Annotated in this window: 95 protein-coding genes and 1 pseudogene; 47 read left to right on the top strand and 49 right to left on the bottom strand. The window is 67.3% G+C overall.

What is annotated here, in order from left to right; translation table 11 throughout:
• Positions 1 to 336, bottom strand: a pseudogene (locus tag VD964_RS20665) (flagellin); the annotation flags it as partial.
• 204 nt (positions 337 to 540) lie between these two features.
• Positions 541 to 1356 carry a response regulator transcription factor gene (locus tag VD964_RS20670; RefSeq protein WP_324870386.1) on the bottom strand — a complete coding sequence of 272 codons (816 nt, stop codon included), beginning with the start codon at positions 1354 to 1356 and terminating at the stop codon, positions 541 to 543.
• A gap of 388 nt (positions 1357 to 1744) precedes the next feature.
• Here VD964_RS20670 and VD964_RS20675 point away from each other — a divergent pair, with 388 nt between their 5' ends.
• Positions 1745 to 2227: a hypothetical protein gene (locus VD964_RS20675; RefSeq protein WP_324870387.1), complete on the top strand. Its 483-nt coding sequence runs from the start codon at positions 1745 to 1747 to the stop codon at positions 2225 to 2227.
• A gap of 78 nt (positions 2228 to 2305) precedes the next feature.
• On the opposite strand, the gene VD964_RS20680 is transcribed toward VD964_RS20675, so the two are convergent.
• From VD964_RS20680 to VD964_RS20710, 7 genes are read right to left on the bottom strand one after another with little or no spacing between them, the layout of a single operon-like run.
• Positions 2306 to 3049 carry a hypothetical protein gene (locus VD964_RS20680; protein ID WP_324870388.1) on the bottom strand — a complete coding sequence of 248 codons (744 nt, stop codon included), beginning with the start codon at positions 3047 to 3049 and terminating at the stop codon, positions 2306 to 2308.
• 31 nt (positions 3050 to 3080) lie between these two features.
• Positions 3081 to 4109 (bottom strand): flagellar motor switch protein FliG, encoded by a 1029-nt coding sequence (locus VD964_RS20685; protein ID WP_310118694.1) that lies wholly within the window; start codon positions 4107 to 4109, stop codon positions 3081 to 3083.
• 9 nt (positions 4110 to 4118) lie between these two features.
• Positions 4119 to 4400, bottom strand: coding sequence for a hypothetical protein (locus VD964_RS20690; protein WP_324870389.1), 282 nt, complete (start codon positions 4398 to 4400; stop codon positions 4119 to 4121).
• A 2-nt stretch (positions 4401 to 4402) separates the two neighbouring features.
• Positions 4403 to 5188, bottom strand: a complete 786-nt coding sequence (gene fliP / locus VD964_RS20695) for a flagellar type III secretion system pore protein FliP (RefSeq protein ID WP_324870390.1) — start codon at positions 5186 to 5188, stop codon at positions 4403 to 4405.
• Positions 5185 to 5538 carry a flagellar biosynthetic protein FliO gene (locus tag VD964_RS20700; RefSeq protein WP_324870391.1) on the bottom strand — a complete coding sequence of 118 codons (354 nt, stop codon included), beginning with the start codon at positions 5536 to 5538 and terminating at the stop codon, positions 5185 to 5187. The genes fliP and VD964_RS20700 overlap by 4 nt, the downstream gene beginning before the upstream one ends.
• 22 nt (positions 5539 to 5560) lie before the next feature.
• The gene (locus VD964_RS20705) at positions 5561 to 5914 is read right to left on the bottom strand and encodes a hypothetical protein (protein ID WP_324870392.1); all 354 of its coding nucleotides are present in this window, start codon (positions 5912 to 5914) and stop codon (positions 5561 to 5563) included.
• A 44-nt stretch (positions 5915 to 5958) separates the two neighbouring features.
• Complete coding sequence (locus VD964_RS20710) at positions 5959 to 6288, bottom strand: EscU/YscU/HrcU family type III secretion system export apparatus switch protein (protein WP_188092217.1); 330 nt, start codon at positions 6286 to 6288, stop codon at positions 5959 to 5961.
• Between the two features lie 298 nt (positions 6289 to 6586).
• On the opposite strand from VD964_RS20710, the gene flgB reads away from it, so the two are divergent.
• The 8 genes from flgB (at position 6587) to recA (ending at position 14029) form a co-directional block, all read left to right on the top strand.
• A complete protein-coding gene (gene flgB / locus VD964_RS20715) occupies positions 6587 to 6991 on the top strand; it encodes a flagellar basal body rod protein FlgB (protein WP_324870393.1) in 405 nt (134 codons plus the stop codon).
• A gap of 87 nt (positions 6992 to 7078) precedes the next feature.
• Complete coding sequence (flgC, locus tag VD964_RS20720; RefSeq protein ID WP_324870394.1) at positions 7079 to 7489, top strand: flagellar basal body rod protein FlgC; 411 nt, start codon at positions 7079 to 7081, stop codon at positions 7487 to 7489.
• A gap of 49 nt (positions 7490 to 7538) precedes the next feature.
• Positions 7539 to 7838 carry a flagellar hook-basal body complex protein FliE gene (gene fliE, locus VD964_RS20725; protein ID WP_324870395.1) on the top strand — a complete coding sequence of 100 codons (300 nt, stop codon included), beginning with the start codon at positions 7539 to 7541 and terminating at the stop codon, positions 7836 to 7838.
• A gap of 57 nt (positions 7839 to 7895) precedes the next feature.
• Positions 7896 to 8255 (top strand): flagellar biosynthetic protein FliQ, encoded by a 360-nt coding sequence (locus VD964_RS20730; protein ID WP_324870396.1) that lies wholly within the window; start codon positions 7896 to 7898, stop codon positions 8253 to 8255.
• The gene (gene fliR, locus VD964_RS20735) at positions 8252 to 9022 is read left to right on the top strand and encodes a flagellar biosynthetic protein FliR (RefSeq protein WP_324870397.1); all 771 of its coding nucleotides are present in this window, start codon (positions 8252 to 8254) and stop codon (positions 9020 to 9022) included. The genes VD964_RS20730 and fliR overlap by 4 nt, the downstream gene beginning before the upstream one ends.
• Before the next feature lie 13 nt (positions 9023 to 9035).
• On the top strand, positions 9036 to 10112 hold the full coding sequence (flhB, locus tag VD964_RS20740; RefSeq protein WP_324870398.1) for a flagellar biosynthesis protein FlhB: 1077 nt from the start codon (positions 9036 to 9038) through the stop codon (positions 10110 to 10112).
• Positions 10113 to 10206: 94 nt separating this feature from the next.
• A complete protein-coding gene (locus tag VD964_RS20745; protein WP_324870399.1) occupies positions 10207 to 12759 on the top strand; it encodes an ATP-binding protein in 2553 nt (850 codons plus the stop codon).
• A 190-nt stretch (positions 12760 to 12949) separates the two neighbouring features.
• Complete coding sequence (recA, locus tag VD964_RS20750; protein ID WP_194914146.1) at positions 12950 to 14029, top strand: recombinase RecA; 1080 nt, start codon at positions 12950 to 12952, stop codon at positions 14027 to 14029.
• A 103-nt stretch (positions 14030 to 14132) separates the two neighbouring features.
• Here the strand turns inward: recA and VD964_RS20755 are convergent, their stop codons facing one another.
• Positions 14133 to 16118, bottom strand: a complete 1986-nt coding sequence (locus VD964_RS20755) for a lytic transglycosylase domain-containing protein (RefSeq protein WP_324870400.1) — start codon at positions 16116 to 16118, stop codon at positions 14133 to 14135.
• Between the two features lie 36 nt (positions 16119 to 16154).
• Between VD964_RS20755 and dapA the strand changes: the two genes are divergently transcribed.
• From dapA to VD964_RS20770, 3 genes are read left to right on the top strand one after another with little or no spacing between them, the layout of a single operon-like run.
• Positions 16155 to 17030 (top strand): 4-hydroxy-tetrahydrodipicolinate synthase, encoded by an 876-nt coding sequence (gene dapA / locus VD964_RS20760; RefSeq protein ID WP_324870401.1) that lies wholly within the window; start codon positions 16155 to 16157, stop codon positions 17028 to 17030.
• Positions 17031 to 17060: 30 nt separating this feature from the next.
• Complete coding sequence (gene smpB, locus VD964_RS20765; RefSeq protein ID WP_295828811.1) at positions 17061 to 17534, top strand: SsrA-binding protein SmpB; 474 nt, start codon at positions 17061 to 17063, stop codon at positions 17532 to 17534.
• Between the two features lie 4 nt (positions 17535 to 17538).
• Positions 17539 to 18561, top strand: coding sequence for a methyltransferase (locus tag VD964_RS20770; protein ID WP_324870402.1), 1023 nt, complete (start codon positions 17539 to 17541; stop codon positions 18559 to 18561).
• Positions 18562 to 18731: 170 nt separating this feature from the next.
• Here the strand turns inward: VD964_RS20770 and VD964_RS20775 are convergent, their stop codons facing one another.
• Entirely contained in the window at positions 18732 to 19715 is a 984-nt protein-coding gene (locus VD964_RS20775; protein ID WP_324870403.1) for an aldo/keto reductase, read from the bottom strand.
• A 122-nt stretch (positions 19716 to 19837) separates the two neighbouring features.
• Between VD964_RS20775 and VD964_RS20780 the strand changes: the two genes are divergently transcribed.
• Positions 19838 to 20458: a TetR/AcrR family transcriptional regulator gene (locus tag VD964_RS20780; RefSeq protein WP_247883705.1), complete on the top strand. Its 621-nt coding sequence runs from the start codon at positions 19838 to 19840 to the stop codon at positions 20456 to 20458.
• Here the strand turns inward: VD964_RS20780 and VD964_RS20785 are convergent.
• The 5 genes from VD964_RS20785 to VD964_RS20805 form a co-directional block, all read right to left on the bottom strand.
• Positions 20430 to 21290 carry a helix-turn-helix transcriptional regulator gene (locus tag VD964_RS20785; RefSeq protein ID WP_324870404.1) on the bottom strand — a complete coding sequence of 287 codons (861 nt, stop codon included), beginning with the start codon at positions 21288 to 21290 and terminating at the stop codon, positions 20430 to 20432. The two genes, VD964_RS20780 and VD964_RS20785, sit on opposite strands and share 29 nt — an antisense overlap.
• A gap of 135 nt (positions 21291 to 21425) precedes the next feature.
• Positions 21426 to 21983 (bottom strand): YbhB/YbcL family Raf kinase inhibitor-like protein, encoded by a 558-nt coding sequence (locus VD964_RS20790; RefSeq protein ID WP_324870405.1) that lies wholly within the window; start codon positions 21981 to 21983, stop codon positions 21426 to 21428.
• A 92-nt stretch (positions 21984 to 22075) separates the two neighbouring features.
• The gene (gene hemB / locus VD964_RS20795; protein WP_324870406.1) at positions 22076 to 23080 is read right to left on the bottom strand and encodes a porphobilinogen synthase; all 1005 of its coding nucleotides are present in this window, start codon (positions 23078 to 23080) and stop codon (positions 22076 to 22078) included.
• A 116-nt stretch (positions 23081 to 23196) separates the two neighbouring features.
• The gene (locus VD964_RS20800; protein ID WP_324870407.1) at positions 23197 to 24105 is read right to left on the bottom strand and encodes a metallophosphoesterase; all 909 of its coding nucleotides are present in this window, start codon (positions 24103 to 24105) and stop codon (positions 23197 to 23199) included.
• Positions 24106 to 24124: 19 nt separating this feature from the next.
• Positions 24125 to 25018 (bottom strand): diacylglycerol/lipid kinase family protein, encoded by an 894-nt coding sequence (locus VD964_RS20805; protein WP_324870408.1) that lies wholly within the window; start codon positions 25016 to 25018, stop codon positions 24125 to 24127.
• A gap of 320 nt (positions 25019 to 25338) precedes the next feature.
• Here VD964_RS20805 and VD964_RS20810 point away from each other — a divergent pair, with 320 nt between their 5' ends.
• The 7 genes from VD964_RS20810 to VD964_RS20840 all read left to right on the top strand — a co-directional run bounded on the left by VD964_RS20810 (position 25339) and on the right by VD964_RS20840 (position 33069).
• On the top strand, positions 25339 to 26400 hold the full coding sequence (locus tag VD964_RS20810) for an enoyl-CoA hydratase/isomerase family protein (protein ID WP_324870409.1): 1062 nt from the start codon (positions 25339 to 25341) through the stop codon (positions 26398 to 26400).
• A 251-nt stretch (positions 26401 to 26651) separates the two neighbouring features.
• A complete protein-coding gene (locus VD964_RS20815) occupies positions 26652 to 27125 on the top strand; it encodes a MarR family winged helix-turn-helix transcriptional regulator (protein WP_012974024.1) in 474 nt (157 codons plus the stop codon).
• Positions 27126 to 27425: 300 nt separating this feature from the next.
• Positions 27426 to 28718 carry a cation:proton antiporter gene (locus VD964_RS20820; protein ID WP_324870410.1) on the top strand — a complete coding sequence of 431 codons (1293 nt, stop codon included), beginning with the start codon at positions 27426 to 27428 and terminating at the stop codon, positions 28716 to 28718.
• A 211-nt stretch (positions 28719 to 28929) separates the two neighbouring features.
• Entirely contained in the window at positions 28930 to 30159 is a 1230-nt protein-coding gene (locus tag VD964_RS20825; protein WP_324870411.1) for an ABC transporter substrate-binding protein, read from the top strand.
• Between the two features lie 108 nt (positions 30160 to 30267).
• The gene (locus VD964_RS20830) at positions 30268 to 31155 is read left to right on the top strand and encodes a branched-chain amino acid ABC transporter permease (protein ID WP_194914446.1); all 888 of its coding nucleotides are present in this window, start codon (positions 30268 to 30270) and stop codon (positions 31153 to 31155) included.
• Positions 31156 to 31159: 4 nt separating this feature from the next.
• Positions 31160 to 32164, top strand: coding sequence for a branched-chain amino acid ABC transporter permease (locus tag VD964_RS20835; protein ID WP_324870412.1), 1005 nt, complete (start codon positions 31160 to 31162; stop codon positions 32162 to 32164).
• A 242-nt stretch (positions 32165 to 32406) separates the two neighbouring features.
• A complete protein-coding gene (locus tag VD964_RS20840) occupies positions 32407 to 33069 on the top strand; it encodes a phasin family protein (protein ID WP_324870413.1) in 663 nt (220 codons plus the stop codon).
• A 116-nt stretch (positions 33070 to 33185) separates the two neighbouring features.
• On the opposite strand, the gene VD964_RS20845 is transcribed toward VD964_RS20840, so the two are convergent.
• Complete coding sequence (locus VD964_RS20845; protein WP_324870415.1) at positions 33186 to 34028, bottom strand: 23S rRNA (adenine(2030)-N(6))-methyltransferase RlmJ; 843 nt, start codon at positions 34026 to 34028, stop codon at positions 33186 to 33188.
• A 69-nt stretch (positions 34029 to 34097) separates the two neighbouring features.
• The gene (locus VD964_RS20850) at positions 34098 to 34793 is read right to left on the bottom strand and encodes a transglycosylase SLT domain-containing protein (RefSeq protein ID WP_310113810.1); all 696 of its coding nucleotides are present in this window, start codon (positions 34791 to 34793) and stop codon (positions 34098 to 34100) included.
• Between the two features lie 591 nt (positions 34794 to 35384).
• Here VD964_RS20850 and VD964_RS20855 point away from each other — a divergent pair.
• Positions 35385 to 36728 carry a tetratricopeptide repeat protein gene (locus tag VD964_RS20855; protein WP_324870416.1) on the top strand — a complete coding sequence of 448 codons (1344 nt, stop codon included), beginning with the start codon at positions 35385 to 35387 and terminating at the stop codon, positions 36726 to 36728.
• 40 nt (positions 36729 to 36768) lie between these two features.
• On the opposite strand, the gene VD964_RS20860 is transcribed toward VD964_RS20855, so the two are convergent.
• The 3 genes from VD964_RS20860 to VD964_RS20870 all read right to left on the bottom strand — a co-directional run bounded on the left by VD964_RS20860 (position 36769) and on the right by VD964_RS20870 (position 39907).
• On the bottom strand, positions 36769 to 37944 hold the full coding sequence (locus VD964_RS20860) for a glycosyltransferase family 4 protein (protein ID WP_324870417.1): 1176 nt from the start codon (positions 37942 to 37944) through the stop codon (positions 36769 to 36771).
• 128 nt (positions 37945 to 38072) lie between these two features.
• Positions 38073 to 39587, bottom strand: coding sequence for a hypothetical protein (locus tag VD964_RS20865; protein ID WP_324870418.1), 1515 nt, complete (start codon positions 39585 to 39587; stop codon positions 38073 to 38075).
• A gap of 95 nt (positions 39588 to 39682) precedes the next feature.
• Entirely contained in the window at positions 39683 to 39907 is a 225-nt protein-coding gene (locus tag VD964_RS20870; RefSeq protein WP_149223549.1) for an anti-sigma factor family protein, read from the bottom strand.
• A 347-nt stretch (positions 39908 to 40254) separates the two neighbouring features.
• Between VD964_RS20870 and VD964_RS20875 the strand changes: the two genes are divergently transcribed.
• The gene (locus VD964_RS20875) at positions 40255 to 41121 is read left to right on the top strand and encodes an SDR family oxidoreductase (RefSeq protein WP_324870419.1); all 867 of its coding nucleotides are present in this window, start codon (positions 40255 to 40257) and stop codon (positions 41119 to 41121) included.
• 72 nt (positions 41122 to 41193) lie between these two features.
• Here VD964_RS20875 and VD964_RS20880 read toward each other — a convergent pair whose 3' ends face one another.
• The 3 genes from VD964_RS20880 to VD964_RS20890 form a co-directional block, all read right to left on the bottom strand.
• Positions 41194 to 42885: a HAMP domain-containing methyl-accepting chemotaxis protein gene (locus VD964_RS20880; protein WP_324870420.1), complete on the bottom strand. Its 1692-nt coding sequence runs from the start codon at positions 42883 to 42885 to the stop codon at positions 41194 to 41196.
• A gap of 361 nt (positions 42886 to 43246) precedes the next feature.
• Positions 43247 to 43720: a sigma-70 family RNA polymerase sigma factor gene (locus VD964_RS20885; protein ID WP_085089358.1), complete on the bottom strand. Its 474-nt coding sequence runs from the start codon at positions 43718 to 43720 to the stop codon at positions 43247 to 43249.
• Between the two features lie 478 nt (positions 43721 to 44198).
• Positions 44199 to 44663 carry a GNAT family N-acetyltransferase gene (locus VD964_RS20890; RefSeq protein ID WP_324870421.1) on the bottom strand — a complete coding sequence of 155 codons (465 nt, stop codon included), beginning with the start codon at positions 44661 to 44663 and terminating at the stop codon, positions 44199 to 44201.
• A gap of 271 nt (positions 44664 to 44934) precedes the next feature.
• Here VD964_RS20890 and VD964_RS20895 point away from each other — a divergent pair, with 271 nt between their 5' ends.
• From VD964_RS20895 to VD964_RS20915, 5 genes are all read left to right on the top strand, one after another.
• Complete coding sequence (locus tag VD964_RS20895; protein WP_324870422.1) at positions 44935 to 47433, top strand: glycogen/starch/alpha-glucan phosphorylase; 2499 nt, start codon at positions 44935 to 44937, stop codon at positions 47431 to 47433.
• Between the two features lie 278 nt (positions 47434 to 47711).
• Positions 47712 to 48752 (top strand): aspartate-semialdehyde dehydrogenase, encoded by a 1041-nt coding sequence (locus VD964_RS20900; protein ID WP_324870423.1) that lies wholly within the window; start codon positions 47712 to 47714, stop codon positions 48750 to 48752.
• A 143-nt stretch (positions 48753 to 48895) separates the two neighbouring features.
• Positions 48896 to 50503: a peptide chain release factor 3 gene (locus VD964_RS20905; RefSeq protein WP_324870424.1), complete on the top strand. Its 1608-nt coding sequence runs from the start codon at positions 48896 to 48898 to the stop codon at positions 50501 to 50503.
• A gap of 209 nt (positions 50504 to 50712) precedes the next feature.
• Entirely contained in the window at positions 50713 to 52284 is a 1572-nt protein-coding gene (locus VD964_RS20910; protein ID WP_324870425.1) for an ATP-binding protein, read from the top strand.
• Complete coding sequence (locus tag VD964_RS20915) at positions 52277 to 52657, top strand: response regulator (protein WP_149223555.1); 381 nt, start codon at positions 52277 to 52279, stop codon at positions 52655 to 52657. The genes VD964_RS20910 and VD964_RS20915 overlap by 8 nt, the downstream gene beginning before the upstream one ends.
• A gap of 39 nt (positions 52658 to 52696) precedes the next feature.
• Here the strand turns inward: VD964_RS20915 and VD964_RS20920 are convergent, their stop codons facing one another.
• The 4 genes from VD964_RS20920 to VD964_RS20935 form a co-directional block, all read right to left on the bottom strand.
• The gene (locus VD964_RS20920; RefSeq protein WP_324870426.1) at positions 52697 to 53623 is read right to left on the bottom strand and encodes a transglutaminase family protein; all 927 of its coding nucleotides are present in this window, start codon (positions 53621 to 53623) and stop codon (positions 52697 to 52699) included.
• Positions 53624 to 53627: 4 nt separating this feature from the next.
• Positions 53628 to 56183 carry a circularly permuted type 2 ATP-grasp protein gene (locus VD964_RS20925; RefSeq protein ID WP_324870427.1) on the bottom strand — a complete coding sequence of 852 codons (2556 nt, stop codon included), beginning with the start codon at positions 56181 to 56183 and terminating at the stop codon, positions 53628 to 53630.
• Positions 56184 to 56462: 279 nt separating this feature from the next.
• Positions 56463 to 58511, bottom strand: coding sequence for a di-heme-cytochrome C peroxidase (locus tag VD964_RS20930; RefSeq protein ID WP_324870428.1), 2049 nt, complete (start codon positions 58509 to 58511; stop codon positions 56463 to 56465).
• A 184-nt stretch (positions 58512 to 58695) separates the two neighbouring features.
• On the bottom strand, positions 58696 to 62049 hold the full coding sequence (locus VD964_RS20935; protein ID WP_324870429.1) for a transglutaminase family protein: 3354 nt from the start codon (positions 62047 to 62049) through the stop codon (positions 58696 to 58698).
• Positions 62050 to 62340: 291 nt separating this feature from the next.
• Between VD964_RS20935 and VD964_RS20940 the strand changes: the two genes are divergently transcribed.
• Together VD964_RS20940 and VD964_RS20945 are read left to right on the top strand one after the other, a co-directional pair.
• Positions 62341 to 63228 carry a hypothetical protein gene (locus tag VD964_RS20940; RefSeq protein WP_324870430.1) on the top strand — a complete coding sequence of 296 codons (888 nt, stop codon included), beginning with the start codon at positions 62341 to 62343 and terminating at the stop codon, positions 63226 to 63228.
• 34 nt (positions 63229 to 63262) lie between these two features.
• Entirely contained in the window at positions 63263 to 64114 is an 852-nt protein-coding gene (locus tag VD964_RS20945; RefSeq protein ID WP_324870431.1) for a lysozyme inhibitor LprI family protein, read from the top strand.
• Here VD964_RS20945 and VD964_RS20950 read toward each other — a convergent pair.
• A complete protein-coding gene (locus tag VD964_RS20950; protein ID WP_324870432.1) occupies positions 64111 to 65007 on the bottom strand; it encodes an aldose 1-epimerase in 897 nt (298 codons plus the stop codon). The genes VD964_RS20945 and VD964_RS20950 overlap by 4 nt on opposite strands.
• Before the next feature lie 269 nt (positions 65008 to 65276).
• On the opposite strand from VD964_RS20950, the gene VD964_RS20955 reads away from it, so the two are divergent.
• On the top strand, positions 65277 to 67946 hold the full coding sequence (locus VD964_RS20955) for a serine/threonine-protein kinase (RefSeq protein WP_324870433.1): 2670 nt from the start codon (positions 65277 to 65279) through the stop codon (positions 67944 to 67946).
• A gap of 105 nt (positions 67947 to 68051) precedes the next feature.
• Here VD964_RS20955 and VD964_RS20960 read toward each other — a convergent pair whose 3' ends face one another.
• Positions 68052 to 68621 (bottom strand): peptidylprolyl isomerase, encoded by a 570-nt coding sequence (locus VD964_RS20960; RefSeq protein WP_063634395.1) that lies wholly within the window; start codon positions 68619 to 68621, stop codon positions 68052 to 68054.
• A 187-nt stretch (positions 68622 to 68808) separates the two neighbouring features.
• Here VD964_RS20960 and VD964_RS20965 point away from each other — a divergent pair, with 187 nt between their 5' ends.
• The 4 genes from VD964_RS20965 to VD964_RS20980 are packed head-to-tail and all read left to right on the top strand — an operon-like array spanning position 68809 to position 73152.
• On the top strand, positions 68809 to 70479 hold the full coding sequence (locus VD964_RS20965; protein WP_324870434.1) for a YdbH domain-containing protein: 1671 nt from the start codon (positions 68809 to 68811) through the stop codon (positions 70477 to 70479).
• Between the two features lie 53 nt (positions 70480 to 70532).
• Positions 70533 to 70766 carry a YnbE family lipoprotein gene (locus VD964_RS20970; protein WP_324870435.1) on the top strand — a complete coding sequence of 78 codons (234 nt, stop codon included), beginning with the start codon at positions 70533 to 70535 and terminating at the stop codon, positions 70764 to 70766.
• A complete protein-coding gene (locus VD964_RS20975; RefSeq protein WP_324870436.1) occupies positions 70766 to 71134 on the top strand; it encodes a YdbL family protein in 369 nt (122 codons plus the stop codon). Before VD964_RS20970 ends, VD964_RS20975 begins: the two co-directional genes overlap by 1 nt.
• The gene (locus VD964_RS20980) at positions 71131 to 73152 is read left to right on the top strand and encodes a tetratricopeptide repeat protein (protein ID WP_324870437.1); all 2022 of its coding nucleotides are present in this window, start codon (positions 71131 to 71133) and stop codon (positions 73150 to 73152) included. Before VD964_RS20975 ends, VD964_RS20980 begins: the two co-directional genes overlap by 4 nt.
• Here VD964_RS20980 and VD964_RS20985 read toward each other — a convergent pair.
• The 6 genes from VD964_RS20985 to VD964_RS21010 all read right to left on the bottom strand — a co-directional run bounded on the left by VD964_RS20985 (position 73143) and on the right by VD964_RS21010 (position 81716).
• Entirely contained in the window at positions 73143 to 73868 is a 726-nt protein-coding gene (locus tag VD964_RS20985) for a hypothetical protein (RefSeq protein ID WP_149223566.1), read from the bottom strand. The two genes, VD964_RS20980 and VD964_RS20985, sit on opposite strands and share 10 nt — an antisense overlap.
• Before the next feature lie 125 nt (positions 73869 to 73993).
• A complete protein-coding gene (locus tag VD964_RS20990) occupies positions 73994 to 76396 on the bottom strand; it encodes an LPS-assembly protein LptD (protein WP_324870438.1) in 2403 nt (800 codons plus the stop codon).
• Positions 76397 to 76551: 155 nt separating this feature from the next.
• Positions 76552 to 77973 carry a homospermidine synthase gene (locus VD964_RS20995; protein ID WP_324870439.1) on the bottom strand — a complete coding sequence of 474 codons (1422 nt, stop codon included), beginning with the start codon at positions 77971 to 77973 and terminating at the stop codon, positions 76552 to 76554.
• Positions 77974 to 78116: 143 nt separating this feature from the next.
• Positions 78117 to 79400: a type III PLP-dependent enzyme gene (locus VD964_RS21000; RefSeq protein ID WP_324870440.1), complete on the bottom strand. Its 1284-nt coding sequence runs from the start codon at positions 79398 to 79400 to the stop codon at positions 78117 to 78119.
• 436 nt (positions 79401 to 79836) lie between these two features.
• Positions 79837 to 80400, bottom strand: coding sequence for a 1,2-dihydroxy-3-keto-5-methylthiopentene dioxygenase (locus VD964_RS21005; protein WP_324870441.1), 564 nt, complete (start codon positions 80398 to 80400; stop codon positions 79837 to 79839).
• A gap of 95 nt (positions 80401 to 80495) precedes the next feature.
• Complete coding sequence (locus VD964_RS21010; protein ID WP_324870442.1) at positions 80496 to 81716, bottom strand: MFS transporter; 1221 nt, start codon at positions 81714 to 81716, stop codon at positions 80496 to 80498.
• Positions 81717 to 81934: 218 nt separating this feature from the next.
• Here VD964_RS21010 and serS point away from each other — a divergent pair, with 218 nt between their 5' ends.
• From serS to VD964_RS21030, 4 genes are read left to right on the top strand one after another with little or no spacing between them, the layout of a single operon-like run.
• On the top strand, positions 81935 to 83206 hold the full coding sequence (gene serS / locus VD964_RS21015) for a serine--tRNA ligase (protein WP_324870443.1): 1272 nt from the start codon (positions 81935 to 81937) through the stop codon (positions 83204 to 83206).
• On the top strand, positions 83206 to 83988 hold the full coding sequence (gene surE / locus VD964_RS21020) for a 5'/3'-nucleotidase SurE (RefSeq protein WP_324870444.1): 783 nt from the start codon (positions 83206 to 83208) through the stop codon (positions 83986 to 83988). Before serS ends, surE begins: the two co-directional genes overlap by 1 nt.
• Positions 83985 to 84638, top strand: a complete 654-nt coding sequence (locus VD964_RS21025) for a protein-L-isoaspartate(D-aspartate) O-methyltransferase (RefSeq protein ID WP_324870445.1) — start codon at positions 83985 to 83987, stop codon at positions 84636 to 84638. The genes surE and VD964_RS21025 overlap by 4 nt, the downstream gene beginning before the upstream one ends.
• Positions 84639 to 84646: 8 nt before the next feature.
• On the top strand, positions 84647 to 85924 hold the full coding sequence (locus VD964_RS21030) for a LysM peptidoglycan-binding domain-containing M23 family metallopeptidase (protein ID WP_324870446.1): 1278 nt from the start codon (positions 84647 to 84649) through the stop codon (positions 85922 to 85924).
• On the opposite strand, the gene VD964_RS21035 is transcribed toward VD964_RS21030, so the two are convergent.
• On the bottom strand, positions 85881 to 86777 hold the full coding sequence (locus VD964_RS21035) for an ATP-binding protein (RefSeq protein WP_324870447.1): 897 nt from the start codon (positions 86775 to 86777) through the stop codon (positions 85881 to 85883). The two genes, VD964_RS21030 and VD964_RS21035, sit on opposite strands and share 44 nt — an antisense overlap.
• Before the next feature lie 225 nt (positions 86778 to 87002).
• Between VD964_RS21035 and yajC the strand changes: the two genes are divergently transcribed.
• The 6 genes from yajC to VD964_RS21065 all read left to right on the top strand — a co-directional run bounded on the left by yajC (position 87003) and on the right by VD964_RS21065 (position 91163).
• Positions 87003 to 87434 carry a preprotein translocase subunit YajC gene (yajC, locus tag VD964_RS21040; RefSeq protein WP_324870448.1) on the top strand — a complete coding sequence of 144 codons (432 nt, stop codon included), beginning with the start codon at positions 87003 to 87005 and terminating at the stop codon, positions 87432 to 87434.
• A gap of 126 nt (positions 87435 to 87560) precedes the next feature.
• Positions 87561 to 89159: a protein translocase subunit SecD gene (secD, locus tag VD964_RS21045; RefSeq protein WP_324870449.1), complete on the top strand. Its 1599-nt coding sequence runs from the start codon at positions 87561 to 87563 to the stop codon at positions 89157 to 89159.
• A gap of 11 nt (positions 89160 to 89170) precedes the next feature.
• The gene (gene secF / locus VD964_RS21050; RefSeq protein ID WP_310113746.1) at positions 89171 to 90127 is read left to right on the top strand and encodes a protein translocase subunit SecF; all 957 of its coding nucleotides are present in this window, start codon (positions 89171 to 89173) and stop codon (positions 90125 to 90127) included.
• A gap of 31 nt (positions 90128 to 90158) precedes the next feature.
• Entirely contained in the window at positions 90159 to 90536 is a 378-nt protein-coding gene (locus VD964_RS21055; protein WP_324870450.1) for an Mth938-like domain-containing protein, read from the top strand.
• A gap of 62 nt (positions 90537 to 90598) precedes the next feature.
• Entirely contained in the window at positions 90599 to 90814 is a 216-nt protein-coding gene (locus VD964_RS21060; protein ID WP_324870451.1) for an AbrB/MazE/SpoVT family DNA-binding domain-containing protein, read from the top strand.
• The gene (locus VD964_RS21065) at positions 90801 to 91163 is read left to right on the top strand and encodes a type II toxin-antitoxin system PemK/MazF family toxin (protein WP_324870452.1); all 363 of its coding nucleotides are present in this window, start codon (positions 90801 to 90803) and stop codon (positions 91161 to 91163) included. Before VD964_RS21060 ends, VD964_RS21065 begins: the two co-directional genes overlap by 14 nt.
• A 153-nt stretch (positions 91164 to 91316) precedes the next feature.
• Here the strand turns inward: VD964_RS21065 and VD964_RS21070 are convergent, their stop codons facing one another.
• The 4 genes from VD964_RS21070 to VD964_RS21085 form a co-directional block, all read right to left on the bottom strand.
• The gene (locus VD964_RS21070) at positions 91317 to 91910 is read right to left on the bottom strand and encodes a superoxide dismutase (protein WP_014247715.1); all 594 of its coding nucleotides are present in this window, start codon (positions 91908 to 91910) and stop codon (positions 91317 to 91319) included.
• A gap of 6 nt (positions 91911 to 91916) precedes the next feature.
• On the bottom strand, positions 91917 to 93338 hold the full coding sequence (gene hpnE, locus VD964_RS21075; protein WP_324870453.1) for a hydroxysqualene dehydroxylase HpnE: 1422 nt from the start codon (positions 93336 to 93338) through the stop codon (positions 91917 to 91919).
• Positions 93339 to 94262 (bottom strand): presqualene diphosphate synthase HpnD, encoded by a 924-nt coding sequence (gene hpnD, locus VD964_RS21080; RefSeq protein ID WP_324870454.1) that lies wholly within the window; start codon positions 94260 to 94262, stop codon positions 93339 to 93341.
• Positions 94263 to 94332: 70 nt separating this feature from the next.
• Entirely contained in the window at positions 94333 to 95205 is an 873-nt protein-coding gene (locus tag VD964_RS21085; RefSeq protein ID WP_149223584.1) for a squalene/phytoene synthase family protein, read from the bottom strand.
• 123 nt (positions 95206 to 95328) lie between these two features.
• Here VD964_RS21085 and VD964_RS21090 point away from each other — a divergent pair, with 123 nt between their 5' ends.
• Complete coding sequence (locus VD964_RS21090) at positions 95329 to 96183, top strand: phytoene/squalene synthase family protein (RefSeq protein WP_324870455.1); 855 nt, start codon at positions 95329 to 95331, stop codon at positions 96181 to 96183.
• Positions 96184 to 96205: 22 nt separating this feature from the next.
• Here the strand turns inward: VD964_RS21090 and trmFO are convergent, their stop codons facing one another.
• From trmFO to VD964_RS21125, 7 genes are all read right to left on the bottom strand, one after another.
• Entirely contained in the window at positions 96206 to 97549 is a 1344-nt protein-coding gene (trmFO, locus tag VD964_RS21095; protein ID WP_324870456.1) for a methylenetetrahydrofolate--tRNA-(uracil(54)-C(5))-methyltransferase (FADH(2)-oxidizing) TrmFO, read from the bottom strand.
• A gap of 50 nt (positions 97550 to 97599) precedes the next feature.
• Positions 97600 to 98007: a nucleotidyltransferase substrate binding protein gene (locus VD964_RS21100; RefSeq protein ID WP_324870457.1), complete on the bottom strand. Its 408-nt coding sequence runs from the start codon at positions 98005 to 98007 to the stop codon at positions 97600 to 97602.
• Positions 97995 to 98300, bottom strand: a complete 306-nt coding sequence (locus VD964_RS21105; RefSeq protein ID WP_324870458.1) for a nucleotidyltransferase domain-containing protein — start codon at positions 98298 to 98300, stop codon at positions 97995 to 97997. Before VD964_RS21105 ends, VD964_RS21100 begins: the two co-directional genes overlap by 13 nt.
• A 145-nt stretch (positions 98301 to 98445) precedes the next feature.
• Positions 98446 to 98640 carry a hypothetical protein gene (locus VD964_RS21110; RefSeq protein ID WP_063634422.1) on the bottom strand — a complete coding sequence of 65 codons (195 nt, stop codon included), beginning with the start codon at positions 98638 to 98640 and terminating at the stop codon, positions 98446 to 98448.
• A 62-nt stretch (positions 98641 to 98702) separates the two neighbouring features.
• Positions 98703 to 101570 carry an excinuclease ABC subunit UvrA gene (gene uvrA, locus VD964_RS21115; RefSeq protein ID WP_324870459.1) on the bottom strand — a complete coding sequence of 956 codons (2868 nt, stop codon included), beginning with the start codon at positions 101568 to 101570 and terminating at the stop codon, positions 98703 to 98705.
• A 169-nt stretch (positions 101571 to 101739) separates the two neighbouring features.
• On the bottom strand, positions 101740 to 103344 hold the full coding sequence (locus VD964_RS21120; RefSeq protein WP_324870460.1) for a CHAD domain-containing protein: 1605 nt from the start codon (positions 103342 to 103344) through the stop codon (positions 101740 to 101742).
• A 99-nt stretch (positions 103345 to 103443) separates the two neighbouring features.
• On the bottom strand, positions 103444 to 103962 hold the full coding sequence (locus tag VD964_RS21125) for a histidine phosphatase family protein (RefSeq protein WP_324870461.1): 519 nt from the start codon (positions 103960 to 103962) through the stop codon (positions 103444 to 103446).
• 190 nt (positions 103963 to 104152) lie between these two features.
• Between VD964_RS21125 and VD964_RS21130 the strand changes: the two genes are divergently transcribed.
• Entirely contained in the window at positions 104153 to 106300 is a 2148-nt protein-coding gene (locus tag VD964_RS21130; RefSeq protein ID WP_149223590.1) for an RNA degradosome polyphosphate kinase, read from the top strand.
• A 23-nt stretch (positions 106301 to 106323) separates the two neighbouring features.
• Positions 106324 to 107874, top strand: a complete 1551-nt coding sequence (locus VD964_RS21135) for a Ppx/GppA family phosphatase (RefSeq protein WP_324870462.1) — start codon at positions 106324 to 106326, stop codon at positions 107872 to 107874.
• 58 nt (positions 107875 to 107932) lie between these two features.
• Here VD964_RS21135 and VD964_RS21140 read toward each other — a convergent pair whose 3' ends face one another.
• On the bottom strand, positions 107933 to 108196 hold the full coding sequence (locus VD964_RS21140) for an SDR family oxidoreductase (protein WP_324870463.1): 264 nt from the start codon (positions 108194 to 108196) through the stop codon (positions 107933 to 107935).
• Positions 108197 to 108345: the final 149 nt, after the last annotated feature.

Here is a 108345-nt window from a genome sequence, read left to right on the forward strand (position 1 = left end):
GACGTCGTTCTGGATCAGGGTCTTGTCGACGCCGTTGGTCTGGCCGGCGATGACGCGGGCCTTCAGCGTCTGCAGGTTCTCGACGATGTTCTTGGAGGCCACCGACGCGGTGTTGGTGGTGCCCGAACCCAGCTCCAGCGACTCCTTCACCGCCTTGAAGCCGGCGACGTCGGCCTTCATGGTCGTGGCGATCGACCAGTAGGCGGCGTTGTCCTTGGCGTTGTTGACCTTCAGGCCGGTCGAGATGCGGTCCTGCGTGGTCTCCAGATCCCCGGTCACGCGACGCAGGGTCTGCAGCGCGGTCATGGCGGAGGTGTTCGTCATAATCGAGGCCATGGGTATCTCCATTCGCGAGATGCATGGCGCCTTTCTGACGCCGGGGCCATTCGCGCCGGCCTTCCCGATCAGTGTGCGGGGGCGCGAGCGGCAAAATCAGGATGACGGAGCCGGTTTAAGCCGGGGTAAAAAATCGGACGCTTTGGAACGGACGGAAAGCCGGAACGAAAGAAACGGTGTCGGCGCCCAAATCAGCGCCACAAATCAACGACCCACTGCGCGGGCCGCGGCGCGCGGCGCCACCGGCGGGATGAAGGGCACGCGGGGGCCGGCCGCCAGCCCGCCGGCGCTCGACCAGCGGTCCAGCATCAGCTTGGCCCGGTCGGGAGCGACATGGTCGGGCGGCGCCTCGAACTTGTAGCCGCGGCCATAGACCGTCTCGATGTAGCGGCCGCCGCCGGTCGCCATGTCGATCTTCTTGCGCAGCTTGCAGATGTAGACGTCGATCACCTTGTCGAGCGGGTCGGAGCCGGACAGGCCGTAGACCTCCTCGTAGATATGCTCCTTCGACACCACGCGGCGGTGGTTGAGGGCGAGCACCGACAGGATCGCATGTTCCCGCTGGCTGAGGCGCAGCCGTTCGCCGTCCACCTCCGGGTCGCGGCCGTCGAGGAAGACGGTCAGCCGGCCGACCGACACCGCGTTGCTGGTCAGTCCGTAGGACCGGCGGCGGATCGCCTCCAGCCGGGCGCGGATCTCGGTGCTGACGACCGGCTTCACCAGCACGTCGTCCGCACCGGCCCGCAGGATGCCGGCCGTGGTGTTGGCGCAGCGACGCTCGATCAGGCAGATGATCGCGGCGGTCACGTTGCGGGCGCGGAGCATCGCCACGCAGGCTTCGGTATCGCCGACATCGCCGATGATGATGGCGTCATGTCCGATCTCGACGGAACCATGTCCGCCCACCAGTTCGCGCAGGCCATTCAGGTCCACACGGTCATGGTTAACCTTGCACAGGGCAAGTTGCTTGCCGATTGCGTCGGCAATCAGATCGGCTGGCTCAATCAGCAAAGCCTGCATTGGATTCTCCATGGTCGAGCAAGCGCAGATAAAGCATTGTTTTTTACGCAATTGCGTTCATGTCACATGCTTATCACAGCCCCAAAAGAACCTATCGAAAGGCGATGTGTCAACAAAATGAGGTACCCGGATAGACATAGCCGAGGGTGGCGTTTTACGCCGTTTTAAGGGTTTCATACGACTAAATACCGGATAAATTTTTATTCATCTGCGGTTTTACTTCGAAACCCGAGTTGATTTTGCAGTGATCACCACAAGCAATCATTAATTCGTTCGACCTCTATGGTTAACGGCAGTGAAGAAGACGAAAACCGGCGCTTATAAACATGAACGCTGGTTTAACCCTGTTGCCCTACGGTCGCCGGGCATCCGTGTTCGAGGAGGTTCCATGTCCGGAACGAAGGCGTCCGTCATTCCGGCGGCCGCGTCCGCTGCTTGCCTGTTCGTCCTGGCGGGCTGTGCGCAATTGTCGCAGGCTCCCGACAGCGATTACCGGCAAGCCCTTGAAAAAGCGATCACCGCCGGCCAGTGCGACGGCGATTCCGTGCGCGACCTGTGGTCGGCCTATGGCCGGTGGTATGCGGCGGCCTCCTCCATCGCCGGCTATCCGAAGACCGACGAGGCCGTGGCGCTGCTGCGCCAGGGCGACCAGTTCCGCATCCTGGGTTGCCCTGAGGTCGCGCGTGCGTCCTACAAGACGCTGATTCGCCGCTTCCCGGAAGACGGCTTCACCCCGTTGCGCGAGGCCGCCCGCGCCTCGTTGCAAGCCCTGCCGCCTCCTCTGCCTCTGGCGGGGCAGATGCCGGGAACGACTCAGGCGCCGGCAGTCCCGGCCGGACCGACTCTGGTCAGGCCGCCTGCGGAGATCTGAGGGCGGGGGTGTTGCCGGACATAGGGATTTGCGGGCTGGCGAAATCCCCCTCTCCCCCCGGGGGGAGAGGGGATTCTGTCAAAGCGCCAGATCGGACGAAAGCGGCCGGTCCAGGCCCAGCCAGGCATCGGCCAGCGGCCCGACGGTCAGCGTGCCTTCGATTCGGCAATCGGCCAGGGCGGCGCTGAAGGTCTCATGCAAGTCGGCCAGCGCCGACGACGGCAGTCCGGCCGCCAGCCGCAGGGTCACGTCCAGCCGGCGCCCGCCCAGCGTCGCCATCAGCTGCAACGGTCCCAGCCGCTGCGGCCGGGCCTGAAGCACCAGGGTGACGCGGTCGGACGGACCGTCCTCGATCCCGACCGCGCACAGCAGCCCGTCGTCGCCGTCCAGCAGCGGCACGCGCGACAACCGCCACACCCGCCCCTCGACGGGCTGGAAGCGCGCGACCAGCGCCCGCTCGCACTCGTCGATCAGCAATCCGCCGTCAAGACCGGACAGCTCGTCCGCAGCATCCGCGCCGATCCAGTCGCGGCAGCCGCCGGCCGTCGCCGCCAGGAACAGGGCGAGCCCGGCACCGAAGGTTGAATCGCAGCGCGGCAGGCATCCCCGGGCCAAAGCCGCGTCGGCCGGCGCCAGCGTGTCGAGCAGGTCGAGCAGCCGCCGCACCAGCGGCCCGGCCTCGGAACCGTCTCCGGACCCGTCGCCGGCATCCCTCGCCGCGGCCGGCATGCCCACCGGCATAGCAGCGAAGCGCGCCGCCAGCAGGTCGGGTGGCGGCACCTGTCGGGAAACGAGGTCGCGCTCGGCCATCAGCAGCTCCACATTCGGCGGCTTCCCATCCGCTGCGCTCCGCTCAATAGACGACCGTGTCGACGTCGTCGGATTGCGGGATGATGATGGTGCCGTCGTCGGCCATCGCCTTGGCGGTGCGGACGATCTCGGCCTGGGCGTCGTTGACGTCGCGCATGCGCAAGGGGCCCATGTTCTCGATCTCGTCCAGCAGGATCATGCGGGCGCGTTCCGACAGGACCGACAGGAAATGGTCGCGTTGCGCCACGGGCGCGCCTTTCAGCGCGATGGCGAGCTGTCCGGTGTCGCAGCGGCGGATCACCGCCTGCAGCGACACGCGGTCCAGCCGCATTAGATCCTCGAAGGTGAACATCAGCTGCTTGATGCGCTGGGTCGGCTCCGGCATCACGGTTTCGAGGTCGTCGAAGATCTCGGTCAGCGTCTCGCGGTCGATGCGGTTGAAGATGTCGGCCATCCGCTCCAACGAATCGTTGCCGTGGGTGCGGGCGTAATTCGCCATGAACTCGTTGTGCAGGATCGATTCGATGTCCAGCAGCACCTCGCGCTGGACCGATTCGATCTGGATCATCCGCTCGATCACCTCGGTGCGGATGGCGGGCGGCAGCAGGACCAGCACCTTGGCGGCATGGTCGGGACGCATCTTGGACAGGATGACCGCCGCCGTCTGGGGATATTCGCCGGCAAGATAGCTGGCGAGCACCCCTTCGTTCACGTTGGACATCTTCTCCCACATGGTGCGGCCGGCGGGACCGCGGATTTCGCCCATGATCTCCGTGACGCGGTCGGCCGGCAGGAACCGGTTCAGCATCCGCTCCGTGCTGTCGTAGGAGCCGACGACCGAACCGGCATTGGCGAAGCGTTCGGTGAAGATGCGCATCAGCGTCTCCACCAGATTGGAGGTGACGTTGCCCAGCGTGGCCATCGACCGGCTGACGAGGCGGATTTCATCCTCGTCCAGCCGCTCCATCAGCCGCGAGCCGCGCTCCTCGCCCAGCGCCAGGAAGATGACGGCGCTCTTCTCGACGCCGCTCAGGCTCTTGTAATTCTCACGGATCTTGATCGGCGTTCCCATGGCGGCACCTCAGAAGGAGTAATCGGCGGACGGTGCGGAAGATGACGGTGCGTCGGGTCCGTCGGCCGGCGGCAGGGCCAGCGCGCGGTCGTGGCGGAAGGCGACCGCCATCACCGCGCCCGCCACCAGCAGCAGCGGATGCGGGATCAGCGGGTTGGGATCGATGGCGCCGAGCAGCCCGGCGATCGAGCCGTCCTCCGGCACCGGGGCGCCGCGGCGGCGGGCGAGCGCCAGAAGGCTGTCGGCCAGGCTGGCCGGCGGTCCGGCGGGAATGGCGGAGGACTCGTCCATCCTCACACCCCGTAGGAGCGGATCAGGCTGCCGGCGATCAGGAACCAGCCGTCGGTCAGCACGAAGAAGATGATCTTGAAGGGCAGCGCGATCATCACCGGCGGGAGCATCATCATGCCCATCGCCATCAGGATCGCCGCCACCACCATGTCGATCACCAGGAAGGGCAGGAACAGCAGGAAGCCGATCTCGAACCCGCGCTTGATCTCCGAGATCATGAAGGCGGGGACCAGGACGTGCAGCGGCATGTCGGACGGCTCCGGCACCGACTGGATGCGCGCCATGTCCATGAACAGGCGCAGATCCTTCTCGCTGGTGTGGTTCAGCATGAACTCGCGCAGGGGCGCCACCGTGCGGCGGAACGCCTCCATCTCGTCGATTTCCTGGTTGATCAGCGGTTGGATGCCCTGGTTGTAGCTGCGCTCGAACACCGGGGCCATGACGAAGAAAGTCAGGAACAGGGCCAGCGACATCATCACCGTGGTCGGCGGCACCTGCTGCACGCCCAGCGCGTTGCGCAGGAAGGACAGCACGATGACGATGCGGGTGAAGGCCGTCATCATGATCAGGATCGACGGCGCCAGCGACAGCACCGTGATCAGAGCCACCATCTGGACGATGCGGCTGGTGGCGGTGCCGCCGGCATCGCCCAGGTCGAAGGTCAGGCTCTGCGCCAGCGCCGGCCCGGCGCTGAGGCCGGCGAACACGCCGACGGCCAGCGCCAGCAGAAGCGCGGCGGCCAGCGGCTTCCAACAGCCCGCGAGGCGACGGAGGAGGAGCGGCCTCATTGCGGCTGGCTCCCCGCCGCGACTGCGGCGGCGGGCGGAGCGGCAGGGGCTTTTTCGTCCGACTTGGCCAACGCGCTGTCGAAGCCGCCGGCCGGTGCGCTGTCGACCAGCAGGTCGCCATTGGCGCTCAGCAGGATCAGATGTTCGCGGTCATCGCGGCGGATCAGGATCAGCCGCCGCTTGGCGTCGATCGGCAGCGCCTCCACCACGCTCAGCCGGCGCTGGCGTGCGCGGCCGCGCACGGTGCCGCCGGCCATGCCGACGCGGCGCATCACCCAGGCGACGACCATGATCAGCGCCACCACGAAGAAAAGCGCCATCAGGAAACGGATATACTGGTCGAGATCCATGGAAGCGGCGGGCTTTCTCTAATCAGGGCAGTTCGTCTGTGCGGGCGGGGCCGGTACGCCCATAGGCGGCGGCGGCGCGCTGTCGGGCGGTGTGCGGATCGTCGCGCCCCGCCAGTGCGGCGGCGATGGACTGCTCGCGCTTGGCCTGCTGGTCGGCCAGGGATGCCGCCAGAGGATCCAGGGCGGCAACGAGGTCGCCGAGCGGGCCGAGCAATGCCCGCGCCTCGTCGTGCGGCATCCCCTCCGCCTCGGCGCAGAGGCGGGCGACGCTGTCCTGCAGCCCGGCAAGGTCGATCAGGGCGCCGGCCTCCGCCTCCGCCCGCGCCTCTTCCAGGGCCGCACCGAGGGATGCCGCCCGTTCCGTGAGTTCGGCCAAGGAGCAGGCACCCCGAGGGGGGCGGGGAGGGGATGGCGGACGGGTCACGGCTTGTCCTCCATATGCGTGGCGGCCATGGGCTTGGCAGGCTCTTCCGGTTGCGGTTCCGGCGGCAGGGTGCCGTTCGCGCGGTAGACATAGGCAAGGACTTCGGCCACGGCGGCAATGGCCTCCACCGGGATATCGCTGTCGACCTCGATTGCCGACAGGATCTCCACCAGATCGGCATCCTCGCGCACCTTGACGCCGTTGGCGAAGGCGACCTCCAGGATCTGCTCCGCCACCGTTCCCTTGCCGGTGGCGACGATCCGCGGCAGGGTCTGAGTCCCCAGTTCGTATTTCAGCGCGACGGCGACCGGACGCCGCGCAGGCATGGGCCCGGACGGGTGCGGGGGCGTACAGGCCGGCTTGGATGCGGGGGAGCGGGGCTGCGCGGACAAAAGGCGGCCTTTTCAAGGGGTCCTTCCTGGCCCGCATCCTGGACCGGTAGGCTTAACGAACTGTAAAGGCGGTCTGCCGGCGCCACTCGCGATTGCCGGGATTCATCCTTCGTTAACGCAAACGGGCGACCATCGGGAGTGCGGCCTTCCAATGGCTATTCTGCCGAAGGTTTGGGCCGGAGGTTTGGCGTCGGTCGGCGTGACCGGAGGCATCAAGGACGGGATCAGGGCCATGGACCTCGGAAATCTCGGCATCTTCAAGCTGATGTCGCGCAAGATGGACTGGCTGACCCAGCGTCAGGAAGTCATCTCGCAGAACATCGCCAATGCCAACACGCCCGAGTACAAGAGCCGCGACCTGAAGCCCTTCAGCTTCCGCGACGCGCTGAGCGACAACCGGCGGCTGACCCCGGCGGCGACGGATCCGTCCCACCTGGCCGGCACCCGCGGTCCCGGCGGCCTTGCCAAGGAACAGAAGGTGCGCGACCCGTACGAGACGGCGCCGGACGGCAACAACGTCGTCCTGGAAGACCAGATGATGCGGATGGGCCAGAACGCGATGGATTACCAGACCATCACCAACCTGTACAAAAAGCAGGTCACGATGATCAAGTCGGCGATCCGCTCCGGGGGCTGACCGGCCTTCGGGTTCGGGCCGGGTTCGGGCCGGGCGGGCATGTGGCTGCCGGCCGCAGGGTTTGCAGGCGTTTGAGGAGGCGGTGCGATGGATCTCTACAAGTCGATGGCGGTATCCGCCTCGGGCCTGAAGGCGCAGGGTACGCGCCTGAAGGTCATTTCGGAGAATCTGGCCAACGCCAACACCACGGCGGAAACGCCAGGCGATCTGCCCTATCGCCGCAAGACGGTGATCTTCAAGAACGAGCTGGACCGGGCGATGGACGTGGACAAGGTCCGCGTCGCCAAGGTCGGCGTCGACAAGGGCGACTTCCAGCGCCGCTACGACCCGTCCCACCCGTCGGCCGACGCCGACGGTTATGTCCTGCTGCCCAACGTCAATTCGGTGGTCGAGGCGATGGACATGCGCGAGGCGCAGCGCAGCTACGAGGCGAACCTGTCCGCCATCGACACCGCGCGCCAGATGCTGACCCGCACCATCGACATCCTGCGCACCTGATTTCTTCCGCCCATCCGCTTCATCTCCCTGACCGACCGGAACCGCCGCCATGATCAATCCGCTGAACGCCGCCGCGGCCTACGCCACCACCGCCGCCAAGACGACCGGCCCCGGCCTTGCCGCGCGCGACGGCGCCTCCTTCGGCGACGTGCTGGAACAGGCGGCCAAGGAGAGCATCGGCACCTTGAAGAAGAGCGAGGACATGTCGGCGCTCGCCTCCGTCGGCAAGGCGGACTTGAACGACGTGGTCCAGGCCGTGACCAACGCCGAGGTGACGCTGCAGACCGTCACCGCCGTGCGCGACAAAGTCCTGAACGCCTATCAGGAAATCCTGCGCATGCCGATGTGACGGCCGGCCGTCCTTCACAACCGCATCGAAGCAGCCCGCACCGAAGCAACCATCGTCATGAGCGAGACCGAAGTCATCGAGCTTTGCCGCACCTCGATCGTCACCCTGGTGATCGTGTGCGGGCCGATTCTCATCATCATGATGCTTCTCGGTACCGTGATCTCGATCTTCCAGGCCGTCACGCAGATCAGCGAGCAGACCCTGGCCATGGTGCCGAAGGTGATGCTGGTCTTCGGGCTGAGCATCCTTCTGATGCCCTTCATGCTGAGCAAGCTGACCGAGTTCTTCGAGCATGAGGTCGCGGACCGCATCGTCGCCATCGGCGTCGGCGCCCACGACAATGGCGGCGCACCCTTCACGCCCGGCACCGGCATAACGCCGGCCCCGGCGCCGACCGCGGCCGCGGCGGGCGGATGAACGTTCTCCAGCAGCTTCTGGGCGAACAGATCTTCGTCTGGATGTTGGTCTTCCTGCGGGTCGGCACCGCCTTCAGCGTGATGCCGACCATCGGCGACGCCTTCATCACCCCCCGCACGCGTCTGCTGTTCGCGCTGGCGGTCAGCGTGCTGGTGGCGCCGGTGATCCGGCCGCAGTTGCCGCCGATGCCCGGCAGCCCCTTTCAGCTTCTGGTGCTGGCGGCGGGCGAAATGACGATCGGCATCTTCCTCGGCACCATCGCGCGGCTGCTGATGGGCACGCTGGAAGTCGCCGGAACCATCATCAGCCTGCAGAGCGGCCTGGCCAACGCCCAGATCTTCAACCCCGCGCTGGCCACTGCGGGCTCGCTGCCGGGCGCGCTGATGGGCTGGCTGGGGCTGCTCCTGCTGTTCGTGACCGACCTGCACCATCTGCTGATCATGGCGGTGGTCGACAGCTATGCCACCTTCACGCCGGGGGCGGCGATTCCGGTGGACGACATGGCCAACGTGATCGGGCAGCTGGTGTCGAAGACCTTCCTGCTTGGGGTGCAGATGTCGGCCCCCTTCCTGATCACCGGCATCCTGTTCGCGCTGGCGCTCGGCCTGCTCAACAAGCTGGCGCCGCAGGTGCAGGTGTTCCAGATCTTCACCTCCGTCCAGGTGCTGATGGGGCTGTTCCTGTTCGCGCTGACCCTGGGCGCCATGATGCTGTTCTGGCTGTCGCGGTTCGAATCCAGCTTCATCGAACTGCTGAAGCCTCTGTAGAGGGAGGACGCCGATGTCGGAAGATGCGGACGAGTCCTCCAAAACAGAGGACCCGACATCCAAGAAGCTCAACGAGGCCCACAAACAGGGCCAGTTCGCGATGACCCGCGAGGCCGCGAACTGGTTGATGGTCGCGGCGATGCTGGTCGTGCTGGTCGCCATCCTGCCCGGCACGATGAAGGGGATGGTCTTCCGCCTGAACTATTATTTCCAGAATCTGGATCAGTTCACGTTCGACCGCGCCGGGGTCGGGGCGCTGCTGTTCCGGGTGATGGCCGATGCCATGTGGGCCCTGTGGCTGCCGATCCTGCTGTTCGTGGTGGCCGGAGTGCTGTCCACCATCGGGCAGACCGGCTTCCACGTGTCCTGGACGCTGATCGCGCCAAAGTTCGAAAAGCTGAACCCGCTGCCCGGCCTGTTGAACCTGTTCAAGGCCAGTCAGGGCGTGGAACTGCTGAAGAGCATCGCCAAGCTGGCGGTGGTCGGCGGTGTGGCCTTCATGGCGCTGAAGCCGATGTTCGCGGGTGTCGAGGCCTTCATCGGCATCGACATGTTCGCGATGCTGCTGCAGATCGACAGCCTCGCGCACCGCCTGCTGATCTGGGTGCTCGTGGTCTTGACCTTCATCGCCGCGGGAGACTTCCTGTGGCAGAAGACCCAGTTCGACAAAAAGATGAAGATGACGAAGCAGGAGGTGAAGGACGAGCACAAGCAGCAGGAAGGCGATCCCGTCGTCAAGGGCCGCATCCGCCAGCTCCGCTTCGAACGCGCGCGCAAGCGCATGATGGCCGCGGTGCCCAACGCCGACGTGGTGGTCACCAACCCGACCCACTTTGCGGTGGCCCTGAAATACGATCCCAGCCAGATGGGCGCGCCGCTGGTGCTGGCGAAGGGCGTCGATCAGGTCGCCTTCAAGATTCGCGAGATCGCCGAATCGAACAATGTCCCGGTCATAGAAAACCCGCCTCTCGCCCGTGCGCTCTATGCCGCATGCGATATCGACGAGGAAGTTCCATCCGAGCACTATCGGGCGGTCGCCGAAGTCATTACCTATGTCTTCAAGCTGAAAGGGCGGTCGCTGCGCAACTGATGCGCGCCTGGAACGGTTGACGGCACCAGGTGGAACGACTGACCTTCGCGCGCAGTGACATTGGGGGCTTGGGGTTCTGGTGCCTGGAGATCTGGTGGACGATTCGACTTCCCTTTCCGACACCTCGCGCAACGCAGCCAACCGCGCGGCACCGTCCGGCGGGCCCCTGATGCTGCTCCAGTACTGTCTGGCGCCGGCCGGGCTGCTGGTCTTGGCCGCCGGCCTTCTGCTGGACCGGGAAGAGATCGGATGGACGGGAGCGGTGCTGGCGGCAGCGGGCGTCGCCCTGCTGATCGGCCGCAGCATCGCCGTCGTCCGGCGGTCGGCGCGAATCGGCGCACTTTTGGGCGGAGCTCTGGAAGGCATGCCGGCGGGCCAACTGGTCTGCGACGGTGCCGATGATGTGGTTTTCGTCAATGCCGCCTTCCGGGAGCTTGCCGGCTGGCGCCGCGGCGAACGGCCGCTGGATGCGCTGGCACGCCAGTTCTCCGACGATCCCGACAGCGCGCGCGAGTTTCGCCGCCTGCGCGAACGGGTGCGGGCGGGAGCCGCGGCGTCCGCCGAACTGGCGATACCGGCGCTGGACCACAATCCGCCGGAATGGCGCAAGGTGCAGGGCCAGCCGGTGCCCGGTTTCGCCGGCTCCGTCCACTGGCGGATCGAGGACATCACCGCCCGGCGCGAGTTGGAGCATGTGATGCTGCGCGAGCAGGCCAAGCTCGCCGATTTCATGGAACATGCGCCGGTCGGCTTCTTCTCCGTCGATCAGAACGGTCAGTTCCTGTTCGTCAACGCCACCCTGGCCCAATGGCTGGAGGCTTACCCCGGCGATTTGACCGATGGGGAGGCACGCCTTCACGGCATCCTGGCCGCCCCGCCGCAGTCCGCAGCACCCTACGATCTGTTCGACCATGGCGGCGGCGAGCAGCGCGGCGAACTGACCATGGTGGGGCTGCGCGGCCGCCGGTTCCAGGTGGCGGTGGCGCAGAGCGTTGTGCATGCCGACGACGGGACGATCCACACCCGGTCGGTGGTGCGCGATCTGTCGCCCGAGCGGGAATGGCAGGAGGCTTTGCGCCTGTCGGAACAGCGGTTCCAACGCTTCTTCGAGGATGCGCCGATCGGCATCGCGCTGGTGGACGAGACCGGGCAACTGACCGAATGCAACGAGGCATTCCTGGCGCTGATCGGCAGCGAGGCCGGCAGCGTCATCAATCGTCCGATGGCCGACCTGATCGTCCCGGCGGAGCGCGAGGCGGTGACCGCCCGGCTGAAGTCTGTCCAGGGCGGCGCCGATCCGGCCCATCCGCTGGAGGTCCGGCTGTCCGGCGGCCGGGAACTGACGGCTCAGCTCTATGCCCGGCGGCTTGCCAACCCGGTGCGCACGGACGGGCGCGGCGAGACCGAGAAGAATGGGCAGGCCGAGAAGAATGGGCTGGGCGTCGGCCTGATCCTGCACTTCATCGACATGACCGAGCGCAAGAGCCTGGAGGCCCAGTTCGCCCAGTCGCAGAAGATGCAGGCGGTCGGCCAGCTGGCCGGTGGCGTCGCCCACGACTTCAACAACCTGCTGACGGCGATGATCGGCTTCTGCGACTTGCTGCTGCTGCGGCACAAGCCGGGCGACCAGTCCTTCAGCGACATCATGCAGATCAAGCAGAACGCCAACCGCGCCGCCAACCTGGTGCGGCAGCTTCTGGCCTTCTCGCGCCAGCAGACCCTGCAGCCGCGCGTCATCAACGTGACCGACGTGCTGGCGGAGTTGGCGAACCTGCTGCGCCGACTGATCGGCGAGAACATCGAACTGAAGATGATCCACGGCCGCGACCTGGGACTGGTCAAGGTCGATCAGAACCAGCTGGAGCAGGTCATCATCAATCTGGTGGTCAATGCCCGCGACGCCATGGCAGGCGGCGGCAAGCTGACCATCAACACCACCAACAACGTCGTGACCCAGCCCGAACGGCGGGAGCACGAGACGGTGCCGCCCGGCAGCTACGTCTCCATCGAGGTGATCGACACCGGCTGCGGCATCGCGCGGGAGAATCTGCAGCGCATCTTCGAGCCCTTCTACACGACCAAGGAGGTCGGGTCGGGGACGGGGCTCGGCCTGTCGACCGTCTACGGCATCGTGCGGCAGACCGGGGGCTTCGTGCTGGTCGATTCGGCGGTGGGGGAGGGGACGACCTTCACCATCCTGCTGCCCCACCATCAAGGCGAACTGCGCCCCGTCGATACGGCGGAGCCGCGTGAGCGCCGCGGCAGCGACCTGACCGGCACGGGCACCATCCTGCTGGTCGAGGACGAGGACGCGGTGCGTGTCTTCTCCGCCCGCGCCCTGCGCAACAAGGGCTATCAGGTGCTGGAGGCGAAGAACGGAGAGGCGGCGCTGCAGCAGATAGAGACCAACGGCGCGTCCATCGACCTGCTGATCACCGACGTGGTGATGCCCCAGATGGACGGCCCGACGCTGGCCCGCCATGTCCGCAAACTGCGCCCGGAGATGCGGGTGATCTTCATCTCCGGCTATGCCGAGGACCGTCTGGGCGAGATCGACGGCGTCGAAGTCGCCCATTTCCTGCCCAAACCCTTCTCGCTGAAACAGTTGGCCTCCAAGGTGAAGGAGGTCATCCGCGACGCACGGTGAGAGACCTGAACCGCCTCCAAGAACCGCCTCCAAGAACCGCCTCCAAGAGCCGCCTCCAAGAGCCGCTTGGGCACCCCCGTAAGATAGGAACACACCAGCAACATCAGCCCTTGCAAATGAGAACGAAGAGAGTACATTCAGCTTCGTTGCAAGAGCGCCGACCGTGTGTTCTAAGAGAGGGGTACCGGGCATGTCGTCCGCACAGCTTCGTTTGGTCGAGAAGGATTCCATGGACAAGCAGAAGGCGCTCGATGCCGCCCTGAGCCAGATCGAACGCGCGTTCGGCAAGGGCTCGATCATGAAGCTCGGCGCCCGTGAGAACCTGGTCGAGACGGAGGTCATTTCCACCGGCTCCTTGGGTCTCGACATCGCGCTGGGCATCGGCGGCCTGCCGAAGGGCCGCATCATCGAAATCTACGGGCCGGAAAGCTCGGGCAAGACCACGCTGGCGCTGCACGCCATCGCCCAGGCCCAGAAGGCCGGCGGTACCTGCGCCTTCGTCGACGCCGAACACGCGCTCGATCCGTCCTATGCCCGCAAGCTGGGCGTCAACATCGACGAGCTGCTGATCTCCCAGCCGGATGCCGGCGAGCAGGCTCTGGAGATCGCCGACACGCTGGTGCGCTCCGGCGCCATCGACGTGCTGGTGGTCGACTCGGTCGCCGCGCTGGTGCCGCGCGCCGAACTGGAAGGCGAGATGGGCGACAGCCATGTCGGCCTGCACGCCCGCCTGATGAGCCAGGCGCTGCGCAAGCTGACCGGCTCGATCTCCAAGTCGAACTGCCTGGTGATCTTCATCAACCAGATCCGCCTGAAGATCGGCGTGATGTTCGGCAACCCGGAGACCACGACTGGCGGCAACGCGCTGAAGTTCTACGCCTCCGTGCGTCTCGACATCCGCCGCATCGGCGCGATCAAGGATCGCGACACCGTCGTCGGCAACCAGACCCGGGTCAAGGTGGTGAAGAACAAGATGGCCCCGCCGTTCCGCGTGGTCGAGTTCGACATCATGTACGGCGAGGGCGTGTCGAAGGTCGGCGAACTGCTCGACCTGGGCATTCAGGCCGGTGTGGTCGACAAGTCGGGTGCGTGGTTCAGCTATGACGGCACCCGCATCGGCCAGGGCCGCGAAAACGCGAAGACCTACCTGCGCAACAACCCCGAGATGGCCGATGCGATCGAGGCCAAGATCCGCGGCAACGCCGGTCTGGTCGCCGACGCCATGATGGGTACCCCGGAAGCCGATGGCGAAGCCTCCACTCCGGAGTGACGACAGCGAATGTCGGATGAAAGGCCCCGCCTCCCGAAAAGGAGGCGGGGCCTTTTTGTTTTAAGGCAGGTCGGCTTGCGAGGGAGGGGGCCACCGCGACGCCCTACCGACGCAGATCCCTGTCCAGATTCGGCTCCGTCTGGTCGCCGCTCAGGCGGGTGCGATAGACCTGAACGGCTTCCAGAACGCGCTGGACATAGTTGCGGGTCTCGGAGATCGGGATCAGTTCGATCCAGTCGACCACGTCCACCGCTTCCGTCCGCGGGTCGCCATAGGTCTGCAGCCACTGGCGGACCCGGTTCGGTCCCGCGTTGTAGCCGGCGATCGCCAGCACCCACGAGCCGTTGAAGCGGTCGATCAGTTCCGACAGATAGGCCGAGCCCAGCGTGACGTTGTAGCCGGGGTCCGTGGTCAGCCGGGCTTGCGTGTGCTTCAGGCCCAGCTTGCCCGCCACCAACTGCGCCGTGGCCGGCATCAGCTGCATCAGGCCGCGGGCGCCGGCCGATGAGACGATGGTGGGGTTGAAGGTGCTCTCCTGCCGGATGATGCCGTGGACCAGCGCCAGTTCCGGCGCCGCCGGCCGGGCGTCGATCATCGGGTAGCCCGCATCGACCAGGAACACCTCGTTCTGGGCGGCGTCCTTGGCAGCGGCGACGGCGAGATCGCGGCGGCCGACCTCGTTCGCCAGCCGGGCGGCGAGAACATAGTCGGCGGGGGACTTTGCATCCAAGCTGATGCGGCGGACGAAGCTGCCCAGCCGCTCGTCGGTGCTGCCACCGATCTCCGCCAGCAGGCGGGCGACGCGCACCACCTCGCGCCGGTTGAAGGCGGAGGTGTCGGCGCTCGACACCGATGGCGGCGTCGGCAGGGTCACCGCCCCGTTGGAGACATGGCGGAAGGCCAGCTGGCCGTAGAAGGTGGTGGGGTAGGTCGCGGCCTTGGCGTACCAGTCGCGTGCCGGCTCCGTCTGTCCCAGCGCCTCCGCCGCCCGGCCGCACCAGTAGGCGCCGCGCGCCTTGCTGATGGGGGCCGATACGGAGCGGTAGAGCTTGTGGAAATGGGCGAAGGCCTCAGACGGCTTGTCGAGGAAGCGCAGAGCCATGAATCCAGACAGGAACTCCGCGTCGGCGAAGGCGCTGCCCTCGCTCATGCCATGGGTGCTGACCAGGCGGTAGGCGAGGTTGAAGTCGCCGCGCTCCATCGCCCGGCGGGCCAGCAGGTGGCGCTCCGGCCACCAGGCCTGCGGACGGCCGAGGTCGGTGCCGGCCCGGGCCATGATCTCCAGCGCGCCGGCATCGTCGCCCTTGCGGCGCAGATAGCGGGCGCGGTCGAACATCAGGCCGGGATCGTCGCGCAGGGCGGGGGCAACCCGGGACAGCGCCGCGTCGGCGCCGGGGCTGTCGCCGTCCAGCGCGATGCGCGCCTCGATCAGCGTGTCGTAGGCCTCGTCGAAGAAGGGCAGCATCCGGCGCACCGGCGCGTCCTGTCTGGCCCAGAGCAGCCGGTCGATGCGCGCCTTGTGGTCCAGCGGGCGCAGATAGGGGGTGTAATGGGCGAGGAAGGTGGCCTCCTCATCCGGGGTGAAGGTGGCGTCGGCCCACTGCTTGCGGATCAGGCCGGTGGCGCGTTCCACGCTGCCGGTGGCGATCAGCGCGTCGGCATAGCGGACGAAGCCGTCATTGGTCTGGGGCGGGGACTGGCGGAACCACTCCACCACCTCGGCCGGCGGGATATCCGGCATCGCCAGTTCGGCCTGACGGCGCAGGGCCGCCATGTTGGGCCAATCCGGATTCTCGCGGATGAAGGCCGTGATGTCGGAGAAGCTGCCGCCGCCGGGGTTGGCGAGCGCCATCCAGCGCAAAACCTTCGCCGGTAACGGGTCCTGGGCACGCGACGCCGTGGCCAGCGCCTCGGCCAGCCTGTCGCTATCGGCGAGCTTGAAAGCCTCGCGATAGATCGCGATGTCCTGCGCGCTCAGCGCTGCGGCGGGCAGGGCGCCGGGAACCGCGGCGAGAAGGGTGAGGAGACCCGCGAAAACAGCGGTCCGGGCGCTCTTGCCGAGGGCGGCGGGGAGGGATAATGTGCGCAACTCTTTTTTCCAGCTAAGCCGACTGAGGAGGCAGCCATGTTCCACGGTTCCATCGTCGCCCTTCTGACTCCGTTCAAGGGCGGGAAAGTGGACGAGAAGGCCTTCCAGTCCTTCGTGGAGTGGCAGGTCGCCCAAGGCACGCACGGTCTCGTGCCCTGCGGCACCACCGGCGAGTCGCCGACCCTGTCCCACGAGGAACACAACCGCGTCGTGGAGCTTTGCATCGAGGCGGCCGGCGGCAAGGTGCCGGTGATGGCCGGCACCGGTTCCAATTCGACCGACGAGGCGATCGCGCTGACCCGCCATGCCAAGCAGGCGGGCGCCCAGGCGGCGCTCGTGGTCACGCCCTACTACAACAAGCCGTCTCAAGAGGGTCTGTACCAGCATTTCAAGGCGATCCATGACGCGGCGGATTTGCCGATCTTCATTTACAACATTCCCGGCCGCAGTGTCGTGGATATGTCTGTGGCCACGATGGCGCGGCTTGCAAAGCTGCCCAACATCGTCGGCGTGAAGGACGCGACCGCCGATCTGTCCCGCCCGTCCCGCCTGCTGCAGGAGGTCGGCCCCGACTTCATCCAGCTGTCGGGCGAGGATGCCACGGCGCTGGCCTTCAACGCGCAGGGCGGCGTGGGCTGCATCTCCGTCACCGCGAACGTCGCTCCGGCGCTGTGCTCCGCCATGCAGGCCGCCTGGGCGAAGGGCGACCTCAAGGAGGCCTTCCGCCTGCGCGACGTGCTGTCGCCGCTGCACGACTCGATGTTCGTCGAGACCAGCCCGGCCCCGGTGAAGTTCGCCGCCAGCCTGCTGGGCCTCGGCAGCGACGAGGTGCGCCTGCCGCTGGTTTCGGCGTCGGAGACCGCCCGTGCCGCCGTGCGTGGAGCCATGACCAAAGCCGGCCTGTTGTCCTGAGCGACAGAACGGGCCGAATAGGAGAGAGACTTGGCGACGCGCGAGGAAGCGAAAAAATTTGCGGCGCAGAACCGCCGCGCGCGGTTCGACTTCTTCATCGACGACGTCCTCGAGGCCGGCATCATGCTGACCGGGTCGGAGGTGAAGTCGTTGCGGGGCGGTCGCGCCAGCGTGAACGAGGCCTATGCCGGCCTGAAGAGTGGGGAGCTGTACCTGTTCAACGCGTACATCCCCGAATATCTCCAGGCCGGCCGCGTCGATCAGCACGAGCCGAAGCGTCCGCGCAAGCTGCTGGTCCGCCGCCGCGAGTTGGACAAGCTCGCGGCCGGCATCAAGCAGAAGGGCGTCACGCTGGTGCCGATGTCCGTCTACTTCAACGACCGTGGCATCGCCAAGGTCGAGATCGGTCTCGCCACCGGCAAGAAGAAGCACGACAAGCGCCAGAACGAGAAGGAACGCAGCTGGCAGCGCGACAAGGCGCGGCTGATGCGGGACAAGGGTTGATCCGGTGGCACGTCTAGACAACCGGGCCACGGACCGCGATCAGACCGTCGCCGCCGTGGCCGCCGAAGCCCTGTCCGAAATCCGGCCGCAGGGCCGGATTCTCGTCGCCTTCGACAGCGATGGCGCCATCGCCGAGGTGCTCCGCGACGGCGGGGCGGAGGTGGTGGTGTGGAACCGGCTCGCTGTCGGCGGGCAGTCTGCGACGCCCTGGCCGGCCGAGGGGCCGTTCGACGGCGCCGTGCTGCGCCTGCCGCGTGGCTGGGCCGGCTTCGAGATGGCGCTGCATGCGCTGGCCTCGCGCCTCGCCCCCGGTGCGCCGCTGTGGATCGCCGGCGGCAACGACGAGGGTGTGACCAGCGCGCCGAAACATCTCGATGGGCTGGCGGAAGAGCCGGAAACCCTCATCATCAAGCGGCGCGCCCGGCTGCTGTTGACCCGCCGCACCGACGCGCCGGCCAAGGGGGCGCTGGAGGATTGGCGGCAGACCGTCACCCTGACACTGCCGGACCGGACACTGGAACTGGTGTCCTATCCCGGCCTGTTCGCCCACGGTCATCTGGACGCCGGCACCGAATGCCTGCTGAAGGTATTGCCGGAGGTTGCTGCCGGCACCCGCGTGCTGGATTTCGGCTGCGGCGCCGGGGTGATCGCGCGGGCGGTGCGGGAACGCCAGCCGGATGCGCCGCTGACGCTGCTGGACATCGACGCGGTGGCGCTGCACGCCGCCCGCCAGAATGTGCCGGATGCCGAACTGGTGCTGAGCGACGGGCTGGCGGGGCTGGGCACCCGCGAGCGCTTCGGCCTGATCCTGTCCAACCCGCCGCTCCACCGCGGCAAGGATGAGGATTTCGGCATGCTCGACGCGCTGGTGGCGGGGACGAAGCAGTATCTGAAGCTGCGCGGCACGCTGGTGGCGGTGACCCAGCGAACGGCCGGCGTGGGCAAGCTGTTCAAGACCGCATTCGGGCACAGCGACATGCTGCTGGAGACCACGCAGTTCCAGGTGTGGTCGGGGACGCCGAAGTAGGGGATGGTGCGGGTGCCCCCTCCCTAACCCTCCCCCGCTATCGCGGGAGAGGGAACTCCACCGCTCGTTGACATAGCCTAACTCTGACAAGCCTCCTGCCCCCTCTCCCGCGAAGCGGGGGAGGGATGGGGAGGGGGCCAAGCCGCCAGTCAGATCAGCATCTCACAACCTCACACATTCACCCCCCGCATCCCCTCCGCCGTATAGCGGTCGCCCGCCGCCACTCCCGGCGGCAGTGCGTCACCCAGCGCCTTCACCTCCGCCTCACTCAGAGTCACCGCGGCGGCGCCGACATTCTCCTCCAGATATTTGATCCGCTTGGTCCCCGGAATCGGCAGGATCTCCGGTCCCTGGGCCAGCAGCCACGCAAGCGCCACCTGCCCCGGCGTGCAGCCCTTCTGCGCCGCCAGCGCCTTCACCTGTTCGACCAGAGCCAGGTTGCGGTCGAAATTGTCCCCGGCGAATCGCGGTGCGATTCGGCGGAAGTCGTTCTCGGCGAACTGGTCCGGGCTGCTGACTGCACCGGTCAGCATGCCGCGGCCGAGCGGCGCATAGGCGACCAGCGAGATCCCCAACTCCCGGCAGGCCGGCAGAACCGCATCCTCCATGTCGCGGGTCCACAACGAATATTCGCTCTGCACCGCAGCGATGGGGTGGACGGCATGGGCGCGGCGCAGGGTGGCGGCCGACACCTCCGACAGGCCGAGCGCGCGGACCTTGCCGGCCTTCACCAGATCGGTCATGGCGCCGACCGTCTCCTCCACCGGGATGTCCGGATTCAGGCGGTGGGCGTAATAGAGGTCGATGGTCTCCACTCCCAGCCGCTTCAGCGAGGCGTCGCAGGCCTGGGCCACATAGGCGGCGCTGGTGTCGATGCGGCGGGCGTATTCGCCGGGTTGGCGAACGATGCCGAACTTCGTGGCGATCACCACCCGGTCGCGCTTGCCGGCCAGGAAGCGGGCGAGAAGCGACTCGTTGTGCCCGCCGCCGTACATGTCGGCGGAGTCGTAATGGGTGACGCCAAGCTCGAACGCCCGTTCCAGCGTGGCGAGCGACTGGGCGTCGTCAGTCGGTCCGTAGAACTCCGACATGCCCATGCAGCCGAGGCCGATTTCGGAAACCGAGAGAATGCTGCCGATGTTGCGCTGTTTCATCGCTTTACCCCTCCCGTGCCGCGGCCGGGCGGATTACCCTGGGAGCCTGCGGCAGCAAATACACTACACGGTGCAGTGTACTTGGTGGCCGGTGAATGTCAATGTCTCGGGAGGGGAATGCTGTGCGCGGTTCGGCGAAGCGGGATGCGGTGGTGGAGGCGGCGACCCGCGCCTTCCTGACCCACGGGTACGAGGCGTCGTCGATGGACGCCATCGCCGCCGATGCCAACGTCTCCAAGCGCACCGTCTACAATCATTTCCCCGGCAAGCGGGAGCTGTTCCAGGCCGTCGTCTCCGGCCTGTATGAGGGGTTCCACAGCGATGGCGACCAGACCCTTCGCCATGACCAGCCGCCGGAGCAGGCGCTTCCCGCCTTCCTCAGGTCGCTGCTGGTGCATATGGGCCGTCCGGTGGTGCGTGGGCTGCTGCGCCTCGTCATCGCCGAGCATCAGCGCTTTCCGGAGCTGTCGCAGATTTACCTGGAAGGTGGGAAGGGGCAGGCCTATGCGCTGCTTGATGACTATATCGCCGCCCAGCATGCGCGCGGGCGCCTGAACGCCCCCGACCCGCATGTCGCGGCGACCCAGTTGATGGGCGGCCTGAAGGAGGTGCTGTTCTGGCCGACCATGCTGGGCCTGCCGGTCACCGCAGATCCGGAGCGGGTGATCGCCGAGTCGGTCGCGGCGCTGGTGCGGGCATACGGCACGGCGCCGGTCAGCGGTCGCGAAGGTCCGACGGGTTGACGCCGACGGCCGCGCGGATGCGCCGGGCGAAATGGGACCGGTTGGTGTAGCCGCAGGCCTCCGCCGCCTCCTGCACGCTCAACCCTTCGCGTTCCAGAAGATCGCGGGCATGGGCGACGCGTTCCTCGACCAGGATGCTGCGGACCGAGCAGCCCTCCTCGGACAGACGGCGGCGCAGCGTGCCGGTGCTGAGGTTGAGCGCGTCGGCGACGCCATCCGCCGTCCAGGCGCTATCAGGCCGGGTGCGCAGCAGCTGGCGCACCGCATCGGCGGTGCCGGTCGGCGCGACGGGGCCCAGCCACCAGACGCCGTCTTCCAGCAGAGCCAGAAGCACCTCCATGCAGCGATGCTCGGCCAGCTTGGGCGGCAGCGGCGGATCGGCGGTCAGTCCGGTGGCGGCATGGTGGATGGCGTCGGTCAGGGCCGGCGTGAGGGTGACATGCCAGTCGCCCGGCCGGACGCGCGGAGAGAGACCCCCGGTGCCGTGCGCGCGCAGCAGGCGCCGCACCATTTCCGCCGGGAACTCCAGCACCAGGGCGCGGTAACGTCCGGCGGTGCCGGGATCGTTCACCACCGACCCACTCCAGCCCGGCGGCAGCAGCATGGCTGTGCTGGCGGGGAAGCGGCGGGTGGTGCCGGAGGTATCGGTCAGTTCCTTGACCCCCTCCAGCACGGCGATCAGGGCGGTGCGCTCGATCCGCACCTCCGCCAGCCGTTCGCAGTCATGGGCGACGAAGGCCCACAGCTCCGGCCGGTGCGGACGGTCGCCCGCTCCGGGACGTTGGTCACGGGCAGCGAAGCGGGACAGGCGGGCGAGGAGGCTTGGACCCATGGGCACCATCCTAGAGTCGATCAGATGCTTACTGAAGCATCTGATCGACTCTAGCCTTTTGATTTTTCGTGCGATTCACGTTTCAGACGATTCCGTCTGAAACGATCGCACTCTATGGCGATGGCTGGCGGTCGATCAACGGCCGTAGCGGGCGCTCAGCGTCGCCTTCGCCAGCGTGGCGGCGTTCAGGTTGAAGCCGACCATGGCTCCCGACGCATCGGCCGGCAGGGGGAGGCGGTCGACTTTCAGCGCATGGACAGTGACGATGTAGCGGTGCGGCGTGTCGCCCTGCGGCGGGCAGGGGCCGCCATAGCCGAAAGTGCCGAAGTCGGTGCGGCTTTGCACGGCGCCCGTGGGCAGCATCGGCTTGGCCGGATCGCCGGCGCCGGCGGGCAGGTCGCGGGTGTCGGCCGGCAGGTTGAACAGAACCCAGTGCCACCAGCCGCTGCCGGTCGGGGCATCGGGGTCATAAATGGTGACGGCGAGGCTGCGGGTGCCGGCCGGCGGCTCGGTCCAGCTCAAGGCCGGCGACCGGTTGCCGCCGCTGCATCCGAATCCCGCGAAGACGTTGCGTTCCGGAATCGGCGATGCTTCGGTGAAGTCCGGGCTGCGCAGCTCGAAGGCGGCTGCGGGAGCGGCGGCCAGCAGCAGGGCGGCCAGCATGGCCGGGCGGGCGAAACATGTGGGGGTCATCGGGGCGTCTCCGCTGGGTGGGATGCCCCCGACGATAAAGGGCCGCGGATCACTCCGCGGCCCCGGACGGCTCAAAGACGGCTCCGAACTGCTCAGCCTTGCTTGAGCAGCTTCGCGGCGTCCACAGCGCCATAGGTCAGGATGGCGTCGCAGCCGGCGCGCTTGAAACCCATCAAGGTCTCCAGCAGGGCCTTGTCGTAGTTCAGCCAGCCATTGGCCGAGGCCGCGCGCAGCATCGCGTATTCGCCCGACACATGATAGGCGAAGGTCGGAACCGCGAACTGGTCCTTCACCCGGCGGATGATGTCGAGATAGGGCAGGCCCGGCTTCACCATCACCATGTCCGCCCCTTCCTGCAGGTCGCAGGCGACCTCGCGCAGGGCCTCGTCGGTGTTGGCGGGGTTCATCTGGTAGGTGGTCTTGTCGCCCTTCAGGAAGCCGCCGGAGTTCACCGCGTCGCGGAACGGGCCGTAGAAGGCGGAGGCATATTTCGCGGCATAGGAGCAGACGCGGGTGAGATGGTAGCCATCCTTGTCGAGCGCATCACGGATGGCGCCGATGCGGCCGTCCATCATGTCGGACGGGGCGACGATGTCGACGCCGGCCTCCGCCTGCGACAGGGCTTGGCGGATCAGGACCTCGACGGTCTCGTCATTCTGGATATAGCCGTCGCGCAGGAGGCCGTCATGGCCGTGGCTGGTGTAGGGGTCGAGCGCCACGTCGCCCAGGATGCCGACCTCCGGCGCCGCCGCCTTGACCGCGCGTATGGCGCGGTTCATCAGGTTTTCCGGGTTGTAGGCCTCCGCCGCGTCTTCCGACTTGCCGTCCGAGCCGACGACGGGGAACAGGGCGATGCAGGGGATGCCGAGCGAGCCGGCGGACGCCACCGCTTCGCACAGCAGGTCGATGGTCAGGCGCTCCACGCCGGGCATGGAGGCGACGGGCTCCCGACGATTCTCGCCCTCGATCACGAAGACCGGCCAGATCAGATCGTCGACGGTCAGCGTGTTCTCGGCGACCAGACGGCGGGTCCAGGCGTCGGCGCGGTTGCGGCGCAGACGGGTGCGCGGGAAGGCGGCGGGAAGGGAGATCGGCATCGGGAAGACCATGCACTTAGAACGAGTGCGGCGATCCTACGCCTTCCCGCATAGGGAACTCAAGCCATGGGGGCGCCCGCGGTCCTTTGGGACGGGCCGGCAGCCTTGCATATGTCTCATGCCCTGTCCCGTTCGTGCCCCCTTGAAAGGCGGTCGGCCGTTTCCCAGGCGGCGGCGACCGGGTCGCCGGTCACGGGACGGAATCCGGTGTCCTGTGCCTGCAGGGTCCAGCGATTCCCCTGCTTGCGATAGGTGGATACCAGTCCGCCGGTGAAGGCCGCGCCCTCCCACGACCGCACTTCGAAGGTCACGGTCGGGTGTTCGACGGTAATCAGGTTGTAGGCGTTGGTCTCGTTCCGCAGCCGGGTGGAGGTCGCGGTGGAGGCCTGGGCCACCAGGATCGAGCGGGCGATCTGGGTGTGGAAGCTCATGATGTCGCCGGAATAGGCCTTGTGCAGATGGCCGGCCAGCAGCAGGTCGACACCACAGCTTTCCAGCGCCGGCAGGGCCAGCTTGTGGCGTCCAACCAGCTGGGTCTTCGGCAAGTCCGGCGGCGGCAGGAAGGGATGGTGTGTAAACAGCACCTTGAACACGGTATCGGGCATGCCGCAGAACACCTCGCGCACGCGGGCGATCTGCCTCTTGTTCATCCGCCCTTCGGAAAAATCCATGATGACCGGACGGGCGGTGTTGATGCCCAGCACCGCGATCTCGTTGTCGATATGCAGCGGGCTGAAATCGCTGGTGATGTAGCGCCGATAATGGCCGAACGGGTCGGTGAATCGCTTGAACACATTATAAACCGGGATGTCATGATTTCCCGGTACAGCCATGTAGGGAAAGGGTAATTTCTGCAGGAAGGCTCGCGCTTCCTCGAAGTGGCGTGCTTTTGCCCGCTGCACGAAGTCGCCGGAGATGACGATCAGGTCGGGTGCCTGGGCCGTCAGATCGGCCAGCAGGCCGTCGACCACACGGGCGTCGATTCGCCCGAAATGCAGGTCGGAAATGTGAGCGAGCCGTTTCACGCCAGCTTCATCCTTTCTCTCAGCCGGGCGCCAGAACCTTCAGGGCTCCTGGGCGAATCCGGTAGTGAAGCGGCGCGTGCAGCTTCCGGATCTCGCCGTCGTTGACCATCTTCAGGCGATGGCGGCGGCTGTGGACCGTCAGGCTGGTGACCGCATAGGTGTCGAGCGCCTCGTCCTGCTTCCAGGATCCGGCGACCAGCCGTCCCATCAACCGAAGCATCGCGAAGGCGTTCCTTTCGCGGGCGACGTAGACCCCAAGTTTTCCGGCATCCAGCGACTGGCGCGTCAGGACGAGCCCGAAGCCGTCGTCGTAGACATTGTTGGAGACGACCAGGATCGGCGTGCGCATCCGCTTCGGCCCTTCGCCCCAGTCCAGACGGACGTCCAGCAGCGGCAGCTTGTATAGCGTCTTTGCGAGGGCCAGCGCGGCACCCGGCCATTTCAGCAGCCGGTGCTGCTTGCGCTGGCGTTCGCGCTCCTGCACCACCTGGGGATAGAAGCCGAGAATGGAGCTGTTGGTGTAGGGCTCGCCATTCACCTCGGCGATGTCGATGACGCGAACCCGGCCGGCGGCCAGTGCCTCTGCCGCCGCTTCCAGTTCAAGCGGCATGTGAAGATCGCGTGCCAAGAGATTGAGACTGCCCAGTGGAATGACCCCCAGCGTCTTGCCCGTCGGCAGCGCCAGCTTCACCGCGCTGTGCAGCGTGCCGTCGCCGCCGCCGACCACGACAATCTCGGCGTCCGAGTCCAGCACCCGCTGGATCGTCTCCGTGCATTGGGCGCCGTCGACGCTGTGCAGGTCCACCTCGGCGCCACGCCGCTCGAAGGCGGCACGGATCGCCTGCTTGGCCCCGTCCAAGGGGCGGTCGACCAGCGAGCCGGCTTGCTGGTTCAGGATGACACCGACCTTCATAGCTGACCGGCCGGACTGTGAAGCGGCATGGCGGCGAACCTTCTGTGGATCTGCCCGTGGATCTGCGTCCCGGGGCTGTGCAGAACAGATGAGAGCGTGAGCGCAACGGTCCAAGGGGGGGCGAAGTTCCTTATTCGGTTGTGCGGCGGCGCATGTAAACATCCGGCACCGTATGGCCGGTTTGACAGGGGCGCAGGCTCCCGTATCATCTGCGGCGGCCGCAAGCTTCGCCCGTTGTATCAGGGGATGCATCAGGGGTGGACGGAGCAGGTGGCCCGCCACTGCCCGATTTCCAACGATAATCGAGAAAATACAAGACGATGAGCGACGCTGCTGAGATTCTGTTCGAACGTCGGGGCGCCATCGGCCTCGTCACGCTCAACCGGCCGAAGGCCCTGAACGCCCTGACGCTAGGCATGATCAGGTTGTTCGACCCGCAGCTGCGGGCCTGGAACGCCGACCCGGAGGTCAAGGCCGTCGTGATCCGCGGCGCGGGCGAGAAGGCCTTCTGCGCCGGCGGCGACGTCGTCAGCCTGTACGAGGCCGGCAAGGCCGCGAAGGAGGGACGCGGCGACACCGCGCCGGTCCGCGCCTTCTTCAGCGAGGAATATGTGCTGAACCGGCTGATCAAGCGGCTGTCCAAGCCCTATGTCGCGCTGATCGACGGCATCTCCATGGGCGGCGGCGTCGGCCTGTCGGTGCATGGCAGCCACCGCATCGTCACCGAACGCACCCTGTTCGCCATGCCGGAGACAGGCATCGGCCTCTACCCCGATGTCGGCGGCACCTATTTCCTGCCACGGCTGCCGGGACAGGTCGGCATCTGGCTGGGCCTGACCGGCGACCGGCTGAAGGCCGCCGACATGCTGGCGATCGGCGCCGCCGACGCCTTCGTGCCGAGCGGGAAGATCGATGCGCTGGTCGATGATCTGGCCGCCGGCATCCCGGCGGACGAGGCGGTGGCGGCTCATCGCGGCGAGGCTGGAGAGGCGTCGGTGACGGCCATCCGCACGGCGGTCGACCGCTGCTACGGCTTCGACAGCGTCGAGGCGATCGTTAAGGCGCTGGAGGCCGAAGGGACCGAGTGGGCGGCCGGGCAGGTCGCCACGCTGCGCCGCGTTTCGCCGACCAGCCTGAAGGTGACGCTGGCGGCCCTGCGCCGCGGGGCCAAGCTGGATTTCGAAGCCTGCATGGTGCAGGAGCTTCGCCTCAGCCTCGCCTGCCTTGCCGGGGACGATTTCTACGAAGGCATCCGCGCGGTCCTGGTCGACAAGGACAAGAATCCGAAATGGAAGCCGGCCGATCTTGTCGATGTCGGACCGTCCGACGTGGAGCGTCATTTCGCCGAACCCGCGGGCGGCGATCTGGTGTTCCGCGACTGACGCAATAGCTGTGGGAGGCGGCCCCGGCGCGGTCTTCGGGGCCACTCCGTTCCGGTTATGCCGGGGCCTCCACCCGGTCGAAAACATTCGGATGAGGGCACCCGGCGAAAGGGGCCTGTACAGACGGGTTGTGCCAGACTTTTTCCGGAATTATTAGGATGATTGCCGACGAATGATCGGTTAATCTCGCTTTAAGGTCCCGGTATCGTCCTTGCGCGGGGAACGGCCGGTTAGAGCCAAAGGAGACCGCGGTGCGCAAACCTTATTATGAGAGCATTCTGTTGATCGAGCGGCTTCACCGCCACTTTCTCGAAGTGCTCAAGACCGAACTCGACCGGCTTGGGATACAGGACATCAACAACGTCCAGAGCCTGATCCTCTACAATATCGGTGAAGACGAGATGACGGTCGGCGAACTGACCGCGCGCGGCTATTACCTGGGTTCCAACGTCTCCTACAACGTCAAGAAGATGGTCGAGAACGGCTATCTCGGGCAGGAACGCTCTCCGCACGACCGCCGGTCCGTCCGCGTCCGCCTGTCGGAAAAGGGCCTGGACCTGCGCGAGAAGATCAGCGTCATGTTCGAACGTCATCTGGCCGCCCTTGAAAAGGCCGGTTTCAGCGACGAGGAACTGACCAAGGCGAACGAGACCCTGCGCAAGCTGGAACGCTTCTGGTCGGCCTCGCTCGACTACAGCGGCTTTCCGATGACGTCCGCGGCCTGAAAAAGGCCGGATTTTGCTACGGCCCCCGCGGTTCCGGCTCCCGCGGGTGGCATCCAGGCACGCTTCCCATCCCTTCGCACCCCTTTGTGTAGATTTGGGCGTTTCCCGTTGAAGACCGACGGGATGGGGCAGGGAAGCAAAGCCGAACGAGCCGGCATCTTCGCAATCTTTCCGCAGTGTTCCACTTTTGTCGCTGAACCCTTCCGCGTCTTTTCGCGTTGACGGGATTCGGTTCCTGCGCGCCCGGACGATGTCCAGACAGCAGACCGCTTCGGGGGCATTTACTGGAACGGGCGGCGCATGTCCTACATCGTCCTCATGGTTGGGCTCGGTTTCCTGATCCTGTTGGTGGCTTGGCTGCCAATGGTGCTGAAGGAACTGCCGCTGTCGCTGCCGATCATCTGCGTCGGGCTGGGATTCGCGGTCTTCAGCCTTCTGCGGCTGGACAACCCGGAACCGCTGGCCTTCCCGGAGGCGACGGAGAGGTTGACGGAACTGATCGTCATCATCTCGCTGATGGGAGCAGGGCTGAAGCTGGACCGCCGGATCGGCTGGCGGCGCTGGATCATCACATGGCGGCTGCTGGGCATCACCATGCCGTTGTCGATCCTGATGATCGCCTTGATCGGTTGGTATTGGCTGGATTTCCCGCTGGCGGCATCGATCCTGCTGGCGGCGGCGCTGGCGCCCACCGATCCGGTTCTCGCCTCCGACATCCAGGTCGGCCCACCGAAATCGGGGGAGGAGGACGAGATCCGGTTCAGCCTGACCTCGGAGGCCGGGCTGAATGACGGGCTGGCCTTTCCCTTCGTCCATCTCGCCATCGGCGTCGCCCTGCTGAACAACAACCCGCCCTGGGAGATGCTGACGCACTGGGCGTTGCTGGACGTCCTTTGGCGGCTGGCCGCCGGGGTCGGCGTCGGTTGGCTGGTCGGACGGTTCCTCGGCTATGTCACCTTCAGGATTCCGAATCGGGCCAACCTGTCGCGGACGGGCGACGGCTTCGTATCGCTCGGAATCACGCTGATCGCCTATGGGCTGACCGAACTGGTGAGCGGCTATGGCTTTCTCGCCGTGTTCGTCGCCGCGGTGGCTCTGCGCGATGCCGAGCGGGACAGCGAGTATCACGAGCGACTGCATGACTTCGTCGAGCAGACCGAGCGGCTGATGATGATGCTGATGCTCGTCCTGTTCGGCGGCACGCTCGCCCACGGGCTGATCGACGCGCTGTCCTGGAGCGCGGTCGGTGCGGCCGTGGTGATCCTGTTCCTGGTGCGGCCGGTGGCGGGGGTGGCCGGGCTGGCCGGCGTGCCGATGCCGTTGGCGGAGAAGCTGGCAATCGGCTTCTTCGGCATCCGCGGCATGGGCAGCATCTATTACGTCGCCTACGCCCTGAACACCGCCGAGTTCGACGTGCCGAACGCATTGTGGGCGGTAACCGGGCTGATCGTACTTCTCTCGATTCTCGTCCACGGCACGACGGTGACGCCGATCATGCGGCGGATCGACCGCCGCCGGCAGGGCATGGACCCGCCGCCGGCCGCCGCCATACACCCCCGAATGGAAAAAGCGGGTGTTTCGCCCGACCCTTGATGAAAATTGTTTGTGAAGCTGAAATTCCGCTTCGCTTACAACGCGATGCCCCTGCATAGTGGTTGGGAAGCGGCGGCGCGGACGGCCAGACGGTTCCGGTAAACCGGACGGATCGGCCGGCGCGACCGCGCGGGGAGGCCGCCTGACGAACCCGTCCGGCAAGTCACCCGAAACCACGCGCAACGCAACGCTGAGGGGGAGGAATTCACGCATGATCGCACGTCTTTTGACCGGTGCCGCCCTGGCCGCCCTGACGATCGGTGTCCTGTCCACGGGACCGGCCAATGCCCAGCAGGGCAAGCTGTCCGGCGACATGGTCAAAGTCGGTGTGCTGAACGACCGCTCCGGCCTCTATGCCGATCTCGGTGGCGAGGGATCGGCGATCGCCGCGCGCATGGCGGCTGAGGAGTTCGGCAACAAGATCCTGGGCAAACCGATCCAGATCATCACCGCCGACCACCAGAACAAGCCCGACATCGGCTCCAACCTCGCCCGGCAGTGGATCGACCAGGACGGGGTAGACGTGATCGTCGACGTGCCGAACTCCGGCGTCGCGCTGGCGGTCCAGGAGGTGACGAGGGAAAAGAAGACGATCTTCCTGATGGAAGGCCCGGCGACGTCGCGCCTGACCGGTGACGCCTGCTCCCCCACCGGCTTTCACTGGCCCTATGACACCCGCGCGCTGGCCGTCGGCACCGGTCAGGCCATCGTGAAGGAGGGCGGCGACAGCTGGTTCTTCATCACCGCCGACTATGCCTTCGGCCACCAGCTGGAGGCGGACACCTCGGCCCAGGTGAAGAAAGCCGGCGGCAAGGTGGTGGGCTCGGTCAAGGCGCCGCTGAACACCGCCGACTTCTCCTCCTTCCTGCTGCAGGCACAGGCGTCTGGCGCCAAGATCGTGGGGCTCGCCAATGCTGGCGGCGACACCATCACCTCGATCAAGCAGGCGTCGGAATTCGGCCTGACGCAGAGCGGACAGCAGAAGCTGGCCGGCCTGCTGATCTTCCTGTCCGACGTGCATGCGCTGGGGCTGCAGGTCGCCCAGGATCTGGTGCTGACGACCGGCTTCTACTGGGATCGCAACGACGAGACCCGCGCCTGGTCCAAGAAGTTCTTCGATCGCCACGGCAAGATGCCGACCATGGTGCAGGCCGGCAGCTATTCCGCCGTCCGCCATTACCTGAAGGCCATCGAGGCCGCCGGCACCGACGACGGGCCGACCGTCGCCGCCAAGATGAAGGAAATGCCGGTCAACGACATGTTCGCCCAGAACGGCACCATCCTGCCCAACGGGCGCATGGTCCACGACATGTATCTGGCGCGGGTGAAGAAGCCGTCGGAATCGAAGGGGCCGTGGGACTATTACGAAATCCTGCGCACCATCCCCGGCAAGGAGGCTTTCGCCACCTTCGAAGAGAGCGGCTGCAAGCTGCCCAAGTAAAAGCGTGACGTGAGCAAAAGCGTGACGTGACGGAATGGCACCCCCGCCGCCGCATCGGTCGTCAGGCCGGCGCAGCGGTGGAGGCGGCAGGGGAGAGCGACGCTCATGATGGGGACGATTTTCGGCATTCCGCCCCAGGCGCTGTTCGGACAGCTTCTGCTGGGCCTGATCAACGGGTCATTTTACGCGCTGCTCAGCCTTGGGCTGGCGGTGATCTTCGGCATGCTGAACGTCATCAACTTCGCCCATGGCGCGCTGTACATGATGGGCGCCTTCGTGTCCTGGCTGCTGCTGACTCAACTCGGCATCGGCTATTGGTGGGCGTTGCTGCTGGCGCCGCTGATCGTCGGGCTGTTCGGAGTGGTGTTGGAAAAGACGCTGCTGTCGCGGCTGTACAAGCTGGACCATCTCTATGGCCTGCTGCTGACCTTCGGCCTCGCGCTGATCGTGGAAGGGGCCTTCCGTCACCAGTACGGCGTGTCGGGCCAGCCCTATCCCATCCCCGACGCGCTGAAGGGTGGCCAAAATCTGGGCTTCATGTTCCTGCCCAACTATCGCGGCTGGGTCGTGGTGGCGTCGCTGGTCGTCTGCCTCAGCACCTGGATCGCCATCGAAAAGACGAAGCTGGGAGCATACCTGCGCGCGGCGACGGAGAACCCGGTGCTGGTCCAGGCCTTCGGCATCAATGTGCCACGCATGGTGACGCTGACATACGCCTTCGGCGTTGCGTTGGCCGGGCTGGCCGGCGTGTTGGCGGCGCCTATCTACCAGGTATCGCCGCTGATGGGCTCAAACCTGATCATCGTGGTGTTCGCGGTGGTGGTCATCGGTGGCATGGGGTCGATCCTGGGGGCGGTGTTGACCGGCTATGGTCTGGGCCTGTTGGAAGGGCTGACCAAGGTGTTCTATCCGGAGGCCTCGAACATCGTGGTCTTCGTCATCATGGCGGTGGTGCTGATGATCAAGCCCGCCGGCCTGTTCGGACGGGAAAGGTAAGCGCATGGGCCTTCATTCGCAAAGCGGCGGCCGGGCGTCCGCCAAGGCTCCCCGTACCGCCGCACGGGTGTCCGTCCCCGACAGGGGCCTGACGCCGGCGAGAATCGGCGCGCTGGTGGTTCTCGCCGGCTTGCTGGCGGCACCCTTCCTGCTCTACCCCGTCTTCCTGATGAAGGTGCTGTGCTTCGCGCTGTTCGCCTGCGCCTTCAACCTGCTGATCGGCTTCGGCGGCCTGCTCAGCTTCGGCCACGCAGCCTTCTTCGGCAGCGCCGCCTATGTCACCGCCCATGCGGTGAAGGTCTGGGGGCTGCCGCCTGAACTCGGCATTCTGCTGGGCACCGCGGCCTCGGCCTTTTTGGGGCTGGTGTTCGGCGGCATCGCCATCCGGCGCCAGGGCATCTATTTCGCCATGATCACGCTGGCGCTGAGCCAGATGGTCTTCTTCCTGGCGCTGCAGCTGCCCTTCACCCATGGCGAGGACGGCATCCAGGGCGTGCCGCGCGGCGTCCTGTTCGGGATCTTCGACCTGAACAACCCAATGGCGATGTATTACACCGTGCTGGCTGTGTTCCTGATCGGCTTCGCCATCATCTGGCGGGCTGTCCATTCGCCCTTCGGACAGGTTCTGAAGGCGATCCGCGAGAATGAGCCGCGCGCCGTCTCGCTCGGCTACCGCACCGACCGCTACAAGCTGGTCGCCTTCGTGCTGTCCGCGACGCTGGCGGGCCTCGCCGGCGGGACCAAGGCCATCGTCTTCCAGCTCGCCAGTTTGACCGACGTGACGTGGCAGATGTCGGGCGAGGTGGTGCTGATGACGCTGCTGGGCGGCATGGGCACGCTGTCCGGCCCGGTGATCGGTGCGGCGCTGGTGGTGACGCTGGAAAATTATCTGGCGGCGACCAGCCTGCCGGTGCCGGTGGTGATCGGCTGCATCTTCGTCGTCTGCGTGTTGGTCTTCCGCCGCGGCATTGCCGGCGAAATTCAGGCGAGACTCGGGAACAAGCGCTGAGTCTGAAAAGATTATCGAACGAGGATCATAGGTGATGTAAGAACTGTTTCGAAAGAAAGACACCACGGTTTCAAGATACCGCATACCTCGAAATAATGGGTGCGGGGTTATTATTTTGCGTCCTGGAACGTTCTGCTTGTCGGGTGTTATACGACTCAACGCGTGCGGCGGTGCAGCAAAATGACCGACGCGAGTTTTGGGAAGAGGCGTCCGCCCGGACGAACGTATGAGGAGCATCCCGCATGGCCATGGACAAAGACACCACGACCACCACGCGTGACATCGCCAACCGTGCGAAGGGTACGGTGGAGGACATGACCCGCGCCGGAGAAGCGACCACCCGCCGCGCTGCCGACGCCGCCCGGTCGATGGGCGAGGAGGCGGCCGAGACCGGTCGTCAGGCCGCCGATGCCGGCGCGGAAGCCGGCCAGAAGGCGATGGGCGCCGGTGCCGACATGACCCGCCGTACCGCCGACACCGCCCGCACCGTCATGGGGACGGCAAGCGACGTCGCCGGCCGCACGTCGGAGCAGTTGCAGCGCGCTCTCGGGCTGTCCAAGGAAGCCCAGGGCGAGGTCGCCAGCCAGACGCGCGAGACCATGGACGTCATGGTCCAGTGCGGCAGCGTGCTGGCCGACGGCTGGCAGAATGCCTGGCGCGAATGGATGGGCCTTGCCCAGGAAGTCGCCAGCCGCAATGCCGAGGGCATGAACGCGCTGATGCGCAGCCGCACGGTCCCGGATTTCTACGCGACGCAGAGCCGGATGCTGAAGGACAACATGCAGCTGGTGCTGAGCCGCAGCGTCAAGATTTCCGAGCTGTCGGCGAACACCGCCAGCACCGCGATCGGCAAGCTGAACGCCCGCCTCGAAGGTGCGGCCCAGCAGACGGAGCGCCGGTTCTAAGCATCCACCAATCCAGAAGGAACGGTCTCCATCCTGACCTGAACCCCGGCCCGCAAGGACCGGGGTTTTTTCTGCGCCGGATGGCTTTTCACGACACTTCCGGCGTCAGCCTGAGGTTACGATGCCTCCGGCGTCAGCCAGCTAACCGACGCGCCGCCGCCAGTGGAGGGCAGGGCGTCGTGCAGGGCCGGCAGCATGTCGCGCAGCGTCTCGTCCAGCTTCCAGGGCGGATTGACGATCAGCAGGCCGGAGCCGTTCAGGCGCAGGTGGGTGTCCTCGGGATGCCATGTCAGCTCGGCGATCAGCACCTTGGGGATGCCGGTCTTCTCCACGGCGTCCTGGAACCGCCAGACCGCCGCCCGCTCCTTGATGGGATACCACAGGGCGAAGATGCCGGTGGACCAGCGGCGGTGGGCCAACGCCAGCCCTTCGGCCATGCGGGCGAACTCGTCCGGCTGTTCGAAGGGCGGATCGATCAGGACGAGCCCGCGCTTCTCCCTGGGGGGCAGATGGGCCTTCAGTGCGGTGTAGGCGTCCGATTGATGGACGGACACGGCGCGGTCGCCGGCGAACTCCGCCTTCAGGCTGTGGGCGTCGTCCGGGTGCAGTTCCACCAGGACCATGCGGTCCTGCGGGCGCAAGGCGGCGCGGGCGATCAGGGGAGAACCGGGGTACCAGCGCAAGAAGCCGTCCGGGTTCAGCGCCTGCACGGTGTCCAGATAGGGCGCCAGCCCCGGGTGGAGCGCCGGCTGTCCCCACAGGCGACCGATGCCCTCGTCGCTTTCCGCGGTCTTGCGGGCCGGTTCGGAGGTCAGGTCGTAGCGGCCGATGCCGGCATGGGTATCGAGCACGCAAAAGGGCGCCGGCTTGGCGCCCAGATGATCCAGGATCAGCGCCAGGACGGCGTGCTTCATCACGTCGGCCGGGTTGCCGGCGTGGAAGATGTGGCGATAGTTCATGCGCCGGGGTTTACCCGATCACGCCGCTTCGCGCCAGCGGTCATGCCGGCGCCACTGTCGATGGGGTGATCAGTTGATCGCAGCGACCTGCTGGGCGTTGCGGAAGCTGCGGCGGGTGCCGGGGGCAACGCTGACCGGATCGGTGTCTTCACAACGGGAGGAGGCGAGCAGCTTCGCGCTCTGCGCATCCAGTTCGGACAGGCTCTGCCAAATCTTGCAGACATAGGCCTGGGCGCGGCGGCCCGAACCGCCGTTGTAGCGGGCCAGCGCGGTCTTCCAGTTGCCTTCCTCGCCGTGGAAGCGGACCAGAAGCTGGCCGGCGTAGAACACGTTGTCGCGCGGCTCCACGATCTTTTCCAGCGGCTGGAATTCGCCGCGGTGCGAGGCGACGGACAGCTGCATGCATCCGACATAGGTGTTGGAGCGAAGCTGCCCGCGATGGTCGCGCAGGTGCCGGGCGGCATCGTTGACGTTGCGGGCGTAGTAGGGACGTCCCTGCACGCTCATCGCGAAGGGATGCGGCGCACCGTCCTGACCGCTTTCGACCAGCGCGATCGCCACCAGCATGCCCGAGGGAATGCCGAGCTTCTGTTCGGCTTCCACCGCGTGGGTGACGCAGCTTTCCTTGGCGAGCGACGGGGTCGCGGTCTGGGCCTGGGCGGGAGTTGCCATCGTCAGCGCCACCAGGGGGGCCGTCAGCAGTCCCGCAGCCAGTGCGAAGCGTCCACCCGCTGTGGCGCATACGCGCTGATTTCGTCCCCGCATCCCAAACCTCCTTCTGATGTCGCCCCGTGTTCTACGGCGGCTGTTTGACCCCCCGCGCGGGGCCGTTGTTCCGGTCACCGAGTCGCTTACGGCGACCGCCTCCTACCCAGATGTTCGACGCCTCCCAATCGGGCGCCGCGGCCACACTTCCAAAAATTTGATCCATCGTCAACCGCCTTGCACCCTGGTAATACCACAGCTTTCGTCCGTCAGATGTCACGCAGAGGCGCCGGACCGACGGCCTAGGCCCTTAGATTGCGGGCATAAGCCTTTGAATCGCCACATTTGCCGGCGATATCGAAAGGGGTGTTCCGATGGTCCCGATCTGCCATCCGTACAGGGGATGAAAAAGGGGCTACTGCGACCGCGTGTCGCCGGAATCACACTTCCAGATGATTTTCGCGACCCCCTTGCGCGGCGCAGCATGTTGGGGCAGTAAACTCCGCCCCCTTGTTTGCCTGGACTCGGGGGAACGGGTTCGAAGATGCCGCGTTGGGTCCGATCGACCATGACGGCGGCAGGCGGACACGGAGGCCTGCGGGCCGGCGGCATCCCGTTCGTGCAGGCCCGACCTCAGAGGAATCCAGCCCCTTGTCCGCGGATCCGTCCTTCGGCGGAGCGTCGCCCGCTCCCGATCTCGATCAACTGTTCCGCTTCGGTTACGACCGGCTCTATGCCGGGGATTTTACCGGAGCGGTCCGTGGATTCCGGATGGCCGCCGCCGCTGATCCCACGAATGGTGAAGCCTGGGCGGCGCTGGCCGACGCCTGCGGCGGGGCGGGTCTGACCGAGCGGACGGCGGCCTGCTACCGGTGCGCCGTGATGCTGGATCCAGCCAATTGGACATGGCGGCTGATGCTGGCCGACGCACTGCGGCAGTGCGGTGAAATCGATGCTGCGCATGCTCTATATAGGGTGCTGGCAGGCGAACGGAGCGATTCGGCCGCGGTGCGACTCGGGCTCGCCCATTGCCTGTCCGCGCTGGACCGGCGTGACGAGGCGCTGGAGGAGTTCCGTGAGGCCGTGGCCCTGCGCCCGAACGACCGCGGCGCCGTGCTGGCGCTGGCCGAGGCGCTGACCATGGCCGGTGACGCACTGGCGGCGGTGGAACTGCTGCAACCGCTCGGCCGTCGGTACGGGGATGATGCGGAGGTCCACCATGCGCTGGGTCGCTGCTGGCTGGCTCTGCGCGAACCGGCGAAGGCGCTGTCCGCGCTCCGCCATGCGCGCGATGTCGCCGAGGGGGACGAGGCCGCGCCGATGGAACGGCTGATCGCGGCGCTGGAGGCCGGGGAGGGCGCCGACCTGTCGGCCGCCTATGTCCGCGCCCTGTTCGACCGCTATGCCGACCGTTTTGACCAGGATCTCGTCGGCAAGCTCGGCTATGCGGCGCCCGACCTGCTGCGGGCGGCGGTGGACCGTGTGGTTCCGGCGGCGACGGGCCTGCGGATTCTCGATCTCGGCTGCGGCACCGGGCTGGCCGGCGTCACCTTCAAGCCGCTGGCGGCGCATCTGGCCGGCGTCGACCTGTCGCCGCGTATGGTGGAAAAGGCGCGGCAGCGCGGCCTTTACGATGAACTCGGCGTCGGCGATGTGGTGGAGGCGATGGAGCGATCCCCCGGCGGCTGGGATCTTCTGGTCGCTGCCGACGTGCTGGTCTATATCGGCGACCTTGTTCCGGTCTTCGCGGCTGCGGCACACGCCCTGCCGCCGGGTGGCCATTTCGCCGCGACCGTGGAGCGCCTGCCTGTCGAGTCGGCACAGGAGTTCGCCCTCGGCGCAACCCGCCGCTACGCCCATGCCGAAGCCTATGTCCGCCGCACCGCGGAGGACGCCGGCTTCGCCGTGCGCCTGATGGAGCCCTGCGCGCCGCGGCGGGAAAAGGGCGTGCCGGTCGCCGGGCTGCTGTTCGTGGTGGAACGCGCCTCCCGGTGACGGAATGGCGCCTTCAGGCGCCAATGAGGGGATGGCGCCGTCAGGCGCCGCAGGCGTCAATGAACGACTTGGTAAAATGCGTCCAGGTCCGTTCGCCCTGGATGAAGGCGAGGGCGCGGTCGGCACGGCGCTTCGCCTCCTTCCGGTCGGCATGGATCGCTTCCAGATGGGCGACCAGCTCGTTGACCGAGGATTCCTTCCAGCCCTTGCGGTCGCCCTTGTGGAACAGCTGGGTCTGCTTCGACAGCGGCCAGCAGCGCGGCTCCTCGGCCGGACCGATCAGGTCGAGGTGACCGGTGTTGGCAGACAGCACCACCGGCACGCCGCAGCCCATCGCCTCCATGGCGACGAGGTTGGTCGCTCCCTCGCAGCGGTTGGGGAAGACCGCGGCATGGCACTCGGCCATGATGGCTGCAATGTCGGCGCGGCCGACGAGACCGAGGTCGACCACCGACCCGGCGGGCAGGCCGTAACGGACAGCCCACTCCACCACCTGAAGCCGCCCGTCCGGCCCGATGTCCGGCGGCGTGCCGGTCAGCTGCGATTCGGTGATGCTGAAGGCGACCTCCGGCCAGGGACTTTGCCAGGCGGTGACGAGCAGCGCCTCCGGATGGCGCTGCTGGAAGGCGCGGAAGGCCATCAGCACGATGTCCTGCCCCTTGCGGTATTCCAGCTTCCCACCTGAAAACACCACGAACCGGTCGCCGAAGCGCCCGGAGGGCGGCAGCGGCCGCATCTCCGTCGGGTCGACGCCCTGGAAGGCGAGGCCGACAGCGTCGAAGCCCTGTTCCAGCAGAAGGTCGCGGTTGTAGGTGGAATGCACCACGATGCGGTCGAAGGCGCGGGCGCGGGCCAACACCTCAGCATCAAAGCGCGTGTCCTCGAAGGCGATGACCCCGATGTTGCGATTGCCGCGGAAGCGGCGGGAAGGCTCGCCGGCCACGAACCGGTTGCCCAGAGCATGGAGGACGTCGGCATCCGGGATGACGATGGTGCTGTCTCCATAGCGGGCGGCCGCCTCCATGTAGCGGCGATGCTCGTCCTCCAGGGGCTGCAGAGCCGTCCTGTTCTGCGGCCGCAGGCTGTCCATCATGGGAGCGTCGAGCAGAAGCGGGCGCATGCCCTGTGCAGTCAGGTACAGAGCGGTATGGACGCCGACCAGCCCCCATCCATGGATCTCGGACAGCGGCCAGGTCAGGGCGAAACGGCGGTTCATGGCGGCCTGCGGCAAAGAGGTGGGGCGGCAGCCTAGACGCGCATAGGCAAGGTTTTCAACAGGATATGCACGTCATGCGCGGACAATGGGCGACAAGCCTTCCCGACTGGTTGCGGTGCCGCCTTGCGTCAGATGGCCTGAACATAGCGGCCAGTGTCGGTGGGCAGGCACCAGCGGGCATGAAGCTGGCCCTTGCCGTCGAAGCTGCAGGCGAGCCATCCGGAACCGTGCAACAGCCGTCGGCCACCGTTCGTGAAGGGCGGCAGCTCGAACCTGTGAGCGGGCAGGGGGTGATCCGGCCGGGTCGCCAGCGGCTCCGCCAGCCGGGAACGCCAGCCCGGCCGGGCGCCGGCAGAAGAAGACACGGCAAAACGGGGGGCATAGAGCTGCCACATCTCCAGCCCGCCGCCGCGCAGCACCCCCCGGCCGGCGGCACCCGACAGGCCGCGCGACGCGACGGTGATGCGGCAGCCGGTCCGCCTTGAGAAGTCGGCGAGGGTGCGGAGCATCCGTTCCCACTCGGCATGGCGACCCGGTGCGGTCCAGTGATCGCCCAACCCCCGCGCCAACCGGCGCTGAAGGGGACCCGGCAGCACCGCACCCAGCCGGTCGAGCGCGGCGGCGGCGGGAACCAGCAGCGGAGCGCCGCTGACCAGGATCAGGTGCCGGCAAGCGGCGAATCGATCGAGCCAGTCCGGCAACAGGCTCCAGTCGCGCTCCGACAGGATGCGGCGGGCATTGCGGTCGGTCCACAGGTCGAGCGCCAGTAACCCGGCTTCTCCCATGACGAAGCCCTGTGCCAAGGTTCCGCAGGCAGTTCCCCACAGGCAATCGGGCGGAGAATCGGCGACGGAGCCGGTTTGGAACAGCTGTGCCTGCCGGCGCGTCGCCACCAGAAGCGGGCGCAGGCTGCGCGAAGCGGCATCGCCGTCCTCCCGGCCGCCCCAGGCGCCTGCCAGCAGCCGGCCGAGGTCCGAACCGTCCCACATCATCACCGACGGGATCGAGGCCAGCACGGCCGCAGCCGCGGCACCGCTCCAGCCGCGCAGCATCCGGTCGAACCCGGCGGACATCAGTTCCTCCGCCACGCCGGGCAGGGGCGGACCGAGCCGGCGGGAGGCGTCGCCAAGCAGAGAGGCGGCCTGCGGGGCGGCGGACAGCACGGCATCGCCATCGACCTGTCCGCCGGCCTGGATCAGCAGGTGATAGCGGTCGGTGGAATGCCCGGCGAGAAGATCGCGCCAGAGTGCGGGGGACGACGGCGGCGGCGCTCCACCCGAAGGCTCTGCGCCAATCGTCGCGCCGGTCATTCCGCTTCCGTACAGAATAGCCATGCGTGGGAATGATTGACGCCCCGGAACGACCACCGTCCAGCTGGGTTCGTCGGGGAAGCCATAGGCGACAGTGGTGTCGCGCATGCCGCGGGGAACAGCGAAGTCGAAGCGCCAGACATGGCGGCGGCGCCAGACCGTCAGGTGGCGCGGGGGAACCGGCAGGGTGACGCCGTCCACCCGCAGGTCGTCGGGTTCGACCTCCCCGTCCAGAACGAACAGCGCCGACAGCCACCAACGGTCGCGCTGCTCACCACGGAAATACAGGATGGGGCCGAGCAGGATGCTCGGCTCCGCTCGTCTGCGCGCCATGCCTCATCCGTCCGAACCGGCTCCCCCAAAAAAGGGGGCATCACCGCATCCCATAGCGCATGGCGCTGCGGAACGGAGAGGAAAATCGCGAGGGCTCAGCCTTTCCGCTTGCGCAGCAACTCCAGCATGCGGGGCGGGACCTGTTCGTTCAGGACCGGGTCATACAGGCGATGAAGTTCCTCCACATGCTGGCGATGCTGGGCAAGCAGCGCCTTTGCGTCGGGATCGCTCTCGACCACGCTCTCGAATGCCGCGCGCTCCCGTTCGTCGAGGGCGCCGTCCAGATAGGCGTTGATATCGGTCATCGTCACACGCTTCATCTCTGTCGTTCCCGGATGGGTCGCCGGGGTTTCTCCCCTGGGACACGATCAACCGTGACACGTCCGGTGGCTCCGCCGTTTCCGGAAAGATCGGCCGAAAGGACGCCTACCCAATCTTATGGGCATGATCCTCGGCCATACCAGTCCGACAAACGGCGCGATCACTGCTCCCTTTCGAGGCGAGCAATCCGGCACCGCCATCCTCTTTCGCGTCGCCCGGCCAAGTAACAGGACGGTATCGCTGATTGTTCCAGACGGCGACGGGGCGGAACGCGACGCAATCGGGGCTGTTGTGATTGTGCAACGCATCCCGTCCGCGCCCCGTCAGGGGTACTGTGAAAGGAGAAATGCCCGTGGCTCAGCAGGAGAGCAGGCAGCCGCCGCAGCACCAGGACAGCCGGCCCGGCCATCAGGCGCCGATGGATCCCCAGCCGTCGGAGACCCGGCCCGGCTACCGCGGCAGCGGCAAGCTGCGCGACAAGGTGGCGCTGATCACCGGCGGAGACAGCGGCATCGGCCGCGCCATCGCCGTGCTGTACGCCCGCGAGGGCGCCAAGGTCGGCATCCTGTACCTGAACGAGGATGAGGATGCCCGCGAGACCCGCCGGCTGGTCGAGGCGGAGGGCCAGCCCTGCAAAATCCTGAGCGGCGACGTCGGTCAGGAGGAAACCTGCCGCAAGGCGGTGGAAAGCATGATCGGCGAGCATGGGCGCATCGACATCCTGATCAACAACGCCGCCGAACAGCACCCGCAGAAGTCGATCGAGGACATCACCGCCGAACAGCTGGAGCGGACCTTCCGCACCAACATCTTCGGCCAGTTCTTCATGGTGAAGGCCGCCCTGCCGCACATGCACGAGGGCGCCTGCATCATCAACACCACCTCGGTCACCGCCTATAAGGGCAGTCCGGAACTGCTGGACTATTCGGCGACCAAGGGCGCCATCGTCGCCTTCACCCGGTCGCTGTCCATGGCGCTGGCCGATCGCGGCATCCGCGTCAACGCGGTGGCGCCGGGGCCGATCTGGACCCCGCTGATCCCCTCGACCTTCGACGAGGAGAAGGTGGAGAATTTCGGCGGCAACGTGCCGATGAAGCGGGCCGGTCAGCCGGACGAGGTGGCGCCGTCCTTCGTCTTCCTGGCGTCGGACGACTCTTCTTATATGTCGGGTCAGGTCCTGCATCCGAACGGCGGAACGGTGGTCAACGGCTGACGCCCGCCGGTCTTGCGGAAAAGCCCCGCTGCGTCCATTCCGGCGCAACGGGGCTTTCTTGGAACGATGCCGTCAGGCCGCGCGGATGCGGGCGACGAAGGCGTTGACCGATTCCCGCAGGTTCTGGGCTTGGTTGCCGAGGCTGCCGGCGGCCTGCAGCACTTCGGTCGCCGACCGGCCTGCCTCCTGCGAGGCGTCGTTGACGCCCATGATGCTGCGCGACACCTCCGCCGTGCCCTGGGCCGCCTGCTGGACATTGCGGGAGATCTCGCCGGTGGCGGCGGTCTGCTCTTCCACCGCGGAGGCGATGGAGGTAGCGATCTGGTTGACCTGCTGGACCGTATCGGCGATGCCGCGGATGGCGCCCACGGCTCCATGGGTCTCCTTCTGGATCGCCTGGATCTGGCCGGAGATTTCCTCGGTTGCCCGCGCGGTCTGGTTGGCGAGGCTCTTCACCTCGCTGGCGACGACGGCGAAGCCCTTGCCGGCCTCACCGGCGCGCGCCGCCTCGATGGTGGCGTTCAGCGCCAAGAGATTGGTCTGGCTGGCGATCTCCTGGATCAGCTGCACGACGCTGCCGATCCGCTCCGCCGCCTGGGCCAGGCTTTCCACGGTGGCATTGGTGCGCTGCGCCTCGTCCACCGCGGACCGGCTCATGCGGGTGGCGGATTCGAGCTGTCGGGCGATCTCGCTGATGGAGCTCGCCAGCTCCTCGGCGGCGGAGGCCACCGTCTGTACGTTGCTGAGGGTCTGGTCGCTGGCCGCGGCGACGGAGGAGGCCTGACGGGTCGTCTCCTCCGCGGTGGAGGACATGCTCTCCGCATTACTCTGCAGTTGGGTGGCTGCGGAGGACACCGCACCAACCACCCCCTGGACGCTCGCTTCGAAGCTGTCGGCCAGGGCGTTCATCGTCCGGGTCTTTTCCGCCGCAGCGCGGGCTTCGGCGTCCTTGGCCTCCTGCTCCATGCGGCGGTTGTTGAGGAGGTTCTGCTTGAAGACCTCCACCGTGCGGGCCATCGACCCGACCTCGTCGCCACGATCGGCTCCGGTGACCGTCACCGACGCGTCGCCCTTGGCCAGCTGCTCCATCACGTCGTTCAGCGCCGTGATCGGGCGGCGGATGCCGAAGACGGCGATGACGACCGAGGTGGCGGCGGCAAGGAAGATCGCGGCGATCATTCCGCTGATGGCCCACCTGACGGCGGCGTCGGTATCGTCGCTCAACCGGTCGGAGGAGCGTTGCACCCCGGCATTCACCTCGTCCGCCAGCTTGGCGGCCGTGTTGTAGGTGTCCACCACGAGAGGGCGGCATTCCTTGGCGTAGAGGGCAGCGGCGCCGGCGTGGTCGCCCTTTTCCTTCAGCGCCATCACCGCGGGCAGGGCGCGCTTGATCGAGGCCATCATGTCGGTCATCCGGCCGACGGTCGCTGTCGTTTCCGGCTTGGCGAGGCGGGTGACGACCGTATTGGACGCCGCGATCGCAGCCTGGATCTCGGTAACGGACTTGGCGAGCGCGGGAAGGCCGGCCGGATCCTGGAGAAGCAGGACGTTGTTCATCTCGCGGCCCAGGTTCGCGACGTCGCCACGCATCCGTTCAAGTTTTTGGGCGAATTCGATGTCGGTGGTGATCAGATCGGAATAGTTCCCATCCACGCGATTCAGCGTGTTGGCCATGAAGGCGGCCAAGCCGGCCGCGACCACGCTGAGAAGAAATACGACAAAATAGATCTTCGGGCCGATCCCGACTCGCGACAACGGATTCATGGTTTTCACCCACACTTAAGCGAACTGATGTTCTGGATGTGATCGGTGCAAGCACCGATCGACTCTCAGTCAGCGCAAGTATAGGCCATCGTCATATGAACAATGGATTAACGCTGCAGCGATTATGGGATGCGCCGCAGATTACTCAGATTTCTTGCGCATATAAAATATTTTGCCAATTTTACCAAAATATTACTTTGTCCGTCAGGGGGCAGTGATCTGGATCAACCTTTGCGAAAAGGCATGGCAGCCATTTCTCATCTGAATGTGTGAGGCTATGCACGAACGCATGCACCCCCCGCAACAGGTTGCGGAGGGTGCATGGTGCTGCCGGACAGGACCGGCCGTAGAGGAAACGGGATCAGGCGGTCATCAGGTTGTTCAGCCTTTCCCGCGCGCGGCACAGGCGGGACCGGATGGTGCCGATGGAGACGTTCAGCGTTTCCGCGGCCTCCTGATAGGGACGGCCTTCGATGGCGACCAGCTTTACCACCTTGCGCTGGCTCGGGGTGAGGGAGGAGAAGGCGCGGTCGACATCGCGGAAGACCAGACGCGACATCTGCGCCGCATCGACGGACATGGCGCCGTCCCACAGCTCCACCTTCGTCACATGGCGGTCGCGCTGCAGGTTGTTGAAATGCAGGTTCTTCAGCATGGTGGTCAACCACGCCTGCATATTCGTGCCGGGTTCGAAACGATGCTGGCGAGACAGGGCTCGGGCCAGGCAGTCCTGCAGCAGGTCCTCTGCGGCGTTGGCGTCGCGGGTCAGTTTGCAGGCATAGCGCTGCAGGTTCGGCATGCAGCGGATCAGTTCGTTTTCGAACGAGTACGCCATGGTCATTCTTCCTCCACGGTCTGTTCGTCCCGGCCGGCCGGTAGAGCGGCGGCGCCCTTCTATCGGCGGCGGGGCGCAAAGCAGGGACGGCGTTTGGTGTTCCGGCGCGCGAGCGGGGCGCTGCCGGTTCGAAAGGCTGAGGATCGAAGTTGTCTTGGTCCTGCGGCGTCAGGCTGCCCGGTGGGATGCCATCTGCCGGCCCGTCATTCGACTATGGCCGGTACTCTCTTGGACATACCCTGGGGCGATCCCGGCGGGATATCGCGGAACGATCCGGTCGGCGGTGGCGTCATTGAGGCGGTCCCGTTGTTGCCCGTCGTTGATCGTGTCGGGAGCTAAACGCGCCGTCCGCCGAGGATGTTCCACCGCCGGATTCGGAAAGAGTGACATCGGTGGCAGATCGCGGAGATTCCGGTCGCGGTTCCGCTTGCCGGGCTTACCACCACCGAACGCGCCTTGCGGTGCCGGAACGCAACAGTCAGGTGGTGGCCGGGGAGCGCGCCGCGAGCGGTTTTTCAAGGCGCAGCGCCGCCATGTCGTCCTCATAATAGGCGGGATAGACGGCGAAGCGGCGGTAGCCGGCGGCGGCGTAGAGAGCGATCGCCGCCACGTTGTCCGCCCGGACTTCCAGCCGCAGCCCGGCGCAGCCATGGGCCGCCGCGGCATCCTCCAGCGCCGACAGCAGGCGGCGGGCGATGCCCCGGCCCCGGTTGCCCGGTTCCACGGCGAAGGAGGTGAGGCGGGCGAGCGGCGTTCCCGCATGGAAGCCCAGCACGCCGTAGGCCACCGGCCGTCTTCCCATGTCGGATGGGCAGTCGTCCGACCGGCTGCCCACTTGGCAATCGGCCACAAGGACCACACCTTTTGCTTTAAGGATCGCATAGCGGAAGTTGCGCCGCATCATCCGGTCTGTCGCGAAGCTCTGCTCCTCGATCGCCAGCAACGCGGGAATGTCGGCCGCTATGGCACGACGGATGACGATGCATGCTGCATCGCAGTGGACAGGATCGATTTCGTGACGCATCGTTGACGGGAAAAAGGGGAGGGGGTGCCACTCTACTCCCTTTTACCACAGTGAAACGACGGTATGGTCCGCGTGGGGAAAGCTTTGTTTAACCAACAGCGCCGACACTCCACCCCATGTTGGCCCCCTGTTGGAGCGCTGTCCTTCCAGCCGCCCGCTCCTATTGGCCTTTCAAGCAGAAAGTCAGGACATGGACGCTCGGTTTAAATCTCGCGACATCGAACGCCGCAGCCTGGATGTCGACGGCCTGAAACGGTCGTTCCTGGAATGGCTTGTCTATTCGGTCGGCAAGGATGCCCGCGCCGCCACCCGCCGCGACTGGTTCCACACCGTGGCGCTGGCCGTGCGCGACCGCGTCGTCGACCGCTGGATGGACACGACGCGCAGCTACTACCAGGAAGACGCCAAGCGCGTTTATTACCTGTCCCTGGAGTTCCTGATCGGGCGCCTGCTGACCAACAGCCTGTCGAACCTGGGCATCATGGACGAATGCCGTCAGGCCCTCGACCGCCTCGGCCTGTCGATGGAGGACGTGGTCGATGCGGAGCCGGACGCGGCGCTGGGCAACGGCGGCCTCGGCCGTCTGGCCGCCTGCTTCCTGGACAGCATGGCCTCGCAGGCGCTGCCCGGCTACGGCTACGGCATCCGCTACGAATTCGGCCTGTTCGAGCAGCGATTCGAGAACGGCTGGCAGGTCGAGTATCCGGAACAGTGGCTGCAGTTCGGCAATCCGTGGGAATTCGCCCGTCCGGAGGTGCTGTACCCGGTCCAGTTCTATGGCCGCGTCGAGGAGTTCCGCGACAGCGTCGGCGAGCGCGCCTATCGCTGGGTCGACGCCGACCGCGTGCTGGCGATGGCCTATGACACGCCGGTCGTCGGCTTCGGTGGCGAGACGATCAACACGCTGCGCCTGTGGTCGGCCCGCGCCACCCGCGACTTCAACTTCGGCCACTTCAACGACGGCGCCTATATGAAGGCCGTCGAGCAGAAGATCCTGTCGGAGAATCTCAGCCGCGTCCTCTACCCCAACGACGCGACGGAGACCGGCAAGGAACTGCGCCTGAAGCAGGAGTATTTCTTCACCTCCGCCTCGCTGCAGGACATCCTGCGCCGCTATCTGCAGCATCATTCCAGCTTCGAGAACCTGCCCAACAAGGCGGCGATCCAGCTGAACGATACCCATCCGGCGATCGGCATCGCCGAACTGATGCGCCTGTTGGTCGATCAGCATGCCCTGCGCTGGGACGACGCGTGGGAGATCACGCGCGCCACCTTCGCCTACACCAACCACACCCTGCTGCCCGAGGCGCTGGAAGCCTGGCCGGTCCGGATGATCGAGCGGGTGCTGCCGCGCCACATGCAGATCATCTACGAGATCAACGCCAAGTTCCTGAACCGCACCAAGGCGCGGGCGGACGGCGACAACGCCAAGCTGTCGCGCTTGTCGCTGATCGACGAGCGCGGCGAGCGCCGCGTGCGCATGGGCAACCTGGCCTTCCTCGGCTCGCACAAGGTCAACGGCGTGTCGGCCCTGCACACCGAGCTGATGAAGCAGACGGTGTTCGCCGACTTCCACGAGGAATTCCCGGATCGCATCAACAACAAGACCAACGGCATCACCCCGCGCCGCTGGCTGAAGCAGGCCAACCCGGCCCTGTCGGAGCTGATCACCACCCGCATCGGCGAGGGCTGGATCTCCGACCTGTCGCAGATCTCGGCTCTGCGCGAGAAGGCCGACGACGTGGTGTTCCGCGAGGAGTTCCGCCGGGCCAAGCGCAAGAACAAGAAGCGCCTCGCCGCCTACATCGCCCGCCAGACCGGCGAGGAGGTGCTGGTCGACAGCATCTTCGACGTGCAGGTCAAGCGCATGCACGAGTACAAACGCCAGCTTCTGAACGTGCTGCACACCATCGCGCTCTACAACGAGATGCGCGACAACCCGACGGTCAGCTGGGTCCCGGTGACCAAGGTGTTCGCCGGCAAGGCGGCGCCGTCCTACCACATGGCCAAGCTGATCATCAAACTGATCAACGACGTCGCCAAGGTGGTGAACCACGACCCGTCGGTGCACGACAACCTGAAGGTGGTTCTGCTGCCGAACTACAACGTCACCGCGGCTGAGATCATCATCCCGGCCGCCGACCTGTCGGAGCAGATCTCCACCGCCGGCATGGAGGCATCGGGCACCGGCAACATGAAGCTGGCGCTTAACGGCGCGCTCACCATCGGCACGCTGGACGGCGCCAACGTCGAGATCCGCGAGCATGTCGGGCCGGACAACATCTTCATCTTCGGCATGACCGCGGACGAGGTGAACGACCTGCGCGCCAGCGGCGGCTTCAACCCGCGCGAGGTGATCGCGTCGAACCCCAGCCTGAAGCGGGCGCTTGACATGATCTCCACCGGCGCCTTCTCGCCGGACGACCGCAACCGCTACCACCCGATCGTCCAGGCACTGACCGACGGCGGCGACCATTTCCTGGTGACGGCCGACTTCGCCGACTATTGCCGGGCCCAGGACGCTGCGATGCAGCTGTACCGCGACCCGGAGGAATGGACCCGCAAGGCCATCCTGAACACCGCCAACATGGGCTGGTTCTCGTCCGACCGTACGGTCAACGAGTACGCCGGGGAGATCTGGGACGTACACCCGGTGCACCCCAACCATGACGGCGAGGGTTTCCGGTAATCTTCAATTGGGCGAATGCGCAGGCGCTTTACAACGCCTGCGCATTCGGATAAGAAGGCGCCATGAACCGCACGGCCATCACCACCACTACGACCAAAAAAGCGACTCGCTTCGGCGGGCAGCGTCGTGGTGCGTGCTGATCGGATCGACCAGCGTTTCTTCCACGAGGCAGGCCCCGCCGGACAACGGACGGGGCCTCGTCGTATCCGGGGTCCGCTGTCCGAACGACCGATAGGCCGGTCCGATCAACAGTGCGATAGACAGGACGGAACCCCGACATGAGCAGCAACAACGCCTCCGCTTCCTCCAAGTCCCTCCGCGTCGCCGTGGTCGGCGCCACCGGCGCCGTCGGCCGCGAGATGGTCAAGGTCCTGCACGACCGCAACTTCCCGGTCGCCGAACTCGGCCTGTTCGCTTCCGAGCGTTCCGCCGGCAAGGTGCAGGAGACCCCCTACGGCGCCCTGACCCTGAAGGCCTTCGACGCTGCGGTGGTGAAGGGCTATGACGTCGTCCTGCTGGCCGTTTCAGGCGACTTCGCCAAGGCGCATGCCAAGGATCTGGCTTCGGCCGGCGCGCTGGTGATCGACAACAGCTCCGCCTTCCGCTACGACGCCGACATCCCGCTGATCGTTCCGGAAATCAACGCCCACGTCTTCCGCGAGGCGTACGCCGCCGGCTCCCGCCTGATCGCCAACCCGAACTGCACGACTGCCATCGCCGTCGTGGCGCTGGGTCCGCTGCACAAGGCCTTCGGCATCAAGCGCGCCATCGTCTCCACCTATCAGGCCACCAGCGGCGCCGGTGCCGAGGGCATGGCCGAGCTGGAGGAGCAGACGCGCAACCAGCTGGAGGGCAAGCCGGTCACCAACAGCGTGTTCCGCCACCCGATCCCCTTCAACCTGATTCCCCAGATCGATGCCTTCCAAGAGAACGGCTACACGAAGGAGGAGATGAAGGTGACGTGGGAGACGCGGAAGATCATGGAGGTCCCGGACCTGCTGGTCAGCTGCACCGCCGTCCGCATCCCGACCTACCGCGCCCACTCCGAAGCCATCACGCTGGAGACGATCCAGCCGGTCACGCCGGACGCCGCCCGCGCCGTCCTGGCCGATGCCGCCGGTGTGAAGGTGGTGGATGATCCGGCCGCCGGCGCCTATCCGATGCCGCTGAACGCCACCGGCCAGTACGACGTCGAGGTCGGCCGCATCCGCAGCAACCTCGTGTTCGGCGACCATGGCCTCGACCTGTTCGTCTGCGGCGACCAGCTGCTGAAGGGCGCCGCCCTGAACGCGGTGCAGATCGCAGAGCTGGCTCTCTGAGGTCCAGGGCAAGGCGGGACCCAAGGATCTGGAATCCAAGGGCCGGCACTGCTATGTAATGCGACGGGGGCCGATGGGCGTGTTTCGCCTGTCGGCCCTTTCGCCGTTCTCACGATCACCTTCTCTTGTCACGGGACCCGCGCATGTCCGAACTTCAGGACGCCGTCTCCCGCCGTCGGACCTTCGCCATCATCGCGCACCCCGACGCCGGTAAGACCACGCTCACGGAAAAGCTGCTGCTGTTCGGCGGCGCCATCCAGATGGCCGGCGCCGTCAAGGCGCGCGGCGAGCAACGGCGCGCCAAGTCGGACTGGATGAAGGTGGAGCGCGAGCGCGGCATCTCGGTGACCGCCTCCGTCATGACCTTCGACTTCGACGGGCGCACCTTCAACCTGCTCGACACGCCGGGCCACGAGGACTTTTCGGAGGACACCTACCGCACGCTGACCGCGGTTGACAGCGCGGTGATGGTGATCGACGGCGCCAAGGGCATCGAGGCGCAGACGCTGAAGCTGTTCGAGGTCTGCCGTCTGCGCGACGTGCCGATCATGACCTTCTGCAACAAGATGGACCGCGAGGCGCGCGATCCCTTCGACCTGATCTCGGAGATCGAGAGCGCCCTGGCGCTGGAGGTCACGCCGGCCAGCTGGCCGATCGGCATGGGCCGCGACTTCCTCGGCTGCTACGACCTGATCCGCGACCGGCTGATCCTGATGGACCGCAGCAAGGGCGACGAGATCGACGAGGGCATCGAGTGCAACGGCTTGGACGATCCCCGTCTGGACGAGCTGCTGCCCGCCCACGCCGTCGCCAAGCTCCGCGAGGAGGTGGAGATGGCGCGCGGCCTGATGCCGGCCTTCGACCTGGAGGCCTATCGCGCCGGCCATCTGACGCCGATCTATTTCGGCTCCGCCATCAACAATTTCGGCGTGCGTGAACTGCTGTCCGGTCTGGCGGACAACGCCCCGCCGCCGCGTCCGCAGCCGGCCGATCCGCGCACCGTCCAGCCGGACGAGGAGAAGGTCACCGGCTTCGTGTTCAAGGTCCAGGCCAACATGGACCCGAACCACCGCGACCGCATCGCCTTCGTCCGCCTCTGCTCCGGCCGCTACAAGCGTGGCGCCAAGCTGAAGCACATCCGCTCCGGCAAGCTGATGGCGGTGAACAACGCCGTGCTGTTCCTGGCCCGCGACCGCGAGGTGGCGGAAGAGGCGTGGCCGGGCGACATCATGGGCATCCCCAACCACGGCAGCCTTCGCATCGGCGATACGCTGACGGAAGGCGAGGATCTGCGCTTCACCGGCGTGCCAAGCTTCGCGCCGGAACTGCTGCAGCGCGTCCGCCCGGACGATCCGATGCGGGTGAAGCACCTGCGCAAGGCGCTTGAGCATTTCGCCGAAGAGGGCGCCTCCCAGGTGTTCAAGCCGCTAACCGGTGCCGACTGGGTGGTCGGCGTGGTCGGCCAGCTGCAGTTCGAGGTGCTGGCCTCGCGCATCGAGGCGGAATACGGCATCGCCGCCCGCTTCGAGGGAGCCGGACTGGACGCCGCCCGCTGGGTCGAGACCGACGACAAGGCCCAGTTGGAGAAGTTCATCGAGCTGAACCGCTCGGCGCTGGCGGAGGATCATGACGGCGCCCTGGTGTTCCTGGCCCGCAACGCCTGGCACCTGAACCGCGCGCAGGAGGATTTCCCGGCGCTGCGGTTCCTGAAGACGCGCGAACAGAACCGCAAGGTCCATACCGCAGCCTGACGGACAGCACGCTCTTCCTGTCGCCCGCCCCTGGCTGAACCCTGGGGCGGGCTCCCTTTTTACCCACTGAAATACGTACCGGACTTCCCAGCTGGACGGACCGCTTGACGGCGTCGGTCCGGTGTCGGAACGTGTGCAAGTGCGCTTAACAGTTTCGACACGTAATCAATGGCCTCCGTCGGACGGACAGGGTCGGAAATGAGGCGGTCATGGCGTTGGGATTAGACGAACTTCTGGACACCAGCGGCTTTGTTCCGCATGGCGTCTGCCTGCTGTGGCGGCCCGACATTCTCGCGCTGCATGTCGCTTCGGATATGCTGATCGGCCTGTCCTATTTCTCCATCCCGGTGGCGCTGACCTATTTCGTCATGCGCCGCCGCGACGTCGAATTCGGGTGGATGGCGCTTCTGTTTGCCCTGTTCATCATCGCCTGCGGGAGCACCCATTTCCTGATGGTATGGACCCTGTGGAGCCCCGATTACGTGCTGGAGGGGCTGGTCAAGGCGGTCACCGCCCTGGCGTCGCTGGGGACCGCGGCGGCGCTGTGGTGGCTGATGCCGCGCCTTCTGGCTCTGCCGAGCCCCAAGCAGCTGGAGGCGACCAACCGGGCCCTGGAGCAGGAGATTGCCATCCGTCGCCAGATGGAAATGCGATACTCCAGCTTTTTCAACAATCTGGCCGAGGCATTGTTCATCGTCCAGGTCCTGCCCGACGGCGACTTCGCCTTTGAAGCGATCAACCCGGCGCTGGCACGGGCCACGGGCCTGGATCCGGAGCGGCTGCGCGACCGCCGCGTTCGCGACGCGCTGGCGCCGGAGGCCGCGGATTCGGTCATCTCCCGCTACGTGGCCTGCCGGGACGGCGGCGAGAGCATCGATTACGAAGAGACCCTGGACCTGCCGGTCGGTCAGCGCGTCTTCCACACCATGCTGGTTCCGGTGAAGGACGCCGCCGGCCGTGTCGTCCAAATCCTGGGCAGCGGCCGCGACGTGACCGAGCGCAAGCGCCTGCAGGCGGAGGTGGTCCAGACCTCCAAGCTGGCGACCTTGGGCACGCTGGCCGCGGGCATGGCGCATGAGATGAGCCAGCCGCTGAACGTCATCCGTCTGTGGACGGAGAACATGCTGACACGCCTGCGCGACAATCTGCTGGAGCCCCAGCGGGCCGAACGGTCGCTGACCCTGGTGATCGAGCAGACCGACCGCATGGCCAAGCTGATCGACCATGTCCGCACCTTCGGCCGTCGGGACGGCGGCGGCATGCGGGCCTTCACCCCCGCCCATTGCGTCCAGACCGCGGTGGAGATGGTGCGCCACCAGTATGCGTTGGAGGACATCGAGATCATAGAGAGTGCCACGTCGGCGCAACTGCCGGTGACCGGGCGCCCACTTGAACTGGAGCAGGTGATTCTCAACCTTTTCTCGAACGCGCGCGATGCTATCATCGCGCTTCGTGCAACGGGCCGGGAGGCGGGACGCATCATGGTGGCGGTCAGCGACGACCCCGATGGTCAAAACGTCGCCATACAGGTGACCGACGACGGCAGCGGCATCGACCCTTCGGTTCTGCCCCAGATCTTCGACCCCTTCTTCACGACCAAGGAGGTCGGCAAGGGGTCTGGACTCGGCCTGTCGATCGGCTACGGCATCATCGACGGCATGGGCGGCCGCATCGATGTCCGCAACGTCGATCTGGAGGGAGGGCGCCGTGGTGTCCGGTTTATCATAACCTTGCCCAGCCAGCCGGTATCCTCCTCCGACAGGGAGCTGTCGCATGCCTGATCCGTTGCACATCCTGATCGCGGAGGACGAAGTCCTCGCGGCGATGGCGCTGGAGGACTTCCTGTCGCTCAAGGGCTTCCGCGTAACCGTCGCCGCCAATGGAGCGGAGGCGCTGGAACGCTACGGCCGTGAACAGGTCCATGCGCTGGTGACCGACCTGCGCATGCCGCGCATGGACGGCCAGACCCTGATCCGCGAAATCCGCGATCGGGATGCTGCATTGCCGGTGGTGGTGATGACCGGCTATCTGACGGAGGACAGCGACCTGAAGCATGAGCGCTGGAAGCCGCTGGAGATTCTCAGCAAGCCGGTCAACCCGCGCATCATCTGCGAAACGCTGCACCGCATGCTCGGCCTGCCGCTGGAGGCTTGAGGCAGGACGGCGGCAATAGGCGGCGACTGGCGGCGCGGCTCAGTCTTCCAGCGGTTCGACGTCGACGCTGACGGTCAGGCCGTGGCCTGCGCCGCCGACCAGAACGCCGCGGGCCGGGCTGACATCGTCGTAATCGCGGCCCCAGGCGATGGTGATGAAGTCGCGGTTGGCGACGCAGGCGTTGGTCGGGCAGATGTCCAGCCAGCCGGCGGCGGCCCCGCACCAGACCGATGCCCAGGCATGGCTGACGTCCGCACCCACCAGCCGCGGCCGGCCCGGCGGGGGCAGGGTGCGCAGATATCCCGACACATAGCGGGCCGGCAGGCCCATGGCACGGACACAGCCGACGGCGATATGGGCGAAATCCTGACAGACGCCGCGGCGGTTGCGCATCACCGCCGCCAGCGGCGTGGCAACCGTCGTCGCGGCGGGGTCGAAGGCGAACTCCCGATTGATGCGGTTCATCAGGTCGATGGCCGCCGCGACCGCCGGACGGCCGGGGGTGTAGCTGCCCCGCGCATAGTCCAGCAGCTCCGGGCTGGAGGCGACCAGAGCGCTGTCGAAGCAGTATTGCGTGATCTCCGCGCCGTCATCCGGGCCGGACAGGCCACGCAGGCTGTCGCGCACATGCTCCCACGGGGCTGAGTCGTCGGGCGCCAATGCCGGCGGCTCGAACACCTCGACCTCGCTTTCCGCGATGACCGAGAAGGTCCGGTGCGGCTCCTGCACGGCGACATAGGTGACGGTGTTCCCGAAGTAATCCACCCGGTCCGACCGCACCGCCGGGACCGGATCGATGGTCAGCAGACTGCGCCGGATGCGCTGGCGCGGGTGCGGCCGGGCGGTCAGGTGCAGCAGATGGTGGGAGATCGGCACATCCTCGCCATAGTCGTAGGACGTGGCGTGGCGCACGCGGTAGCGGGTGGCGGAACCGCTGCTGCCGGGAAGCGGAGTGGGAGGGTTCATCGGGTCAGGCCGATCGTGCGAAGGCATGGCTGAAATAGGCATGCGCCAGGAAATTCGACACGTCCGGCAGCGACATCGCCAGCGTGTCCAGCAGCGCCCGCAACGCATCGCCGGAGGCCAGTGCGTCGGTCCGCTCCAGCCCGTTGCGCGCGGCGGCGACGATGGCCAGCGCCCCGCCGGTCGGATCGGTGCCGGTTCCGACGCCCTGGCTGGGCAGCGCCCGCAAGTGCCGGTCCAGTGCCGCCAGCTGGAAGGCCAGCGCGCGGGGATTAGCCTCCTCCCCCAGCAGCAGGTCGAGCACGGAACTGCGCTGGACGCTGGTCAGGTGGCGGGCGCGGTAGGTCATCACGCTCTCGCCCAATTCCAGCAGGACCGCCAGGGTGGCCGCCTGCATCGGCTCGTCCAGGCGGTCCAGGTCGGCGACATGGACGCCGCGCATCAGCGCGATCATGTGCAACGACCGTTCGATGCGCCGCCCGATGTCGAGGAAGCGCCAGCCGGCGCCGCGGGTCATGCTCTCCTGTTCCAGGCCGGAGAAGGCGGCCAGCGTGATCATCACGTCGTCGAGCCGCAGCAGGAGGGATGCCGCGTCCATCCGTCCCTTCGGCGGCAGGGTCTGGCGGTCGATGGCCGACACCACCCGCCACATGTCCATCGACAGGCGGTCGCGCACCGAATAGGCGGTGCGGTGCAGGCGCAGAACCTGGGCGCGCAGGCTGTTGGGATGGTCGGGGTCGTTCACCGCCGCGTGCAGCGCCTCGCGCAGGCCACGGTTGGCCCCGCTTTCCGTCACCTGCGCCATGTCGGCCGGGATCATCCCGAGAGAGCAGAGCAGGTCGAGCAGAGGGCGGAGCTGCAGGGTGGCGCCGGGCATGTTGCTGTCGATCAGCCGGCTCTGCGTCGCGCGCAGCAGGCGCAGCGCTCCCTCCGCACGTTCCGCATAGCGGCCGAGCCAGTAGAGGCCGTCGGCGACGCGGCTGGGCAGGTCGTTGGCGGACGGACGGGCGCCGCTGGCCGTCGGTTCCGTCGCCGGGGCCGGGCGCGGCTGGGTGGAGGCGACGTCGGCGCGCCGCGGCGCCAGGATCCAGGTGTCCTTGCTGCCGCCGCCGCTCTGCATCGACACCACCAGCCGGCCGGATTCGCTGGACACGCGAGTCAACCCGCCGGGCATGACGGCATAGCCGCCGCTGGGGGTGGCACAGAGGAAGACGCGCAGCACCAGCGGGCGCGGTTGCAGCCGGCCATCCTGCCAGACCGGGGCGGTGGACAACGCCATCTGTTCCTGCGCCACGAAATACCAGGGGCGGCGCTTGATCCGCTCGATCAGGGCCGACCGTTCGGCGGCCGACAATTGGGCGCCGAAGATCGGCTCGAAGGACAGCGAGGGGAAGGCTGGCTTGACCACCAGCCCGTCGAGATGGTCGATGACGTAGGCGCGCTCCGCGTCGTTGCCGCACCACCAGCTGGCGACGCCGGGCAGCCGCAGCTCCTCCCCCAGCAGATGGCGGCAGAGCGTCGGCAGCGACGACTTAATCGCCATCGATTCCATCAGGCCGGAGCCCAGCGCGTTCGCCATCACCACATTGCCGGCGCGCACCGCCTCGATCAGTCCGGCCACGCCCAGCGAACTGTCGGCGCGCAGTTCCAGCGGGTCGGCGAAGTCGGCGTCGAGCCGGCGCAGGATCACGTCCACCTGCTCCAGCCCGGACAGGGTCTTCAGGTACACGGTCCGGTCGCGCACCGTCAGATCCGCGCCTTCCACCAGCGTCAGGCCGAGGTAACGGGCGAGATAGACATGTTCGAAATAGGTCTCGTTGTAGGGACCGGGGGTCAGCAGGACCACGCGCGGCAGGCCGCGGGCGCCGTTGCCCCGGGGGGCGAGCGACAGCAGCGTTTCCTTGAAAGTGTCGAAGAAGCCGGTCAGCCGTTCCACCTGGCAATGGCGGAAGCTGTCGGGCAGCACCTTGGCGATCACCGCACGGTTTTCCAGCGCATAGCCGCTGCCGCTCGGCGCCTGGGTGCGGTCGGACAGCACCCACCAGCGCCCGTCCGGCGCGCGGGCGAGGTCGACGGCGTAGAAATGCAGGTGGACGTCGTTGGGCACGCGGATGCCGTGGACGGCGCGGCGGAATCCGGGGTCGGCATGGATCACCGACGGCGGCAGCCGACCGTAGCGGGTCAGGGTCTGCGGCCCGTAGAGGTCGGTCAGGATGGCGTTCAGCAGCGAGGCGCGCTGGATCAGCCCCGATTCGACAGCCTTCCATTCATGCGCCGGCAGCAGAAGCGGCATCATGTCGAGCGGCCAAGGGCGTTCCATCCCGTTGGGATCGCCGTAGATGTTGTAGGTGACGCCGTTCTGGTGCAGCAGCCGCCGCGCCTCTTCCCACCGTTCGGCCATCTGTACGGCGTCGAGAGGCCCCAGCGTGCTCATAAACGTTTGCCAGTGCGGCCGCAGCCGGCCCTGGCCGGTCACCATCTCGTCATAGACCTGGCCGGAGCCATAGCCGATGGCGTCAGCCTCGCCGAACAGCGACCCCTGTGTGAAGGGAACCGGCGGCATTCCCGACGGGACCACGGACGCCGGCGCGCGGAAAGGCTGATCGGGCTGGGACAAGGTCTGACTGATGCTTTTTGCCTATGAACGGAGCAACAGTCTGAACGTCCGCGTGCTGCGATGCAAGGCTGGCGGCCGGCGAACCAATCCGAAAGCGGAAAAGAGTTCGCAACGATCCATCCGTGGGCGGGTCGACCGGACGGCCCCTTTCCGAAAAAGAAAAGCCGGAGCGCCGCGTGAAGCGACGCTCCGGCTTGCCGGATGTTGCGGAAGACCGCCGGGGGGTCAGAGCGTCTTCAGGTATTCCAGCAGCTGCCAGCGCTGCGCGTCGGTCAGGCCGGCGCCGAACTCGTGGCCGGTGTTGCGGTTGCCGGGCTTCGCCGTGTCATAGACGAAGCTGGCGCCTGCCGCCGAGGAATCCACGCCGACCTTGACCGGGTCGATGGAGGTGCTGCCCATGCGGAAGGTCGCCGACCGCTGCGACGCCGGCAACAGCATCTCATACAGGCTGGGGACCGATCCGTTGTGCATGTAGGGCGCCGTCGCCCACACGCCGTCCAGCGGGCGGGCCTTGTAGGCCAGCAGCTGCTTGATGGTGCCGGCCAGAGCTTCCTCGTCGGAGGTGGCGCTGCCGGACGTGGCGGCTGCCGACGGAGCGGCGGCCTTCGCCTGCGCCTTCGCCGCGCTGCCGCCGGCCGGGACGGCGCCGACGGTCGGCTTGGTCTGGCCGCGGCCAGTCAGGGCGGCGATCACCTTCTGGTGGTCGGCCGTCTGCTTGGCGCCCGGCTTCACGAAGGGCGTGGTGTCGAGCGTGCCGCCCTTCGCCTGGGATTCCGGCGACCAGCCGCCGGGAGCGGCGGCGGTCAGCCACGGCGCCGGGGCATCGTCGCCCTTCATCAGGTCGAGCAGCAGGCCCGGTTCGCGCACCAGATCGCCGAGGATGGCGCCGATCACCGCGTTGGACAGCAGGTTGGCGGCGAGGTCCGGATTCTTCAGCGGCTTGCCGCCGAGGAGTTGCGGCGGCATGGCGACGTTGGCGATGGCGCCGGTGTCGACCTGACGGCACAGCGCATCGACCGCCATCTTCGGATCGGCGGCGTAGTTGACGGTGATCATCTTGGCGGCGACGGCGGCATCGACGCCCTTGGTGCAGATGGTGCCGAACGCGGCGATCACCGCCTTGGCATTGTCCGGCTGTGCCCAGTTGAACAGCGGCACCATCTGGATGGGGGCCGTGGTGTAGGTCTCGCCGCGCGGCAGGATGGCGTGGCAGCTCTCGCAATTTTCCTTGTAGATCGACTCGCCGGCCGCGGCCTTCACGATGTCGACGTTGCCGGCGAGGCTGTCCGGCCACACGGGCGAGCGCAGCTTGCGCAGCTGGTTTTCCATGTCGACCAGATTACGGCCGCGGACCGTGGACTTGTAATAGTAATGGGCGGCGTCGGCCGGCGGCTTCAGCGTCACCTTGCCGAACACGCCCAGCACCTCGCCGGCATTGCGGCCCAGCGCATCGAAGGCGGTGGCGTTCGGCAGCAGACCGTTCCACTGCACCCGCGGCTGGTGCGGCGCATCCCACAGGTAGGGATAGCTGACCGGGGCATTGGGCGCGCGGTTGTTCTTCGGCAGGTTCAGGTCGATCGCCGACACGCGGTTGAAGATCATGCCGAAGGCGTCGGTGCGCATCGGCCCCCAGGGCGTATCGGGGGTGCTGGCCGCGACGAATTCGCCGAACGACCGGTCGAAATCCTTCAGCGCGTTGTACAGCGCCAGCTTCTGCTGGTCGGTGGCGTTGGCGCCCAGCACGCGCGTGGCGAAGGGCTGGAAGGCGGCGTCGCTGGTCACGGTGGTATGGACCGCGTTGCTCAGCCCGCTGATGAAGCCGTAGAGGTCGCCGGTGGTGACCGCACCGTCGATGCGCATGGTCTTGCCGTTCACCGTCACGTCGCCGGTGTGGCAGGCGGCGCAGGTCATGCCGAACCATTCGGTCTTGTCGGGATCGACGTCCTTGACGAAGCCGACCGGCAGCAGATCGGGGTTCCAGTCGGCGGACGTGTTGGCGGGATAGCCGTAGCGGGTGATGCTCTTGACGAAGGGCTGCTTGGTCTGCGGATCCTCCAGCGCCATGAACCAGTCATAGCGCATGATCTGCGAACCCTGGGTGGTGGTGTAGTACCACTGGCGGGCTTCCTGAGACCAGCCCTGGTCCAGGTACCACAGGCCGTTGACCTCGGTCGGCGGCTTGACGGGCACGGGGCGGGGCGGCTTGGGCGGCTCGGCGCAGGAGGCGAGCAGCAGCGCGGTGGCGGCCAGGGTCGCGTAAACGGGAGTTTTCATCCCTATTGTTCCCTTATCGGTGGCTTGGCGCATGGGCCTTCGACCGAAGAGGGTAATACCGATAACATATGCGCGCGAAATGCTATCGCGTTATGACGCTGAAAAGTTGATGTCGCGATGGTCATGCAACCGTTCCCTCTCTGCGCGGAGGAGGGGAACGGTTGCATGGGACGGGGTGGGAGACCTAACCCCGCCGCAGATCCAGCGTCATCGGGAATTGCGGATTCCGCTCCTCCGCCGGGGCGTCCATCGGGCCGGGGGTGTGGCCGAAGGGGAAGAAGCGGGCCAGTCGCCGCCCCTCCGCCTCGTTGGCGTTGACCGGGAAGGTCTCGTAGTTGCGGCCGCCCGGATGCATGACGTGATAGGTGCAGCCACCGATCGACCGGCCGGCCCAGCTGTCGAGGATGTCGAAGATCAGCGGGGTGTGGACTGGGATCGTCGGGTGCAGGCAGGACGGCGGCTGCCACGCGCGATAGCGTACGCCGCCGACGAATTCGCCCTCCACCCCGGTCGGGATCAGCGGCACGCGCCGGCCGTTGCAGGTGATGACGTGGCGGGCGTCGATCAGGCCGGTGACGCGAACCTGCACCCGCTCCACCGAACTGTCGACATAGCGCACCGTGCCGCCGCCGCCCGGCTCCTCGCCCAGCACGTGCCAGGGCTCCAGCGCCATGCGCAGCTCCATGGTGATGCCGCGCTGGCTGACATGGCCGTAGACCGGGAAGCGGAAATTGAAGTGCGGCGCGAACCAGCCGTCCTCCAGCGGATAGCCGTGGTCGCGCAGGTCCTGCAGCACGTCGGCCATGTCCTGCTGGACGAAGTGGGGCAGCATGAAGCGGTCGTGCAGGTCGGTGCCCCAGCGCACCAGCCGGCCCTTGTAGGGGTGCTTCCAGAAGCGCGCGACCAGCGCCCGCATCAGAAGCTGCTGGGTCAGGCTCATCTCCGCATGCGGCGGCATCTCGAAGGCGCGGAACTCGACAAGGCCGAGGCGGCCGGTCGAGCTGTCCGGCGAATAGAGCTTGTCGATGCAGAACTCGGCCCGGTGGGTGTTGCCCTGCACGTCGACCAGCAGGTTGCGCAGCACCCGGTCGACCAGCCAGGGCGGGCAATTGCCGCTCGCCGTCGCTTGGTCGATCTGGTTGAAGGCGATCTCCAGCTCATAGAGCTGATCGTCGCGCGCCTCGTCCACCCGCGGGGCCTGGCTGGTCGGGCCGATGAAGAGGCCGGAGAAGACATAGGACAGGGCAGGGTGGTTCTGCCAGTAGGTGATCAGGCTGCGCAGCAGGTCGGGCCGGCGCAGGAAGGGGCTGTCGGCCGCGGTGGCGCCGCCCATCACGACATGGTTGCCGCCGCCGGTGCCGCAATGGCGCCCGTCGATCATGAACTTCTCCGCCCCCAGGCGGCTTTGGCGCGCATCCTCGTACAGGGCGATGGTGTTGCGCACCAGATCGTCCCAACTGTGGGCCGGGTGGATGTTCACCTCGATCACGCCGGGGTCGGGGGTGACGGCCATGGAGTTCAGGCGCGGGTCCTTCGGCGGCTGGTAGCCTTCGATGACCACCGGCATCTCAAGCTCGACCGCCGTCGCCTCGATCTCCGCCAGCATCGCCAGATAGTCTTCCAGCGTACTCATCGGCGGCATGAACAGGTGCAGGCGCCCGTTGCGCGCCTCGCAGCTCAGCGCGGTGCGCACCACCCACCAGGCCGACTTGCCCTGTTCAGGCAGTTCGTCGCGGATCTCCGCCATGATGCGCTGGCGCTGGGCGATCCGCTTGTCGGTGTGGACGCCGCGGTCGGAGTCCTGGACGGCACCGCGGATCTCCTGCCGGCGCTGGACCGGATGCGGGGGCAGGGGGCCGCGATCCTCGAAGGGATCGGTCTCCCAGGCATAGGGATAGTCGGACTTCGACACCCAGGGCAGGGAACCCAGCGGAAGGCGGTAGCCGACCGGGCTGTCGCCGGGGATCAGCAGCAGCTTCTCCTGGCGCAACGGCCATGTGCTGGACAGCCAGACCGGCCCCTGCTGGGTCATGCGGCGGTTGATCGGCATGACGAAGCCCACCGGCTCGTTCAGGCCGCGGGTGAAGACGCGGGTCAGCCGCTCGCGCTCCTCCTTGTCGTCGAGCTTGCTGTTCAGCGGATCGACATTGATCGGAAGCTGCGATTCCTTGCGCAGGTAGTGCCAGGGGTCCTCATAGGCGCCGAGCACGAGGTTCGGGTCGAGGCCCAGCCTTTTTGCCAGCGCCATCAGGAATACGCCGGCATCCTGGGCGGTGTGGCCGTAATCGGTGTCCTCGCGCGCCAGCAGGTCGCTGTTGGCCCACAGCGCCTCGCCGTCGCGGCGCCAGTAGAGCGTCATCGCCCAGCGCGGCAGCGATTCGCCGGGATACCATTTGCCCTGGCCGAAATGCAGCAGCCCGCCGGGGGCGAAGCGGGCCATCAGCCGGTGGATCAGGTCGGCTGCCATCTTCCGCTTCTGCGGACCCAGCGCCGTTGTGTTCCATTCCGCGCCGTCCATGTCGTCGATGGAGACGAAGGTCGGCTCGCCGCCCATGGTCAGGCGGACGTCCTCGGCCTTCAGAACCTCGTCCACCCGGTGGCCCAGCGCCTCGATCGACGCCCATTGCTGCGGGGTGTAGGGCTTGGTGACGCGCGGCGCCTCGTAGATGCGGGTGACCGACATCTCGTGGCCGAACTCCACCTCCGCCTCGTCGACGAGGCCCGAGATGGGGGCGGCGGAAGAGGCGTCGGGCGTGCAGGCCAGCGGGATGTGCCCCTCGCCCGCCAGCAGGCCGGAGGTGGGGTCCAGCCCGACCCAGCCGGCGCCGGGCAGGAACACCTCGGTCCAGGCATGCAGGTCGGTGAAGTCGCTTTCCGGACCGGACGGACCGTCCAGCGCCTTCTGGTCGGCGGTCAGCTGGATCAGGTAGCCGGAGACGAACCGGGCGGCGAGGCCGAGGTTACGCAGGATCTGCACCAGCAGCCAGGCCGAATCGCGGCAGGACCCGGTGCGCTTGGTCAGCGTCTCCGCGCAGGTCTGGATGCCCGGCTCCATCCGGATGACATAGCCGATGTCCTGCTGAAGCTGCTGGTTCACCGCGACCAGGAAATTGATGGTCGGCGTCTTGTCCCGCGGGATGTTCTTGAGGTAGGCGGCCAGTTCCGGTCCCGGCTCCTCCGTCTCCAGATAGGGCCGAAGCTCGCGCTGCAGCCAGTCTTCGTAGGTGAAGGGAATGTGGCTCGCCTTCTCCTCCAGGAAGAAATCGAACGGATTGATCGCGGCGATTTCGGCGACCAGATCGACCTCGACGATGAACTCGCGCGTCTTTTCCGGGAACACGAAGCGGGCCTGGAAGTTGGACTGCGGGTCCTGCTGCCAGTTCAGGAAATGCTGCTTCGGCGTGACCTTCAGCGAATAACTGAGGATCGGCGTCCGGCAATGGGGCGCCGGGCGCAGGCGTATGATCTGCGGCCCAAGGGACACCGGCCGGTCGTAGCGATAGATCGTCTTGTGATTCAGCGCGACGTGGATCGCCATGGAAAACCCCGCCTCATGCCTGTTCGATGATGTTCGCGCCGCGGTTTGGTCCGGGGTCGCCGTTGCAACGGTAACACCGATAAATCCGGCCCGACAGGGCGGCCCGGCCCCGATCCTACCGCAGTTGCGAAAAAGTCACGAAGTTGCCGATGACGTGCGCTGCGGCTTTCTTCCGTTCGCGTTACCCTCTATATCCTGAGCGAATGAGGTATCGCTGCGGCGGGGTCTCGCGTCTGGATGGTGTCGGTGGCGGCTTCTTCGATATTGGGCGGCAACCGTGGGGCAGGTGGCATGGGCGACGCAGGCAACGGCGGCGTCGGACGGGGCGTCGTCACCGGGAAATACTTCAATTTCAAGCCGCTGCCTCCGCCGGCGGACATACTGGGCAACCCGCTGGTCGTGCCCAACCTGCCGACGCACAAGCTGCCCAAGGAGACGTTCGGCAGCCGGGTGAAGCGCTTCCTCGCCCGGATGAACCTGGGCAGCCAATCAGCGGAAACCCGGCTGCGCTGGAAGCTGTACGACACCATCCAGGCGACCATGGCCTCGCTGTCGCCCGCCGTGACGCTGGTCGCGGAAAAGCGTGCGCCGGTGAAGCGGAAGAAGCTGTCGGTCCCGGTCGTCGTCGTGCGCCATCCGTATCACCTGCGCCATGTGTTCGAGATGCTGCCGAACATCCCCGACAGCCTGGCGGCGGAACGGCATTTCATCGAACTGCTGATGACCCGCGCGCTGAAGCGGTATGGCGAGCAGATGGCCATGATGAAGGGTAGCGCCTTTTCCTTCGAGCATGAGGCGCGGGAGTATTTCTTCACAGGCTTCAAGCTGGAAAAGCAGATCAAGAAGGTCAACAACCCTGACGAACGGTTCGCCGCGCTGCAGGCGATTCATACGAACTACTTTCATGGCCGGAACTATTATTACTTCGCGTTGCTGAGACGGGAGAAGCTGGCGCCGGACAACAAGCTGTTCATGCTGTTCGCCCGCGCTGTCTATTTCATGGCGCGGATCGATTGGAACGGCGAGCTGTTGGAGAAGCCGAACCCGCGCGCGCTGCCCAGCCGCGACGACATGCTGTTTTTCGTGGAGCGTGACAAGTCGGTCGTGACGCGCTATCGCACCGACCAGGATTTCCAGCGTCAGGTCAAGGCCGTGCTGGAAGCCTTCCCTGCTTCGTGACGTCCTGCTTCATCATTACCCAAGGTTTCCTGCCATGCCTGTGCTGTCCCTGGTGAGCGGTCTTCTGGCCGCCGGCTCCACGCTCGCGGTTCTGGCGGCGGCTCCGGCCCTGGCTGAAACGCCCGCCCCGGATGCCGCGGCGGCGACCTGCGATGCGGCGGAGACGCCGTCGGCGCAGTTGCTGTGCCGCGACGCCGGATTGGTGGCGGCGGGCGAGGCGATGGAGGTGGCGCTGGCGGCGCTGGGCGCAACCACCGACGCCACCGGACGGGCGGCGATCGAGGCCGGTCAGACCGTCTGGCGGGCGCGACGCAACGATGCCTGTCCGGTGACCGCCGCCGACCTTGCCGATGCCAAGGCGGCCAAGTCCCGCACCGACTGCCTGCTGCGCGTCACCCGCCAGCGTACTGCGGCGCTGGAGGCTGAACGTCAGGCGCGGTCGCGCCCTGTCGCCGATCTGCCTCTTGCCGTCACCGGAGCGGCTGCGCCGCGGTTCGTGGCGCCGCAGGCGGCGGTGCCGCCGATCAACCGCAAGGCGACGCTGGCGGCTCTGTCCGGGCGCTGGGCCAAGGCCGATCCGAACGACCGCACTGCCATCGACGATTGCCGCACGTCCTATCTGGAGATCGGCGCCGACCGGACCCTGACCGCCGTCGATGCGCGGGTGCCCCAGTTTCCGCTGACCGGGCGCCTGCCGGCCGAGGGCGACCCGGTACAGGAGGTGTCTGTGCAGCCCCTGCAGCCCGCCGAAGGGGCGGCGGAGGCGGCACCCGCGCCGCTGGCCACCCTGCGTCTGCTGCCCGCCGACTCGGCGCGCTTCGACCGGCTGATCCTGCGCATGGGCGCGCCCGCCACTTTCGCTGCGGAATTCGTCCGCTGCCGCTAGGTCTGTGACACGAGGAAACGCACCGTCATCGACAGCCGCTCTCCCGCCGGCAGGGCGATGACGCCGGCATCCGCCTCCTGCGGGCGGTTCAGCGCGTCGGTCATGTGGGTGACCGGCTCCAGGCACAGATAGGGCTCGCCGGGCGGGGCATAGACGATCAGATGGCCGACCGGCCCGTCGGCGAGCATGGTCAGGCGCAGCCGTTCCCGCGGACGGTCCAGCGTTGCGGTGCCCGACCATCCCGTGAAGCCGTTGTCCAGTACTGCATGGTCCATGACCACGCCGTGGCGAAAGTCCCAGGCGGCCGGCAGGGGGCGGCGGCGGGACGGCAGGATGGTGTCGTCATTGTCCCAGACGGCCCGGACATCGGCGGTGACGATGCTGCCTGGCGACTTGGCGAAATAGGGATGCAGCCCCAGCCCGGCCGGCATGTCGCTGCCGGACTCGTTGATCAGGTCGAGGGTGACGGTCAGCCCCTCGCCGTCGAGCGCCACGGTCTGCGTCGCGCGGTAGCTCCATGGCCAGTCGTCGGCGTGGTGGCTGAAGCCCATGCGGAGCGCATCGTCGGCCGCGGCCTCCACGGTCCAGGGGGTAGACCAGCCATGGCCGTGGATCCGGTGCGGCGATCCGGGATCGGTGGCGAGCACGACCTCCCGCCCCTGGAAGACGAAACGGCCGCCGCCGATGCGGTTGGAAAAGGGAACCAGCGGGAAGCAGGCCATATCCGGGGCGAAGCTGCCGGCCAGCGCGCGGTCCGGGGCGGGGCGGAACAGATCGACCGGACCATCGGAGGTCGACAGGCTCCAACTCGCCAACGAACCACCGATGTGCGGAGTCGCGGTGAGCGTCATGGCCCCGTGCCGCAACGCGATGATGGTGCTGGTCCGGATCATGCGCTTCTCCCATCGTCAGCGTCCCTATTTTTATCGCACATGCGAAGACCGAAAGGAACGGCCGCCGCCGGTGGCGCAACGCTGACACAGTTTCTATGTGTTTGACGAAAAATGTGGGTATCGTACACCCCTCCTTTACCCTCCACCGGCGACGATGGGGCGCAAACCGGGGTGCGTGCAGCCGCGGATGTCAACGCGGGGAACACCCCGTTGTTGCAGATCGCTTCGTGTCCTCAGGCTCCGGGGGGCATCTGCAGGAAAGGTCGGGAGTGTCCAGTTCACCGCTCAGCCGCGCGATGCTGCCACCGCAGGCCGCCACGGGCTCGCTCGACGAGGCGGAACTGTGCGGCGCCCTGGCGGATTACCATGCGCTGCCGGCGCGGATGGTGATCGGCGTCGTGCTGCGTCCGTACCTGGACCCGCTGTGCCTGACGACCACCGAACTGATCCATCTCGCCAAGCCGCTGAAATCCTGCCTGGACCAGGGGGCACTGGTGGAGTCCGCCATCACCAGGGTCGCCGCCGTGCAGGCCCGTGCGCCGGGACAGGAGCAGCTGAGGCGCCGTCAGGCCATCCGCAGTGCGGTGGATGAAAGCTGGGCCAGGGCGCGTACCGCCCAGGCCGCTTTTGCCGCCATGCCGCGCGGGCGCCGGCCGGTGGACTGGCTGCTGTCCCAGGGAACCGCGACGCCCACCGGCGACGCCGAGTACGACCTGCGGGTGGCGGTCGCCCTGGAACTCGTCGAGATCAAGAGTTGGGGCGGCAAGCTGGACCGGCTGCTGGAACTGCACCAGTGGGACCGGGACGAACGGCTGGCCGCCGCAGTCGACGGGGTGATCGGCGATATTCTGGCCTCCGCCGCCGCGGGAGCGGAACTGTTTGGTGCCAACCTGCTGCCCGGAACCCTGCTGTCCACCCTGTGCGACATGCTGTTCGGCCGGATCGGCATGGAGGCCATGGGGCCGAATCGCATCGGCGTGCTGAACGCCCTGTTCCGGCAGGGCAAGCTGCCGATGGCGAAGGCCGCCGTGCTGGATCGCATCCGCCGGCAGTTGAAGGCGCCCCAGCCGCTGGGCCGCGGCGCCTTCGACCAGGAGGCGGAACTGCTGAAGACGCTGACCGCGCATCTGCTGACCCGGGACGGGCTGATCGGCGGGGCGGCGATGGCCGATGCGCTGACCGTGCGCTATTCGCGCCGGCTGGAGCAGGGCGGGGCGAGCGCCTATCGCCGCTCCATCATCGGCCTCAGCGAAGGGCAGCCGGATCTGATCTGCCGAATCCACTATCTCACCCGCGTCGCCGCCACTCCCGCCGGGGAGCGCCATGCGGACGAAATCCTCGCCTCGCTGGACGCCGCGGTCGGCAATGAGCTGCTGATCGAGAACATGCTGGTGCAGACGCCGGACACGGCGCTGCTGGAGCGCGACTTCGCCCGCGCGCTGGCGGCCGTCCGCTCCGCCCCGCTGCCGGCCGATGCGTGCGAGCGGATCGCCGCCCGTGCCGAACGCTCCGTCGACGAGTATGTGAAGACCGGACAGCTTGCCGCCCGGCTGAAGCAGGTGGAGCCGGTGCTGCGCCGCCGCACCATCCGGCTGGCGGAGGTCGCCTGTTCCGGACTGATCCGCGAGGACGGCGCCCTGCCGCTGGTGCGGCAGCACATCCTGGAGATCGTCCGCCAGCCGCAGTTCCAGGCCGAGATCGCCCAACCCGACAGCGACGTCGCCCAGGCCGAGGTGCGCCGGCTGCTGCATCTGCTCGACCGTCTGCGCCAGATGGCCACCGCGCCCGCTCCGCCGCCGGTGGCGATGCCGGTGCCGGGTCCGCATCAGCCGGGTCCGCGCAGCGCCGATACCGTCTGCAATCCCGCCGCCGCCATTGCCGCCATGCCTGCCGCAGGCCGGGCGCCGGCGGATACGGTTCTGGTCGGCGCGCCGGCTGCCACGACCCCGGTGACGGCCACGGAAGAGCTGTGCCCGAGCTGCTACTCGGCCCGCGGATCGGCCCGCGGACCGAGCGCTCCCTGCACCGGCTGCGGATTCCCGGCGAAGTCGGACAACCGGCCGGGGGTGCATCTGGCGCCCGGCACGCTTCTGCATGGCCGTTACCGCGCCGGGCGGGTGCTGGGGCAGGGCGGGTTCGGCGCCACCTATCTGGGCTGGGACGACCGGCTGCGGGTGAAGGTGGCGATCAAGGAGTATTACCCGGCCAACCTGATCGCGCGGCTTCCCAACGGCGCCGCCGTCTCCCCCTTCTCCGACGAGCATGCGGAGACCTTCGCCGCCGGCCTCACCAAATTCCTGGAGGAGGCGAGGACGCTGGCCCGCCTGCGCGATGTGCGCGAGATCGTCGGCGTCCAGGACTTCTTCGAGGAGAACGGCACCGCCTATCTGGTGATGGAACTGCTGGAAGGCCGCACCATGAAGAAGTATCTGGCCGATTGCGGCGGCCGGATCGACGTGAGGCGGACGCTGTCGATGGTGACGCCCATCGCCAAGGCGCTGCAGGCCATTCACGAGCAAGGGCTGATCCACCGAGACGTCAGCCCGGACAACATCTTCCTGACCAACGGCGGCGACCGCAAGTTGCTGGATTTCGGCGCCGCCCGGCAGACGGCCCGCCCGGGGGCCGGGATGACGGTCATCCTGAAGCCGGGCTATGCCCCGCCGGAGCAATATTCGAACGAAGGGCGTCAGGGCGCCTGGTCGGACGTGTATGCGCTGTGCGCCACGATCTATCTGGCGCTGACCGGCCGCACCCCGCCGGACGCCACCGCCCGCTTCATGAACGACAAGGTGCCTAGGCCGTCCGAACTGGGGGTGGCGCTGCCGCCGGGATTCGAAAAGGTGCTGATGGCCGGGCTGGCAATGCGCTGGCAGGACCGGCCGCAGTCGATGAAGGATCTGCTGCGCGCGATGACCGCGGCATTGATTGGCGGCTGACGGTGACGTGACTGACAGTAACGTGACTGGCAGTGGCGTGAACTGGGCATGAAAAAGGGGACCGGCGCACCGGTCCCCCTTTCCTGGTCCGCTGGAGCGATGCCGTTACTTGGCGTCGGCAGCGACCTGCATCTTGATGATCTTGTCCGGGTCGGTGACCTGACCGTTGCGGGACTGGCTGCCCTTCTTGATCATGTCCACGAACTCCATGCCCTCGACCACGCGGCCCCAGACCGTGTACTGGCGATCCAGGAAGTTGGAGGGCGCGAAGCAGATGAAGAACTGGCTGTCGGCGCTGTCCGGATCCTGGGCGCGGGCCATCGACAGGGTGCCGCGGATGTGCGGGGCGCTGGAGAACTCGGCCTTCAGCTTCTTGCCGGAGCCGCCCATGCCGGTGCCGGTCGGGTCGCCGGTCTGGGCCATGAAGCCGTCGATGACGCGGTGGAAGACGACGCCGTCGTAGAAGCCCTGGCGGGTCAGTTCCTTGATGCGGGCGACGTGGTTCGGCGCCAGGTCGGGCCGCAGTTCGATCACCACGCGACCGTCCTTGAGGTCAAGGTAAATGGTGTTTTCCGGATCCAAGGCCTTCGCCTCCCCTTGCGAGACTGTAAAGAACGAGACAGTGAAGATTGTGGCGAACAAGGCCGCCAGCAACGCGCGGGTCCACCGCTTCATGCGAAACACTCCGATGAGCCGAAATCCGCGCCCCGGACCATAGGGGAAAAGCGGGGGAATGCAAAGCCGCGCTGGCGGGGGGTGGCGATCCGCCAAAAGTCACGGATGACGGACGCTTGTCCGGGTGTTCATCGTGCCAAGGACATGGCAAGCCATTCGGATCGCAGGAGCGGGAAGGGGACGGCGGGTGAGGCTGGGACGGGCGATAGCGGGAACGGCGGCGGTTGCGGTGACGCTGGGCGTCGTCGGCCTTGGCGGTGCCATCCTGGCCGGTCCCGCCCTGATCGGCGGGCTGGCGACCGAACTGCTGCGCGACTCCGGCTTCGCCGGGGCTAAGGTCACCGTCACCGGATTGCGGATCGCCGATGGCTGGGATGGTCTGCGGCTGGAGTTCATCGCCGGCAGCGGACCACTGGAGGCCGCGGCCCCGACGCTGGAATTGCCGATGGCCGGCCGCGTCACGCTGTCCGGTGCGCTACGGGTGGGGATGGACGGTGGGACGCTGACTGTCAGCCCTGAAGGCTGTCTGCCGGCCGTTGTGGAGAAACTGACGGTCAGCGGCCAGACTTTGGTCTTCCCGCAGGAGGCGACGGTCTGCGCCGTGCCGGATGCACCGCTGCTGCGCTGGTCGCCGTCAGTGATGACCGTTGCTGCGGAGGTGCAGGCGTCGCGGCTCGACGTGCCGGCCAGCGGCCTGCGGGCCGACCAGCTGGTGCTGCGGCTGGGGCAGGACGGGAAGGGGCGGCAAGCCGACGCCACCGTCGCCAAGCTGACCAACACTGCCAAGCCGGCGCCGGTCGTGCCGCTTGCCGTCACCCTCCGCGCCGTCCAGGAGGGGGAGCAGCCTTGGTCCGTCGCCGGCAGCGCCAAGGATGCACAGGGCCTGCTGTCCGTCACGCTGGCCGGCAGCCATGACCAGACCACCGGCGCCGGCCGGGTGGAGGCGGTGGCGAAGCCGGTCGCACTGGCTCCGGACGGGCCGGGATTGGCCGCCATTTCGCCGTTGGCGGCGACATTTCTTCAGAAGGCGTCGGGCACCCTGTCGGGCAAGGCGACGATCGCCTGGGACGCCAAGGGCCTGACCACGGCCGGGCAGGCGGCGGTGAAGGGGTTGGCCGGTGTCGCCGGGCCGGTGACCGTCGCCGGTGTGACCGGGACGGTGGCGCTGTCCAGCCTGTCGCCGCCGGTGATCCCGGCTGGACAGAAGCTGTCCATCGGCCTGCTCGACGTCGGCGTTCCGCTGACCGACGGCACCCTGCAGTTCGGCTATGGGCGCGACGGGCGGCTGGACGTGGGCCGCGCGGAATGGCGCTGGGCCGGCGGTACGCTGCGCGCCGATCCGTTCAAGCTGTCGCCTGCCGCACCCAAGGGAAGCGTCACGCTGCATGCCGAGGGGATCGATGCGGCCAAGCTGCTGGAGCTGATTGCCGTCGATGGGCTGGAGGCGAGCGGCAAGCTGGCCGGCACCCTGCCGGTGGTCTTCGCCGACGACACCGTGACGCTGAACGGCGGCGTGCTGGAATCCGCCGCGCCCGGCACCCTGCGCTATGATCCCGCCAACCCGCCCGCCGCGCTGAAGGGGGAGGAGGGAAGCCCCACCGCCATGCTGATGGGCGCGCTGACCGATTTCCGATACGACAGCCTGCGGATCACCATCGATGGACAGGCCGGCGGCGAACTCAGCGCCGGCCTGTCGCTGCGCGGCGCCAACCCGTCATTCTACGATGGCTATCCTGTTGCGCTTAACCTTAAGCTGTCCGGCGCGCTCGACCGGATTCTGCGCCAGAACCTCGACGTCTATCGGATCCCCGACACGCTGCGGGACCGCATGACCGGCTTCGACCAGAAGGACCCCTGATCGCCACCATGGTAACCAAACTCCCATCCGCCCATCCTATGGCCGCCCATCCTATGGCCGCGCGCCTGATGGCCGCCCTGCTGTTGTCCGTCGCGGCTGCGGCCTGTGCCCCCACGGTCAAGATCGAAGCGCCCGACAAGCCCATCGAGATCAACCTGAATGTCCGCATCGAGCAGGAGGTGCGGGTCAAGCTGGAACGCGACGTCGACGACGCCATCCGCAACGACCCCGCCCTGTTCGGCCTGCCCGCGGACTCCGTGACCTCTCCTGCCAAGGGGAAACAGTGATGACCACCCATCCCATCACCCGCCGCCGCTTCAACCGGCTGGCGCTGTCCGCGGTGGCCGCCGGGCTGTTGGCCTCCGCCCTGCCGTCGCTCGCCTTCGCGCAGGATGCGCTGGCCGCCGCCAAGGCCGCCGGTCAGATCGGCGAGCGTCCGGACGGGCTGGTCGGCGCCGTTCCGGGCGCGCCCGCCTCGGCCCAGGCGCTGGCCGAGCAGGTGAACGCCCAGCGGCTCGCCCGCTACCGGGAGATCGCCAAGGGCAACGGCACGGCGCTCGACAAGGTCCAGGCCGTCGCCGGCCAGCAGCTGATCGAGCGCACCCCCGCCGGCCAATTCGTGATGACCGCCGCCGGCCAGTGGCAGCGGAAGTGACCGACGCGGCCACCGTCGCCGACCTGCGCCGCCGTCTGGCTACCAAGCCGGGCGACGGCGCGCTGCTGGCCGCTCTGTTCGCGGCGCTCGATGCGGCAAGGCAGGCCGGCACGCCGGAGGAGGCGGTCGCCCGCTCCAACTTCGGCGAGGCGCTGCGCCGCCAGGGCCGGCTGGCCGAGGCGGAGGCCCATCACCGCAAGGCGCTGGCGTGGCTGCCGGACTTCGGCGGCAATCATTTCAACTGGGGCGTGACCCTGCAGGCGTTGGGCCGCCCGGCGGAGGCAGCGTCAGCCTATTGCGAGGCCGCGCGCCTGATGCCGCGCTTTGCCCCGGCGCCCTGCAACCAGGGTGTCCTGCTGCGCGAGCTTGGCCGGCTGGACGAAGCCGAGGCGGCATTGCGTCGCGCGATGGCGCTCGACCGGATGCTGGTGCCGGCGCGGCTTGCCCTGGCGGCTCTGCACCGCGACCGCGGCGACCTGGACCGTGCGGTCGCCGGATTCCGCGCCTGCCTGTGCCTGCGGCCCGATCTGGCGGAGGGGCAGGCGAACCTCGCCTTGACCTTGAAGGAGCGGGGGCAGCGAGGCGGAGCGAAAGACGATGCCGCCAGTCTGACGGGATTCGAGCGCGCCCTGCGCATCGGCCTGCCCGATCCCGGCGGGGTGCTGGCGCAGTTGGTGCAGCAGCGCCGTCATCTCTGCCGCTGGGACGGGCTGGAGGCGCTGTCGGCCCAACTTGTCGGGCTGGTGCGGGAGGGGCGGACCCAGCAGGTCCATCCCTGGATCTTCCTTGGCGAAGGGGCGGGGCCGGGGTTGGAGCGGGTCTGCGCCGAGCGCTACGCCGCTTGGAAGACCCGCGGTATCGGACCGGCCTTCCCGATTCGCACCGCCCGCGGCGCAAAGCTGCGCATCGGCTATCTTTCCGCCGACTTCCACGAGCACGCCACCGCGGTGCTGATCGCCGAATTGGTCGAGCGGCACGACCGCGGGCGGTTCGAGATCGTCGGCTGCTCCTACGGTCCCGACGATGGCGGGACGTTGCGCCGGCGGCTGACCACGGGGTTCGACCGCTTCCTCGACCTGTCCGCGATGACGGACGATGAGGCGGCGCATACGATCCATCGGGCGGAAATCGGCATACTGGTGGACCTGAAGGGGCATACCCAGGGCGCGCGGCCCGGCATCGCCGCCCGCCGGCCGGCGCCGGTGCAGGCGCAATGGCTGGGCTATCCGGGGACGACGGGCAGTCCGGCCATCGACTACGTCATCGCCGATCCGGTGGTGGCGCCGGCCGATCATCAGAGCTTCTACAGCGAGCGAATCGTCCATCTGCCCGACAGCTACCAGCCGAACGACCGCAAGCGTGCGATCGGGCCGGTGCCCAGCCGTGCCGACTGCGGCCTGCCGGCGGAGGGAGTGGTCTTCTGCGCCTTCAACGCGCCCTACAAGATCGGGCCGGAACTGTTCGGCCGCTGGTGCCGCATTCTGCAACGGGTGCCGGGATCGGTCCTGTGGCTGCTGGAAGGACCGGCGGAGGTCACTGTCAATCTGCGCCGCGCCGCGGCCGACCGAGGAATCGCGGCGGAGCGGCTGGTCTTCGCCCCCCGGCTGCCCGGCGCCGCCCATCTGGCGCGGCATCGGCTGGCCGACCTTTTCCTCGATTCGAGCCCGGTCGGCGCCCACACCACTGCGAGCGATGCATTGTGGGCCGGGCTGCCGGTGCTCACGGTGCCGGGCCGCTCTTTCGCCGGGCGAGTCGCCGCCAGCCTGCTGTGGGCCGTCGGTCTGCCGGAACTGGCGGTGCCGGATTGGGACGCCTATGAGACGACGGCGCAGCGTCTGGCCGAAACGCCGATGGAAGTGGCCGCGCTGAAACGTCGGCTGGAGGAATCGCGTGCGACCGCCCCGCTGTTCGACACCGACCGCTTCGCCCGCTCCATCGAGGCTGCCTACCTCGCCATGTGGGATGTCCACGCGGCGGGCGGACCGCCGCGCGGGTTGAAGGTTCCGCCTCAGGGATAGGCGCAGCGGTCGGCCGTGACCTCCACGAAGGAGCGCTGGGAGGCGGCGAAGGTGAAGCGGTATTCGCTGTTGTCGACCACCAGCGACTGGTGCAGCGGCAGCACGCCGGCGACCGTCGCGGTCTTGCCGCCGATGCCGGTGATGCGGATGGTCACCGGCTGGCCCGGATCGAACCAGCTTTCGGCATTGCCCTGCGTGTTGTGGGCGGACTGGCCTTCGCCTGTGACGGTCACGGTGCCGTTGCCGAAGGTCACGCCGCGCGCCCCCCCTTTCAACAGCGGAGTGCTCAGCGTGAAGCGCTTGGTTTCGGCGGGCTGGCAGTTGCGCTGAACCTGAGCCTGGGAGATGACGAAGGACAGGCGGTTGGCGTCCAGCCCGCTCTTCAGCCGTTCCGACACCAGCTGTGTCAGCTTGGCGAGGTCGCCGGTCGGCACCTCCCGCTGCAGGCGGCCTTCCAGCTCGGCGGAACGCGCCTCCGCCGTGCGGGCGGCATGCTGCATCTGTGTGGCCAGCAGTTCCAGCTCCGCCTTCTGGCGCGACAGGGTGGCGATCTCCTCCCGCAGGGTCACGTCGCGGCCCTTCAGCTGCTCGATCCCCATCTGGTAGGAGAAGAGCCCGACGCCGAGAACCAGTGCGGCAAGCAGCAGGAACTTGATCACGCCGGCCCGCATGCGCCGGCGGTACCGTCGTTCGTAGTCGTAACGTCCCAGGGTCATGATATCGGTCGCGGCGGGCTGTCTCGTCGGGCGATATGGCTAACGGCAACGGCCAAGGGATGCAACCCCTTGGCCGTTCGTTTTGCCGTGATGCCTTGTCGCTCCCGGCTATGGGCGCGCTGATTCTACTGGTTGGCCGAGCTGCCGCCGAGGAAGCCGGCGTTCAGGCCGGGGCTCTTGAACTCGCCGACATTCTTGAAGACCAGACGGAAGAAAATGGTGTTGCCGTCCTGCTCGCCGGTGGTGCTGACCGTGTAGTCGCGGCGCGCGATGGTCTGGAAAACCAGGCATTCATCCGCATAGGACAGGACCGCCATGCTGGACCGCGGACCGGGCTGCGGTTCCATCGCCTGGGTGTGGCTGATGCCGATGTTCCAATAGTCGGTGAACTGGGACGACACGCCGAACGATGCCTGTTCCACCCGGTCGCGGGTAACCGCGGTGCGCGACCTGGTCTGGTCGACATAGGTATAGGAGGTGGACAGCCGCAGGAGAGGCACGCCGGCCGAGGCGGTCAGCGAGTGGCGGCGCGGCCGGAGCGACTCATGGTCGATGCGGAAGCCGTAATTCACGTCCAGCCACTCGGCGGGCTGCAGGTCCAAACGGCCGACATAGTCGGACACGCTATCCTCCAGGCCCGAGCCGCCGGTGAAGCTTGCGCCGGTTTCGGTCAGACGGCGGCTCTGGCCCAGGAACAGGCTGGCCGACCCCTGGGTGTTGCCGTAGATCGCGGTGCGCAGGCCGTAGGTGAAGCGCATTCCGTCGTCCAGCCGGTCGATACCGGTGAAGCGGTTGGGCTGCAGCAGGTTCACCTCGTCGAACTCGATGTCCTGGCTGTCCTCGTTCGGGAACAACCGGCCGTTCGGCAGCTTCGGCGCGAAGGTCAGCTGGCCGATCGGCTCGATCAGCTGGGAGGAGGTTTCGCCATAGCGGACGAAAGGATAGCGGACGGTCGCCTGCCCCTGCGGGAAGAAGCGGAAACGGCTGATGTTGTCGTCGCCGCGGACCGTCGGGTCGTTGTTGTTGAACTGCTGCGCCGTGTAGCCGGCGACCAGGACGCTGCCCGACAGGGTGGTGACGAAGCCGGCGTTGGAGACGATGTTGCGCTCCCATCCCGGCTGCACGACGACGCGCTGGGTATCGGGTCCTGCATTCTGGAGGCGCGATACGCCCAGCAGGCTGGTGTCCAGCGACCAGCGGCCGCCGAACAGGCTTCCCGGCTCGCCCAGCGCATTGTATCGCGCATCGGGCAGGGCGACCGGCTCGGGAATCGGGTTCCCGTAACGCATGTCCTGGAAGCTGTAGCCGGTAATCGCCGCATAGTTCCGGCCGCGGAAGCCCTCAACGAAGGCCTTACTGGTCAGATAGTCCTCGCGGAAATCGTAATAGCGCCGCAGGAAAGTCGGGTCGCTCGCGCGCTTGATGTCGAAGCCGGCGCGCCAGGTCTCGTCGATGTCGAACAGGCCGCGCGCGGCGACGTAGCCGCGGTTGCGCGTCTCCTTGGGTGCCGTGGTGCTGTTGCCGCCGTCGCCGCGGGTGATGGCGCCTTCCAACTCCAGCCGGCCGTTCTCGAAGCGCTTGCGGTACTGGCCGCCCAGCAGCGGCCCCTGCTGCGAATAGTAATGCAGGTCGAAGGTCGCGTCCTGGTCCGGCCCGATGTCCCAGTAGTAATGGGTCTTGAGGATCGCGCCCAGGTTGGAGCTGTTGCCGGCGGACGGCGTCAGGAAGCCGCTCTTGCGGTCGACCGAGGGATCGGGGTGCGACAGGTAGGGCGTGTAGGCGACCGGGATCCCGAAGATCTCCATCGTCGCGTCGCGATAGCGGACCTCGTGCTCCTCATTGTCGTGCACGATGCGCACGGCACGGATCTGCCACAGCGGCGGCCGGGTCGGGTCTTCCTTGCAGAGGTCGCAGGGGCTGTAGACGCCGCGGTTGACGCGCGTCAGACGGCCCTCGCGCCGCTCGCCCTCGGTACCGGCCACCCGGCCGTTGTCGGTCATCAGGACGCGGATGTTCTCGATGAACACGTCCTTCAGGTCGTCGGTCAGTTCGGCGTAATCGGCGAAGATGATGTCGCCCGACGGCTCCACCAGCCGGATCTTGCCGGTGGCGGTGACGACCTTGGTCTTCTGGTTGTAGGTGATCTTGTCGGCGCGGACGCTGCGCTTGCCCTGCGCCAGTTCGACATTGCCGCTGGCGGTGACGAGGCTGTTCACCTCGTCGAAGGTCACTTGGTCGGCGGTGAGCAGCACCGGGTCCTGCTTTTGCGCCGTCTGGCTCGCCGTTCCGCCGGCCGCTCCATTGCCGGTTCCCTGCCCGGTGGTGGCCCGGGTAGCGGCCTGGGCGGCGGCCGGCTTCGTTCCGGGAACCGGGGTGGCCGGCGACTGGGCCTGCGCCATGTCGGTGAGGGCCAGATCCACGGCGGCGACCCCGCACGCCACCATCAGCCCGACGATGCCGGAGCGAAGGATGGGATTGGCGGCGGTCGGAGCTTTGGCGCGGGCGCGCCGGGAGACGTGCTTGGGCATGGCGGAACGATTGGGGGAAGCGAAAGCCCAAGTCAACGGTTTCAAGACCCTGCCGCGGGCAATGTCACCGTGTCGCCGTCCGCCCTGTGGCAGCAACGCCGCAGCCCCCGCCGCCGGAGCGGCGGCAGGAGCTGCGGGACTTCATCCAACCTGTTTCAAACGACCCGGAAGTTCTTGAACTGCCAGGGATCGTCCTCGTCGATGTCCTCCGGGAACAGGGTGTTGCGGTCCTGCAGAGGAGTCCAGTCGCCATAGGCGCCGACCACCTCGCCCAGATAGGGGGAGGCGATGTCCAGGACCCGGCGGAAGTCGACCTCGTCCGGTTCCACCACGCCCCGATTCGGGTTCTCCAGCGTCCAGACGATCCCGCCCAGAACGGTGGACGTCACCTGCATCGAGGTGGCGTTGTTGTAGGGGGCCAGCGACCGCGCCGTGTCGATGTCGAGCCGCGAGCCGTACCAGTAGGCGCCCTTGGGGTGGCCCATCAGAAGCACGCCCAGTTCGTCCATGCCGCCGGTGATCTCGTGCATCATCAGGCGCTGTTCGGCCTGCATGTTGTAGTTCTTGCCAACCAGTTCGTGCAGCGACATCACCGCATCGTCGCAGGGATGATAGGCATAGTGGCAGGTCGGCCGGTAAACCACCTTGCCGCCCTCGCGCACGGTGAAATAGTCGGAGATCGAGATCGCCTCGCTGTGGGTGATGAGGAAGCCGTGGAACGGCCCCTCCAGCGGGGTCCAGGTGCGCACGCGGGTGGCGGCGCCCGGCCGCATCAGATAGATGGCGGAATCGCAGCCGAACTCGTGCCGGCGCCCGTCGGGCGGCAGCGCCTTCTCATGCGTGCCCCAGCCGAGTTCGGCCGGCTGGCAGCCCTCGCCGACGAAGCCGTCGATCGACCAGGTGTTGACGAACTCGCCGATCTGCTTGGGCTGGTTCGACACCTGGGTGTCGCGCTCCGCCACATGGATGGTCTTGATGCCCAGCTTCTGCGCCAGCCGGCCCCAGCCGTCGCGGTCGGTGGGGACGTCGGTCTCGACACCTGTGTCGGCGGCGATGTTCAGCAGAGCCTGCTTGACGAAATGCGACACCAGACCCGGATTCGCCCCGTGGGTGATCAGCGCGGTCGGACCGCCTTCGAAGCGGCTGCGCAGCGCCAGCGCCGTTTCGCGCAGCGCGTAGTTGGAGCGCAGCGACGGCGACAGGGTGGAATCGGTGTAGCCGCCCGCCCACGGTTCGGTGCAGGTGTCGGTGTAGAAGGCGCCGACCCGCTGGCAGAATTCGATCAGTGCGACCGACGAGACGTCGACCGACAGGTTGACCAGGAAATCGCCCTTGTCGATCAGCGGCTTCAGGACCTGGAAGAAATTGTCGTTGTCGAGCGGGTTGTTGTGGAAGGCGACGCCGTAATGCTCCGCCTCCTCGCGCCCGCGCTCCTCGGCGGTGACGATGGTGATTCGGTCGGCGGTAAGTCCGTCGATGTGACGCAGAAGCAGAGGCAAGACACCCTGGCCGATCGAACCGAATCCAACGATGACCATGCGGCCTGTGAACGTGCAGAGCTTCGTGTCCAGGGCCATGATTTTTTGTCTCCCCGAGGTAGTTTAGGCCAACGACATGAGCCGGCGCTTCCGCCCACTTCGGAGAAGTGGGAACGGAACGCGCCGGACCGGTGAATGTTACGGGTGTCTTTACGCTTTATCCACAGATTCCGGCGGCGCAATCAGGCTGCGCAGGAGCGCAATCGATAGCCGGGGGTGGCAAGCAGCGGCGCGTCCGACACTTCCACGACGCGCGCCTGGTCGAAACCGTTGAAGGCGGTGCGCAGGCAGGAGCCGTAGGCGCCCAGCTGACCGAGCTCGATCCAGTCCCCGGCCTTGACGTCGGCCGGCAGGTGGAAGGGGCCGTTCATCTTGTCGGCGCTGTCGCAGGTCGGGCCGTAGAAGCTGAAGGCAGCGTCCTCGGCGTCGGTCATCGCCTCGAACGGGCGAATCAGCCGTGCCGGGAAGCGGAACCCCGGCACGCCGGCGTCCGACAGGGCGCCATAGACGCCGTCGTTGATGAACAGCTCATTGCCGCGCCGCTTCACCACCTGCACCACCAGCGAGACGCCGGGGGCGACCAGGGCGCGGCCCGGCTCGCACCATAGGCGGCAGTGCGCCGGCAGGTCGAGGGCGGCAACGCCGCGGGCGATGGCGGCCATGAAGTCGCCGAGCGGCGGCGGAGTGACGCCCGGATAGGACACCGGGAAACCGCCGCCGACGTCCAGCACGTCGATGGCGACGCCGCTCTCGGCGATGACGCGGCCGGCCAGCGCGATGGCGCGCTCGTAGGCCGACGGGTCGAGCATCTGCGAACCGACATGGAAGGACAGCCCGACCTTGGGCGCCGCGGCGCGGGCGGCGCGCAGCAGTTCCACCGCATCGGCCATGGCGGCGCCGAACTTGCCGGACAGGTCGTAGACCGCATTGCCCTTCGGCAGCGCCAGGCGCACGACGAGGCCAAGGTCGGCGGCGTCGTCCGTCTCCTCCAGGATCTTGTCCAGCTCCTCGCGGCTGTCGAGGACGAAGTCGCGGACGCCATACTGGTGATAGGCGTTGCGGATCGCCTGACGGCCCTTGACCGGGTGCATGTAATGCAGGACGGCGTCCGGGAACATCTGGCGGATCAGGCGGATCTCGCCGGGGGAGGCGACGTCGAAATGGCGCACGCCGCCGGCCCACAGGGCGCGCAGCACCGCGGGTTCCGGGTTGCACTTCACGGCATAGAGCACGTCGCCGCCGCGGGCGACGGCATCCGTCGCCTCGGCGAAGGCAGCCAGGAAGCTGCCGGCTGTGTCGGCCAGCACGCCGGGGCGGATGCAGTGCATCGGCTCTTCCGGGCGGTGCAGGGCGACGGCCTGCGCCACCGTCGAACGGCGGCCGCTGGACAGCGAAACGACGCTGCTGTCGTTCAGGCCGACGCGGCGCAGCGGGGTGACGGCGGAACGGGAACGCAGGAAACCCATGGCGCACTCCTATCCCCGGACGGCGGCGTGCAAACCGGCCCGGTGAGCAGACGGCGATCCCCGGCCGCGCCTTGAACCGGCCAGCACAAGGCTGTGGCACGGGAGGTGCAGCGGAATCGGCGATGATCGGATTTGGGAAGGGGGGAGACGGAAAAAGCCGGTGCGAGCAGCGGCCCCGGGCTGTGAAGCTCCAGGCAACAGCGCGTCGTTTACCGGCTAAAGGGCTACCGTCTCACAGCCCCACCGTGGGCAGCGTACATACTGACCTCCCTCTCGGGACCGGCCCACTGGAATGGCCGGTTCTGCCAAAAAGGACGCGGTACGTCGTAGCATAACCACAGAGGGCCATAGGCACGTGCGGGTGCGTCGTGCCGATTGATTTACGCTATTCCGTCCGTGATTCAAGTGAAATTTTTGGGGTGCGAATAAGGCGGAGTCAGGCCGCCTCCACCGTCCCGGGTTCGAACGGCGAGAAGCGCGCGGCGATGGTGTCGCCGGTCGGGCTGGCGATCCAGCCGTCCGGTCGCGTGAAGAAGCGGATGGCGGTGAAGCGGGGCCGCGGCCCCATGTCGAACCAGTGCGGCGTGCCGGCGGGAATGCTCAGCAGGTCGCCCGCCTCGCACACCACGCGGAACACCCGGCGGTCGAGATGGATGTAGAAGGCGCCGGTTCCTTCAACGAAGAAGCGCGCCTCGTCCTCGTCATGGGTGTGCTCGTCCAGGAATTTGGCACGCAGGGCTGCGATGCCCTCCGTTGCCGGAGTGACGCGCACCACGTCGACGGAGCGGAAACGGCGCGCCTCCTTCAATGCCTCGACCGGTGCGGCGTAGGCCGCCAGCACCGCATCGCCGTCGGCGGAGGCGGGCAGGGGGGTGCCGGCGGTCCAGCGTTCGAACAGGATGCCGCCATGGGCCAGATGCCCGGCCATCAAAGCGGGATCGGCCGTGCTCAATTCCGGCCGGAGGGCGTCGTTCTCCAGATAAACGGTCAGGTGACTCAATGCGCTCACTCCTGCCGAACCAATGTACACACCCTGAAGTGATGCCGTTCGCGACGCAATAAGCGGCATTGCAAGCGCGACCGTTCGTCGCGCGATCAGTGGCTGCGCTGGAGCCCTACTGTCACGGCGACCGCAATCACCAGCAGCAGCCCGACGAAGGCCGCCACCCCCGTCCATCCGTAGTCATGCCAGAACAGCCCGCCCAGCGTCCCAGCCAGCGTGGAGCCCAGATAGTAGCAGAACAGGTAGATGGACGAGGCCTGCCCGCGTGCCGCCGTGGCCCGGCGGCCGATCCAGGCGGACACGATGGAATGGGCGCCGAAGAAGGCGAAGGTGAACAGGGCGATGCCGGGGGCGATGGCGAACAGGCTGTCGAACTCCATCAGGACCAGCCCGCCCACCATCAGCGCCACCGCCGTCGCCAGGGTGCGGTTCGACCCGAAGCGTCCCGACCAGCCGCCGAACAGCGGCGAGCTGACGACGCCGAAGCTGTAGACCAGGAACACCGCGCCGACGACCGCCGGCCGCAGTTCGAACGGCGGCTCGCTCAGGCGGAAGCCGATGTAGTTGAAGACGGTGACGAAGCCGCCCATCAGCAGGAAGCCCAGCGAGAACAGCCCGAGCAGGGCCGGATCGGTCAGCAGCCCGCGCCAGGCCCGCACCAGCGCCTTCATCCCGGCGGCGCGGCGGACGAAATGGCGCGAGGGCGGCAGGGCGAACCAGACGGTGACCGCGGCGGCCACCGCCAGCGCGCCCACCACCCCGACCGCCAGCCTCCAGGTGCCGAGATCGGTTACGACAGCCGTCAGCACGCGGCCGGACATGCCGCCGATGGCTGTCCCGCCGATATAGAGCCCCATGGCGACGCCCGCCGATTTCGGATCGACCTCTTCGGAGACATAGGCCATGGCGACGGCGGGAAGGCCGCTCAGCGCCAACCCTTCCAGCGCCCGCACCGCCAGGAAGCCGTGCCAGTCCGGCATCAGCGCGCCGACGATGCCCAGCAGGCCGGCGGCGAGCAGGGCCGCCACCATCACCGGCTTGCGCCCGATCCCGTCGGAGATGGCGCCCGCCACCAGAAGCGCGCCGGCCAGCACGCCGGTGGTGAGCGACAGCGACAGGCTGGATTCGGCCGGCGTCACCCCGAACTCCCGCACGAAGTCGGGCAGCAGCGGCTGGACGCAGTAGAGTGTCGCGAAGGTGGAGAAGCCGGCGACGAACAGGATGCGGCTGGCGCGGCGATAGGCGGGGGTGCCGGCCTGCAGATAGGCGGTTTCTGCATCGGCCTGGGCACCGGTCTCGATCTCGTCGCGCACGCGCTAGGCTCCATGCTCTGGTTTTCGCGCCGGTTGCTGCAGCGCACCGGCGACATTGCCCTGTGGCGGCCCTCCGTTCCAACAGCCGCCGCGGCGCAGCGGCCATGCCGTTCGTGCAGGTCCCTATCAGGAGTGGTGCCGCCACGGCCTTGTACTGGACCTTCGCCAGGGCGCGCCGTATAACCAATCCCCCACACAATTCGTTGATTGTTCGAGCCATGCACGACCTTCGCGCCATCCGTGAGAATCCCGAAGCCTTCGACCGTGGCCTTGGCCGCCGGGGACTGGCGCCGATGTCGTCCTCCGTGCTCGACCTCGACGGCCGCCGCCGCGCCGCGCAGACCCAGATGCAGGAGATGCAGGCCCGCCGGAACGAGGCGGCGAAGGAAGTCGGCCTCGCCAAGCGCGAGGGCCGCGACGCCCAGCCGATCCTGGACGAGATGGCGGCCCTGAAGGACCGCCTGCCGCAGGTGGAGGAGGAGGAACGCGCGCTTGGCGCCGAGTTGGACGCGCTTCTGGCAGGTCTGCCCAACATCCCGGCCGACGACGTGCCGGAGGGGCCGGACGAGACCGCCAACGTCGAGGTCCGCCGCTGGGGCACCCCGGCCGACATCGCCAACCCCAAGCAGCATTACGAACTGGGCGAGGCGCTGGGCCTGATGGATTTCGAGGCGGCGGCCCGCATGTCCGGCGCCCGCTTCACCGTTCTGAAGGGCGGGCTTGCCCGGCTGGAGCGCGCGCTCGCCGACTTCATGCTGGACATCCACACGTCCGAGCATGGCTTCACCGAGATCGCCCCGCCGCTGATGGTGCGCGACAACGCCCTGTTCGGCACCGGCCAGCTGCCGAAGTTCGAGGAGGATCTGTTCAAGACCACCTCCAGCGACCATTACCTGATCCCGACCAGCGAGGTGCCGCTGACCAACCTGGTCAACGACCAGATCGTGGCGGCGGAGGAGCTGCCGCTGCGCTACACCGCGCTGACCCCCTGCTTCCGGGCGGAAGCCGGGTCGGCCGGACGCGACACCCGCGGCATGATTCGCCAGCACCAGTTCTGGAAGGTGGAGATGGTCGCCATCACCGCGCCGGAACAGTCGGAGGACGAGCACCAGCGCATGACCCGCTGCGCGGAGACGATTTTGGAGCGGCTGGGCCTGCCTTACCGCACCATCGTGCTGTGCACCGGCGACATGGGCTTCTCCTCGCGCAAGACCTATGACGTCGAGGTGTGGCTGCCGGGCCAGAACGCCTACCGCGAGATCTCCAGCGTGTCCAATTGCGGAGATTTCCAGGCGCGGCGGATGAAGGCCCGTTGCAGGGCCAAGGGCGAGAAGCAAACTCAATTCGTGCACACCCTCAACGGATCGGGTGTGGCGGTCGGGCGCTGCCTGATCGCGGTGCTGGAGAACTACCAGCAGCCCGACGGTTCCATTCTGATCCCTGAAGCGCTCCGCCCCTATATGCGCGGAGTGGAGAGGATTTCGATCTGATGTTCAACCTGCCGCTCGACCTGTCCCAGACGCGCATCCTCGTCACCAACGACGACGGTATCCATGCGCAGGGATTGAAGGTCCTGGAAGCCATCGCGCGCGAACTGTCCGACGACGTCTGGGTGGTGGCGCCGGAGATGGAGCAGTCGGCGGCCAGCCATTCGCTGACCATCAACCGGCCGTTGCGCCTGCGCAAGCTGGACGAGCGCCGCTACACCGTGGACGGCACGCCGACCGACTGCGTTCTGCTGGCCGTCAACCATGTGATGCGGGATGCCCGTCCGACGCTGGTGCTGTCCGGCGTCAACCAGGGCTCCAACATCGGCGAGGACGTGACTTACTCCGGCACCATCGCCGCGGCGATGGAGGCGACGCTGCTGAACGTCCCCGCCATCGCCATGAGCCAGCATTACGAGCCGGGCCAGCCGATCGACTGGTCCGCCGCCGCCGCCCATGGGGCGGAGGTGGTTCGCAAGGCGGTGACGGTGGCCTGGCCGAAGAACGTGCTGCTGAACGTCAACTTCCCGGCCCGCCCGGCCGAGGAGGTGACGGGAATCCAAGTGGTGCGCCACGGCAAGCGCAAGATCGGCGACGAGCTGTTCGAACGCGTCGACCCGCGCGGCAAGCCCTATATCTGGATCGGCACGCTGCGCGGCGAAGCCGACGTGTCCGACGACACCGACATCCATGTCGTGTTCAACGGCGGCATCTCGGTGACGCCGATCTACCTCGACCTGACCCACACGCCGACGCTGCAGACGTTGAGGCAGGCTTTCGTGTGACCTACAACCCGCGCAAGATCCGCTTGCTGATGGCCCTTCGCGGGGCCGGCGTCACCGACACCCGCGTGTTGGCGGCCATCGAGCGGATACCGCGGGAACTGTTCGTTCCGGACGCCTTCCAGGACCGGGCGTGGGAGGATGTGGCGCTGCCGATCGATCTGGGCCAGACCATCAGCCAGCCGCTGGTGGTCGGGCAGATGACCCAGGCGCTGGACCTGCACCCGCGGCACCTCGTGCTGGAGGTCGGCACCGGCTCCGGTTATCAGGCGGCGGTGCTGTCGCGGCTTTGCCGCCGGGTCTTCACCATCGAGCGGCTGAAGCCTCTGCTGCGCGAGGCGGAAGCGCGGTTCAAGGCGCTGGACATCGGCAACATCACCACGCGGCTCGGCGACGGGACGCGCGGCTGGCCGGAGGTGGCGCCCTTCGCCCGCATACTGGTCACAGCCGCCGGTGGGCCCGAGCCGCCAAAAGACTTGACGGATCAACTCGCCGTTGGTGGTGTCATGGTCATTCCGCTGGGAACCGATCACCGCGACCAAAGGGTCGTGCGTTTCCGGCGTTCCGAAGCTGGCCTTATCCGGGAGGACCTGTGGCCCGTCCGTTTCGTTCCGCTGCTGTCCGACCCGCCACAACCGGTCCGTTCCGCATGAGACCCGTCATGTCCGCTCGCCTTCTGCCGGCCCTGGTCCTGTCCACCGCCGTTCTGGCACTCGGTGCCTGCGAACGGGTGGGCGGGCTGGCCCCCTTCACCCATGTCTCCGAGGCGCCGGATTCGGCCGGCGGGGCGGTCACCGTGCAGAAGGGGGACAGCGCCTACAGCCTGTCCCGCCGCTACAATGTGCCGCTGCGCGACCTGATCGAGGCGAACAAGCTGGCTCCGCCCTACCGTCTGGAGGTCGGGCAGCGGCTGGTCCTGCCGACGTCGCGCCAGTACATCGTGCAGAAGGGCGACAGCCTCTACAGCATCTCGCGCATGCACAACGTCGATGTCAGCGAGCTGACGCGGCTGAACAACCTGACCCCGCCCTATGCGGTGCAGGCCGGCCAGCCCCTGCGCCTGCCGGGTGCGAATGACGGCAGCGGCACCATGATGGCTTCTGGAGCTGCCTCTGGGGTCGCGTCTGGAGCTGCCCCCGGCGGCGCCGTGCCGCTCACGCCGCAAGGCTCCCCGGCCGGGCGCGGTTCGGTCCAGTCGGCCGAATTGCCGCCGCCCGGCGCCTCGTCTTCCAGCGGCATCTCCGCCACGCCGCTGCCGCCGCCGAAGCCGGGCAGTGCTGCCGAACCCGCGCCTGCCCAGACGGCGCCTGTCCAGACCGGACAGGGTCCCGCGGGCGACACCACCTATCAGCCGGGACAGGCGCCGACCATGCTGCGCCCGCCCGGGTCCAAGCCGGCACCGACCCCGATCCCGCCGCCCGCCGCCGCACCGGCCCCCGCCCCGCAGCAGGAGGTGGCAGCCGCTCCGCCGCCCAAGCCGGAGCCCAAGGCGGAAGCCGCGCCCCCGCCGCGCGGCGGGGGCCGTTTCCTGTGGCCGGTGAAGGGCAAGCTGATTTCCGGCTTCGGACCGAAGCCCGACGGGCTGCACAATGATGGGCTGAACATCGCGGCGCCGAAGGGCACCGCGGTGGTCGCCGCGGACAACGGCGTGGTCGCCTATGCCGGCAACGAGCTGCGCGGCTTCGGCAACCTGCTGCTGCTGAAGCATTCCGATGGCTGGATCACCGCCTACGCCCATCTCGACAAGATCGAGGTGGAGCGCGGCGCCACGGTGAAGCGGGGGCAGGTGATCGCCCGGGTCGGCCAGACCGGCGGCGTTTCCTCGCCCCAGCTCCATTTCGAGCTGCGCAAGGGCAGCCAGGCCGTCGACCCGAGCGATCAGATGGACCGCAAGGTCAGCGAAGGGGCTGCCCGAGGCGACCGGCCAGGTCCTGGATGAACTGCCAAGCCACCCGGCCCGACCGGCTTCCGCGCGTGACCGACCATTCCACGGCTTCCGCGCGCAGCCTGTCGGCCGGGATGTCCAGGCTGAAATGGCCGGCATAGCCCTCGATCATGGCGAAATAGGTGTCCTGGTCGCAGTTGTGGAAGCCCAGCCACAGCCCGAACCGGTCGGACAGCGACACCTTCTCCTCCACCGCCTCGGCCGGGTTGATGGCGGTCGACCGTTCGTTCTCGATCATGTCGCGCGGCATCAGGTGGCGGCGGTTGGAAGTGGCGTAGAACACCACATTGTCCGGCCGCCCCTCGATCCCGCCGTCCAACACCGCCTTCAGCGACTTGTAGTGCGCGTCGTCATGGTCGAAGGACAGATCGTCGCAGAACAGGATGAAGCGGCGCGGCTCGCCCTTCAGCCGGGCCAGCAGGCTGGGCAGGGTGGGGATGTCCTCGCGGTGGATTTCCACCAGTGCCAGTTCGCCCGGCCGCTCGCTGCAGATGGCGGCGTGGGCCGCCTTGACCAGCGAGCTCTTGCCGGTGCCGCGCGCGCCCCACAGAAGGGCGTTGTTGGCGGGCAGGCCGGCGGCGAAACGCCGCGTGTTGTCCAGCAGGATCTCCCGCTGCCGTTCGATGCCCTGCAGAAGCATGATGTCGACGCGGTTGACCACCGGAACCGGCTCCAGCCGGTCGGGATCGGGATGCCAGACGAAGGCGTCGGCCGCGGTGAAGTCCAGCGGGCGGTCCGGCGGCGGGGCCAGCCGTTCCAGCGCCTCTGCAATGCGGGTCAGCAGCGGAATCAGCGCCTGATCGGCACCGGAGGGCCCAGCACCGGAGCCAGTGATGGATTGCGACATAATTCTCCGGATATTTTTTCTGGATGTTCCATGGAAAGTGGGCGCCTGCGCAGCCATCTTTCCGACGCCTTCGCACCGTAACACAGCAGGGCAAGCGCACAAGCCGTGGGGCGCCTGCGGATTGTGGCGCATCACCATTGCATCCCGGTCATGGGCGTTTATAGTCGCGGCGTCCCGGCGGAACGCCGATCCGGTGCCGAGACCAAACCTGTAAGGAGCTTCCAGATGTTCGTTTCGACGGCTTATGCACAGACGGCGGCGCCGGCTGGCGGCGGCGGTGACATGCTCGTCCAGTTTCTGCCGCTGATCCTGATCTTCGTCGTCTTCTACTTCCTGCTGATCCGTCCGCAGCAGAAGAAGATGAAAGAGCATAAGGCCATGCTGTCGGCCATCCGCCGCGGCGACCGCGTCGTGACCGGCGGCGGCATCATCGGCATCGTCACCAAGGTCGGCTCCGACGACGAACTGACCGTCGAAATCGCCGAGAACGTGCGCGTGCGCTGCCTGCGCTCCACCGTGAATCTGGTGCTCGCCAAGACCGAGCCGGCCGGCAAGTCCGGCGGCGACGCCACCCCCGCCGCCACCCCGGAAGGCGAGGCCAAGCCGGCCGACGCCCCCGCCGCCGGCGGCATCGGCAAGCTGTTCGGCCGCAAGTAAGCCGCAGCCGGGTTCCTCTCACGCGGGCCAGCCCGAAGGCGCTTCCCGTCCGGACAGGCCGGCCGCCGCTTACCCGCGGCGGACCGGTCGCACCGGTTTGGGTGTCTGATCGGATTCGAGTGACGCATGCTCTATTTTTCGCGCTGGAAGATTTACCTGATCCTGGCGACCTGCATCGCCGGCTTCGTCATGATGCTGCCCAACTTCCTGGGCCGCGATACGCTGGCGGCGCTGCCGTCCTGGTACGCGAACAGCAAGGTGTCGCTGGGCCTCGACCTGCGCGGCGGATCGCATCTGTTGCTCGAGGTCGACATGGCCACCGTCATCCGTGACCGGGTGGAAGGGCTGGTCGACGGCGCCCGGCAGCAGCTGCGCACCGCCAATGTCGGCTATACCGCGCTGAACGCGGGCGACCGCGCCGTGACCGTTCAGCTGCGCGACCCGGCACAGGCCGAGGACGCGGTGAAGGCGCTCCGCCAGCTGGCCAGCCCGGTGGGCGCCACGGCGCTGGGTGGCGGGCAGCCGGACCTGACCGTCTCGGTCGACGGTGCCACGGTGACCGTGGCGCTGAGCGAGGTCGCGCTGCGCGACCGCGCCACCCAGGCCATCGAGCAGTCGATCGAAATCGTCCGCCGCCGCATCGACGAGACCGGCGTGAACGAGCCGACGATCGCCCGCCAGGGCAACGACCGCATCCTGGTCCAGCTGCCCGGCGTGGAGGATCCCGACCGGATCAAGCGCCTGCTCGGCACCACGGCCAAGATGACCTTCCGGCTTGTCGACGTGAACGCCGATCCCAACAGCGGCCGCGCCCCTCCGGGATCGGAGATCCTGCCGTCCACCGAAGGCGACCGCTACCAGTCGAAATACGTCATCCGCAAGAAGGTCGAGGTCGACGGCGCCACGCTGCAGAACGCGTCGGCCGGCACCAACCCGCAGACCGGCGAATGGGTGGTGAACTTCGAATTCAACACGGCGGGCGCCAACCGCTTCGCTGAAGTGACCAAGCAGAATGTCGGCCGGCCCTTCGCCATCGTGCTCGACAACAAGGTGATCAGCGCGCCCGTCATCCGCGAGCCGATCACCGGCGGACGCGGCCAGATCAGCGGCAACTTCAACGCCGCCAATGCCAACGACCTTGCCGTCCTGCTGCGCGCCGGCGCCCTGCCGGCTCCGCTGAAGGTGATCGAGGAGCGGACCGTCGGCCCCGACCTGGGTGCCGATTCGATCCGCGCCGGCCTGACCTCCGTCGCCGTCGGCTTCGCCATGGTCTGCGTCTATATGATCGCCAGCTACGGTCTGTTCGGCGCCTTCGCCTGCTTCGCGCTGTTCGTGAACATCGTGCTGACGCTGGCGGCGCTGTCGCTGCTGCAGGCCACCCTTACGCTGCCGGGCATCGCCGGCATCCTGCTGTCGCTGGGTCTTGCGGTCGACGCCAACATCCTGATCAACGAGCGCATCCGCGAGGAGACGAAGAAGGGCCGCGGCGTCTTCGCCTCGATGGAGGCCGGCTTCAGCCGTGCCTACAGCACGATCGTCGACTCCAATCTGACGACGGCCATCAAGATGGCGCTGCTGTTCATCTTCGGCACCGGCGCCATCAAGGGCTTCGCCGTCACCATCACCTTCGGCATCCTCATCTCCATGTTCACCGCCACGGTGCTGGTGCGCCTGATGATGGTGACGTGGCTGCGCCGGACGCGTCCGGCCGTGTTGCCGGTCTGAGAGGTCTTCCGATGTTCCATCTCCGCCTCGTCCCCGACAACACCAAGATCCCCTTCATGAACGGCCGCATCGCCGGCCTCGTCGTGTCGGCGATCCTGTCCATCGCGTCGGTCATCCTGTTCTTCCATCCCGGCCTGAACTACGGCATCGATTTCCGCGGCGGCATCGTCATCGAAGCGCGGACGCCGCAGGCCGCCGACTTCGCCTCGCTCCGCCACACCCTGTCCGGCCTCGGCATGGGGCAGGTGGCTCTGCAGGAGTTCGGGTCGCCCCAGGACGTGCTGATCCGCCTGGAACGCCAGCCCGGCGACGATGCCGCCCAGCAGGTCGCCGCCGACAAGGTGCGCGGCACGCTGGCCGAAGCCGTCCCCGGTACGCAGGTGCGCCGCGTCGAGGCCGTCGGCGCGTCGGTCAGCGGCGAGCTGTTCGCCAACGGCATGCTGGCGCTTGGCCTCGCCATGGTGGCGATGCTGGTCTACATCTGGTTCCGCTTCGAATGGCAGTTCGGCTTCGGCGCGGTGGTGACGCTGCTGCTGGACATCACCAAGATCATCGGGTTCTACGCAATCACCGACATGCAGTTCAATCTGACGGCGGTGGCGGCGATCCTGACGGTCATGGGCTATTCGGTGAACGACAAGGTCGTGGTCTATGACCGCATGCGCGAGAATCTGCGCATCTACAAGAAGATGCCGCTGCGCGACCTGATCGACCTGTCGATCAACGAGACGCTGAACCGCACCGTCGGCACCTCGGTCTGTACGCTGCTGTCGATCATCCCGCTGGCGTTGTTCGGCGGCGAGGCCCTGCAGGACTTCGGCATCGTGCTGATCTTCGGCGTTATCCTTGCGACCAGCTCGTCCGTGTTCATCGCGGCGCCCATCTTGCTGTTCCTCGGCGAGAACCGCCTGCGGCGCGGCACCCCGACCGATGCCGCTGCGGGCAATACCCCGGCGACCACCCCGTAAAGCCGGGCGACAACAGTAGGGAGAGGGCAGCATGGCCGACATCATGCCGATGATCCCGTCGGACCGTCAGGTCATCGACGGCTATGGTCCGGGACAGTTCTGCGTGTCCGGCCAATGGCGCGTCGGCGCGGTCGTCGTGCTGCCCGACCGCACCCAGGCCTGGGAGGCGACCGATGCCGCCTCCCTGACGCTGGAAGATTTCGCCGTGGTGCTGGCGGCCGAGCCGAAGGTGGAGATCCTGCTGCTCGGCACCGGTCCGACGATGAAGATGATCCCGAAGGCGCTTCGCCAGAGCCTGCGGGAGCAGGGCGTGGTGGTGGAGCCGATGGACAGCCGGGCGGTGTGCCGGACCTACAACGTCCTGCTGGCCGAAGGCCGGCGGGTGGCGGCGGCGATGCTGCCGGTGTAACGGACGTTGAACCGACAAGGTCCGGTGATTACAGTAAGGAAGTTCCTTACCGCGGGTGTGCCATGATCACCAGCAAAATGACCAGCAAGGCTCAAACGACGATTCCGCAGGCTGTGCGGACCGCGCTGGGCCTTCATGAAGGCGACGAGATCGCCTACCGCATCGAGGACGGCCACGTTATCCTGACGCGCGCTGTTCCGCCTTCAGCCGACGACCCATTCCGATGCTTCACGGAATGGGACAGCGAAGCGGACCGGCGGGCCTATGCCAGTCTTTGAAACCTGGAACGTCGTCAAGGTTCCGTTCCCTTACGCCGATCGCCCGGTCCGGCAGCGTCGGCCGGCATTGGTCGTTGCCGCTGAGAAACTCGAAGTAGATCATAGTCTGATTTGGGTATTGATGATAACCAGCGCCGAAAACAGGGGCTGGCCTTCGGATGTGCCTGTCAGTGATATCGGAACGGCGGGATTGCCCGTCCCGTCAGTCGTCCGCACGGCCAAAGTCGCCGTGATCGATGCACGTGATGCGGAACTGCTCGGTTCACTTGCCATCGGTGATCGTCGGGAGATCAGCAGGCAAGTTGGGGGGCATCTTGCCGAAATGCTGAAAGCCGGTAAGGACACCTGACGGCCGATACGACAAAGGCGCCCCACACGGGGCGCCTTTGCTTTTGGCGAACACCTCGCGGCGCTTGCCCCCACCCCAACCCTCCCCCGCTCTCGGCCGACCGAAGGTCGGGCCGATCGCAGGGGAGGGGGATGGAGCGCGCCCGGTGGGACGTTACGCAGCCATCTGCTCGGCGGCGAAGTCCCAGTTGGCGAGGTTGTCGATGACGGCCTTCACGAAGTCGGCGCGGCGGTTCTGGAAGTCGACGTAGTAGGCATGCTCCCACACGTCGATGGTGAACAGCGGCTTGTGGCCGTGCGCCAGCGGGGTGTCGGCGTTGCCGGTCTTGCCGATCTTCAGCTTGTCGCCGTCCAGGTACAGCCAGGCCCAGCCGGAACCGAACTGCGTCAAGGCGGCCTGGGTGAGCTCTTCCTTGAACTTTTCGACGCTGCCGAAATCGGCAACGATGCGCTGCTCGAGGGCCGCCGGCATCTTGCCGCCGTCCTTCTTCAGGCACTGCCAGAAGAAGGTGTGGTTCCACACCTGGGCGGCGTTGTTGAAGATGCCGACCTTGGAAGCGTCGCCGACCGAAGCCTTGATGACCTCCTCCAGGCTGGCGTCGGCCAGCGGGGTGTCCTTGGTCAGGTTGTTCAGGTTGGTGACATAGGTCTGGTGGTGCTTGTCGTGGTGCAGGTGCAGCGTCTCCGACGAGATGTACGGAGCCAGAGCATCGTACGCATACGGAAGCGGCGGAAGTTCGAACGCCATTTTAATTCACCCTCTCTTCTTTGATTGTCCTTCCGGGCCGGGCCTTGCGAGCACGGCACCTCCGTCCGACCAAATAGGCCCATGACGGAAGCTTGTGAAGGCCGGAAACAGTCCTGAACGCCGTATAGGGTTATTTCCATTCGCCAAAGCGGCCTCCGCCGCCCGGTTGCCCGAGCGTACGGCAGCCTCCAACGTGGCTGGAAGTCCCGTTTCCGTCCAGTCTCCGGCCAGCGTCAGGTTGCGCCAGCGGGTTCGCGGTCCCGGCCGGCATGCGACCGCTTCGGGCGACTGATCCGGCGTCGCCCGCCGCTCCTTCACCACCCGAAAGGGCCGAATCGGGGGTCCGAGTCGCTGGTCCAGACCAAGCTGCGGGGCGATCTCCGCCCACAGCGTGGCTGCGGCCACATCGGCCGGAAGCTCGGCCAGCGCGTCTGCGTCGCTGACGGTGACGGACAGCAGGTCGCCGCGGGCGAACAGCCACTCCGCCGTTCCGCCGACCAGCCCAAGGAAAGGCAGGCCGCCGGGCAGCCGCACCGGGCCGTCCAGCCGGACGTGCAGGTTGACGATGGCCGCACCCGGCGGCGGCACCGTCAGGCCGGGGACCAGCCGTTCCGCCGCCCAGGCCGGGGCGGCGACGATCACCTCGTCCGCCGGGCCCAGCGCCACGGCGCTGCCGCCCGCAGAAAAGCCGGTCACGCGATCACCGTCGAAGCTCAGCCCCTCCACCCGCGTGCCGAGATGCACGGCCGCTCCGGCCGCATGCAGGCGGGCAAGCGCCGGATCGACGAAGGCGGCGGACAGGCCGCGCGGCGCCAGCACCGGGCGGCAGGCCGCCTCGCCGCGCAACAGCGTCTCGCGCAACACCGCGCCGAACAGGCGGGCGGAGACGCGCTCCACCGGCCCATTGAGGGCGGAGACCGCCAGGGGGCGCCACAGCGGCTCGAACAGCCGGCCATCGGGCCGCAGCCGGTCGGCGACGGAATGATCCCTGCGGGCGGTCAGGGTGCGCAGGGCGGCGAGATAGTCGAGGGGCCGGCTGCCAGGAACCCGCCGCGCCGGATCGAACAGCCACAGCCCGCCGGGCCGCAAGGTCCACGCGGCGCCGTCGCGCAGGTCCAGGAAGGGGAAGGCCGCCGGACGGACCTCCTCCAGGGCATCGGCACCGCCGGTGCGTCGGGCATAGTCGAGGAGATCCCGATTGCCGCTGAGCACCATATGGCTGCCATTGTCGATGGAGCGGCCGAGCGTGGCATCGTGGAAGCTGCGGCAGCGACCCCCGGCCTGCGGAGCCTGCTCGTAGACCGCAACCCGCCTGCCGGCCTCCACCAGGCGGACGGCGGCGGCCAGACCGGCCAGACCGGCGCCGATCACATGGACGGTTCCGCTCTCGTGGACGGCCCCTATCTCGGCGGTCGATGTCGGCGTCATTCAGGTGGCCGGCGGAAGGCCGAGCATGCAGCGCACCGCCACCCAGGCGCTTTCCCGCCGCCCGACCCGCACACGGGCGTTCAGATCGCGCCAGCCGGCTGCCCGCAGGCGCCGCAGCAGCCGGTGATACAGAACCATCATCGCCGTGGCCGCCCACAGCGAGCCCCGCGCCTGTCCGCCGAGCGCCGCCCTGGCCTCGGCGAAGCAGGCCTCGGCGAGTTCCGCCACTGCCTCGCAGACCTGCGGCAGGGCGGGGTGTGCCAACACGTCCTCCGGCCGGTCGCCGGTGATGCCGGCGGCCAGCAGAAGCTCGCGCGGCAGGTAGAGCCGGTCGAGATCGGCATCCTCGGCCAGATCGCGCAGGATGTTGGTCAGCTGCAGGGCTTCGCCCAGCGCCAGGGCGAATCGCTCGGTGGAGGAATCGGCACGGTCGAAGACACGGATGGCCAGCATGCCGACCGCACCGGCGACTCGGCGGCAATAGAGGCGTAGTGTGTCGAGGTCGGGCGCGCGCATGCCGCCGGATTCCTCACCCGCGACATCCATCGCCATGCCGTCGATCAGCGCCTCGAACTCCGCCCGCGGCAGGCCGTAGCGCTCGATGGCGCCCTTCAGCGCGGCGGTGAGCGGGCCGCTGGGGGCGCCGCCGACATAAAGGTCGCGGATGTCCCGGCGCCAGACGTCGAGCGCCGCGCGCTTGGCGGCGGGCTCCCCCGGTTCGTCGGCGATATCGTCGATGCGGCGGCAGAAGGCATAGATGGCGAACATCGCCGCCCGCTTGGATGCAGGCAGCAGTCGCATCGGCCAATAAAAGGTGCTGCCCGATTTGGCTGTGACGGCGGACGCCGTATCGGGTGTCTTTTTGTCCGGCAACGTCGTGGATACCGGTTCCAGCGGGGCCGTCTCCAGCGGCGGAGGGGTCATCTGTCGCATCCTGGGCATTGCACGTGGTGACGTGCTTGGCGGTGCACGTCGTAACGTGTGGCCCGGGAGTTTATGCGGCGGAGAAGCTCCGCGCCAGTCCCCGCGCCACCGCCGCCAGCTTGTGGTGCGCGCCGAGCGTGACCTTCGCCTTCATCGGATCGCGCGCCTTCAGCCGCCGCGACAGCGATTCGGCGAGGCTGAGGATCACCGCAGCCTCCATCCGCAGGCCGCGGTGCTGGATCAGGCCGGGCAGGGCCGCGGCCCGCTCCAGCAGCCGGTCGGTATGCTCCAGCGCCTGATCGAAGATGGCGCGCATGCGGACGTCGCTCTCGCACTCGACCAGACGCTCGACGCTGATGCCGGCGTCGTCGAACCAGACCAGCGGAATGTAGCAGCGGCCGAGCTGGGTCCAGTCCTCCCGCGCGTCCTGCAGATGGTTCAGCACCTGCAACGCGGAGCAGAGTGCGTCGGAGGCCGGCCCCGCGGCCACCCCTTCGCCATGCAGCTCCAGCAGGTAGCGGCCGACCGGGTTGGCGGAAAAGCGGCAATACAGCAGCAGGTCGCTCCAGCTGTGGCAGCGGGCGCCGACCGCGTCGCGGCGGAAGGCGCGCAGCACCTGCCGGGCATGGCGGTCGCTGACGCCGGTCTTCTGCAGGCTCTCGCGCAGTTCGGTCGCCGGCTTCAGGTAGGCGTGCTTGGCCTGCCCGGAGGTCAGCGCCCGTTCAAGCGCCTCCAGATAGGCCAGCTTGGTCTCCGGCTCGAGATCGGGATCGTCGGCGATGTCGTCGGCCAGCCGCACGAAGCGGTAGAAGGCGATCACATGCGGGCGCAGATGTTTCGGAATCAGGCGGGAGGCGACCGGGAAATTCTCCCCGGTCTCGTCCTTGCGGGCGACCGGGCCGGTCTTGCGGGGCTTCGTCGGGGCGATGTTGAAATCCGTCATGGGATCCCTGCCTGCTGCGCGTCGGGGCTGGCGATGCGACCTTGTGTGCTTCATATAGGCGTGGCAACAGGCTTTGGCCCGTCCTTCCGTCGATCCTCCCCTCTTTTTCCAATCAGGCATCCCATGGTGAAGGCTGCGACCGACCTGTCCTATTGCGGACGGGAGGTTCGGAAATATGACAACGACCACTTTCTGGCAGGTCTGTTCGTTCCCGCCGACAGGCGCGAGGCGATGTTCGCACTCTATGCCTTCAACCTGGAGATCGCAAAGACCCGCGAGGTCGTCAGCGAACCGATCCTGGGCCAGATGAGGCTTCAATTCTGGCGCGACGGCATCGAGGCCGTCTATGAGGATGGACCCGTACCCCGGCATGGCGTCATGGACCCGCTGGCCGAGGCCGCCCGCGCGCTGGGGCTGAGCCGTGCCCTGTTCGACCGGCTGATCGACGCGCGGGAGGCGGACCTGGACGACACGCCGCCGGCCGACCTGACCTGCCTCGTCAACTATGCCGAGGTGACGGGGGCACCGCTGGTCCAACTGGCGCTTGAGATCCTGGGTGTGCGGGACGAGGCGGCGATGACGGCCGGACGCCATGTCGGCATCGCCTATGCCCTTGCCGGCATCCTGCGCGCGGCCCCCTTCCTGGCCCGCCAGCATCGCCAGCGCCTGCCGGAAGACCTGATGCAGCGCCATGGCGCCAGGAGCGAGGATCTGTTCGCCGGCCGCTCCACCCTGGAACTGCGGGCGGTGGTGGGCGAGATGGCCGACGTTGCGCGCAGGCATCTGGCCGAAGCGCGCAGCCTGCGCCGTCAGGTGCCGAAGGCGGCGGTGCCGGCGCTGCTGCCGGCCACGCTGGCCAACCTGCATCTGAGCGTGATCGCGCGGGAGGGAAACGACGTGTTCGCCCCGCGCGTGCTGCTGCCCAACCCGTTCCGGCAGATGAAGCTGGGCTGGGCGGCGATGCGCGGGCGCTACTGACGCCCGCGCGCCTTTACCCCCGTCAGTCCTTGAGCCAGCCGTCGAGGTCGGCCAGTGCCCGGCGGGTGTAGGCCAGCTTGCGGTCGCGGCCGCGGATCTTGTCGTCCACCGGCGGGAACAGGCCGAAATTCACGTTCATCGGCTGGTAGGTCTCCGCCTCCGCCCCGCCGGTGATGTGGCCGAGGATGGCGCCGAGCGCCGTGGTGACCGGCGGATTCGTGATCTCCTGGCCCAGACGTTCCGCCGCCGCGAAGCGGCCGGCGAGCAGGCCGACGGCCGCGCTCTCCACATAGCCCTCGCAGCCCGTGACCTGTCCGGCGAAGCGCAGGCGGGGCAGCGACTTCAGCCTCAGGGCGCCGTCGAGCAGGCGCGGGCTGTTGAGGAAGGTGTTGCGGTGCATGCCGCCCAGCCGGGCGAACTCGGCATTCTCCAGGCCGGGAATCATGCGGAAGATGCGCGTCTGTTCGGCATGGCGCAGCTTGGTCTGGAAGCCGACGAGGTTGTAGAGCGTGCCCAGCGCATTGTCCTGGCGCAGTTGGACCACCGCGTAGGGGCGGCGTTCCGGCTTGTGCGGGTTGGTCAGGCCGACCGGCTTCATCGGGCCGTAGCGCAGGGTGTCGACGCCGCGCTCCGCCATCACCTCGATCGGCAGGCAGCCTTCGAAGTAGGGGGTGTTCTTCTCCCACTCCTTGAAGTCGAGCTTCTCGCCCTCGATCAGCGCGGCGATGAAGGCGCGGTAGTCGTCCTTCTCGAAGGCGCAGTTGATGTAGTCCTTGCCGGTTCCGCCGGGGCCGGGCTTGTCGTAGCGCGACTGGAACCACGCCTTCGACAGGTCGATGCTCTCCAGATAGACGATGGGAGCGATGGCGTCGAAGAAAGCCAGCGATTCCTCGCCTGTGTGGTCGCGCACGGCCTCGGCCAAGGCAGGCGAGGTGAGGGGGCCGGTGGCGACGATGACGCTGTCCCACTCCTCCGGCGGCAGGCCGGCGACCTCCTCGCGCTGCAGGGTGATCAGCGGATGCGAGCCGATGGCCTCCGTCACGGCATCGGCGAAGCCGTCACGGTCCATGGCCAGCGCGCCGCCGGCCGGCACCTTGTGCGCGTCGGCACAGCGCAGGATCAGCGAGCCGCAGCGCCGCATCTCCTCATGCAGCAGACCCACCGCGTTGTATTCGGCATCGTCCGACCGGAAGGAGTTGGAGCAGACCAACTCCGCCAGCTTGTCGGTATCGTGGGCCTCGGTCTTGCGGACCGGGCGCATCTCGTGCAGCACGACGGGCACGCCGCGCGAGGCAAGCTGCCACGCGGCTTCCGAACCGGCGAGACCGCCGCCGATGACGTGGACGGGGCGAAGGGTGTCGGTCATTGGGCTTTCCAGAATACTGTGCGAAGGCAGAGGGGCGAAGAGCAGGCGGATCAGGGGCGGGTTATGGCGCTCTGCATCGCCGAGATCCAGGCCTCAATCAATGCGGCGTGCGAGGGAAGGCGTGAAAACAGCTCGTTCGCCTTTTCCTCATCGTAGGTATGAACCGTCAGGTTCCGGTCATTCATCATCTCGATCGCCGCCACCGCCTGATCCTCGGTTAAAAGGCCGGCAATCTGGCTTTCGCGTACCATGGCCTTCGGACTTGCCGAAGTGAGGCGTTCAGCACCCATCTGGTCGGCGATAACCGACCTCGCGGCTTTCCAGACGGTCTCCGTTGCCAAGGTAAACCGTAGAATCGCTGAGTCACGGACCACGTCATCAACAGGACGATCAAGAACTTCCTGAAGCCGGGCCAGGGCTTGCCGCGCGTTGTCGAGTTTTCGGCCTACCTTGTCCATTCGATTCCCTCCCGTTCGACCTCTTGCCGGAGTTCACTCCGGGCGGAACGGAGATCGATCACATCGACGAAGTAGGGAACAGTGCTTTCTTCAAGTGCCTCGGTGATCTCGCCGATCAATCCAGGGGGCAGCGGCTCCATTGGATCAATCGCGACGTCGATGTCGCTCCAGTGTCCTCCGTCGCCGCGTGCGCAGGAGCCGAACAGATAGACGCGCGCGGGGTGTTCCGCCAAATGCTCGAACACGATGCGTTTGACGGTGTCGAGCGCGCGCAGGCGTACCGGGTTCATCATCCGTCGAGTTTAACACATCTCCGGTCGGAAGACGGGCATAGGAAAAGACCGGCCTCCACAGGGAAGGCCGGCCGCAAGTCGATCAGGAGTCAATCAGATCATCCGGCCAGAACATCTGGCCAGAACCGTTACATCGAGCGGAGGCTCACTCGCTCTTGGTCGTCGTGCTGCGTTCGATGGTGGTGGCGCCCGACGGGGCCGGGGTCACGGTGGTCGAACCGTAGCTCGGCGTGGTGGTCGTGGTCGTCGTCGTGCTGGTGGTGGAGCCGTCGGAGCCGCAGGCGGCCAGCAGCAGCGCGGCCCCCAGGGCGGTGCCCACACCGGTCAGAATCGTCTTCATGCGCCTCTTCTCCCATGCAGTGCGAACTCTGCATGGGAGAACACGGCGCAGCTTGCGTTTGTTCACGCCCTCTTTCGGGTTGCCGATTTCCGCACTGCCGGCTTCGCCTTCAGGTAGGGGGCGAGGTAACGGCCGGTGTAGCTGCGCTCCACCTTCGCGACATCCTCCGGGGTGCCCTCGGCGACGATCTCGCCGCCGCCGGTGCCGCCCTCCGGCCCCAGGTCGATGATCCAGTCGGCGGTCTTGATGACCTCCAGATTGTGTTCGATCACCAGCACCGTGTTGCCCTGGTCGACCAGCGCGTGCAGCACCTCCATCAGCTTTTCGACATCGGCGAAATGCAGGCCGGTGGTCGGCTCGTCCAGGATGTACAGCGTGCGTCCGGTGGCGCGGCGGCTCAGTTCCTTGGACAGCTTGACGCGCTGCGCCTCGCCGCCCGAGAGCGTGGTCGCCGCCTGCCCGATGTGGATGTAGCCAAGGCCGACCCGTTCCAGCGTGTCCATCTTGTCGCGGATGCCGGGCACTGCCTTGAAGAACTCCTTGCCCTCCTCGACCGTCATGTCCAGCACGTCGGCGATGGTCTTGTCGCGGTAGGTGACCTCGAGCGTCTCGCGGTTGTAACGCTTGCCGTGGCAGACGTCGCAGGTGACGTAGACGTCCGGCAGGAAGTGCATCTCGATCTTGATGACGCCGTCGCCCTGGCAGGCCTCGCAGCGCCCGCCCTTGACGTTGAACGAGAATCGGCCGGGGCCGTAGCCGCGCGCCTTCGATTCCGGCAGGCCTGCGAACCAGTCTCGGATCGGGGTGAAGGCGCCGGTGTAGGTCGCGGGGTTGGAGCGCGGGGTGCGGCCGATCGGCGACTGGTCGATGTCGATGACCTTGTCCAGATGCTCCAGACCCAGCACCGCGTCATGGTCGGCCGGATGCTCGCGCGCACCCATCAGCTTGCGCGCCACCGCCTTGTACAGCGTCTCGATGATCAGCGTCGACTTGCCGCCGCCCGACACGCCGGTCACGCATGTGAAGGTGCCGAGCGGGATTTTGGTCGAGACGTTCTGCAGGTTGTTGGCGCGGGCGCCATGAACCTCCAGGAACTGGCCGGGATGGCCGGGCCGGCGGGTGTCGGGGACCGGGACGAAGCGGGTGCCGTTCAGGTATTGGGCGGTGATGCTGTCGGGGTTCTTCTGAACCTCCTCCGGCCGACCCTGTGCGATGACGGTGCCGCCGTGCTGGCCGGCGCCGGGACCCATGTCGACCAGATAGTCGGCGCTGCGGATCGCGTCCTCGTCATGCTCGACGACGATGACGGTGTTGCCGATGTCGCGCAGGCGCTTCAGCGTTTCCAGCAGCCGGTCGTTGTCGCGCTGGTGCAGGCCGATCGAGGGCTCGTCCAGCACATACAGCACGCCGGTCAGGCCGGAGCCGATCTGCGAGGCCAGCCGGATCCGCTGGCTCTCGCCGCCGGACAGCGTGCCGGACCCGCGGCTGAGCGTCAGGTATTCCAGCCCGACGGCATTGAGGAAGCCGAGCCGCTCGTTGATTTCCTTCAGGATGCGGTAGGCGATCTCGCGGTCCTTCGGGCGCAGATGCTCGTTCAACTCGCTGAACCACGCACCGGCGCCGGCGATGGACAGTTCCGCCGCCTCGGAGATGTTGCGGCCGCGGATCTTGACCGCCAGCGCCTCCGGCTTCAGACGAGCGCCCTTGCACACCTCGCAGGGCTGGGAGGACTGGTATTTGGACAGCTCGTCGCGGGTCCAGGCGCTGTCCGTCTCGCGGAAACGCCGTTCCAGATTGTTGACGATGCCCTCGAACGCCTTGTTGGTCTGATAGCGCCGCAGGCCGTCGTCATAGGTCATGGTGATCGCCGACCCGTCCGAGCCGAACAGGATGGTCTGGCGCACCTTCTCCGGCAGGTCCTGCCAGGGGGTGGTCATCGACGCGCCGAAATGCTCAGCTATGCTTTCCAGCGTCTGGTCGTAGTATTTCGAGGTCGAGCCGGCCCACGGCGCGATGGCGCCCTTCGCCAGCGACAGCCGCTCATCCGGCACCACCAGCATCGGGTCGAAATAGATCTTGCTGCCCAAACCGTCGCAGGCCGGGCAGGCACCGAACGGATTGTTGAAGGAGAACAGCCGCGGCTCGATCTCCGGAATGGTGAAGCCGCTGACCGGACAGGCGAATTTCTGCGAGAAGACGGTCAGCTCGTTGGTCTCGGCATTCTCGACCCAGACGATGCCGTCGGCCAGCCCCAGCGCGGTTTCCAGCGAATCGGCCAGTCGGTTGCCCAGTCCCTCGCGCACCACGATGCGGTCGACCACCACCTCGATGTCGTGCTTCAGCTTCTTGTTGAGCGCCGGCACCTCGTCGATCTCGTACATGGTGCCGTCGACCCGCACGCGCTGGAAGCCGCGCTTGCGCAGGTCCTGGATTTCCTTCTTGTACTCGCCCTTGCGGCCGCGGACGAAGGGCGCCAGCAGCAGCAGGCGCGTGCCCTCCGGCATGCCCAAGATGCGGTCGACCATCTGGCTGACCGTCTGGCTTTCGATGGGCAGGCCGGTGGCGGGCGAATAGGGGATGCCGACCCGCGCCCACAACAGGCGCATGTAGTCGTAGATCTCCGTCACCGTGCCGACGGTGGAGCGCGGATTCTTCGAGGTCGTCTTCTGTTCGATGGAGATGGCCGGCGACAGCCCCTCGATCGAATCGACATCCGGCTTCTGCATCAGCTCCAGGAACTGGCGCGCGTAGGCCGACAGGCTTTCCACGTAGCGCCGCTGCCCCTCGGCATAGATCGTGTCGAAGGCGAGCGACGACTTGCCCGATCCCGACAGGCCGGTGATGACGATCAGCTCGTCGCGCGGCAGATCCACATCGACGTTCTTCAGGTTATGTTCCCGCGCGCCGCGGACGCTGATGTATTTGTTCATGGAGTGTTCTTTTACCCGAAGCCCATCCGGATGGAAAGTGGCAAGCAGCCGCGCCGCATGACGAAAATCGGACCGCCCCGCTGAGTCTCTTACGGGACCGCCGGACGCCGGCCGGCTGACGATATATGCGCTCAGGCTCGCATTGCCACCGGCGCCCGGCGCGGGTCGGTCATGACCAGAAGGGCGGCACCGCGCGGAAACGCTTCCACAGATCGGGCAGGGCCTTGCGCCGCTTGTCCGACTGGCGCTCGATCCAGGCGGCGACCGTGGCGGCGGTCTTCGGGTCCGCCCCCTTCAGTTCGCCCAGCATGCGTGCGCCGGTGACGGCGTCCTGTTCGGCATCCAGCGCCGCCTGCAGCGGCTCCAGCGCCGCGAAGAAGGGCAGGGCGGCGGCCTCCGGATAAAGGCCGCGGAAGAAATCGGCGGTGTAGCGCAGGCTGCGCAGCCGGCGGCGCAGCTTGTCGCGGCCCTTGGCATCCTCCGGCGGCTTGGCCGCCTTGCCGAGCTTCGCCATGCGGGCGGACAGCCAGCCGCCGGCCAGCGTGGCGACCGGCGCCGACAACATGGCACGGCGGTCGCCCTCGGCCTCCGACATCCAGCGGCCATGCTCCAGCCATGCCCCCAGTCCCAGGACCATGGTGGTGCAGCCGGGCGCCAGGATCGCCGCCATCGCCTCCCGCGCGGGACCGGCCCCGGCAGAGCGGGCAAGGACGGCCAGCCGATCCAGCGCCGCGCGGTCGATGCCCGTCCGCGCGGTGGGGGCGGCGAGCAGCGGGTCGATGACGCCGGACATCAGCACGTCCCAGCCCCGGGCCGGGCCCAGCCGTTTCGCCAGCGCCCGGCTTTCCTCCACCAGACGGTCGGCTTCGGGGGAGGCGATCAGCGGCGCGAAGAGGCGGTGGGCGATGCGCAGCCGGCGCAACGCGATGCGCATCCGGTGCAGTCCCTCCACATCGCTGCCGCCGAGCGCACAGGCCTCGTTGGCGAGGAACTGGCGCAGCGCCTGGCGCAGGATGTGGCGATAGGCCTCGGCAACCGTGGTCAGGGGGGAGAGGCCCAGCGGTTCGGCCTCCACCGGGCCGGGCGCCTTGCCGGTGACCAGCCGAAGCCCGGCCTCCGCCTTGCTCTCGTTGCCGATGCGCATGGGGATGGCGGCCTGCAGGGTCAGCGCCAGATCGAACAGGCTGGCGACCTTTCCCGACTTCAACTCCAGTTCCACCTCGCTGATGGGCAGGGAGTTGCCGCCGGCATAGACCCGCCCATCATCGACCGCCATCTCCACCGCCGTCAGCGGATCGGGGCGGAGCAGCAGGGTGGTGCGGCGGAAATCGGTGATGAACAGGCAGTCCAGATCGTCGAGAGCTGCCGCCGGCACCAGACCGGCGACGCCGGGGTCGGTCAGCACGCGGCGGTCCACCGCCTCACCCGCAACGGTCCAGTCCCACTCCCGCCGCACCGCGACCGCGGCGGAATCGCCGGGGCTGGCGCTGTTGACCGTCTTCAGCGTCTGGACGAAGCGGTCGCCCTCCTGCCGCACGCGCAACGCCACGCCATTGGCCGCCAGCTTCAGGTCCGGCGTGTCGAAATAGGCGGTGCGCAGGCGCTGTGTCGCCGCAGGCCCATCGGCCAGCGCCAGCAGGGCCGGCAGCGAGGCGACCCGCGCCAGATCCGCCGAGGCCGCATGGAGTTTCAGCTCCACCTCGCGGAAGGCGGGGGCGGAGGGCTGCGCATCGTGGACGGCGGACGGGCCGGCGGGCGGAATGGCGGGTGGCAAGGGTCGGCGTCCTCCCGAATCCGGCCGCAATGGCCTGACGGCCAGAGTGGCCTGGAATTGAACAGGTGGATCCGTGGATACTCCAACCGTCGCCGCAGGTTAAGAGAGTTTACGCGGCTGCACAAAATCCGCCAGCCGGCCGGCGCCAAGCTCCAGGTCCGCCCAATGCAGGGTCTCGAAGACCAGGACGGCGCAGGCGCCGGTCGGAAACTTGTCGGCCAGATCATGGCGCAGGTGATGGTCGCCGCTGCCGGTCAGCGCGTTCGCCAACTCGTGCAGATCCGGATTGTGGGCCACCAGCATTACGCCGGTCGCCTTGTCCGGTACGTCGCGCAGCCGCTCCAGCAACGTGCGGGCGCCGCACAGATACAGGCCGCGCTCATGCTCCACCGGCGGGTAGGGCGCGCCCATCGCCGTCATCACCCGCTTGCGCGTCTCCACCGCCCGCACCGCGGTCGAGCATAGGACGAGGCCGATGTGGGCATGATGCTTGGCGAGGTAGCCGCCGACCAGCGACGCCGCCTTTTCCCCGCGGGCGTTCAGGGGCCGGTCGTGGTCGTCCAGCGACGGATCGTCCCAGGAGGATTTGGCGTGGCGCAGCAGGAACAGCGTCTTCATGGCGGGATTCGGTCGGATTGGACTGGCCGTAAGGCGGGGGAGGGGTGGGAGATGGCTTGGAACATCGCCAAATGGGAGTCCTGAAACCGTAACGCATATGGGATACTCTGTCTGCCCACCATATAACGGTTGCCCAAGGCGCCGCACCGCGGCCAAGGGCAGACGGGGTCCCAAGATTTCAGAGGTTGACGTGACGCATCTCCAGGAACTCGAGTCGGTCGGCATCGAGCCCAACGCTCCGGAACGCTTCATCAATCGGGAGCTGTCGTGGCTGGCCTTCAACCAGCGCGTCCTGGACGAGGCCGCCAATCCGAACCACCCGCTTCTGGAGCGGCTGCGCTTCCTGTCGATTTCCGCCAGCAACCTCGACGAATTCTACATGGTCCGCGTCGCCGGCCTGAAAGGGCAGGTGGCCGCCGGGGTCAAGGCGCCGAGCCCGGAGAATCTCACGCCTGCCCAGCAGCTGACGGCGGTCAAGCAGCGCATCGCCGCGCTGATGGACAGCCAGCAGACGATGTGGCGCACCCTGAAGGGCGAGCTGCGCGAGGCCGGGATCTCCGTCGTCGATCCCAGCGACCTCAGCGAAGGCGAACTGGATTGGCTGGAAGCCAAGTTCCTCGACGACATCTTCCCGATTCTGACGCCCATCGCGGTCGATCCGGCCCACCCCTTCCCGTTCCTGCCGAATCTGGGCTTTTCGCTGGCACTGCAGCTGCACGATCCGGTCAAGGGCCGGCACATCGACGCGCTGGTGCCGCTGCCCACGCAGCTGGAACGGTTCATGCGCCTGCCGGGATCGGACATCCGCTTCATCCAGCTGGAAAAGGTGGTGATGCAGTTCATCGACCGCCTGTTCCCTCCGTTCCAGGTCAAGGCGCACGGCGTCTTCCGCGTGCTGCGCGACAGCGAGATCGAGATCGAGGAAGAGGCGGAGGATCTGGTCCGCACCTTCGAAAGCGCGCTGAAGCGCCGCCGCCGCGGCAGCGTCATCCGGCTTGCGACCGACAGCGGCATGGCCGCCGACCTGCGCGAGTTCCTGCGCCATGAACTGAACGTGGCGTCGGACGACGTGTTCATCCTGGACGGGCTGATCGGCCTGACCGACACCAAGCTGCTGATCGTGGACGAGCGGCCGGATCTGGTCTTCCGCCCCTTCAACGCCCGCTTCCCCGAGCGGATTCGCGATTTCGGCGGCGATTGCTTCGCGGCGATCCGCCACAAGGACATCGTCGTTCACCACCCCTACGAATCCTTCGACGTGGTGGTGCAGTTCATCCGGCAGGCGGCGCGCGATCCCCAGGTGGTGGCGATCAAGCAGACGCTGTACCGCACCAGCAAGGACAGCCCGATCGTCGCCGCGCTGATCGAGGCGGCGGAGGCCGGCAAGTCGGTGACCGCGCTGGTGGAGCTGAAGGCCCGCTTCGACGAGGAGGCCAACATCCGCTGGGCGCGCGACCTGGAACGCGCCGGCGCCCAGGTGGTCTACGGCTTCGTCGATCTGAAGACGCACGCGAAGGTGTCGCTGGTCGTGCGGCGCGAGAAGAAGGCGCTGCGCAGCTACGTCCATTTCGGGACCGGCAACTATCACCCGATCACCGCGAAAGTCTACACCGACCTGTCCTTCTTCACCTGCGACCCGGCGCTGTGCCACGACGCCGCCGTCATGTTCAACTTCATGACCGGCTACGCCACGCCCAAGGTTCTGGAGAAGATCGCCATCGCGCCGATCACCCTGCGCCAGCGCCTGTCCGACCTGATCGAGGGGGAGATCGCCCATGCCGCCGCCGGCCGTCCGGCCTCGATCTGGGTGAAGCTGAACTCCCTGGTCGATCCGGTCATCATCGACAAGCTGTACAAGGCTTCGCAGGCCGGGGTGCAGATCGACATGATCATCCGCGGCATCTGTTGCCTGCGGCCGGGGGTGAAGGGGCTGTCGGAGAACATCCGGGTGCGCAGCATCGTCGGCCGCTTCCTGGAGCATGGCCGCGTCATCTGCTTCGGCAACGGCCATCCCATGCCCAGCAACCAGGCCAAGATCTTCATCTCCTCGGCCGACTGGATGACCCGCAACCTGGACCGCCGCATCGAAACCCTGGTACCCATCGAAAACCCGACGGTGCACGAACAGGTGCTCGACCAGATCATGGTCGCCAACATGAAGGACGACGCAAGCACCTGGAAGCTCGGCCCCGATGGCGTGTACCATCGGATCAAAGCTGGCCCTGACGCGTTCAGCGCCCATAATTACTTCATGACCAACCCCAGCCTGTCGGGCCGGGGCAGCGCGCTCAGCAGCAAGCGCACGCCGCCGCGGCTCATGCTGCACGCGGTGTCTTAAGGACGGGTGACGGGAGTCTGAGTATGAGCAAGGACAATCGCGCGGCCGCCGTTGCGGGCGACGTTTCCGCCATCTGGAATGCGTCGGCCGGTGGTGCGGCGGAGCGCGTCGGCGTGATCGACATCGGGTCCAACTCGATCCGACTCGTCGTCTATGACGGGCTGACCCGTTCGCCGCTCGCCCTGTTCAACGAGAAGGTGCTGTGCGGGTTGGGCCGAGGCGTGGAGAAGTCCGGCCTGCTGAACCCCGACGGCGTGGCACAGGGGCTTGTCGCGCTGGAACGCTTCGCCACGCTGGCCCAGGGCATGCGCGTCGGCCGGCTGGACGTGATCGCCACCGCCGCAATGCGCGACGCCCGCGACGGCGCCGCCTTCGTCGACGCCATTCGCCGCCGCGCCGGCCTGACAGTCCGCGTCATCAGCGGGGAGGAGGAAGCGCGGCTGTCCGCCATGGGCGTCCTGTCCGGCACCCCCGGCGCCGACGGTCTTGTCGGCGACCTCGGCGGCGGAAGCCTTGAGCTGGTGACGCTCGACCGCGGCGTGATCGGCAAGCAGGTGACGCTGCCGCTCGGGCCCTTGCGGCTGATGGAGGTCGGCTCTTCCAAGGGCGGGCCGGCCAAGCTGATCGACCAGCATCTGGAATCGCTGCCCTGGCTGCCGGCGATGAAGGGCCGGCCCTTCTACCCGGTCGGCGGAAGCTGGCGCGCCATCGCCAAGCTGCATATGGAGCAGTCCGGCCACCCGCTGCACATCATCCACCACTACACGATTCCCTCCGCCGACGCGCGGGAGTTCACGGCCCTGATCGGCCGGCAGAGCCGTTCGTCGCTGGAAAAGATGGCGGGATCGCGCCGCCGGCTCGACACGCTGCCCTTCGCCGGGCTGGTGCTGGAGCGGCTGCTGCGCATCGCCCAGCCGTCGAAGCTGGTGTTTTCCGCCTACGGCCTGCGGGAAGGCCACCTCTATTCGCTGCTGTCGCCGGAAGGCCAGCGCGAGGACCCGCTGATGGCCTCGGCCGCCGACTGGGCGCGGCGCTTCGTGCGGATGGGCGACCCGGCGCTGCTGATGTCCTGGACCGCCGGCCTGTTCGCCGGCGAGGACGACAACGCCATCCGCCTGCGCCATGCCGCCTGCCTGCTGAGCGATGTCGGCTGGGCCGACCATCCCGACTACCGGGCCGAGCATGCCTTCCTGCGCGTGCTGCGCTATCCGTTCCCCGCACTCGACCATGACGAACGGGCCTTCCTGGCGCTTGCCGCCCATGCCCGCTATTCGGGAACCATCGATGTGCCGTTGACGGCGCCGGTGCGGACCCTGGTGACGGAAGGGCAGGGGATGAAGGCGCTGGTGCTGGGCCTGGCACTCCGCCTTGCCCACACGCTGTCGGGCGGCGCCACGGCGCTGCTGGAGAGGACCAGCCTGAAGGTGGGCGACGGGCGCATCGTGCTCACCCTTCCCGACGACGGCAGCGTGCCGTCCGGCGAAGCGGTGCAACGCCGCATCGACGCGCTCGCCAAGGCGATGAACGTGAAAGGCGATGTGGTTCAGCCGCTACGGCCCCAAGCGGCGGAGTAGGGCGGCGGAGTGGGGCAATCGGGCCACCCGCCGGTCGATGGCGGGCGGCCCGACCGCATCAGGTTCTGGTGATGGAAACCCCGCCGTCGACCAGCATCGCGGTACCGGTCGTGAAGCTGGAAGCATCGGACGCCAGATAGAGCGCCGACTGGGCGATCTCGCGTGGTGTGGCGAGGCGCTTCAGCGCATGAAGCCCCTGGACGAAGGCCAAGGCTTCCGGCGTGTTCGACACCGCCCGTCCCATCGGCGTGTCGGTGCCGCCCGGCAGCAATGCGTTGGCACGGATGCCCTGAGGTCCATATTCGGCGGCGATCACCCGCATCAACCCGACCCAGGGGAATCGCATTTGAGAAAAGAGGGTAGCGCGGCGGGCTGAAAAGGATTCAGTAGGGAGGCTCTGGCGTTCAGGGAAGGAGCCCCCCGATGTCGTGGTACGCGAAGGTGTTTGCCGCTTTACCAGACCCTCGTACG

The organism is Azospirillum sp., assembly GCF_035628975.1.
Classification (GTDB): Bacteria; Pseudomonadota; Alphaproteobacteria; order Azospirillales; family Azospirillaceae; genus Azospirillum.

Coding starts and splice junctions, on each gene's coding strand:
- VD964_RS20895 (WP_324870422.1), top strand. CDS start 44,935: ATGGACGCTCGGTTTAAATCTCGCGACATCGAACGCCGCAGCCTGGAT.
- VD964_RS21090 (WP_324870455.1), top strand. CDS start 95,329: ATGGTGAAGGCTGCGACCGACCTGTCCTATTGCGGACGGGAGGTTCGG.
- VD964_RS20960 (WP_063634395.1), bottom strand. CDS start 68,621: ATGAAGCGGTGGACCCGCGCGTTGCTGGCGGCCTTGTTCGCCACAATC.
- VD964_RS20710 (WP_188092217.1), bottom strand. CDS start 6,288: ATGCCTGCGCGGCGTCCGGTCGCCGTCGCGCTGAAATACGAACTGGGG.
- VD964_RS20880 (WP_324870420.1), bottom strand. CDS start 42,885: ATGAATCCGTTGTCGCGAGTCGGGATCGGCCCGAAGATCTATTTTGTC.
- VD964_RS21125 (WP_324870461.1), bottom strand. CDS start 103,962: ATGAAGACGCTGTTCCTGCTGCGCCACGCCAAATCCTCCTGGGACGAT.
- VD964_RS20940 (WP_324870430.1), top strand. CDS start 62,341: ATGGGCGACGCAGGCAACGGCGGCGTCGGACGGGGCGTCGTCACCGGG.
- VD964_RS20675 (WP_324870387.1), top strand. CDS start 1,745: ATGTCCGGAACGAAGGCGTCCGTCATTCCGGCGGCCGCGTCCGCTGCT.
- VD964_RS20840 (WP_324870413.1), top strand. CDS start 32,407: ATGGCCATGGACAAAGACACCACGACCACCACGCGTGACATCGCCAAC.
- VD964_RS20975 (WP_324870436.1), top strand. CDS start 70,766: ATGACCACCCATCCCATCACCCGCCGCCGCTTCAACCGGCTGGCGCTG.
- VD964_RS20930 (WP_324870428.1), bottom strand. CDS start 58,511: ATGAAAACTCCCGTTTACGCGACCCTGGCCGCCACCGCGCTGCTGCTC.
- flgC (WP_324870394.1), top strand. CDS start 7,079: ATGGATCTCTACAAGTCGATGGCGGTATCCGCCTCGGGCCTGAAGGCG.
- VD964_RS20870 (WP_149223549.1), bottom strand. CDS start 39,907: ATGAAGCGTGTGACGATGACCGATATCAACGCCTATCTGGACGGCGCC.
- flgB (WP_324870393.1), top strand. CDS start 6,587: ATGGACCTCGGAAATCTCGGCATCTTCAAGCTGATGTCGCGCAAGATG.
- VD964_RS20670 (WP_324870386.1), bottom strand. CDS start 1,356: ATGCAGGCTTTGCTGATTGAGCCAGCCGATCTGATTGCCGACGCAATC.
- secD (WP_324870449.1), top strand. CDS start 87,561: ATGCTCTATTTTTCGCGCTGGAAGATTTACCTGATCCTGGCGACCTGC.
- VD964_RS20865 (WP_324870418.1), bottom strand. CDS start 39,587: ATGGCGCGCAGACGAGCGGAGCCGAGCATCCTGCTCGGCCCCATCCTG.
- VD964_RS20920 (WP_324870426.1), bottom strand. CDS start 53,623: ATGAACCCTCCCACTCCGCTTCCCGGCAGCAGCGGTTCCGCCACCCGC.
- VD964_RS20850 (WP_310113810.1), bottom strand. CDS start 34,793: ATGCGGGGACGAAATCAGCGCGTATGCGCCACAGCGGGTGGACGCTTC.
- hemB (WP_324870406.1), bottom strand. CDS start 23,080: ATGCCGATCTCCCTTCCCGCCGCCTTCCCGCGCACCCGTCTGCGCCGC.
- VD964_RS20830 (WP_194914446.1), top strand. CDS start 30,268: ATGGGGACGATTTTCGGCATTCCGCCCCAGGCGCTGTTCGGACAGCTT.
- VD964_RS21030 (WP_324870446.1), top strand. CDS start 84,647: ATGTCCGCTCGCCTTCTGCCGGCCCTGGTCCTGTCCACCGCCGTTCTG.
- trmFO (WP_324870456.1), bottom strand. CDS start 97,549: ATGACCGACACCCTTCGCCCCGTCCACGTCATCGGCGGCGGTCTCGCC.
- VD964_RS21035 (WP_324870447.1), bottom strand. CDS start 86,777: ATGTCGCAATCCATCACTGGCTCCGGTGCTGGGCCCTCCGGTGCCGAT.
- VD964_RS21085 (WP_149223584.1), bottom strand. CDS start 95,205: ATGACGGATTTCAACATCGCCCCGACGAAGCCCCGCAAGACCGGCCCG.
- VD964_RS20885 (WP_085089358.1), bottom strand. CDS start 43,720: ATGGCGTACTCGTTCGAAAACGAACTGATCCGCTGCATGCCGAACCTG.
- hpnE (WP_324870453.1), bottom strand. CDS start 93,338: ATGACGCCGACATCGACCGCCGAGATAGGGGCCGTCCACGAGAGCGGA.
- VD964_RS21100 (WP_324870457.1), bottom strand. CDS start 98,007: ATGGACAAGGTAGGCCGAAAACTCGACAACGCGCGGCAAGCCCTGGCC.
- VD964_RS20985 (WP_149223566.1), bottom strand. CDS start 73,868: ATGACCCTGGGACGTTACGACTACGAACGACGGTACCGCCGGCGCATG.
- VD964_RS21070 (WP_014247715.1), bottom strand. CDS start 91,910: ATGGCGTTCGAACTTCCGCCGCTTCCGTATGCGTACGATGCTCTGGCT.
- VD964_RS21105 (WP_324870458.1), bottom strand. CDS start 98,300: ATGATGAACCCGGTACGCCTGCGCGCGCTCGACACCGTCAAACGCATC.
- VD964_RS20950 (WP_324870432.1), bottom strand. CDS start 65,007: ATGATCCGGACCAGCACCATCATCGCGTTGCGGCACGGGGCCATGACG.
- VD964_RS20730 (WP_324870396.1), top strand. CDS start 7,896: ATGAGCGAGACCGAAGTCATCGAGCTTTGCCGCACCTCGATCGTCACC.
- VD964_RS20915 (WP_149223555.1), top strand. CDS start 52,277: ATGCCTGATCCGTTGCACATCCTGATCGCGGAGGACGAAGTCCTCGCG.
- fliE (WP_324870395.1), top strand. CDS start 7,539: ATGATCAATCCGCTGAACGCCGCCGCGGCCTACGCCACCACCGCCGCC.
- VD964_RS20970 (WP_324870435.1), top strand. CDS start 70,533: ATGGCCGCGCGCCTGATGGCCGCCCTGCTGTTGTCCGTCGCGGCTGCG.
- fliP (WP_324870390.1), bottom strand. CDS start 5,188: ATGAGGCCGCTCCTCCTCCGTCGCCTCGCGGGCTGTTGGAAGCCGCTG.
- VD964_RS20900 (WP_324870423.1), top strand. CDS start 47,712: ATGAGCAGCAACAACGCCTCCGCTTCCTCCAAGTCCCTCCGCGTCGCC.
- VD964_RS21065 (WP_324870452.1), top strand. CDS start 90,801: ATGCCAGTCTTTGAAACCTGGAACGTCGTCAAGGTTCCGTTCCCTTAC.
- VD964_RS21135 (WP_324870462.1), top strand. CDS start 106,324: ATGAGCAAGGACAATCGCGCGGCCGCCGTTGCGGGCGACGTTTCCGCC.
- secF (WP_310113746.1), top strand. CDS start 89,171: ATGTTCCATCTCCGCCTCGTCCCCGACAACACCAAGATCCCCTTCATG.
- VD964_RS21110 (WP_063634422.1), bottom strand. CDS start 98,640: ATGAAGACGATTCTGACCGGTGTGGGCACCGCCCTGGGGGCCGCGCTG.
- VD964_RS20990 (WP_324870438.1), bottom strand. CDS start 76,396: ATGCCCAAGCACGTCTCCCGGCGCGCCCGCGCCAAAGCTCCGACCGCC.
- VD964_RS20825 (WP_324870411.1), top strand. CDS start 28,930: ATGATCGCACGTCTTTTGACCGGTGCCGCCCTGGCCGCCCTGACGATC.
- VD964_RS20775 (WP_324870403.1), bottom strand. CDS start 19,715: ATGAAACAGCGCAACATCGGCAGCATTCTCTCGGTTTCCGAAATCGGC.
- serS (WP_324870443.1), top strand. CDS start 81,935: ATGCACGACCTTCGCGCCATCCGTGAGAATCCCGAAGCCTTCGACCGT.
- recA (WP_194914146.1), top strand. CDS start 12,950: ATGTCGTCCGCACAGCTTCGTTTGGTCGAGAAGGATTCCATGGACAAG.
- hpnD (WP_324870454.1), bottom strand. CDS start 94,262: ATGACCCCTCCGCCGCTGGAGACGGCCCCGCTGGAACCGGTATCCACG.
- VD964_RS20700 (WP_324870391.1), bottom strand. CDS start 5,538: ATGGATCTCGACCAGTATATCCGTTTCCTGATGGCGCTTTTCTTCGTG.
- VD964_RS20835 (WP_324870412.1), top strand. CDS start 31,160: ATGGGCCTTCATTCGCAAAGCGGCGGCCGGGCGTCCGCCAAGGCTCCC.
- VD964_RS21000 (WP_324870440.1), bottom strand. CDS start 79,400: ATGGGTTTCCTGCGTTCCCGTTCCGCCGTCACCCCGCTGCGCCGCGTC.
- uvrA (WP_324870459.1), bottom strand. CDS start 101,570: ATGAACAAATACATCAGCGTCCGCGGCGCGCGGGAACATAACCTGAAG.
- VD964_RS20945 (WP_324870431.1), top strand. CDS start 63,263: ATGCCTGTGCTGTCCCTGGTGAGCGGTCTTCTGGCCGCCGGCTCCACG.
- VD964_RS20935 (WP_324870429.1), bottom strand. CDS start 62,049: ATGGCGATCCACGTCGCGCTGAATCACAAGACGATCTATCGCTACGAC.
- dapA (WP_324870401.1), top strand. CDS start 16,155: ATGTTCCACGGTTCCATCGTCGCCCTTCTGACTCCGTTCAAGGGCGGG.
- VD964_RS20790 (WP_324870405.1), bottom strand. CDS start 21,983: ATGACCCCCACATGTTTCGCCCGCCCGGCCATGCTGGCCGCCCTGCTG.
- flhB (WP_324870398.1), top strand. CDS start 9,036: ATGTCGGAAGATGCGGACGAGTCCTCCAAAACAGAGGACCCGACATCC.
- surE (WP_324870444.1), top strand. CDS start 83,206: ATGTTCAACCTGCCGCTCGACCTGTCCCAGACGCGCATCCTCGTCACC.
- yajC (WP_324870448.1), top strand. CDS start 87,003: ATGTTCGTTTCGACGGCTTATGCACAGACGGCGGCGCCGGCTGGCGGC.
- VD964_RS20785 (WP_324870404.1), bottom strand. CDS start 21,290: ATGGGTCCAAGCCTCCTCGCCCGCCTGTCCCGCTTCGCTGCCCGTGAC.
- VD964_RS20820 (WP_324870410.1), top strand. CDS start 27,426: ATGTCCTACATCGTCCTCATGGTTGGGCTCGGTTTCCTGATCCTGTTG.
- VD964_RS20805 (WP_324870408.1), bottom strand. CDS start 25,018: ATGAAGGTCGGTGTCATCCTGAACCAGCAAGCCGGCTCGCTGGTCGAC.
- VD964_RS20845 (WP_324870415.1), bottom strand. CDS start 34,028: ATGAACTATCGCCACATCTTCCACGCCGGCAACCCGGCCGACGTGATG.
- VD964_RS20875 (WP_324870419.1), top strand. CDS start 40,255: ATGCCCGTGGCTCAGCAGGAGAGCAGGCAGCCGCCGCAGCACCAGGAC.
- VD964_RS21060 (WP_324870451.1), top strand. CDS start 90,599: ATGATCACCAGCAAAATGACCAGCAAGGCTCAAACGACGATTCCGCAG.
- VD964_RS21055 (WP_324870450.1), top strand. CDS start 90,159: ATGGCCGACATCATGCCGATGATCCCGTCGGACCGTCAGGTCATCGAC.
- VD964_RS20685 (WP_310118694.1), bottom strand. CDS start 4,109: ATGGGAACGCCGATCAAGATCCGTGAGAATTACAAGAGCCTGAGCGGC.
- VD964_RS20860 (WP_324870417.1), bottom strand. CDS start 37,944: ATGAACCGCCGTTTCGCCCTGACCTGGCCGCTGTCCGAGATCCATGGA.
- VD964_RS20810 (WP_324870409.1), top strand. CDS start 25,339: ATGAGCGACGCTGCTGAGATTCTGTTCGAACGTCGGGGCGCCATCGGC.
- VD964_RS20905 (WP_324870424.1), top strand. CDS start 48,896: ATGTCCGAACTTCAGGACGCCGTCTCCCGCCGTCGGACCTTCGCCATC.
- VD964_RS21140 (WP_324870463.1), bottom strand. CDS start 108,196: ATGCGGGTGATCGCCGCCGAATATGGACCTCAGGGCATCCGTGCCAAC.
- VD964_RS20925 (WP_324870427.1), bottom strand. CDS start 56,183: ATGCCGCCGGTTCCCTTCACACAGGGGTCGCTGTTCGGCGAGGCTGAC.
- VD964_RS20910 (WP_324870425.1), top strand. CDS start 50,713: ATGGCGTTGGGATTAGACGAACTTCTGGACACCAGCGGCTTTGTTCCG.
- VD964_RS20995 (WP_324870439.1), bottom strand. CDS start 77,973: ATGGCCCTGGACACGAAGCTCTGCACGTTCACAGGCCGCATGGTCATC.
- VD964_RS20690 (WP_324870389.1), bottom strand. CDS start 4,400: ATGGACGAGTCCTCCGCCATTCCCGCCGGACCGCCGGCCAGCCTGGCC.
- fliR (WP_324870397.1), top strand. CDS start 8,252: ATGAACGTTCTCCAGCAGCTTCTGGGCGAACAGATCTTCGTCTGGATG.